The sequence below is a fragment of the Pseudomonas sp. GW821-FHT07F05 genome (genome assembly GCF_059418765.1).
The window spans coordinates 1-107972 of record NZ_JBWKQL010000016.1; the positions used below are offsets into that span (position 1 = coordinate 1).

The window sequence follows — 107972 nt, forward strand, 5'->3', positions numbered from 1 at the left end:
AGTTACGAACGCGATGATCTGCATCGCGAAGTTGCCCGCCATCAGGGCAACCAACTGCTGCAAACCCAAAGCTGGGATCCGGCAGGACGCCTTCAAGAACAGCTACTGGGCCGAGCAGACGACAAATCCACGCTCATCAAACGCACCTACACCTACGACGCTGCCGGGCAGCTCACCGACATAAACGACAGCCGCCGTAGGGTCCTTGCTTATAAATACGACCCGGTCAGCCGCCTGCTCGCCGCAACCAGTCGCCTCGGCACCGAAACCTTCGCCTTCGACCCGGCCAGCAACCTGCTCGATGACAGCGCCGCACCCGCGCGCCGCCCACTAGACCCCGAGCCGGCTCAAAAAAAACTCGTCGACAACCTGCTGCGCGACTACGTCGGCAACCACTACGAATACGACGAACGCGGTAACCAGACCGAGCGCTGGACCAACGGCCTGCGCAGCGAGCTTCACTGGGACCTCTTCGATCATCTGGTGCACTTCCGCGATCCGCGTCTGACTGTCGACTTCGGCTACGATCCCCTCGGCCGTCGCCTCTACAAACTCTCCAAAGCCCACTACCGCCCGCGGCCCGAAGCCGGCACCGGCTGGAATGAAAACGAACACGCCCGCAAAGAGCGCGAGCTCGGTTGCGGCTTCACCCTCTACGGCTGGGACGGCGATAACCTCGCCTGGGAAAGCAGTCCGCCGCCATACGCCGGCGCCCTCGGCCGAACCGTCCACTACATCCACGAACCCGGCACCTTCGTCCCGGTGGCGCAGGCCATCCGTCACGAAACGATTCGTCTCGTCAGCCAACCGACCTACGAAGGCCGCTACAACTTCAAGGAAGACCCGCTCTGGACCTACAAACCGGTCGCGCTACCGATTGATGCGTTGGCGTGGTACCAGTGCGACCACCTCGGCACGCCGCAGGAAGTTACTGACCAAAACGGCAACACCGCCTGGAGCGCCCAATACAAAGCGTGGGGTGAAGCAACCAAACAGCGCTCCGAGTTCGCCCAACAAGTCGGCCTGACCAACCCGATCCGGTTCCAGGGCCAATACCACGACCACGAAACCGGCCTGCACTACAACCGCCATCGGTACTATGATCCGAGGGTCGGGCGGTTTATCAGCAAAGATCCGATTGGATATTCGGGCGGGCTAAACCTTTACGCATATGCTGCAAACCCGGTGGAGTGGATCGACCCACTTGGTTTAGAGACAGTCATCGCTACAAAAAATCGTAGAACTGCGATGCAAAAAGCACAACAACATGCTCAGGTGCCTCGAGTGCGTAAAACTGGCAATGAAATACCAATGGAACGGCTAAACTCTAGTAGCCGCGGAGTGAATTGCGCTTGCTTAAAACAACGTGGCGTCACCTCACTTGGACGAGAAAGTGCGGATGAATCTTTCTATATATTTGATCACCCGGACGGACACCCTGAGTTAACCGGCCCAGGCCAGCCGGACCATCATGCAAGCCCACACGTACATGCCGTAAATAACAAAGGTGTGCTTATCATATTCACTTACCCAGCGGGAAAGTTAGGAAAATAATATGAAAAAGTATAGCATACTATGCTATCAGTCACAGTTCGCCGAGTTCAAAAACTATGCTTGTGAGTATATCAGTGAGATGCCTGCAGACGAACAGGATCAATTTGCAACAGTTATGGCTTTAAACGCGGGTGGCGCAATTGGTTTTGATAAGACGTGCGAGGGTCGTGACACTATAAGCTCACTTATCTCAAAATGTTATCGGGTTGACCTGAGAAATATGTCTATCCAACCTCCACAAGAAAACTACTCAGGCCGCATGCCGAGACTTTTATTTAGATCAAAAAATGGAGGCTTTGAGAAACTTCTGGAAGAACACTTAACGTACGAGAAAAATCTGAAAAAGTTTCTGGTGCTCAGTAGGCATCGACATGCCGATAAACCTAAAATATCCAGACTCGCAGGAATTTTACAAGACAGCAACCTACCAATAACTGACAAGGAATTATTTAAGATCTTACAAGAGACTTGTCACTATCTGTTAGTGCCAATTATCTCTCGAGAACACGGACAGGATGCATTTTTCGTATTTTCGAGAAATTTGGATTATTTCTTCAAAGAATTTAACTCTATCGTCGATGGTCGCGGCGAATTAAATTTCGTGGATAGCGCGTTGAAACTGCCATTTAACTGAGAAAGCTCAGCGCCACTTCCCAAAGTGAGCTTGATGTCTAAAAAGTAGTTAACGGGCACGGACCTTTTTTGTTCGTGACAAAGAAAAGGGAGATGTGAAGTTCTCTCGAAAAACTATCGACTGGCTGAACAGTCATGGATGGAGTATCCCGACCAAATGAAGTTGATAAAGCTGTATCTAAAAAATCATCAGCAAAGAACCTTACAATGATATGAACGTGTTTTTTCCGGTTTTGAAAGCTCCGATGAAATACCGTTAATCTCCAGGCGTCATCGGCTGAAGCTATTACAAAAAGTATTGAGAGTGACAAAATTTCGGACTTTTTGATCGGCTTTTCATTTTTTCTAATGAATTCAATTAAAACACTATCAACAACCCAGGAGGATAACGATATCTTATTCGCAGTAAGCTTTCCGGACTTTGATCTGTTTGCAGAAGAGTGCGTATTAATGCCGCACATCTTCGTCTACCCAGGGGCAGATTCAACTGATTTCGCAGCAAAAATAAAAGCCAAACAGAAAGATGAAAGCTCAAGAGAGTTGAATGTTGTAAAAAAGCATTTTGCAAGGTGGAATCTCGGGACGATTTTTGATTTCTACGAAAGTCGATTCCATGATTCAGCTAGCGGCGAGGACATAATAAGGATTTACGCACTCCCAAAAAACTAGAGCGTAAAGAGGGCGCCCCTTGAAAGGTACGGCCTTTCTAAACTCAAAACTCTTGGAGAATGGGGATTCAGGCTAAGGGGACAGATCCCTTTATTACTAAAAACCTCATAGACACGTACTCTACTGGTGTGATTTGCACAGCGAACGACAATCGGCATTGAGAAAAACCGGTATGGTGATAGGCAAAGGAAAGATAAAAAAAATGAGCACCAACACTCCTCAGTACAACAAACAGAAACTTGAGGCCATGTTGCGATCGGAAGATATGACGGTAGCGACGGATGCGCTTCTATATCTTTGCTTTAATATCGATGATCCGGAATGGATTCAGGTTAAGTGCATAGAGGTAATCGAGAGACATCGCAACGAGGACGTCAGAGGGCTGGCCCTGACATGCATGCATTGATAAAGGGGACGGACCCCTTTAACTCACAAATTAACCATTTGCTGGCAGCTCGATTTTTCATAAACAAAAAGGAACAGCTTCTTTAAATTTCGCTAATTATTTATCCAACGGGGAGATTCACTCGGCTCAAATCTCACCACAACACAATTAACACCCTCAACTTTCACTCTATGAGATATCGCATGTTTATCTATAAACTCGCCTTCAATTTCTGCAGGGCCTCTGCCCTGACCTTTACCCTGCTCTCGGGCTCAGCCATGGCGCAAACTGAATCTGGAAAAGATCTAGTCCGTCAGCTAGACAATGCGGTGATGGAATACGCTTACTCCAAGGATGCCGCAGACTTGGCTATCGTTAATTCGTTACTAGCGAGCGGCGCACGACCGGACACTAAAATTTTGTGGCATGCAACCTATTACCAACGGCCTGATCTGGTTGATCGCCTACTTGAATTTCCGATTGATGTGAACCGTACCCTTGATACCAGCGGAGAAACCGTCCTGCTAACTGCACTTAGGCACGGCAAAGACCCGCAAGTATCACAGGATGAATCAAAAATCGTGGAGAGTCTGCTCAAGGCCGGCGCCAATCCTAATGTTATTGCGAATGCGGGAACGACTACACCACTCAAAGCGGCACTCGATGGACAGCGATTTCCCCAGCCGGAGCTCGTCAAAATGTTGCTGCATTACGGTGCTGACCCCAAGCTTTTGAATCCTCAGGGGTTCTCCCCGCTGATGGGTAAAGGGGCTACCAATATTGAAGTCATCAAACTGTTGATCGCAGCCGGCACCGATCCTTATGGTGTCAGCAAGGTTGCTTCAACCCCCCTCCATTATGTCTGCACGCGATCTTTTGAGCTGAACGATCAGCCGGATCCGCAAGCTGCAGAGCGCATAGCCCTATTACACAAAAAAGGAACCTCGATTGATGCACTTCCACCACAAGAGAAGCCGTGGCCCATTGGTACGCCATTGGCGGAAAACTCGATGAGCCGTAACCCCGATTGCATTAAAGCGCTAATGGACGCCAGGGCCAGCAAAGATGCACCGGCCTTCACGCCAGAATATGTGGCTAAATTTCCAGAACTGAAGGGTCAAACGGTCCGCGAGCACGTAATCAAATCAGCCAAGAGCTCACCAATCCTGTATTCCGAGGCTGTTTTAAAACTATTTGAATGACAGTCTCCCAGCCGAGTGGGGCATTTCAGTCTGAACGGGACGCCCTTTTTTAGATTTTATACAAGCGACCATCGACCTTAACTGACCATCGCCCACCCCCACTCCAAACCGCAAAAAGCCCCGAAACATCGGGGCTTTTTGACTACGCCATGCAGCTAATAAACACCCTCAAGGATCAACCTGCGCCATCAACTCCGCCACTGGCTCTGCCCGCTTCGCATACCGCTGCGCCACCACCGCACACACCATCAGTTGAATCTGGTGAAACAGCATCAGCGGCAAGATCAACAGCCCAATCGTGCTCCCCGCAAACAGCACTTGCGCCATCGGCACGCCGGTCGCCAGACTTTTCTTCGAGCCGCAGAACAGGATGGTGATGCGGTCTTCCTGATTGAAGCCGAACAGCTTGGACAGCAAGGTCGCGGCCACGAGCACCAGCGTCAGCAGCAGGCAGCACACCAACACCAGCCCCGCCAGATCCCAGATCGGCGTCTTCTGCCAGATGCCTTCGTTCACGGCTTCGCTAAACGCCCCGTAGACCACCAGAAGGATCGAGCCCTGATCGACGAATTTCAGCCAGTTCTTGTTGCGTCCGACCCAGGCGCCGATCCAGCGCCGCATGATCTGGCCGGCAATGAACGGCAGCAGCAACTGCACGCTGATCTTGACGATCGCATCGAGGGTCGAGCCCCCTTCGCCGTGGACGTTCAGCAACAGCGTGACCAGCAGCGGCGTCAGGAAGATCCCGAACAGGCTGGAGGCCGCCGCGCTGCAGATCGCCGCCGGGATATTGCCGCGCGCCAGTGAGGTGAAGGCGATCGCCGACTGCACCGTCGCCGGCAGCGCGCACAGGTACAGAATGCCCATGTACAGGTCTTTGCCGATCAGGGGCGACAGCACGGGTTTGAGTGCAAGGCCGAGCAAGGGGAACAGGACGAATGTCAGCCCGAACACCAGCAAGTGCAGGCGCCAGTGCCCCGCGCCGGCGATGATTGATTCGCGGGACAGTTTGGCGCCGTGAAGAAAGAACAACAGCGCGATGGCGATGTTGGTCAGCCAGCCTAAGCCGACGGCCACCTGCCCGGTGGCCGGCAGGAAGCTGGCGATGATCACCACGGTGATCAGCATGAGGGTGAAGTTGTCAGGGAGAAAACGGGGGCGGGTCATCTGCGTCATCCGAAGGTGCCAAGAACATGCCCGTCACTTTAGCGCGCAATGTACCTGCCGACTAACGCCAATATGTCGATCAATAACGCCTAACGGACACTCCGGACGATCTGGACCTACCGATGCCCCATTCCCGGCTAAAGCCGGTCCTACTAAACAACGGGAGCCGCTTGCCGGACGTTGCGTCTACAAGCGGCTCAGCGATTACTCAGGGTATTTCACGCCAAACCGCCCTGAATCACGCGCATCACGGTCACTCGACGCTGACCGGGATTGTCTGCAATGAGCCGGGACAACGCGGCCTGCCACTTCACGATGTCTTTCTCTTTCGAGAGCATCATCAGTTGTTCCCAACCCATCGGTCCACGGGGGCCAGCCTGCGCAGCGGCTTTCTCGGGACTGTCTTCGCGTTTCAAAAGGTTTGCTGCAATTTCCGAGAGAGTACTCATGGCCGGCTCCGGGCATGCGCGTCGTAGGGCATGCCGATTCAAAACTAAAGGTAATTTCAGGAGTGCCTTCGCGCCAATTTTCTGTGATCGAGGCCGCCTGTAACAGGGCTGTAGCAAAGTTCAGACCAACAGAAGCATGGCCATCCATTACTCGTTTGCCCCATCAAAGCGGTCTGGGAAAGACCGGTTAATCACCCTCAATTTCCCCGTCGCTGACAACCCTGTCTCGCAGGGCTGCTGACCACCCCAATTCTTAAAAGGTGTAACGCCAGCGTGTCACCTGAGTACAAATTTTTGTCGAATTTGTTACAGATTTGAGAAATCTTGATACATTTTCGATGAAATCGCTGGACCATCGTCCCAACCCTGTGCCAGTTTTTCCTCGCTTCATGCACCAAGCGAGTGATTGGATGACCTCGCACCTGAGGTCATTCGGTCGTTTTTTTTCACGCAGACAAGGATATGTCTGAATGTCGAAACTTAAACTCAATGCCCTCAGCGTCACGCCACAGGGCCCAAGCGCTGCATACAACCAGATCAACACGTTCAGCCACCAGTACGACCGAGGCGGTAGCCCGATCAATGGAAAACCGTCGTACACGGTGGACCAGGCAGCCGACTACATCTTGCGCGACCATGCCGCATGGGCAGACTCAAACAGGAGCGGCACCATCGAGTTGACCTACACCTTCCTGACCAGCCGACCCGCCGATTTCGATCGCACCCTGGGCACGTTCAGCGCCTTTTCGGCACTGCAACAATCCCAGGCCAAGCTTTCGATGCAGTCGTGGGCCGATGTAGCGAAAGTCACCTTCACCCAAGCCAACTCCGGCGGTGACGGGCACATGACGTTCGGCAACTACAGCGGTGACAACGGCGGCGCGGCGTTTGCCTATCTCCCGGATAGCGGATCGTATGCAGGTCAGTCCTGGTACATGATCAACAGCAGCTACCAGGTCAACGCCAACCCTGGCACCAACAATTACGGGCGCCAGACCCTCACCCACGAAATCGGCCATACCCTGGGCCTGTCGCACCCCGGCGATTACAACGCCGGCAACGGCAACCCGACCTATGCCGATGCCACCTACGCCCAGGACACTCGCGGCTACAGCGTGATGAGCTACTGGAGCGAAACCAACACCGGCCAGAACGCCAAAGGGGCCTACGCATCGGCACCCCTGCTCGACGATATTACCGCCGTACAAAAGCTGTACGGTGCCAATCTCGCGACACGCGCCGCAGACACCACCTACGGGTTCAACTCCACGGCAGATCGTGACTACTACTCGGCGACGTCTTCGTCGTCCAAGTTGGTGTTCGCGGTGTGGGATGGCGGTGGCAAGGACACCCTGGACTTCTCCGGCTACACCAACAACCAGAAAATCAACCTCAACGAGGCTTCGTTTTCGGATGTCGGCGGCCTGGTGGGCAACGTGTCCATTGCCAAAGGTGTGGTCATCGAGAACGCCATTGGCGGCTCGGGCAATGACCTGATCATTGGCAATGGCGCAGCCAACGAACTCCGTGGCGGTGCCGGCAACGACATCATCTTCGGTGGCGGCGGTGCCGATAAACTGTGGGGCGGTACGGGGGCGGATACGTTTGTATTCGCGGCCAGCAGCGACTCACGGCCGTCGGCCCCGGACCAGATCATGGACTTTGTCAGCGGTCAGGACAAAATCGATCTGTCGGCCATGCCGGAGTTTGCGACAAGCCACATTCCGCTGACGTTCGTCAGTGCGTTCAGCGGCACGGCAGGTCAGGCCGTGTTGTCCCAGATCAGCACCGGCAGCACCTTGTCGATTGACTTCACGGGTGACCGTGCGGCCGATTTCCTGGTTAACACCGTAGGCCAGGCCGCCACGACAGACATCGTGGTTTAAGCCTGAGGGGGCGGCGTGCAAACGCCGTCCCTGCCTGATCCGGAGCAGATCAATGAACTGGAAGACCGCGGCGTGTCTGTTCACGACGCTTTTCACCTTAAGCGGAGCCCCCCTCATGGCCAGCAGCCTACGTCTCGCGAGCCCCGCCGAACTGGCCGGTCCCTGGCAGTTTTACCCCAAGGACGATGCGCAGAAACCCTGCACATTGATTCTGCAAGAACAGGACGGACAGCTTGCCGGGGATCTGGCCTGCGCCGGACACTGGCTGGGCGGCACACCGGCCACCTGGTACCCGACGCCTGATGGCATCGCGCTGGTCGACAACCACGATGAACTCCTGGTGCACATGGGTCGCCAGCGAGAAGGGTTCTACATGGCCCGACTGCCCGACGGCCGCACCCTTTTTCTGCAACGCGACGCCGCAAGCACCACCCCACGCTCCTGACTCTTTTTCAAGGATGAACCCCCATGACCCAAGGCCGGCCAAGCCCCCTGCCGCGCGCGCCCATGTGGGCCACGCTCAAGGCCTACAAAGGCATCCTGCTCAGCATCGGCGCCTTCACCGCGCTGATCAACGTGTTAATGCTGGTGCCCTCGGTCTACATGTTGCAGGTTTACGACCGGGTGCTGTCATCGCAAAACGAAACCACGCTGGCGATGCTGACCGTGATGGTCGTCGCCTTTTTCATGTTCATCGGGCTGATGGAAGCCATACGCAGCTTTGTGGTGATCCGTATCGGCAGCGATATGGAGCGACGCCTGAACCTGCAGGTGTACCAGGCGGCTTTCGAACGCAACCTCAGCCTGGGCGAAGGCAATGCCGCACAGGCCCTGGGCGATTTGACCCTGGTCCGGCAGTTCGCCACCGGCCCGGCGTTGTTCGCCTTCTTCGATGCGCCGTGGTTCCCCATCTACCTGGCGGTAATCTTTCTCTTCAACCCCTGGCTGGGCGTGTTTGCCACTGTGGGTGCGGTGATCTTGATCGCCCTCGCCTGGCTGAATGAAACCCTGACCCGCAAGCCACTGGCCCAGGCCGGGCACTTTTCTGTTGCATCGAGCCAGTTGTCCGGCAGCCACCTGAATAATGCCGAAGCGATCCAGGCCATGGGCATGCTGGTACCGTTGCGCCAGCGCTGGTTCGCCGTGCACAGCCGTTTTCTGGAGCGGCAAAACCGGGCGAGCGACATCGGCGCGCTGATCGGTTCGTTCAGCAAATGCCTGCGTTTGTGCCTTCAATCACTGGTGCTGGGGCTGGGTGCACTGCTGGTCATCGAAGGCCAGATGAGCGGCGGCATGATGATCGCCGGCTCCATCCTGATGGGTCGTGCGCTGGCCCCGATCGATCAACTCATCGCGGTCTGGAAACAGTGGAGTTCCGCGCGGCTGGCATGGCAGCGCCTCGACGCCCTGCTGATCGCCCACCCCGAACGTCCGACGCCCATGCCCCTGCCCGCTCCCACCGGGCATATCAGTGTCGAGCAACTCAGTGCCGCACCACCGGGGCGGACCACCGTGACGCTGCAGCAACTGAGTTTCACCGTGAATGCCGGAGAAACCCTCGGTGTGCTGGGGGCGTCCGGCTCTGGCAAGTCAACCTTGGCCCGGGTGTTGATCGGGGTCTGGCAACCCCTGGCCGGGGTGGTTCGTCTGGACGGTGCTGAGTTGCACCGCTGGGACCGGACCGCGCTGGGAGCCCATGTCGGTTATCTGCCCCAGGATATCGAACTGTTCAGTGGCAGCATTGCCGACAACATCGCACGCTTTACCAGCGCCGATCCGCACCAGGTGGTGACCGCAGCCCGACTGGCAGGCGTGCACGAAATGATCCTGCGTCTGCCCCAAGGCTATGACACGCAGTTAGGCGATGGCGGCTCCGGGCTGTCCGGTGGTCAGAAGCAGCGCGTGGCGCTGGCCCGTGCGCTGTACGGTGAGCCGAAGCTGGTGGTGCTCGACGAACCCAACTCCAACCTCGACAGCAACGGCGAAGCCGCATTGGCCGCTGCCATCGCGCAGCTCAAGGCTCGCGGTTGCACGGTGATTCTGATTACCCATGGCTCTGCCGTACTGAATCAGGCTGACCGTCTGCTGGTGCTCAACGACGGACGGCTGCAATTGTTCGGCCCGGCGCGTGATGTTTTGAAAGCGCTCTCCGGTAGCCAGCCTGCGCCTGAACGGTCGCAAGGGGTGCAAGGGGTAAGTACCAGTCGCCAGCTTGGCGCGCAGCAAGGAGGCCAGCGCCATGAATGAACACATCATCAAACCCGAACGCAGTGCACAGTTTTTCGTCAGCGCAGGCTGGTGGCTGGCCCTGCTCGGTGCCGGCAGCTTTTTCCTCTGGGCTGCACTTGCCCCGCTCGACCAAGGCATCGCCGTGCCTGGCACAGTGGTGGTCTCCGGCAAGCGCAAAGCGGTGCAGTCGGTGGACAGCGGCGTGGTCAGTCGCATCATGGTGCGCGAGGGCCAATTAGTGCATCAGGGCCAACCGCTGTTCCAGCTTGACCACACCCAGGTGCAGGCCGACGTGCAATCGTTGCGTGCCCAGTACGAACTGGCCCAGGCCAGCATCGCCAGGCTCCAGGCCGAACGAGACGGCAGTGTGCAGGTACGCTTTCCCGAGGCCCTGTTACAGCAAGCGTCTCCACAGCTGCTCGGCGTGCTGGAAGGCCAGCGGCAGTTGTTCAGCAGCCGTCATCAGGCGTTTCAGCGATCCCAGGCAGGCATCCATGCAAGCATCGAAGGTGGCATTGCCCAACTCGCCGGCATGCGCCAGGCGCGCAATGACCTTCAAGCCCAGGCCGAGTCCTTGCGCCAGCAACTGGAAAACCTCCGGCCGCTGGCCGAACGAGGCTACATCGCCCGCAACCGCTTGATGGACTACGACCGGCAACTGTCTCAGGTGCAACGTGATCTGGCACAGAACACCGGTGACACAGGCCGGGTCGCTCAGCAAATCGAGCAATCACGGCTGAGCCTGCAGCAAGGTGTCGAGGAGTATCAAAAGGAAGTGCGCGGGCAACTGGCCGATGCCGAGCTGAAAAGCATCACGCTGAGCCAGCAACTGGCCTCGGCACAATTCAGTCTGACCCACAGTGAAATCAACGCTCCGGCCGATGGCATTGCCGTGAACCTCTCGGTGCACACCGAAGGCGCGGTGGTGCATGGCGGTGAATCGCTGCTGGAAATCGTGCCCCAGGGCGAGGGCCTCGAGATCGAAGGCCACCTGCCGGTGAACATGGTCGACAAGGTGGCCGAACAGCTGCCAGTGGATGTGCTCTTCACCGCGTTCAATCAGAGCCGTACGCCGCGCGTGAATGCCACGGTCAGCCTGATTTCCGCCGATCAGTTGCTCGACGAGCGCAGTGGTCAGCCGTACTACATCGTGCGCAGCACTGTCACCGACCAGGCGCTGGCCACACTCAAGGGCCTTGTGATCAAACCCGGCATGCCGGCGCAGATGTTCGTGCGCACAGGCGAGCGCTCTCTTCTCAATTACCTGTTCAAGCCTTTGATGGATCGCGCAGGAATGGCACTGACCGAGGAATAGGATGTTTCGGTACATGAAAATCTGGCTGGCAGCACTGCTGTGGATCAGCGCCAACATGCAGGCCCAGGCAATGGGCTTGTTTGACGTTTATGAGCAGGCCTTGCGTAACGACCCGGTGTTCCTCGGCGCCATGAAGGAGCGTGACGCGGGGCTGGAGAATCGTAATATCGGCCGTGCCGGGCTCTTGCCCCACGTGGCCTGGAACTACAACAAGGGACGCAACGACTCGAGGGCCACCTACAAAAGCGACGATCGCCCCAACTCCCGCGAGGACCGTCACTACAACAGTTTCGGTTCGACGCTGAGCGTGCAGCAGCCGATCATCGACTACGAGGCCTACGCCAACTACCGCAAGGGTGTGGCACAGGCCTTGTTTGCCGACCAGGCCTTTCGAGGCAAAAGTCAGGAGTTGCTGGTGCGGGTGTTGTCCGCTTACAGCCAGGCGCTGTTCAGTCGCGATCAGATCGAGATTGCCGAGGCAAAGAAGAAGGCGTTCGAGCGGCAGTTCGAGCAAAACCGACAGATGTTCGATCAGGGCGAAGGCACCCGCACCGACATCCTGGAAGCCGAATCCCGTTACGAATTGGCCGGTGCCGAGGAAATCGAAGCGCAGAATGAGCAAGACGCAGCGTTGCGCGAGCTCGGGGCCTTGATCGGCGTGCCTGAGGTGCGCATCGACGAACTGGCGCCTCTGCGTACGCCGTTCAACTTCCTTGCGCTGACGCCCACCACGTACGAAGCGTGGAATGCCATCGCCTTGAGTGAGAACGCCGACCTCGCCTCCCAGCGCCAGCTGCTGGAAGTCGCGCATCAGGAGGTGAAACGCAACGTCGCCGGGCATCTGCCCAAGCTCAACGCTTACGCCACGGTGCGCAGCATGGAATCCGACAGCGGCAATACCTACAACCAGCGTTACGACACCAATACCATTGGCCTGGAAATCAGCCTGCCGCTGTACGCAGGTGGTGGGGTCAGCGCCTCCAGCCGCCAGGCCAGTCGTAGCCTGGAGCAAGCGGAGTATGACCTTGAGGGCAAAACCCGTGAGACGTTGATCCAGTTGCGCCGACAGTTCAACGCTTGCGCCACGGGCGTACGGAAAATCCGCGCTTACGACAAGGCGTTGGCTTCAGCGGAGGCATTGGTGGTGTCCACGCAATACAGCATCAAGGGTGGCGAGCGGGTCAACCTGGACGAACTGAATGCGCAACAACAGCTTTACAGCACCCGTCAGGACCTGGCCAAGACTCGATATGAGTACTTGATGGCCTGGATCAAGCTGCATTACTACGCCGGCACCCTGACCGGTGAGCAGTTGGCGCGGGTCGATGAGGCATTTGGCGCGGGTCGGCCGTCACGCTAAACATCAGTAGCCATATGGGTAACGTCCGGTTCACCTCCGTGGCCACCGAATGCGCAGTTGTAACTGCATATTCGGAACGCCCAAATAACGTGAACTATGTGCCTGACCAATTGATCCCAAACGATGCGCACCCTGCGCGGCCCTGATGGGTCAGTTCATCTGCGCAGCATAAGCCTCAGTAAAATAGGGAGCCGTCGTGAACACTACCGCCCATCTTGTCTACCGAAACCCGCCAGGCCCGCTACACGCGATATTGCTGGCCGGCACCGTCCCGCTGTTCCTCGGCGCATTGCTGAGCGACATCACCTACTACCAGACCTATCAGATCCAATGGAGCAACTTCGCCTCCTGGCTTATCGCCGGGGGGCTGGTGTTCTGCGGACTCGCCGTACTGTTCGCGCTGGTCAATCTGATCCGGGCCGATCGCAAAGCCGGGCGCCCCGTGGTCTACCTCGTCTTGTTGGTGGTGACGTGGGCACTGGGGCTCGTCAACGCCTTTGAACACGCCAAGGATGCCTTCGCCAGCATGCCGTCGGGCCTCATTCTCTCCGCACTGACCACGCTGCTGATTGCCGTGACGGCGTGGCTGGGACTCACCAGCATCCGTTCGGGAGAAGGACAATGAGCCACTCAATCAAACTGACCGCGATCAGCATGGCGTTGGTGTTAAGCGGCTGCGGTGACGCCGGGGATGCCACCCAGGCATTGGGGCCCGATCCAAAATTGCCGGCCGCTCAGCGCGGTCTTCTACCCAGCATGAATATTGCCGAACCGGCGTTGTGGGGCGACCAGAAGCCCACTGTACCTGAGGGCTATAGCGTGACGGCCATCGCCGCCGACTTGCAGATTCCTCGTCAGACGCTCGTATTGCCCAACGGCGATATCCTCGTGGCTGAAGGCCGTGGCGGAAGCGCCGCGAAGCTCAAACCCAAGGACGTGATCGCGGGGTACATCAAGGCTCAGGGCAACACCAAGGTCAAAGGCGGCAATCGCCTGACTTTGCTGCGGGATGCAGACGGTGACGGCGTCTACGAGACGAAAACGGTGTTCGCGGAAAACCTCAACGCGCCCTACGGGCTGGCGTTTGCCAACGGCAAATTGTACGTGGCCAACCAGGACGAATTGGTCCGTTTCGATTATCAGGAGGGCCAGACCAAGGCCAGCGGCCCACCGATCAAAGTCACTGACTTGCCCGCTGAAATCAACCACCACTGGACCAAGTCACTGGCTGTCAGCGACGACGGGCGCACCTTGTATGTCGGCATCGGATCGAACAGCAACGTGACCGAGCGCGGTATGGAGGTCGAACTCGACCGGGCCAGGGTCTGGCAGGTAGATGCTGAGACCGGTGCCCACAAAGCGTACGCGACCGGCATCCGCAACCCGACGGCCTTAACCATCCAGCCGCAAACCGGGAAGTTATGGGCGGTGGTCAATGAGCGCGATGAACTGGGCCCGGATCTGGTCCCGGACTACCTGACCTCGGTTCGCGAGGGTGGATTTTACGGGTGGCCTTACAGCTACTGGGGTCAAAACGTCGACACCCGAGCCCAATCGCAGAACCCTAAAATGGTCGCTGCCGCCATCAAACCCGACTACAGCCTCGGGTCCCACGCCGCCGCGCTTGGCGTGGATTTTTCCATCCCGGCGATGGGCGAAAAGTACGCCGACGGGGTGTTCATTGGAGAACACGGCAGTTGGAACCGGGAAAATCCGGTCGGGTACAAAGTCGTTTTCGTACCGTTCAGCAATGGCCGTCCGAACGGTGCGCCGATTGACTTTGCAACCGGTTTTCGGGGCGCCGACGGAAAAACCCGCGGGCGGCCAGTCGGCGTGACGGTGGACCCGCGCGGTGCACTCATCATCGCCGACGACCTGGCGAACACGGTATGGCGGGTCACTCGTAATCGATGAAGCATGAATTCCAGGCAGGGCAATCCTGCCTGGAATGCACAAAGGCGTTTACTGCTCCACTGGCGTGGATTGATTCATGGGACATGATCGGGCGAATATCCGTTGCATCCCCATTGATCTGACATCTGGCCAACGGAGCGCAGGCGTTTGAACTCATCCACTGTTTCCCTTGAATCTCCCAACCAGCCGGAAGTCATCGCCCTCATTGAAGCGCTTGATGCCTATCAGGTGCCTCTCTACCCGGCTGAGAGTCATCATGGCATCGATATAAAAGCGCTTTCTTCGAAAAATACAGGCTTCGCCGTTGCCCGCTCCAGCGATGGAGAGGCCGTGGCGTGCGGGGCGCTGGTGGTGCACGCGACTCACGGCGAGCTGAAGCGGATGTTCACCCAACCTGCCTTCCGCGGGCAGGGCCTTGCCGGCAGGATTCTGGGTGTTCTGGAAGATGAGGCTCGGAGACGAGGCTGCGGGCGAGTCATGCTTGAGACCGGGTATCTGCAACACGAAGCCATCTCGTTTTACGAGCGCAACGGGTATCAGCGTCGAGGGCCATTCGGTGATTACCAGGATGATCCCAACAGCGTGTTCATGGAAAAGGCTCTGATCTCTTAACGCCCATCTGGGTCGGTGGCACTTCACGCTGTGGAAGGAGCGCGACATGTGCGCGCCCCGCCCCCTGTGGATTCACACCGAACATCAGGCCGGCAATTGCCCCTGACCGCTTTCGATGATTTTTGCGAAGTTCATGACGTTCTCGACGTACTTCGGATCGCCCACGCCGCCGGCATCCGCGAGGTTGCCCTTGTTGACCTTGTCCGGGCCCGAGTTGTAGGCGCGCAGCGCCGAATCCCAGTCACCGAAGGTCGCTTTCTGATCACGCATGTACAACGCGCCGGCCATGATGTTGTCGTGGGCGTTGTTGACGTCGGCGTTGCCGAGCTCGTTGGGGTTGTCTCGCTTGAGGGCCGCAAACGTGTCGGCGTTGACCTGCATCACGCCCGCATCGGTCTTGCCGTTGACGTTGGTGGTGTCTTGGCCCAACTGGCCACGGGACTCTGCCCAGATCTGTCCGGCCAGAATGCTCGGCGGCACGCCGGTGGCCTTGGACGCATCCATGATGTCGTTGCGATAGGGTTCGAGCTGTTGTGGCAGATGCAAATCGCCCGAGCCGCTGAGAGACGTATCGTTCGACACCGCACCAGCATTGGCCGCAGGCGCTGCAGCCGCCTGAGTAGCGCCAGCACCTTCGGCACCACCGCCGGCACCTTCCGCCGCGCCAGCACCATCGCCACCGCCTGCACCCTCGGTCGCGCCGCCACCACCTCCCCCGCCGCCGGTCACTGCATTATTCTGCGCAGCGGGATTGCCGGTCTGATTGGGGTTGTTCTGCATCAACATTTGCATCAACTGGATGATCAACGCCATGAGTTGCTGGGCGATGCCGTTCTGGTCTGCGCCACTTGTGAGGGGATTAGCGGCGTTGGTCGTCGGGTCCTGATTTTGAGGGGAACCGAAGTTGACCTGGGACTGCCCGGCATGGGCAAACAGGATCGAACTGGCGTCGAGGGCCTGACCGGCGCCGCCGCCACCGCCCAGGGAATTGCTCTGGCCGGGCTTGCCGCTCAGGGAGGAGAAATCCGGGTGGGCGGCGGGATCGTTCAACGGCCGAACCTGGGAAATACCGATACTCATGATCACTTACCTCTTTCGGGTCAGGAAACATCAATGGGCTTTGGGGATGCCGAACTGATCGAGGACCGGGTCGACGTTGTGATCGAAGGCCTTCTGGGCCTTGTGCTTCTTGACGGCTTCGATGATGGCGGAGATGCCGAAACCCAGGCTCATCGCGGCGTCGGCGATCCAGCCGATCACCGGAATGGACGCACCAATGGCAGCGCCGGCGGCCAAACCTGCTGCCTCTCCCACGACCATGCCGGCAACGCGACCGCCAACTTTCGCTGCCACCTCGCCCAGCCCCGCCCGCCCGGCGGATTTCGCCACGGCGTCATAACCGTGCTTAGCCGCAGAGAGGCCGGATTTGGTGCTGTCGTAAATGGTCTTGGCGGCATCGGTCTTGTCGCCGCGGGCGAGCATGTCTGACACCGAGGCAAAGCCTGCCACCGAGCGCAGCGCCGAAGGACCCATATTCGAGGCGACCTGTGCGGCCATCGACGGCGCGTGGTCTTTATCGCCCTTGGCGTTTTCCAGCACCTTGCGACCGCTCTTGGTGTGCTCCAGATGGTGGAACGTCGAATCCACATAGCGCGATTGCTGGCTCTGCACGAAGGTGTCGGGCAGCACGCTGTCGTAGGCGGCCTTCTGCGCGTCGGCTGTTTGCAATGCCTCTTCACCGTCGGCTTTCTTCTGATCGAGCAACTGCCGGACGGCGCCGCCTTCGCTGAAGTTGCGTACGTACGAATCCTGAATCTTGCCCTGCAGATCAGGCCGCTGAACGAGTACCTGTTGCGCGGTCGGCACCTTCGCGGTGTCACCGAGCAGGTCTTTCTGCATCTGCAACTGCGCCGACAATCCGCCCAAAGCGCTGCTGTAATCGGCGTTCGGCTTGTCCTTTTTGGTGCCCTTGTCAGCCGTGTTCAAGTCCGCTTGCAGGGCCTCGCCGCTGTTGACCTTCTGCATCTGCTCGTTGACGGCCTTCTGCAACGACGGCGTGCTGGCAACCAGCGCCCGCGACTGCTGCGGTATCTGTTTGTCGAGGAAGGCTTGCACCTCAGGATCGGCTTGCAGCTGGCCGATCTTCTCGTTCAACGCCTCTTCGGTCTTGCCGGTCTTGCGCAGGTCCTGGCCGGCGACGACGCTCTGCTGGGTCTGTTGCAGCTTGATCATGACCGCGGCTTTCTGCTCGCCGGTGTAGGCGGACGGGTTGTCGAACACGTCCTTGCCCAACTTGGAAATATCGACATTGGCCACTGAGTTGAGGGTGGCGGCATCGCTGAGCACGCTGGCAAATTCGCCGCCATTGGTGGGCGCCTGCTTGCTGATCCAGTCGCTGATGTTCTTGGCGTTGAACAGCTTGTCCGGGCTGTGGGCCGCCAGCGAACGACCGCTCAGGCCGCCCTGATCGATCTGCGTGAGAAAGCCGGGTTGCGACCAGGTTTTCGCCGCCTGCTTCAGCGGTCCGGCCAGGCCCGGGTTGTCGTTCTGAATCGCCTTGAGGCCGTCGGCGCTGGTCAGGCCATCGACCTTGGTTTTGCCGTCGGCGCCCAGGGCATGCTTGGGATCGGCGGCTTTGGTCAGGGGTTCGTTGGCGCGCATCAACGCGGCGCTGCGGACCATTTCCAGGGATTGAGGGTCGGCGTCCGGATGGTCTTTCTGGTAGTTGGCAATGTCCTTGTCCGCGCTGTCGGCAGCTTTTTGCATGTTCTTGGCGAAGGCCTTGAGGTCGCCGTCGGTGATCTTGCCGTCCGCTTTGCCGCCGTGCTTGCCGGTATCGACTGCCGTTTTCAGCGACGGGTTCGCGTTGATGAAGTCCATGGCCTTGGCCGCATCCGGGCCTTTTTCAGCGGCCATGCGCGCGGCGGCGATGGGTCTATTCAGCTCTTTGGCCGCCTGCTCGCGCTGGTCCGGCGGCAGGTTGGCAACCATCGGCGCCCAACGCTCAAGCTCCTTGGGCGACGAGTATTTCGAGTCATCGAGAAACGCTGCTTCGCTGGCTTTGGGTGCTTCGGATTGAGTAGCTTCAGCGGGTTTTGCAGCCTCGACCGGCGCTGCGGGGGCAGCGGCCGTGACTGGAGCGGCAGGTTGCGGACTGGCTGCGGGAACGGCACCGGAAGCGGGTGCGTTTTGCGCGGCGGCGTCAGGGGATGACGTGGCGGATTCGGGCGACGATGGCGCCTGCCCCTTGAACAGCTGCGTGAGCTGGGTCAGCAATGACAGCAGTTGCTGTTCGATGCTCTGAGCCTTGCCCGCAGCGCCTGTGCTGCCAAGGCTATTGCCGGCAAATGCACCGTTCGCCGGCGATGGCTGGGTCGACGCGCCGAAGCGAATAGTGGGATCGACGCCCCCCTTCAGTAACAGCGCCGGCTTGGCGTCAGTCAGCGGCAATCTCTGGGCGGTATCGGCGCCAGCAGATTGGGAAGCAGCGGCGTTGGGAGGAGTGCTTAAGATACGCATGAGTCGTCATCCGGGCGTGAAGGATGGCAACTGTGTGGCTGCTGCGCCGCGTCGGTTCCGATAAATGTTTCAGCTTGTTACTCGGACACCGAGCGGGCTGCTGCTTTTTAGTGGGACCGGCTTCAGCCGGGAAGAGGCCTGTGTGAACACCCTCAATTTTGCAGCGTGACGCCTGACGTCTTCCCGGCTAAAGCCGGCCCTACACAGTTCGCGTCCAGCCAGCCCCACTGGATGCTCAGGCAAACGGGTCCATCTGCCGCTTGAGTTGCTCCCGGGCACGGGACAGGCGTGAGCGCACGGTGCCGATCGGCACGCCGAGGGACGACGCGGTTTCCTGATAATTGCCGTCCATCTCCAGCGACACTTCGATCACCCGCTGCATGTTCGACGGCAGCGTGCCGATGGCCCTGACCACCTGCATCAACTGACGATGGCCGTCGACTTGATGGCCGATGTCGCCATGGCTGTCGGGTTCGGAGTGGGTGTGGTCTTCCCAGCTTTCCTGATACGGCTGGCGGTACATCTTGCGAAAGTGATTGCGGATCAGGTTCAGCGCAATGCCGCACAGCCAGGTCTGGGGTTTGCTTGCGTGTTGAAACTTGTGCTCGCTGCGCAGCGCTTCCAGAAAGGTGCTTTGCAGAATGTCGTCGACATCTTCCGGGTTCATGACCCGCTTCTGAATGAAGCCGCGAATCATCTTGATCTGATCACTGGTCAGGTGACGTATCCCCTGGGCGGGACGGCGCACTGGGGAGTCAATATCGAGAATCGCAAGGTTGGAAAACATCAGGGCTCTTCCTTGTTTTGAGTGTAATAGCCCTATAGCGATATGCGTGCCATCCATGGGAATCATTTAAGTCATTGATTTTTATATATAAATAAAAATAACAAGAACAACGCTGTGCAAATCTTTGCGCGAACACACTGTTTCTCCGACGAGATTTGGCACAGATCGGTCTGCCCCACGTCCGCGCACAAATAGATGGAACCGCATTGCGGCCGCGCTCCACTCAGGACCCATGACCAGGCCCCGAACCGAGCTATCCAGAGCCGACTTATGAAGATCGCCGCCCCCATTGCCCCACAGGCATTGCAAACACCCGCGATCGCGCCGGCAAAAATGCAGGCGCCTGCGCCCGCGCCGCTGCATGTCAATCCGCCGAACGTCAACGGCACCTCGCCGCAACAGGTCGCGCGGTTCGCCTCGGCGTTGGTTCAGCAGAGCCGCAGCCTCAGTCAGCGGGAGCTGCTGGCCAGCGGCAACGCGCTGCAATCCCGGGCGGTGAAACTGGGCGAGCTGTATCAGCTGTTGATGGGCAGCCAGGATAAAGGCCTCGACGACGCCGCGCGCAACTTGCGCAAGCAGTTGCAAAACCAGAATGCGTCGAGCCTGGCGCAGATTCTGAGCTACACCGACGGCGACCCGGCCAAGGCCCATGTGATGCTGCAGGCGGCGAGAAAGCAGGCCCAGGCCGACGGTGAAATGGGCGAGCACGTGGTGCTGAGCCAGCAGCTCAAGCAACTGCGTCGCCAATACGGCAAGCGCACCCGGGCCGGCATCAACAGCGCCAAGGCGTTTTCCCGACCGACCTCGGAAAAACGCCGCGGCGCCCTGCGAAATCTGTACAGCGTGGCGGTGGCCGGGCAGCAGAACATCACCGGGCTGATCGACGCGCTGATCAACGAACAGGAAGAGCCCGGCGAATTCGAGCTGAACCTGCGGGACATGCGCAGCGCCCTCGCCGACGATCTTTCATCCCTCACCCCGTCCACCTCGCCGGCGCAACTGCGCACCTTGATGCATGGCCTGAACACCGCGCGGCACGTCACCACCCTGCTGCGCAGTTGCGAGCATCTGCTGGGCGGCATGCGCAACAAAAATCCCGGGCTGCAAGTGGATGCGGCGGCCTTTCTCAAACACCTGCTGGCGCTTTCGGGCAAGGGCATGAGCCTGGGCGAAACCCTGCAGCTGACGCAACACATCGGCGGCAAGCAGCTCAAGCATCAACTGGCGTTTCTCAACGGGCTGCGGCCCATGCTGCAACAACTGCCGATTCTGCTCTGGCGCGACCTGAAAAGCCGCCAGAACGCCTTGGGCAACCTGCTCATTCTCATGGCCGAACTGACGCGGCAGGAACAGAACCAGCTCCAGGGGGGCCTCGCCTGATGGATCGTGTCATTAACCTGCTCAATGCGATCGCGCTTGCCGCCATGCGCCGCTCGGAAATCGTCGGTGCGTTCGTGGTCATCGCCATCGTGTTCATGATGATCACCCCGCTGCCCACCGGCCTGGTGGACGTGCTGATCGCCATCAACATCTGCATTTCCTGCCTGTTGATCATGCTGGCGATGCACCTGCCGCGCCCCTTGGCGTTCTCGACCTTTCCGGCGGTGCTATTGCTGACGACGATGTTTCGTCTGGCGCTGTCGATTTCCACCACCCGCCTGATCCTGCTCAATCAGGACGCCGGGCACATCGTCGAAGCGTTCGGGCAGTTCGTGGTCGGCGGCAACCTGGCGGTAGGCCTGGTGATCTTCCTGATCCTCACCGTGGTCAACTTTCTGGTGATCACCAAGGGTTCGGAACGGGTGGCGGAAGTCGGCGCTCGGTTCACCCTCGACGCGATGCCGGGCAAGCAGATGTCCATCGACAGTGACCTGCGCGCCAACCTGATCAGCGTCCACGAAGCGCGCAAGCGGCGCGCCGAACTGGGCAAGGAAAGTCAGCTGTTCGGCGCCATGGACGGGGCCATGAAGTTCGTCAACGGCGACGCCATCGCCAGCCTCATCATCGTCGCCATCAACATGATCGGCGGCATCGCCATCGGCGTGGTACAGCACAACATGACCGCCGGCGACGCCTTGCAGGTCTATACCGTGCTGACCATCGGCGACGGCCTGATCGCGCAGATTCCGGCCCTGCTGATTTCGGTCACCTGCGGCATGATCATCACCCGCGTGCCGAGTGGCGAGAACGGCGTTGAAGCCAACATCGGCCGGGAGATCGCCGAGCAGATCACCAGCCAGCCCAAGGCGTGGATCATCGCGGCGGTGGCGATGCTCGGCTTCGCGGCGTTGCCGGGCATGCCGACGGCAGTGTTCGTGGTCATCTCGATCATCTGCGGCGTCGGCGGCCTGCTCCAGCTGCACCGCGCCAAGCCCAAGGCCGAGCAGGCCCAGGCGGTGGCCGTCGCGCCGGAAATGAACGGCCGTGAGGACCTGCGTACCTTCTCCCCGAGCCGTCAGTTCGTGATGCAGTTTCACCCCAGCCAGAACCCTGCTCAGATCGAAGCGCTGGTCAGCGAAATTCGTCAGCGGCGCAATCGGCTGGTCGTGCAATACGGCCTGACCCTGCCCTCGTTCATCATCGAAACCAGCGAGCTGTTGCCGCCGGATGAGTTTCGCTTTTCGGTCTACGAAGTCCCCCTGCTCCGGGCCACGCTCAGCCAGACCCACGTGGCAGTCGATGCGCGTTCAGTGGAAAGCCTGCCGGAGTCGGCCTCGCTGGAGTCAGCGGTGTACGGCAGCCTCGAGCGTGAGGAAGGTCAGTGGCTGTGGCTGCCGACCGACGCGCCGCAACTGCAGGAAGCCCACATCGAACGCATCGACGCGACCACGCTGATCATCGAGCGCATGGAACGCGCGCTGCAGTCGTGCGGCCCGCAGTTCATCGGCCTGCAGGAGACCAAAGCGATTCTCGGCTGGCTGGAATCGGAGCAGCCGGAGCTTGCCCAGGAAATGCAGCGCGTGCTGCCGCTGGCGCGCTTCTCGGCGGTACTGCAACGCCTGGCCTCGGAGTGCGTGCCGCTGCGGGCGATCCGGGTCATCGCCGAAACCCTCATCGAGCATGGCCAGCACGAGCGCGAAGTCACGGTGCTCGCCGACTACGTGCGCATCGCCCTGAAATCGCAGATCTACCACCAGTATTGCGGCCCCGAAGGCTTGCTGGTCTGGGTACTGACGCCGGAAAGCGAAGGCATTTTGCGGGACGGCCTGCGCCAGACCCAGACCGAAACCTTCTTCGCGCTGGACAACGAAACCAGCCAGTTGCTGGTGCAGCAGCTGCACATCGCCTTCCCCCTGCGCACCGCCCAGCGCGCGGTGTTGCTGGTCGCGCAGGATTTGCGCAGCCCGCTGCGGACCTTGCTGCAGGAGGAGTTCTATCACGTGCCGGTGCTGTCGTTTGCCGAAATCAGCAATGCGGCGCAGGTGAAAGTGCTGGGGCGCTTCGACCTGGAAGACGACTTCGAGAGCGATCACGAAGACGACCCGCACGCGCTGGATAACGAGTACGCCGCTTGAGTGCCTGGAGAGCGTCACATGTTTGAATTACGCGTATTGACCGGCTTGCACCAGGGCGCCGCGCTGCCACTGGTGGGTGAGCAATGGGGCATTGGCGCTGACGCCGATCAGGATCTGGCGCTGCATGATCCCGGCGTCGAACAGCTGCACTGTCGCCTGCAACGCCAGGGCGAAGGCTGGCGGCTCAACGCTGCCGACGGTTCTATCGCCGATGAAGAGGGACACCTTCATGCCAGCACCCTGCTCACCCCCAACACCGCCTTTGTGCTGGGTTCGGTCTGGCTGTGCGTGTCCCCGGCGCAAGCCCCCTGGCCTTCCCTGCCTGCGGTGATTCCTCAGGCGAAGTCCGAGCAGACGTCCCAGGCCGAAGCGCCGGCCAGCGCGCCGCTGGAAAAGGTCGAGTCGCGCTCGCGCTTTTTCAACCGCACCACCGGCGTGGTCATCGGCGTGTTGCTGGGCATCGCCGGCAGTGCCTGGAGCCTGAGCCGCAGCGCTGCGCCTTCGTCAGACGCGATGGCAATCAGTACGCCGGCGCAGCAGCTCGCTAAACAAGAGCCCGTCAGGCCCTCGACCACGAAGGGCAAAACAACCGATCAGCCGGCGAGCAAGCGCATACGGCTGACCAGCGTCGACGACGTCAAACGCCAGCTCAACACCATGCTCAGCGAGCGTCTGCTCAGCGATGTCAGCGTGGAGCAGACCCCGGAAGGCCTGGCGTTGAGCGGCAACCTCAAGCCGGAATCGCAGTTGGTCTATCAGCGCATGCTCCAGCGTTTCAAGGACCGCTATGACACGCCGGTCGCGTTGATCGACAACGTCGCCGCCGGCACCAGTGGCCTGCCGTTCACCATCGTGCAGATCATGTCCGGGCCCCACGCCCATCTGGTCACGGCGGACGGTCGGCGGCTGTACGTCGGCGACGAGCTGGCCGGGCTGCGCCTGACCCGCATCGATGACAACCGCATCCAGTTCGACGGCGACCGCCATTACGAGGTGAGCTGGTGAACGCGGCGCTGGATCAGTGGAAATCCGCCCACCGTCAGCGCCTGAAAGGCTTTTCGGCGGTGAAAGTCAGTGGCCGGGTCAGCGCTGTCAGCGGCATCCTGCTGGAGTGCCAGATTCCCGCGGCCAAGGTCGGCGACCTGTGTGAGGTGAGCAAATCCGACGGCAGCACCATGCTCGCGGAAATCGTCGGTTTTACCCGGGATTGCACGCTGCTCAGTGCCCTCGGCACCCCGGACGGCATTCAGGTCGGCGCGCACATTCGGCCGCTGGGCATGGCCCACCGCATCGGCGTCGATGACAGCTTATTGGGCAGTGTGCTTGACGGGTTCGGACGGCCGCTGCTGGGGGATTCCGAAGGCGCGTTTGCCGGGCCCGGTGATCGACGCGTGACCCTGCCGGTGATCGCCGACGCCTTGCCGCCGACCCAGCGACCACGGATCAGCAGAGCGTTGCCCACCGGCGTGCGCGCCATCGACAGCGCTATTCTGCTCGGCGAAGGCCAGCGCGTCGGCTTGTTCGCCGGGGCCGGTTGCGGCAAGACCACCTTGATGGCCGAGCTGGCGCGCAACATGGACTGCGACGTGATCGTCTTCGGCCTGATCGGCGAGCGGGGGCGTGAGCTGCGCGAGTTTCTCGACCACGAACTGGACGCCACCTTGCGCGCACGTTCGGTGCTGGTCTGCGCCACATCGGACCGATCGAGCATGGAACGGGCCCGCGCGGCGTTCACCGCCACGGCCATCGCCGAAGCCTTTCGTGAGCGCGGCCTGAAAGTGTTGTTGCTGCTCGATTCCCTGACCCGTTTCGCCCGGGCCCAGCGCGAGATCGGCATTGCCGCCGGCGAACCCCTCGGGCGCGGCGGCCTGCCGCCTTCGGTCTACACCCTGCTGCCGCGCCTGGTTGAACGGGCCGGCATGAGCGAGAAAGGCTCGATTACCGCGCTCTACACCGTGCTGATCGAACAGGATTCGATGAACGACCCGGTCGCCGACGAGGTGCGTTCGCTGCTCGACGGCCACATCGTGTTGTCGCGCAAACTGGCCGAGCGCGGGCATTACCCGGCCATCGACGTGCAGGCCAGCATCAGCCGGATCATCAGCAACGTCACCGGCCGCGAGCATCAACAGGCGAACAACCGGTTGCGCCGTTTGATGGCGGCGTACAAGCAGGTGGAAATGCTCTTGCGCCTGGGCGAATACCAGCCCGGCAGCGACCCGGTCACCGACTGCGCGGTACGGCTGAACGAGCCAATCAATGCGTTTCTGCGCCAGGACCTGCGCGAGCCGGTGCCGCTTGAGGAAACCCTCGCCGCACTGATGCAACTCACCTCGCAACTGCCGGAGTGATGGCGTGGAAGAAGAGCTTGAAGTCGATCCGCAAACCCTCGCCATGGAACAGGTCATCAGCGTGCTCACGCCGCTGCGTCAGCATCGCCAGGCCAGCGCCGAACGGGCGCAACGGCAGGCGCAAAAAACCCTGGAGCACTTGCACGAACATCTGCAGCAGACTCGCGATTCGTACGCGCAGGAACGCCATAACCAGCGCGAACGCCGGCAGGTGTTGAGCAGCGCCCACGTCAACAAGTCGATGTCGCTGGACGACCTCGAACGCTGGCATGAGAAGGAAAACCGCATGCTCGACCGGCTGGCCTATATCCGCCAGGACATGGCGCGGCAGCAGTTGGGTATCGAGGAACAACAGCAGCGTCTGGCCGAGGCCAAAGACGCAGCGAAAGCGTCCCAACGGGCCGTGGAAAAACTTGCCTGCCTGGCCGAGGCCCTCAACGAAGAAGGTGAATCGTCATGAACAGCCCGGTGCAACACCCGCCTCGCCCGCAACCGCAGCCCCGTGCCGAAACGTCGCGCGCGCCCTCGCCATCCCCTGCCGCGCCGGGCGACACGCGCCAGCCGTCGTCCCCTGTGCGTCGCGCCGATGCCGAACGCCTGCGCCGGCTGTGCGATGAATCCGCCTCGCCTGCCTCGTTGAGTGCTGACGGGATGTTTTTTTCCCAACTGTTGGTACCGCCGGTGACGGAGCAGCAGAGCGAATCGGGTTTCGCCGGCAGCAGCTTCAGCACGTTGTTTCCCACCGAAGGCGTGCCAACGCAGCTCATCGACGAGCTCGCCCAACGCCTGCCCCAGCAACCGGACGGCCCGTTGAGCCTGACCTTGCTGATGCCCAATCTGGGCAAGGTGCAGGTCAACGCCAACAAGCGCGACAACCAGTGGAGCATCGAACTGGGCTTCGCCCGGCGTGGTGTGCTGAAACGCTTGCAGCCCCATCAACGCAACTGCGAAAGCGCGCTGGAGCAGGCGCTGGGTTGTGACGTTGATCTGTCGTTTGAGGAGGCGCAGGGATGACGCCGGACATGAACTCGACCATGAATTCGGAGAGGAACTCGGGCATGAACGTGGGCACGAGCGACCTGAACACCGTAGGACCGGCTTTAGCCGGGAACCCGCCATTCAGTCCGCTGAAGATGCGGGAAGTCAGCGGCGATTTTGCCGAGGCCTCGCGTCTGCTGGGCGCCGGCGTGAGCTGCGGCTACACGGCCCAGGGTCAGCGCGGCGAGCTGAGCCTGCGATCGATGCCCGACGATGCAAACCGGGATGGCTCGCCCCTCGTGGCGCCGGCTTCAGCCGGGACGCCGTCATCGCTGACCTGGTTCGACAGCGCCCTCGGTCCCTTCGCCCTGAGCGATGCCGAAGCGGTGCTGAGCCTGCTCGGCGAACTGCCGGTCACCCTCGGCGGCGAACATCAGCCGTGGTACTGGCAACTGGTGAATCAACGCATGAGTACCGAACTGGCGGAACTGCTTTGCCCTCTGCGGCCACTCAGCGATATCACTGCGCTGTCCGCCGAAGGCGAAAGCCCGAATACCGCGCCGATGACCTGCCGATTGCAACTGCGATTGGGTTCGCAGGTGTTGCACGCACAGCTCTGCGCCGACGCGCGGGTCTTGCTGCAACTGCTCGGCAGCCACCACTGGCAGCCGCACCGGCAGAACGTCGCGTCAGACTGGCCCATCCGTCAGCCGCTGGTGCTGGGCGAGCTGTCGTTGAGCCTCGATCAGTTGGCGTCGCTGCAACCGGGGGACGTGCTGCTGCCGTCGTTGTGTCATTTCGACGAAGAAGGCGGCGGCCGCCTGCAACTGGCGGGTCGGCAATGGGCAGTGCAGACGGACAGCCGCGCGCAGCAGCTGTATGTACGGTTCAGCCACGAGGAAGACTTGGGACATGGTCAATGAAGAATTGTACGAAGACGAGATCGAGGATCTTGCCGACGATGAGTCGACCGAGGACGCACTGAACAATGGCGCCGGCTACAGCCCTGAAACTGTCGACCGTGGGACCGGCTTTAGCCGGGAAGCTTTTCACGACGCCGAGCATCAAACCGCCGAAAACGAGTGGCAGGATGAAACCGGTTCCGATGGCTACGCGGACGAACCTTACGAGCCTCAATCAACAGAAACCCAGGCCTCCCTCGATTCCCTTGACCAGCTGCCGCTGGCCCTGACCCTGCGCTGCGGCAGCCTCGAACTGACCCTCGGCGACCTGCGCCGCATCGCGGCCGGCACCGTATTACCCGTCAACGGCGTCACGCCCGGCTTCGCCACCCTGTGCCACGGCGAGCGCGTCGTCGCGGAGGGCGAGCTGGTCAGCGTCGAGGGCCGCCTCGGTCTGCAGATCACCCGCATGGCGTCTCAAGCATGATCATGGACGGGATGAACCCGGTGATGCTGGCGCTGTTCCTCGGCGCCCTGTCGTTGATTCCGTTTCTGCTGATCGTCTGCACGGCCTTTCTCAAGATCTCCATGACCCTGCTGATTACCCGCAACGCCATCGGCGTGCAGCAAGTGCCGCCGAACATGGCGCTTTACGGCATCGCCCTGGCCGCGACCATGTTCGTCATGGCGCCGGTCGCCCACGAAATCCAGCAGCGGGTTCACGATCATCCGCTGGAGATGGGCAGCACCGAAAAACTGCAGGCCAGCGCCAACACGGTCATCGAGCCGCTTCAGCGATTCATGAGCCGCAACACTGACCCGGAAGTCGTTGCCCACCTGCTCGACAACACCCAGCGCATGTGGCCCAAGGACATGGCCGATCAGGCCAGCAAAAGCGACCTGCTGCTGGCCGTGCCCGCCTTCGTTTTGTCCGAGTTGCAGGCCGGTTTTCAGATTGGCTTTCTGATCTACATCCCGTTCATCGTCATCGACCTGATCGTCTCCAACCTGCTGCTGGCGCTGGGCATGCAGATGGTCTCGCCGATGACCATTTCGCTGCCCCTCAAACTGCTGCTGTTCGTGCTGGTGCAAGGCTGGACGCGCCTGCTCGACAGCCTTTTCTACTCGTACATGTGAGGCGGTGATGGAAGCGCTGGCGTTGTTCAAACAGGGCATGTTTCTGGTGGTGATTCTCACGGCGCCGCCATTGGGGGTGGCCGTGCTGGTGGGCGTCATCACCTCGCTGCTGCAGGCGCTGATGCAGATCCAGGACCAGACCCTGCCCTTCGGCATCAAGCTCGCCGCCGTCGGCCTGACCCTGGCCATGACCGGGCGATGGATCGGTGTCGAACTGATCCAGTTCATCAACATGGCCTTCGACCTGATCGCCCGCTCCGGCGGCGCGCACTAGATGCCCTTCGACGCTCAGGGCCTGTTCGAACTGATGCTGGGCATGGGCCTGGCGGCCGCGCGCATCCTGCCGTGCATGATTCTGGTGCCGGCGTTCTGCTTTAAATACCTCAAGGGCCCGCTGCGTTACGCGGTGGTGCTGGTGGTGTCGATGATCCCGGCGCCGAGCATCAGCCGGGCGCTGTCGGGCATGAACGACGACTGGTTTTCCATCGGCGCGCTGCTGCTCAAAGAGGCGGTGCTCGGCACTCTCCTCGGCCTGTTGCTGTACGCGCCGTTCTGGATGTTCGCTTCGGTGGGCGCATTGCTCGACAGCCAGCGCGGCGCCTTGAGCGGCGGTCAACTGAACCCGGCGCTGGGGCCTGACGCGACGCCGCTGGGCGAGCTGTTTCAGGAGACGTTGATCATGCTGGTGATTCTGTCCGGCGGGTTGTCGCTGATTACCCAGGTGATCTGGGACAGCTATCAGGTCTGGCCGCCCACCGCCTGGCTGCCCGGCATGACCGTCGACGGGCTGGACCTGTTTCTCGAACAACTCAACCAGACCCTCCAGCACATGATGCTCTACGCCGCGCCGTTCATTGGCTTGCTGCTGTTGATCGAGGCCGCGCTGGCGATCATCGGCCTGTACGCGCAGCAACTGAACGTATCGATCCTGGCCATGCCGGCCAAGAGCATGGCGGGCATCGCCTTCCTGCTCATCTACCTGCCGACGCTGCTGGAGCTGGGCAACGGCCAGATCACGCAACTCGCCGATCTGAAGCACCTGCTCGGCCAACTGGTGCATGTGCCGTGAGCGAAAAAACCGAAAAGGCCACGCCCAAACAACTGCGCGACGCCCGCGAAAAAGGCCAGGTCGGGCAGAGCCAGGACCTGAGCAAACTGCTGGTGTTGCTGGTCGTCAGCGAAGTGACCTTCGGCCTGGCGGACGAAAGCGTCGCGCGCTTGCTGCACTTGATGACGCTGTCGTTCCAGGGCGTTGGCCAGCCCTTCATGCACACACTGGAACAGGTCGCCAGCGAAGGCGCGAGCGTGTTGGTCGGCTTCATTCTGAGCAGCGTCGGCATCGCGATGTTGATGCGGCTGGTGGGCAGCTGGATACAGATCGGGTTTCTGTTCGCGCCCAAGGCGCTGAAGCTGGACTTCAACAAACTCAACCCGTTCGCCCACGCCAAGCAGATGTTCTCGGCGCAAAGCCTGACGACCTTGCTGCTCAGCATCCTGAAAGCCACGGCCATCGCGGCGACCCTGTACGTGGTGGTGAAGCCGTCGCTGGGCACGCTGATTTTGCTGTCGAGCACCGACCTGACGACCTACTGGCATGCGCTGCTGCAGGTGTTCCGCCACATTTTGCGGGCAACGCTGGGGCTGCTGTTGGTGATCGGCGCGGTGGATTTTGCGCTGCAGAAGTACTTCCACGCCAAGAAGCTGCGGATGAGCCATGAGGACATCAAGAAGGAGTACAAGCAGTCAGAGGGCGACCCCCATGTGAAGGGGCATCGTCGGCAGCTGGCCCATGAGTTGTTGAACCAGGCGCCGACCGCGCCGGCCAAGCCGGTGGAGGATGCGGACATGCTGGTGGTGAATCCGACCCACTACGCGGTGGCGCTCTATTACCGGCCCGGCACGACGCCGCTGCCGCAGATTCACTGCAAGGGTGAGGATGATGAGGCGCTGGCGTTGATCGCGCGGGCAAAAAAGGCGGGGATTCCGGTGGTGCAGAGTATCTGGCTGGCGCGGACGCTGTATAAGGTCAAGGCCGGCAAGTACATCCCGAGGACGACGCTGTTGGCGGTGGCGAATATTTATCAGATCGTGCGGCAGCTTGAGGAAGTGACGGACGAGGTCATTCGGATTGAAGATGTTTGACCTGCGTCTGGCAAGATCACGATCTAAAGCAAAATCAAGGGCGTCTGCCTAAGGGCAGACTGTTTCGCCTTCGGCGAGTTACTTGATAAAGCCCCAAGTAACCAAGGGCTTGTGCTCCTGGTTGGGCCCCTCCTGCGTCGGGGTTCCTTCACTCCGGTCTCGCTCCGTGGGCCCGCGCCGAACGGACATCCATGTCCTGACGGCGCTCTCGCCGCATCCATGCGGCTCGTCCCACTGCGCGAGACCTGCGTTCAGCCTGCACCCAAGTCGCGATTTGTGTCGCCTGGACTTCCTGCGTAGAAGATCAAAAGCAAGGCGAGAGCGAAAGCAAAAGCGAGAGCAAAGCAAAAGCTTCCCGGCTGAAGCCGGTCCCACAGGGTGTCCGCGTTGCTTTTTAGTGGGACCGGCTTTAGCCGGGATGAGGCCGGTATGGGCGCTGGCAGTTTTGCAGACACGACTACCGCCCTGGGGGAGCGAGCTTGCTCGCGAAGGCATTGGTACATCCGCCGAATAATGGGTGTTTGAAATGCAGCATTCGCGAGCAAGCTCGACTCCCACAGGATGGGTGTCCGACCGCAGATTACTGATCGTTCCCACGCTCCGCGTGGTAACGCCACCCCGGACGCTCCGCGTCCCGCAGACGACGCGCATTCAGGCCTTGGGAGGTGACGCGGAGCGTCACGGGATGCATTCCCACGCGGAGCGTGGGGACGATCGAACGTCAGCGTTTGGACGGGCCTCTTCCCGGCTAAAGCCGGTCTTACTAAGCGTAAGCGCACTTTTGATCTTACTGCGCAAAAGGCTCACCACCGCCAATCGCGACTTGGGTGCAGGCCGAACGCAGACGACGCGGAGTGGGCCGAGCGGCATGGATGCCGCGAGAGCGCCGCTAGGACATGGATGTCCGTTCGGCGCGGGCCCACGGAGCGTCGTCGGAGTGAGGGAACCCTGAGGAACGAAGGGCCAAACCAGGAGCAGGCACCCTTGGTTACTTGGGGATGGTGCGACTTTCGACTTTTCCAAGTAACTCGCCGAAGGCGAAATGTCTGCCGTTAGGCAGATGCTCTTGATCCAGATCTTGAAAGCGAGCCCCGCGAGCGCGCTATTGCAAAGCATCACTAAGATGCCCCAACCCCGCCAGCTCAAGCTCCTGCCGACGAATACTGTCCAGACTCACCGCCGCCCCCTGCGCATCGGGCACCGCGTGCCAGACCACAAAATCCCGCTGCACATCCAGAAACAGAAAGAAATCGTTAAACAACTCCGCCTGCGAAAACCGCCGCTCTAAGGCATCGCGCAACTGCTCCGGGCGCAGGGCTCGGCCCTCGATATGCAGCGCGATGCCCCAATCCCGATGCTCACGTCGACTGACAAACGCCACACCCGTCGCCACCGGCCAGATCGCTGCACGCTCGGCGGCGACGTGGGCGTAAAACGCTGATTTTTCCGATACCCGAATCATGCTCAGTCCTTCAATGGCACCACAGTAAAATCCTGCTCATGGTCACGCTCATCAATCCCCTGACGCATGTCCGGCGGCCACCAGATCACCAGCTCCCGGTCATTGGAATCCGGGCGCTTGCACGAATAACCCGAACACCCATGGGTTGCACACCCCGCCAACGTGGCAGTGACCAGAAACAGCAAAAGCAAACCGCGCAGGTTCATCGTGTAGCCCCCTTGAGCAGCGAAGGTCGGTTCTGTTTGGCCTTGCTCGACACCTGCGGCTGACGCAGGGCGATGTAGATTTCACTCTCCGCCCCCGGCTGCAGCCACGCATGGGGCCAGGCGCTGACACCCATCACCCAGCGACCGCCGCAGCGGCTTTCGTCGATGCGCACCGGTTTGCTGGTGGTGTTGCGCGCCACGACCACCGCGATGCCCCAGTCCTTGCGGGTAAACCACTGGGAACGCTGGCGATCCATGCTCAGCCCGGCACCTGGATCACACAGGCTGTCGGCTTCAAACGGCAGGGTCTCGCCGCTGTTGAAGCCCACCGGGGTCACGCCGTCGAGCAACTGGGTGAAGGCGTTCTGCACGTCGCTGCGGGTCGGTTGTTCGCCACCGTCGCGGCGTTCCTTGATGCGTTTCATCTGGTCATCAACATCGTGGGGGTTGCCGTTCTGCACGTAACGCGCCGGGTTGATCTGATCGCCTATCAGCCTCGGCGTGAGAATGAACAGGCGCTCACGCTGGTTCAGCTCGCGACTGCGGGACTGGAACAGCAGTTTGCCGATGACCGGGATGTCGCCCAGCAGCGGGATTTTGTTGACCTTGTCGGTGGTTTCCAGCCCGTGGAATCCGCCGATGACCAGCGAGCCGTGCTCGGCGATCACCGCCTGGGTGCTGACGTTGCCCTTGCGCACGGCCGGCTGGTCTTCGTTGATTTGCGAGGTGTCGATCTGGCCGTCTTCGATGTCGACGATCAATTGCACCTGGGATTTGCCGTTCTGGTCCAGGGAGCGCGGAATCACCTGCAAGCTGGTGCCCGCCGTAATGGGCACAATGTCCGCGACGCGCTCGGACGTGGCGGTGAGGTATTCGGTGCGGCTGAAGTCGATCACCGCCGGCTGGTTTTCCAGGGTCAGGATCGACGGATTGCCGATCACCGACGCCGCACCGTTGCCCTCGAGAGCATGCAGGTCTGCGGAAAACTTGCCGGCATCCTGAATGAACAGCGTGGTGCTGGTGCCCTGCTCGAACAGGTTGGCGCCGCCGCTCACGCTGCCGCCCTTGAAGTTCCAGCGGCTGGACAGCTGCGCCAGCTCGTTGCGGTCGATGTCGAGAATCACCGCGTCGATCTCGATCAAGTTGCGCGGCGTATCCAGTTCCTTGACCAGCTTCTCGTACATCCCCCGGCGCTTGGGCAGGTCGTAGATCAGCACCGAGTTGTTGCGCACGTCGGCGCTGACGCGGATTTTCGAGCGGCCCGCCGCTTCGCTGGACGACCCGCCGCGTTTGCCCTTGGAGCCCAGCACCCGATCCAGCCCCTGTTCGATGGCCCCCGTGTCAAAGCCCTGGCTTTGCATGCCGCCGTAGTTCAGGCCTGAGGACGTGGCGCCGCCGCCTGCAGATCCCCCCGCGCCGCCCTGCCCTTGCAACAGGTTGACGCCGTTGATGGACTCGCCACGGGAGCGGCTTTCCAGCAATTCCTGAAGAATGCTGGCGACGCCGGCCACAGTGAGTTGCTGATCGCGATAACGAATGGTGCGGTCGGCGGCGTTGGCGTACTTCAGCGGCAGGACCACGATGTCCTGCTTCTCGGCTTTTTCCGGCGCCTCGACCTTCTTGCTGTAACTGCGCACAAACTCGACGTACTTGGCTGGGCCCCGCACCAGCACCACGCCTTCGTCGGGCAATGCGCCCCAGCCGAAGCGCTTGTCCAGCAGACCAACGTCGGACAGCGCCTGCTGCAGGTCATCGACCGCTTCCGGCGACACTTCGATGCGCGCCGAGGTCTGCTCGCTGGTCGGGCTGATGTACAGGGTTTCGTTGTAGACGAACCACTGGAAATGATGCTCCTGACCCAGCCGGTCGAGGAATTCCTGGGGGTTCTGCGCACGAATGCGCCCGTCCAGCGTGCCTTGGATCGCCGGCATGTCCAGGCCGATGCCGAACTCCTTGGCGAAGTCTGCCAGCGCAGTCGCCAGTTCGGTCTGCCGCGCGTCGTAGGCGTAGGCGGTGTGTTTCCAGGCGTCAGGCACCGCGGCCAGCGCCGGCGCGCCGATACCGATCATCAGCAAAGGCAACCACATTAAGGCCTTGCGCATTTCACACTCCCGGTTGCCAGGTTCTGAGGGTCGAGCGTGACGACGAGGCGGTCGCGCTGCGAATCGAGTTTTGCATGAGGCTGAGCATCGCGGCGCGCTGATTGGCCAGGCGCTCCAGACGTTCGAGCAGTTGCGTAGGGTTGCAGGGGTCGGGAATCCAGCTGACCAACACCACGCAGCGTGTTTCGGGGTCGATGGCCAGCCCGCCCTCACAGGCACAGGCCACGCCGGCACCGCCCTGGGCGAGTACCGCGTCGAGGCGTTGCGGGTCGCTGCCGTCGTAGGGATCGAGCACATCGAGGCTCAGGCGAATGCCGTTGCCCGACACCGCCAGCCGCGCGTTGGCGTCATCGATCCAGCAGTCCAGCGGCGCGAGCGGACGGCGCTCGCACCACTGGGCGAGGATCGCGCTGAATTCACTGAATTCCATCGATGATCGCTTTGGTGATGCCGTGTTTGGCGCGCAGCCCTTCGTTGAGAATCATGTTGGCGACGTTGGTCTGCTGCGAGGCATCACTGAACGCTTGGAAATCTTCCATGGTGCCGCTTTCAGAGGCGGTTTCGGCGGCGTCCTGCATGTCGTCCTGGGCGCGGGAATAGGAGTGATCGAGGTGGTTTTGCAGGGATTTGAAACTGATCATGCCGGTGGCTCCAACTGAGGGATTCAACCCCTGAGTGGAACCTGCGGCCGCTCCGGTTCCATGAACCGTCACAACCGGGTCAAGAAAAACTCATGAATGCGCCGTCGGCCCCGCGAGCCCACGGCGCAGGCTGTCCCAGTCGATGTCGAACGCACCATTGGCGTCGCTCAGGCGCAAGGTCTGCGGCGCCAGCGTCGGGTCACCTTTTAGCTGCCAGTGATCGGCAAAGCGACTGGCCGACAGCCACTCACCAAGGCTGTCGAGCATGTCGGGATGGGCGCTGAGCACGGCCCTGGTTTCGACGGTCTGGCCGGCGGCAAGATTCCTCATCAGCGCGCGACTGCGTTCAGCGAGTGTCGTCTGGTCGAGCAACTCGGCGAGGGCCTCATTAAGCAAGGCTTCAACAGCCTCCATCGATTCCTGCGCCAGCGCCGATCGCTGCTGCTCCAGCTGCTGCAGAAAACCGTTGGCGCTGTCCCAGAACTGCGCCAGCGCCTGATCCTTTTCCTGCTGCGCCTGGGCGTGTGCATCGGCAAGAATCTGCTCGGCTTCAGCGCGGGCGTTGTCCAGCACTTCAGCGGCGAGCACGGTACCGGCCAGGTCTTCGCGACGCAGAATGTCGGTGACCAGCACGGCGGAGGAAGACAACACAAGACGACGCTTGGCGAGCATGTTCAGCTCCTGAAGGACAATGGGGTAACCGCACTCATCAAGGTGTCGTCACCCGCCATAACACCGAGTGCCACAGGGTGTGCAGCTTGTTCTCGGGCAGCTCGGCGCAGGGCGGCGGCAGGGCATCCGGCGCCCAGGACAGGCGCAGCCGCGACCAGCAAGGCTCACCCGCCCACGCCGCCAGCAACACCCGCGCATCCGTCACCGAGGCGTCCAGCCATAAACCGGGCCGCAACGCTTTGGCCACCGCGCGGCACCAAGGCTCATGCACCTGCCCGGCGTCATCGGCGCAAGCGCGGTCGGCCTGCCCGAAACAGATTCGGCCCGCCAGGGACAGCGCCCGGTGCTGCTGCGCTTCATCCAGTCGCAGCCACTGCATCAGCGAATCAACAGGCGGCGGCGGTTGGCTCGGGACCACGCCAACGCTGTGCAGAAACACGTCGTGGCGAGTGCCGAGCAGTTCCGTACAGTCCTCGCGGGTGATGCCGCAATGGTCGGCGAACACGTCGATCCAGTCTGCGTGGGCCCACTCCCAGGGCGCGCACCACCAGCGAATCCAGTGCTCCTCAACGCTGAGCATTACGCCCGCACCGGCATGCTCGTCCGGGCACTGCGGCGCAGGCCGATGCGTTGCAACAGCGCATTGCGCCAGTCGCCGCGCAGGATCAACACGATCAAGGCAATCAGCAGCAGCGCGGCAAACGGCGCGAGCCACAGCATGCGATTCCAGAAGTCGAGGTTGGCGCTGTCGATCAGAAAGGGCCCGAAGTTCACCAGACGTTCAGTGTCCTGAAATTCCGCCGCCGGCACGAACACGATGGCGAATTTCTTCGAATCCAGCGGCTCGCCGGACATGCCGGGGATGCTGCTGGCGACCATCTGCTGGATGCGCCCGCGCACGCTGTCGGGGTCGAGGGCCGAGGTGTGTTTGATGAACACTGCCGCCGAAGCAGGCTGCACCGGCTCGCCCGGCGCGATGCGTTCAGGCAGCACGACATGGACGCGGGCGACGATCACCCCGTCGATCTGCGACAGCGTCGCTTCCAGCTCCTGGGACAAGGCGTAGATGTAACGCGCGCGCTCTTCCAGCGGCGTGGAAATCACCCCTTCCTTCTTGAAGATTTCGCCCAGGCTGGTGCGCGATCGCCGTGGCAGGCCGGCGGCATCGAGGATCCGCACCGCGCGATTGATCTCGGCCGTCGGCACGCTGATGACCACGCCGGTCTTCTCGCTGCGCTTGCGCGCGTCGATGTGCTGGTCGGCGAGGCTGGCGATCACGTCGTTGGAATCCTGCTCGGACAGCCCGGTGAACAGGTCCGTGTCGTCGCTGCACCCGCTGAGCAGCAGCATCAGGCAGATCAGTCCCGCAGTCAGGTATTTCACGGTATGCCTCTACTGCAGGTTGGTCAGTTTATCGAGGGCCTGGGCGCTCTTGCTGACGACTTTGGTGGTCAGCGCCATCTGCAGCGAATACTGCGACAGCGACCGGCTCATCTGGGAAATTTCCAGCGGGTCGTCAGTGGTGGACGCCCGTTTCATCTTGCGCGCGGCTTGCTGCGACAGCTTGTCGGTGGCGCCAAGACGGTCCGACAGGGCGCTGGCGATCTGCTCGGACAAATGACTCTGCTGCATCGACAGCTCGGGGCGCATGGCGGCGTTGAACAGATCGACGTCCGCCTGCGAAGGCCCGCTGACCAATCCCTGATCCAGGCGTGGCTCAAGATCGGTGGACGGCGATTTGAGTTGGTTGACATTGGAAAGGGTCACGGGCGTTCTCCGGCAGACGGTGTCGATGCGTACGGTTGGCTTCAGGAAAGGCTGTTGCTGTTGTTGCCGCCACCCACCAGGGCCGAGACAAGGGCAGTGGCGGCCTGGGCCAGCATGTTTTGCTGATCCTGCTGGGCGAACGGATTGGTTTGCCCGCCTGCGCCGTTGACGCCGGCTCCGTTCTGTTCGGCTTCGAGGCCTTTCTTGATCAGGCCGCTGAGCAGTTGCCCCAGGTCCTGGGTCACGCTATTGGTGGCACCGCCGGACTGAGACGCATCGTTCATCGGCGTACCGAGGCCGCCGCCGACGCTGGCGTTGACGCCCTTCTGCAGCAGGTCACCCAGCAGTTGGCCGAGGTCTTGATTGAGACTGTTCGGGGTTTGCACGCCGCCGCCCGACGGGGCGGTCGGTGACAGGTTGCTCAGTGGCGATCCGCCGCCGGCATCACTGAGGCCGTTCTGTTCCTGACCGAGCTGGCTGCCCAGCGAGTCCAGTGCAGAACGAAAGGCAGCCGTTTCTTTGCCGTCGAGGAAGTTATCGCCCTCAGCCGTGAGTTCGTTCTTCCAGGAGCCCGAATCCGGCGCCGGAAATTTCTGTGGATCCTGGGCGGTGCGCTGGTCCATGAATTCGGCGATTTTTTCCAGCAGCGGCATGTCGCCCTTGGAGAAGGTTGTGCCTTGATCCGTTTTGGTCAGCAGGTCATTCAGCGAGGCCTTGGCCAGACCGTTGAGGGTCTGCGACATCAGGTCCGGCGCGCCGGCACCTGCCTGGCCTGCATCGGCGGCAGCACCAAAGTTTTCCCCCAGCTTGTCCTTGATCAGGTCACCCAGAGCAGCCTTGATCATGTCCGGATTGCCGCCGATCAGCGACGCCAACGGATTGTTCTTTTCCATCTGCTTGCCGACCATCTGGCCCAGCGGCGATTCCTTGTCCAGGTGCCCGCCTTTGGTCAGCGCCTGAGCGAGCTGATCGATCACGTCCTTGAGCGACTGCGGGGTCTTGTCGCCGCCCAGCGTCGGCTGGGACACCACGGTGCCGATGTGCAGGTTTTGCAGCGGATTGGTATTGGCATTGAGACTTAGCATGAAACCTCCATCCTCAGGTGGATGCCCCCTTTTTCAGGGGGCGCTCGGACCGATCAGTAGCTGATGCCTTTGGCGTTCTGCGCCTCGGCACTGATCGCCTTGTTGGCGCTGTCTTCCTTGCCGGAACGGATAGCGCTGAGGACATCGTTGGTCTGCTTGCGGATGTCGGCTTCGGTCTGCATGGCAATCAGGCGCGCCTGGCTGGCATCGGCCTTTTCGGTGGCGGCGTTTTGTGCGGCTTCGGCCTTGGAAGGAGCGGCAGATTCGGTGATCTGGTTTTCCTGCTTGACGTTGGTCACAGCGCTGGCTGCCTGCTGAGTCATTTGCCCGCCCGCGTTGATCGCGCTGTTGGCGAGGCCACCGACCATTGAGATTGGATTCATGTCGAACACTCCTGAGTCATCACCAGCGAAAGTGCTTGGTGCCAATGGGTGGCACCGACCTCGGGATCGGTTCCCCATGGGGCTCAATAAAATTCGGGATGTTCACGGAAGCTGCGGATATGGACGTGTGGACGAGCAGGTGTCGCCAGAAGCAGCGAGGTGACCGGAGGTCAGACGTCGAGTTCTTTCATGCGGTGGTAGAGCGTGCGACGGGGGATGTCGAGCTCCTGACTCACCGCTTCGACGCTGTTGTTGTGGCGCTTGAGCGCCGCCTGAATCAGTGCTTTTTCGATCACCCGCAACTGCGATTTGAGGCCCGATGACTCGCCCTCCTCGCCGGACTCGCCGCCCAGCAGCGGAAAGCCCATGACGTGACGCTTGGCCGCTGATTTCAGTTCGCGGATGTTGCCCGGCCAGTCATGGTTGAGCAGGACGTGACGCAGCACGCCGGTGGTCTCGGGCACCGGAATACCCGACTCCTGCGCCGCCGCCTCAGCGAAGCGGGTGAACAGCGGAAGGATACGGGCGCGCTGCTCGCGCAGGGGCGCCAGCGTGACGGTCAGGACGTTCAAGCGAAAATACAGATCCCGGCGAAAACGACCCTGCTCGACCATTTCGTCGAGGGAGCGCTGAGCCGAGGCAATGACGCAGACGTCCAGAGCGATGGGTGTCGTGGAGCCGAGCCGCTCGACCGAGCGCGTTTCCAGCACCCGCAGGAGTTTGGCTTGCAGGCTCAGGGGCATGCTGTCGATCTCGTCCAGGTACAAGGTGCCGCCCTGGGCCGCTTCGATGTAGCCGACCCGCGCCTTGTCCGCGCCGGTGTAGGCGCCACTGACCACGCCGAACAATTCGCTCTCGGCCAGGGATTCCGGAATGGCGGCGCAGTTCATCGCGACCAGCCGGCCCTTGCGTCCGGACAGCGTGTGGATCCGGCTGGCGACGGTGTCCTTGCCGGTGCCGGTTTCCCCTGACAGCAGCAGGTCGATCCCCAACTGACCGAGACTTCGGGCCACCACGCGCAGGTTCGGCACCTGATGGTCGTCCTCCAGTTGCTCATCGAATAACTCGTACACACTCATCCACGACCTCTGGTATTTCAGGGTTACGCGACATTGGCTGCGCGAGATTGGCTGCGAGGCGTCCATTGCGAAACAGCGCGCCTGGTGCGGCAGGTATGTGTGGGACTCTGGGCAGGACTCGCTTTCGTGGGACCGGCGTTAGCCGGGAAGGCGTCAGGCTCTACACCACACGATTGATACGGAACACACTGGCCTCTTCCCGCCTGAAACCGGTCCTACGAAATCGCCGCTTCTTCCGCATCGTTCATGCCCAGCTCTTTCATCCGGTGATACAACGTGCGCCGGGGAATTTCGAGCTCCTGCACCACGGCTTCCAGGCTGTGCTTGTGGCGCTTGAGCGCGTCTTCGATGAGCATTCTTTCGATGACACGCAGCTGGGTCTTCAGGCCGGTTTCCAGATCGCGATCCGGAGGCGCATCGCCGCCCAGCAGCGGGAAGCCCAGCACGAAACGCTTGGCGGCAGACTTCAGTTCGCGAATGTTGCCGGGCCATGAATGGCTGAGCAGCAGTTGTACCAGGCGGTTGTCCAGCTCGGGGACCGGGCAGCCGAAATCGGCGGCGACTTCCTGGGTGAACTGGTCGAACAACGGCAGGATCTGTTCGCGACGCTTGCGCAAGGCTGGCATTTGAATGGTCAGCACATTGAGCCGAAAAAACAGGTCGCGACGAAAAAGCCCTTGTTCCACGAGTTCATCCAGAGGGCGCTGCGCCGACGCGATGACCCGAAGGTCCACCGGAATGAAGTCGGTCGAGCCCAATCGCTCGATGCCCCGGGTTTCCAGAATCCGCAGCAGCTTGGCCTGCAGGCTCAGCGGCATGCTGTCGATCTCGTCCAGGTACAGCGTGCCGCCGCAGGCCGCTTCGATGTACCCCTCCCGGGACCGGCTGACACCGGTATAGGCGCCATTCACAACACCGAACAACTGACTTTCCGCCAGCGATTCCGGAATGGCGGCGCAGTTCATACCGATGAAAGAACCTGTCCGACCGGACAAGTCATGAATACGTTTGGCCAGCGTGTCCTTGCCTGTTCCAGTCTCCCCGCAGAGCAGCAAATCCATACTCAGGTTGGCGGTATTCAATGCTATCTGCTGGATATCCAGCGCCACATTTTCAGGCTGACACGAACAGTCGCTTACATCGATTTCTTCTTTCATCGATACCTCTCGTAGTGGGAGCAAGCGATTTATTAATACCACGCATTTCAAAGGCAGCAATAATTAAATTTAGTTCCCCAGCGTCGTGAGACATACTTCACACCACCACCGTGATAGCACTTTGACTTTATTGACGGAGTTAACTAATTATCTGCAAAACATTCAAACGGCTATTTAAAATCTTTCGGTGCCCCCGACTGGACAATGAGTCATTGGGGGCGTCCAAGGGCACGGCCGGCCTGGCGCCTGCATCACAATAGCTTAACAATCATCGGGTTATGCTCTGCCATGGTGCATTTCATCCCGCCCTGCACGATCGATCCTCCCTCTGCGTAACCGTTAACCATCGAACGCTCTTATTAATGCCGCGTACGACTCGCTAACATTCATCAAGCCTGCCTCACCGACGACTATTAACTGCCCGCCCGTGCCTGACATTAATCAGAACTAAATGCCTTATTGAACTTATGAACTGTCGGCCCCGAGAACTTATATAACCCTCTGCGAACTTTATAAGTTGTTTAACAACTTGCGTATTGCTTGCTAGTTCTCAGGACCATTAGTTTAACTACGTTCGGAAATCCGACTGCTCCAACTCGGTTTTCCGAACACGCTTTACTGTACTCTCGCGTATAGGTCTAAACCCCTTGAATTTAGAGGGTCGGGCATGGCGGTCATTTTATTTTCGACTATTAAATGCAAAGCAAAGGTTTGCGCATCAGTGCTGATTCGATAATGGGATCCAACTATTCATTGCCGTTGAGTACGACTTGTCCGACACCGCTCACCGGACCTGAGCACTCATCAACCTATGGCAGTGGATGTTTCTAATTGTGTCTTCGGAGGCGACTGGCCATGATGTATCGGCGTTTTTACAACGCGTCTGAAAAGTTCGGTGAAATTTTTGTTAATTGGTTCTATGAATAAGTCTGACCCGGCTCATCCGGGCCGATCGGGATGTGAAAAGCACACGGCCGGATTGTGTCCGTGCCGACACACGACGAGCCCATTGCTGCCAAAAGTGGGCCCGAAGCGGACAAATTGGTGACTGGAGTGTCGCTTCAGGGGCGCACAATCCCCGCTGACGCCGTGGCAGTGGTCACCGCCAGTGCCTCGTTACCGGGCATGACGTCGTCGGTCATTTTGCCGAGGGTGGCAGAAAGCTGCTCGAACTGGTCGCGAGGCACGAGCACGCGGGAGGGCCCGTCGGCGGTTTTTTTGCGCAGGAACGCCGGATTGAGGTTCAGCAGCACCGAGCGATCGATGCCGGCACTGGCGGCGAGGCGCTCCAGGTCCACCGGCCGCGCCAGCTCCAGCACCGTGAAATACGGCGCATTGGCCACCGGGCTGAGCTTCACGCCATAGGTCTCGGGTTCGCGCACCAGCATCGACAACGCCAGCAGTCGCGGCACGTAATCCTGGGTTTCCTTTGGCAGGCTCAGGTGCCAGTAATCGGTAGGCAGGCCTCGGCGCTGATTCGCGTCGATGGCCCGGCTCACCGTGCCCTCCCCTGCGTTATAGGCCGCCATCGCCAACAGCCAGTCGCCGCCGAACTGGGTGTGCAGGCGCGTCAGGTAATCCATCGCCGCTTTGCTGGACGCCACGACGTCCCGCCGTCCGTCATACCAGGCGGTCTGGCGCAGGTTGAAATCGCGCCCGGTGGCCGCCATGAACTGCCACAGGCCGGCCGCGTCACGGATCGAATTGGCTTTGGGGTTGTAGGCACTCTCGATGATCGGCAACAAAGCCAGCTCGGCCGGCATCGCCCGCTGGTCGAGGGTTTCGACGATGAAATGCAAATACGGGCTGGCCCGCTGACTGGCATTGCGGATGAAGCCTGCGTTGCCCAGCAGCCAGTCGCGCTGCCGCACGATGCGTTCGTTGACGCCGTTGTCGTCGGCCAGGCGGAAATCCTGTCCCATCCGTTGCCAGATATCACTGCCGTCGTAGGGTTGCGTTGACCGCGAATAAGCCACCGGCTCTTCGCTGCGATGGAGCCCTGCCACCAGGCGCGGCGTGCGTTCGGTGCTCGCCTCGGGCGGGCCGTAAGACTGGCAACCGGCACACAACATCGCAACAGTCAGTGAAGCGAGGCGCATCGGTCGAACGACACGCAAAGCGCCCGAATACAGGCGGAAGGCAGGCGGCATCGGAGGTCATCCTGAGAGGTTTATGCTGTGTGGCACGGGCGCTTGAATGGTTCCAATACGCCCGTGCTGTCACCCCCCTCCTCCGGCCTCCTTATATAGAAAGCCTCTGAATCACGAATGCATCACCTTGTCGTGATCGCGAACGCTGTATTTCACCACGCCCCAGATCAGCAACTCGTCGCCTTCCATGACATAGCGCGGCGGGTATTTGGTGTTTTCGGATTTGAGGATGACTTCGTTGCCACGCATGTGCAGGCGCTTGCAGACCGGCTCGGTATTCAAGGCGGCGATGACGATGTCGCCATGCTCGGCGTAAAGGCTGCGGTCGACGATCACCAGATCGCCGCAATAGATGCCCGCGCCCTGCATGCTGTCGCCCTCTATTTTCACGAGATAGACATGGGGCGCGCGGATGTCGAACAGCTCGTCCAGCGAGATGTGCCGCTCGATGTGATCGGCCGCCGGCGAAGGAAAACCTGCGGGCACTTGAAAGGCGTAAAGGGGAAACCGCTCGCCCGCCGCCGATAACCGGCCAAGGATGGTGACACTCATGGGACTGACCTTGTGTTTGTTAACTGTACGTATATACAGTTAACGTTCTCAGCCGCGTGCGGTCAATCTGATAAGCAGGAAAATTCGACGGGTGACACATGTGCGGACGCTACTCGATCTACGAGCCAATGGACCATTACCTCAAGACGCTCGCGCCAGAGCAGTTGGTGATCAACGGCTACGATCTCTGGCCCATCGCGCGCTATAACGTGGCGCCGACCACCCGCGTCGAGATCATCCGGCCAGTGGATGACGGCCTGAGCGTCGACAAGGTGCGCTGGGGCTGGTCGCCCTACTGGGCCAAAGGCAAACGGCCCGACCCGATCAATGCGCGGGTCGAAACCGTGATGACCGGGAAGTTTTTCAAGGACCTGTGGCCGAACGGTCGCGCCCTGGCCCCGGCGAACGGCTGGTTTGAATGGGTCAAAGACCCCAACGATGCGAAGCGCAAGCAGCCGTACTTCATCCATCTGAAAGACCAGGGACCGATGTACTTCGCTGCGCTGGGCCAAGTCAGGCCCGGCCTTGAGCCGGACGAACGCGACGGCTTCGTCATCATCACCGCCGCCAGCGATGCCGGCATGCTCGACATCCACGACCGCCGCCCGCTGGTGCTGACGCCCGAGCTCGCCCGGGAATGGGTCGACCCGCAGACGCCGGCGTCACGCCTTGAGCAAATCGCGCAGGAAGGCTGCCGGCCGGTCAGCGATTTCCACTGGCATGCCGTGGGCAAGGAGGTCGGTAACGTGCGCAATGAAGGCGCGAAGCTGATCGAGCCCTTGGCCGGGCTCGATTTGCTGACGGAGGATCAGGACAAGGACGTCTGATCGCAGTGCGTTGCGATCAAACGATGTGCCGGGTGCGGCGAGTGATCAGAGCGTCCACTTCACCGAGAACATCAGGTTGCGCGGATCGCCGTAGACGCCGGTGCCCGAGTTCGTCGGGATGCCCTGCCAGTAGCGGGTATCGAACAGGTTATTGACGTTGACCCGGCCGTCCCAGTGCTCGTTCAGCTTGTAACCGGCCATCAGGCCGACGATGCCGTAAGCGTCCTGATCCGCCTGGCCGTCGCCGACGCGATTGAAGGTCTTGCTCTGGGCCAGCACGTCCGCGCCCACCCGCCATTTGTGCAGCTCACCCGGCAAGGTGTAGCTGGTCGCGGCTTTGAACAGGTGCTTCGGCTGCTCGGGGGCGAACAATTTGCCTTCGTTGCTTTTGGTACCGTCTTCGACAAACTGGCTCAGCACGTAGGTGTAGGACGCCGAGAACTGCCAGTCCGGCGTCAGCGCGCCGCTCAGCTCGGTGTCTATCCCGCGGCTGCGCACCTTGCCCGCTGCGCCGTAGCAGCTGGAAGCCGGGAAGCTTGGGCAATTGGTGGAATTCTGGTCCTGCAGCAGATAGGCGCGGTTTTCCTGCTCCATCTCAAACAGCGCCACCGATGCATTCAGCGCGCCGTCGAAGTATTCGCCCTTCAGGCCGATCTCGTAGTTCTTGCCAGTCATCGGCTTCAACACCGAGCGCGAGGAATCCATTTCGGTCTGCGGCTTGAAGATTTCGGTGTAGCTGGCGTAGGCCGAGTACGTGTCGTTCAGGTCATAAATGACGCCAGCATACGGCGTGACTTCGCGCACCACCTTGTAATCACCACTGCCGACGCGGTTGTCGAAGTCATACCAACTGACGCGGCTGCCAAGGATGACGTGCAGCGGGTCGATGGGGTTCAGGCGCGCCACGGCGTACACGCCTTCTTCGGTGGCGGCGTTGCGGGTTTCGTACAGGCTGGTGTCGACGTCAGGTTTGATCACTGAGTGGGTCGGGTTATAGAGGTCGATCGGCGTGCCGTCGGTCCAGCCGCCCCACTGGTGAAACTTCTCCTGCCGATGGCTCACACCCACGACCAGTTCATGCTCGCGACCGAACATCTGAAACGGCCCGCTGAGGGACGCGTCCAGGTTGGTCTGGTCGTCGTCGTCGCGGTACTTGCCGTGGTACTGCTGAAAGCCCAGACCGTCGTAGTTGCCGACGTAGCTGGAAAACGTGTCCGCCTCGGCCCAGATCTTCTGCCCCGCCAGCTTGGCCGACCAGCCGTTGTCGAAGCGGTGCGTGACGTCGGTGAAGAACATGATGTTGTCTTTGTTCCAGTACGACCAGTCGTTGCTGAGGAACGTCGAGCGCTTGAGGTGCAGGTCTTCGCCGTTCGGACCGCTGGGCAGACCGCCCCAGTCCGAGGTGTTGTCATCACGCTGTTTGGACGCGCCGACGGTCCAGGTCGTCGAATCATTCAGGTCGGCTTCGAGGATGCCGTAAAAGGTCTGGCGCTGATTCTTGCGGATGTCGGAGAAGCTTTTGTCGTCTTCGTACGCTGCGACCACACGGCCGCGAACGGTGCCGGAATCGTTGAGCTTGTTCGACGCATCGACTTCGGTGCGATACCGGTCCCAACTGCCGGCGCTGGTGGTCACGCTCACCTGCGGCACGGCGGTCGGGCGCTTGCGCACCAGGTTCAACGTCGCTGCCGGGCTGCCCGCGCCGGTCATCAGCCCCGATGCCCCGCGGACCACTTCGACGCGGTCATACATGGCCAGATCCGCGCCGGAAATCACATCCTGAGTGTAGGCGCTGATGCTGCTCGGCAGCCCGTCGTACATGATGTTGTCGATCTTGAAGCCGCGCGACAGAAACTCCTGACGGTCCGACGCCGTTCGGTGCAACGTCACGCCGGGCGCGTATTTCACTACGTCGTTCAGGTCGTTCATGCCCTGATCGTCCATGCGCTGGCGGGTGATCACACTCACCGACTGCGGCGTCTCGCGAATAGACAGCGGCAGCTTGGTCGCCGTGTTCATGGAACCCGTTGTGTACGAGCCCGAATTCTCCGTGGTCGCTTGCCCCGCGATGCCGTAATCGGCGTTGATGCTCAGGCCTTCCAAAGCCACTGCACCCGGCGCCGAGTTGCCGCTGGCACTGCCCGGTTGAGCGGGCGATGTGACCGATGGCTGATCGGCTACATCCTGCTGCGCCGGCGCTGCGAGGGAATGGCTGGAGAAACCAAGGGCGACGAGTGCCGACAAGGCTGGCAGGGCGGGACGTAGCATCGGGTGCTTCCTGGAGAGGACGAAGGCGTGCTGATCTGCGGCACGGCACCCTGACGAGGGACGCTCCGCATGGCGAAAAGCTATGAGGACGCGGATCGTAACAACTTTTTTATAAATTGGTAATGCAAAGCGTTATCAGCTGTTAAGGTTTCTGATTCGTCTTGCCACGCATGGTATTTTAAAAGGACTAAAAGGCAGCCAGATGCTCTGTGATTACGGTCGCGCGAGGTTCGAGACAGGCCGGGAGGGATGCCTACAAAATCTTTTCTAAAGATTTCAGCCGTGCTGCCGACACGCACCTACAAGCCTTTCTACTATAGGGAAATGAGATGGCGATGGTATTTTGTCGTGGCTGTGCAAAGGAGCTGCATGAAACGGCAGTCACTTGCCCACAATGTGGCGCGAGTCAAATCACCTCAGCAACGCTCCCAATCCCCCCTGCAAACGCTGGCTCCCCCTGGATGGCAATCCTTTCGCTCGTGCTCAGTATCGTGTGCACGCTTGCACTCTTTGACGACAGTGAATGGGACACAGAGACGATTCAGGGCCTGGGCCTGTTCTCTGTCATCGCCCTGATTCTGGGGATCATCACTATCAACACCAAAAGACCGGGCTATGGCATGGCCATCGCCGGGACTGTGTTATCCGGTGTCTCGCTGCTTATTTTCGTTGGACTGTGTGTTAATTAATCAAAGGAAGATTCAAATGGCATTTTGTCGTGGTTGTGCAAAGGAAATCAGTGATGGTGCTGTCACGTGCCCGCAGTGCGGCGCGCCGCAGCTGGCGTACGCAGGCAGCGGCAATAGCGCTGCCGTTGTCGCCCAGCCAGGTTTTTTTCACTGGTATGTGGACGTTCTGAAGAAATACGCGGTGTTCAGCGGGAGGGCGCGGCGCAAGGAGTACTGGATGTTTTTCCTGATCAACGTCCTGATCTCTATCGCGATTGCCGTTGTTGACGCCATCATCGGCACCAACTCCATGCTCTCGAATATTTACAGCCTTGCGTTATTGATACCCGGCCTCGCCGTTGGCGTGCGCCGACTGCACGACACTGATCGCAGCGGCTGGTGGCTGATTGTGCCTTTCGCCAACATCGTGTTCCTGGCTACAGAAGGTCAGAAAGGCGATAACCGCTTCGGGCCGGCTCCCCTGTAAGCTGATCGGAAGTGCGCCGTCCTCGACGGCGCACTTGCCTGAATCGGGTTTGAATCGCGAAACCCTGATCCCCGCGCATCAAGCGGTCGCTTGTCGCCCACGGCTGAACAGCTTGGGCCCAAGCAGATTTACCGTCAGACCCAACATCACAAGCACACCCCCCGCGCATTGCAGCACGCTGAGTCGCTCGCCCAGCACCAACGCTGAGGAACTGAGGCCGACCACCGGCACCAGCAGAGAAAATGGCGCGACCTTGCCCGCTGGATAGCGCGACAGCAGCTTGCTCCAGCTGATGTAGCCGAACAGCGTGGCGACGAAGGCCAGGTAAGCGAGCGACAGCACTGAGCTCCATCCCAGATTAAGCAACGAATGCTCGATGAGCGCTGGCCCCTCCAGCCACAGCGACATGGCGAGAAACGGCAGCGGCGGAACGATCGCACCCCAGACCACCAGGGCGACGAGATCGACGTTCCCAAACCGGCGCGTGATGATGTTGCCCAGCGCCCACATCGAGGCCGCGCACAACACCAGCAACACCGCCAGAAGCGGGGTCGCAGCCCCCGTGCCCATGCCGATAAGGGTCAGTCCGCCAGCAGCAATGAGTAAGCCCGCTACGCTGTACACGCGTAATTTCTCACCGATGAATATCGCCGCAAACAGCAGCGTGAAGAATGCCTGCGCCTGCAGCAGCAAGGAGGCCAGCCCCGGTGGCATGCCACGGGCCATGCTCTCGAACAGAAAGGCGAACTGACCGAAGGAAATGGTCGCTCCATACGCGAGCAGCCAGAACCAGGGCAACTGCGGACGGCGAATGAAAAATACCGCGGGAATCGCGACCAGCGTGAACCGCAGCGCGCCCAGCAACATCGGCGGCAGGCCATCCAGGCCGTATTTGATCACGATGAAATTCAAACCCCACGCAATGATGACCAGCAATGCCAGGCAAAGGTCTTTAAACGGCATAGTGTTCCTTAATAGTTGGCAGGTATTTCGGGGCGATCCCGAGAAGCAATAATCGCCTCACGCTCGCCGCGTTTGCAAACCCATTGGCAGTGTTAAATGAAGAATTAGTTAATTGATTATTTAGCACTTAGCAAACACGCGACCATGATAGCTATAGGCCTGCCTTTCCGCTGAACGTACCTTAAGTAATCGAAAATCCGGCAGACACGCTGATAGCTGGAACGGACCTCAGCATTCCTTTGGAGCTCCGGAGAGACCCACATGCAACTACAAAACTTTAAGATTTCGACCAGAGCGCTGCTCTGCTTTGGTCTGATTACGCTCATTCTGCTAGGCCTTGGCCTGTTCGCCTACGTTCAAATTGATGAAATGCGTACCACTGAACAAAAGCTGGAAACCGACGTGGTGCCCAGCATTCAGGTGATTGACGATATCCAGATCGCCCTGCTGCATACCCGTCTGGAAAGCATACGATCGCTGGCGGTGGCGGGCTCAGACGCACAACGCAAGGTCACCGATAGTATTTTTCAGGACATTGCCATGCTCGAAGACAAGACGGGTTACTACCGAGCACACCTGGTTACTGACGAAGAGGATAACAAGCAGTTTCAGACCGCGAACGGCCTGATGGAGAAATACATAGCTGGCGTCAAAAACATTATTTCGCTGAATAAAACCGACCATCAAAGCGCGCTGGACTATGCCAACAACGAACAGGCGCAGACCGCGACGCAGTATCAGGCAGAGCTCACAAAGCTGCGAGACCTTAATTCACAGAACGCAGTTAACGCCGGGCATCGCGCTGCAGAGGTTTACAGCCACAGCATCATGGTTCTTATCTCGGTTGTTCTGGTTGCATCGGTGCTCACCATAGGCCTGGCGTATGCCCTGACCCGAAGCATCGTAAGGCCGGTTGCCAGCTCATTGACCTTCGCGGAGCAAATCGCGACGGGCGACCTCTCCGGTGTCCTCGCCGTGACGGGGCGAGATGAGGTATCCAGTTTGATGATTGCGCTCAATGTCATGGCCGGCAATTTAAAGACCACGATCACTGAGATATCGGGAGCAGCCGACCAACTGAGCACCGCCTCCGTCGAAATGACATCGATCACCGAAAGCGCAGACCGGACACTTCAAAGACAGAACAGCGAGATCGAACAGGCGGCCACTGCGGTCACCGAAATGAGTGCGGCAGTGGAAGAAGTGGCGAGAAATGCGAACTCAACGTCCGAGGCCGCGAAGTCATCCAGCACATCCGCCGAAGAGGGGAACCGCAGGGTCGTCAACACGGTGACGGCCATGACGAGCCTCGCCGACCTCGTGGACAATTCAGTGGTTCAGGTCAAGGCCCTGGCCAGTCAGGCGGACGATATTACAAAAGTGCTGAGCGTCATCAGGGCCATTGCCGAGCAGACAAACCTGCTCGCGTTGAACGCAGCGATTGAGGCGGCGCGCGCCGGGGAACAGGGACGAGGATTCGCTGTGGTGGCAGACGAGGTTCGGGCACTGGCGCACCGGACCCAACTGTCCACGCAGGAAATCGAGCAGATGATCACCAAGGTCCAGTCAGGGTCTGCCGCTGCCGTGGAGTCCATGGACAAAAGCAGGCAGGAGGTTTACAGCACGCTGACCTCTGCGAAAGACGCCGGCTCGTCCCTGCGCCTGATCACCGATGCGGTCCTGGAAATCAATGAACGAAATATGCAGATTGCGACGGCGTCGGAGGAGCAAGCCCATGTTGCCCGCGATGTGGACAGAAACCTGGTGAGCATTCGGGATCTGGCAATGCAGAGCACCGAAGGCGCGAGACAGACACTGGAAGCAAGCAACGAGCTGTCGAAGCTGGCGGTCCGGCTCAATGACATGGTCGGCAAGTTCCGGCTTTAGCCCACCGCGGCCCTGACGCCCGGACTTCAGAGCCCATTTCCAACCAGACCCCGAAAACTAAAAAGCCCCGCAGATGCGGGGCTTTTTACTGTGTTTGGCGGACCTGGAGATTTGAACCCCGGAAACGGTCTCAACCCTCGCCGGCTTTCAACACCACTGGTTTCTACCGCTCACAGATGCCGCTCCGGTAGATGTCTTGCGCCCATGTCAGACGCTCAGGATGGCCTATGCTTCGTTGGCCTGGAATAGCCAGGCTATCTCATAAGGGCGTAGAAAATGGCTGACAATTTAGGTAATCGCGGACCACAGGACAGAGCCAGAGTGAATACCTCTGAAGCCTGGGAGCTGCAGTACTGGACTAACGAGTTTGGGGTGACCGAAGAACAACTCAAAGCCGCAGTAAAGGCAGTCGGTCCAATGGTGGTAGACGTACGTAAAAAGCTGGGCAAATAAATCAGACATTCCCTGCGGAGTGCCGAGAAGCGCAGCCCAATGTGACAAAGGTCTGCGCTTTTCTCTGTCTAAACAGAAAGACCTCTGATTTACAGAAGCCCTCTGATTTGCTCGCTCAGGGTCAAGAGATCCAAGTTAGCCTTGGCAGTGTTAAACGGTTACGGCTGGAGATCGCCTTCGCTACATCTGAAACTTGCTGACTTCCACTTGCAGGCTGGTGGCAAGATTTTTCAACCCGCCGCTCGTCTTCAGCAAGTCCTGAATGGACATATTATTTTGTTCAGCCATCTGCGCAGTGCGCTCCACATTCCGAGCTACATCCTGACTAGCTGCCGTCTGCTCCCGCAAGGCCAGGGAAATCTGGTCTACAACTTCGAGTACCTTGTTCGAGCTGTCGCGTATCTCGCCTATTGCCGTGCCGGCACTACCCGCCATTTCCACGCCGTCATTCACTTCCTGGACCCCGCTGCGCATGCTTTCTACGGTTTCGCGGACGCCAGATTGAATCTTTCCGATCATGGTTGCGATTTCCTTGGTCGATTTGCCTGTGTTCTGCGCTAACAAGCGCACCTCGTCGGCCACTACTGCAAATCCACGCCCCTGTTCACCCGCCCGCGCCGCCTCAATGGCGGCGTTAAGGGCGAGTAAATTGGTCTGATCAGCGATACCTTGGATCACACTGATAATTGAGGAAATCTGCTCGGAATGCTGGCCCAAGCCTGCGACCTGTGTAGAGGAAAGCTGCACTGTTTTTGCGATGCCCATCATGCTGGACAGGGTGCTTTCTATAACTTGTGCACCATCCTTCGATTGCTGGCCTGAGCGGGTAGCCAACGTGTGAGCTTCATCCGCATTTTCGGAGACATGGTGAATGCTGACGGTCAATTCTTCGACAGTTGCAGCCATCATTGACGCGGACGTTGATTGCTCTTGAATAGCGCCGGAAAGTTGCTCGGATGCCCCCGAAATTTGTTGCACAGCGATAACTAGCTGACTGGCAGCGAGGCTGATTTGCTGGATCATCTCTCTTAGCCGAGTCTGCATACGCAAGAAGGCTTTGGGCAGCTCATCATGGCTACTGGTGTCAATAACGGTATCCAGCTTACCGTTGGCGATTGCAGTGGCTGCGTCGATAGCGAGTTGCAGGCGTGCGGAGGTACTACGGCCCAACGTGGTAGCCAAGATGACGGATAGAACCGTTGCTGCGATGCCTCCCCAGATCAGAATCAACAATGCATCATGCTTGGCGTCCGCCATTGCCTGGTTTCGGATATCCAGCAATTTGTTCTCATCAGCGGTGATGTCTCCCAATACAGCCCGCATGCTGTCCATTTTGGCCTTGTCAGCCCCTGAGGTAATACGCTGGTCTAAAGGGTCATCGGGGGCACTGCGCTGAGTCAAATCTCTGCGCATAGCGATGATCGGGTGCACGTCTTCGTCAATCCACCGTTTCTGAATTTCGCCAAGCTGGGCAAGTCTTTGTTGCTGTTGCGGGTTATCGGCGGTCAAACTTTTGAGCAGGTTGAGCACCTCGGCGAACTGCTTTTCGCCCATCATCGTGGGTTCTAGAAATGAGTCTTTTGACGAAATGACGAATCCGCGCATGCCAGTTTCAATATTAATCAACTGTTCCAGTGCGACCTGTGTTCCGCTAAGCACTTGATAGCTATGCACATTGCTCCTGGTTGCGGTTTCAACCTCTTCAAACCCCTTGTACGCGCTTCCTACCAACATCCCGATTAGCAATACGATAACGAAGAAACTGAAATACAGCTTTTGAGATATGCTTAGCTTACTTAGCATTATCTAAATCCCGGCAAAGCCCTTCCCTGGCTGATAATTGAGCTTAAGGTGGCGCGTGAGTGCGCGTTTGAAAGTCAGGCTCGCCCAGGGTTGAACTGTGCTCAGACCTTAATCAAAGTGTCGACAATTAGGCTTTTTACTTGAGGAACTTTTTTCGAGCGTGGTTGTATCGCAGGTGCTGCGAAAGCCCGGCGGGCTCGTGCCGTAGATCACGGAACGTCTTTGAAAAATACGTGGTCCCCGAGTTTCAGAGTCCGCTTAGCCCTGGCAGCCCACTCCGGAGCCTTCGACAGAGTGGTCGCGTAGTAATGAGTTGCCCCACCGGTGGGGTCTGGCACCTTCCCGTCGATCACTTGGTCAGCAGCGATTTGGCACTGCGCCAACTCGCGGAACGGGATCTGTCGCGCGCCGCTCAGGAACGGATAGTTCGGGTCGCCCCTGTTCCAGCAACTGAACTGATAGGGTTTCTGGCATACCCCGGCATAGCCCTCGCCCCACCATGATTTTTCTTGTCCATCATTCACGCGGTTGCGGATCGTCCAGGCCACGGCAACCATTCCGGCAAGCCCTTCCCCACGAGCTTCGCCGTACAGCGTGCGAGCGAGCACATCGCGATCTTTATCAGTCACGGTCATGACTATTCTCCAGGCAAAGAATCCGCTCATGGGTGCCTCCAGACTCGACGCACCTCCAATAAAACGGGCCTACTTATTCTTGCTTCGAACGATCTGCGCATCGACCTGGTCGGCGCATGTGTCGAGCAGCTTGATGGCCTGATCCTTCAGCTCCCATACGTCGCCGTTGTCACGCAGATCGGTATCCTCCGCATTGACGCGCTCGCACGGAATCAGCTCAGGGGCTTGCAGCCTTATGACTGTGGTCTTTGTTACCACTGGCGGCTTTGCCGCGCAGGCCGTCAGGCAAAGGCTGAGCAGCCCAATCACGAACAGGTTTACTGGTGCGCTTGAGGTCATCGAACTCCTTCCTCGCCTTCTTGGCTTTGTCTTCACTGCCCCTGATGCGCTTGTTCAGGTCGGCGGTGTAGTCGGCGTTGCGCTGTGCTTCAGCGCGCAGCGTCGTGATCGTGCCCTGGCTTTCCTTATTGGCGTCGACGGCTTCCTGTTTGGCTTTGGCCTCGACACTGATGGCCCCTTGCAACGTGATCACTCGGATCTGCTGGATGGCAATCAGCAGGCCCATCACGATGACAATGACGACCGCAATGGCCCGAGATGTAGAGCCGACCCTGGCTACTACGGCGACTGGTTCGAGGCTCATAGCGAGTCCGCCTTGCGTCCGAGGAACCTGATAATCAGCTCGCGGATCGCGGTCACGCCGATGAACCCGATGGTGCCGCCGGCGGCAACGGACAGGCTCGACGGCCAGGCCATCCATTCGATGACGCTGCTGGCTGACAGGCTCAATGCACCACAGATCAGCGCCTCAAGCACAACGCGCCATTTGTTGGCTTCTTTGCCTTCATAGACCACGCGCAATAGAGAAATGGTTGCGGCCATGATCGCTCCTTGCCAGAGCGGCGTCGTGATGATCAGCCAGACGTGGGCCCAGAAGTCAGGTGTTTTTTCCGACATCTTCGTCGACCTCCGACAGTCCGCCCTCTCGGGCTCGGGGAATGGGGCAGCCCCGCAGCACGCCTGGCTTAGAGCGATAGGCGTGGCAGGGCTAAATACGAGAAAGCCTCGGTGAATGCCGAGGCTCTGAATAAGTGCATGTCGTTCAGGCTGCCCGTCGGAGCAGCGCGTGTGCTGTTATATAGCGTTCCGGATCGGGTGTTCACACACGCGGTCACTGGAAGAATGGGAAGGAAAGCCTCCCGGAATGGGAGGCTCAGGCTCTGCTAGCCAGACCTACGCTTGTGCATAACCCCACTGAGTGATGCGCTCAGCGAAGTATGGCTTCACCATCGTAACCGTTGCCGCTTGGTTACTCGCTTCAAGGCTCATCTTCTCGCCGTCAGTGCCCGGACCCGCGACCCATAGGGTGACGGGGATTTTCTCAGCCTTGGCTTTGTCGAGCAGATTCTTCAGCGCGGTACGGCCAGCGTCCGTTGGTGGAATGCCAGTCTCGCCGATGAATGCTGCCATCTTGTTGGCTTTGGCGTAAGTCAGAAACGGACCCACGATTTGGTCGCGCAGCGCCGTTGGCGAAATTTGGGTGTTGTCGCCGTTGTAGGCACCGCTCGATCCGCCATCGACGTCAGCATAGGCGTGCGCTTCCCACACGATAGAATTCGCCGGATCCACAATCTTCGACTGTAGATTCGCCGAGACACCCGCCCAGTCCTTGGCACTCGCGAATTGCAGGCCGCAGACGAAGACTGGCTTTTTGGAGCTATTGCGCAGGGCCTTCAGCACGGTATTCATCGTGTTGATGTAAAGGGTTTCCAAGTCGCCCGACGTAATGTAGTCCTTTGCGCCGGCGTTGGGGTTTGGATAGGGCTCGTTGCCCAAACCCCAACCAAGAACCATAGGGTCGTCGCACGCAACAACCAACTTCTGGTGGAAGTTCGCCAAGTGGACCGCACTCCAAGAGCCACCACCGACGGAGTTACCATCCTGGATCAGAACCTGCTCCGTAACCTTCCAACCGTCTTGGTTACCCGCCTCTTTACTTGGGTAAAGCTGACCGGTCAGTTGGCCATTCGCATCGGTCTGGTAGCGATGCAGGCGCATGTAGTGATGCGGATCGGGAATGATCCTGGCTTCACCGTTAGAGTCATCGCTGATCGCCTTCAGCATTTCCTTCCACTTGTCCACGAACTCCTGCTTCAAGTTCGCGCCTTGACCTGGCAGACCGTCAATTGTCGACAGCTCAATGGCGCGCTGCAGTTCGAACGGAAAACGGATAAGGCGCACACCGAGGTTCTTCACCCAGTGAGTGATGGTGTCCCGAGTGGGCCATTGATAATGAGTGCCGGCCGAACCTGGAAGGATCTGGCCAGCATTGGCGACCGAGCCCAGGTTGATTCCTACCAGAGGAATGTTTTTGAGCTGGGCGATTACTGAGCTGCTATTGGACATTTTGATTACCTTGAGTCGAATGATTTTTAGCGGAGAATTCCGCATTCATGTCGCTCATAGGCGATAGCTCGGGGCACGTGGCCCTCACATGATTCAACGTCCCGCACCGGGCACACTTGATCTGGAGCTCCGTCATCTCACCGATACGGGCGAGAAGTCTTTTGCACTTTCCACATCTGCAATCTTTCAACATTCTGCGAAGCCTTTTGGATTCTGCCAGGCTCCGCCCCGCTCGCGCGGAGAGTAAGGGCCTCGGCTGGTTTGCAGGTACAACCTGCGATCTGGCGATCCCTGTGGGTGTTAGTGCACCCGCCTGACTGCCCTCTCTTTCTTCGTTGATTTCCCGTCTGGCCCTGTTGCCAAGGCCAGCCAGCGAAATCGGTGATTCCGTCCTGCTAAAGAGCTTTGATCCAGTCGATCCCTGTCGGGGCTGGGAGACCACTTCGCTGGTCCCTGGCTATCTGGCGGCTTCACCAGTCATGTACCGCAGCGGTAAGCCGCTGCGATGGACGTAAGTTAGCAAACGCTAAATCTACCGTCAATAGCTAACGCTAAATTATTTCCGCGCTTGGAATGGGTGCTGGTCGCTCGAAGCAGATCGATATTTCTGACAGGGGTTTTGCAAACAGCTGACTGCCGTTATGCTTGCGAAAGCTGTACGCATATACAGTAATCAAGGAGAAACTGATGTCCCTGCCAGAGAAGAACAAGCCTCAAGAGCGCGAGCCCATGTCCGGCCTTGAGCGCCTGAACCTAAGGGTCGCGAGCATGATCAACCACCCCATCGCTCAGGATCAGATGTGGGTGACGATCCATAAGCTGGAGACTGACGGCGAAAAGGAGTGGGACGAGGTGATGGGGGCGATCGCGGAGGTGGATGGGATAGAGATGGTTTTCAACGATGAAGACCGTTCGGTCACGCTGAAGTGGGAGGCGCCGTCAGATGACGATCCCCGCGTTCAGATGCGGGACGAATTCGAAGTATTGGAGGAAGCCGCGCCTTTCTAAGGGCACAAAAAAGCCCGCTTGATTGGCGGGCGTATGTACCTTCAAAAAACTCCATGTGCCGGCCATTAGTCGGCCACATCGGCCAGCGCAACTAGGCTTTCCTTGCGTTCCAGATCAATAAAACCTTCGCATGGATCGTCACATCGTCGACCCTTGCCGTCTGGTTCTCATAATGCTGATTGTCTGAAATAAGCCTGTAATTCTCTTCGTCCAGTCGCATCACGCGCTTGATGTACAGCTCTTGATGCCAGGTCAGTACGTAGATGCCCTCACCGATGAAGTCCTGCACGCCTTTGTCGACGATCACCAAGTCTTTATCGTTGATGGTTCCTTCCATGCTCTGACCCCAGCCACTGATCATGGCCAGAGCTGTCTTCGAGGTGTAGGTCACACCTTTCTCGCGAAGAATCTCCTCTCTGACAACCAAGTTGCGCACTACCTCATTGTAATCAGGCGGCACCTGTCCGTGACCCATCGCTGCACGTATGTCGTACTGGCGAATGACAATCTCTTCCTGGGTAGGACGAAGCGCGGCGTAATTGGCCGGAAGCACGTCTGTGCTCTGGTCATCCGGGTCGGCAGCCGCCGCCACAATCCGGTCCCGCGCCTCATTTGAAAAGCCTTTCACCTTGGCGAGGGACTGCTTGAGCTGTTCCAGTGCCGAAAGCCCGGCCTTCACTGCTGTCGCGGAAGTCTCGGACGCAGCAGGGCTGACCAGGCTTCCCGAAGGAAGGCCAATCTTCTCTTCCAAATTCGCAGCAGCTTTCTCGCCGAGATTTCTGTGCCCGTTAAGAATCTGGGACAGATACGACGCATCAAGGCCGTGCCGATTGGCGAAATCTTTCTGGGAGGCCCCGGCCATCAGGGCTTTCAGGGCGTCAGCTCTAAGCTTGTTAATGTCCATGTCCAATCATCGCTTCGGGTTAGCATACAGTAAATGACGGGCTGCTATCAGCCACATGATTAGCATCTGCTAACTTTGGGCAGCGCGGGCTGGATGATCCGATAGATTACGATCAAAAGCAGCCGAGCAAAAACCAGACCCCGAAAACGAAAAAGCCCTGCATGAGCAGGGCTTTTTACTGTGTTTGGCGGGGAACTAGGGATTCGAACCCTAGAAACGCTATTAACGTTCGCCGGTTTTCAAGACCGGTGCATTCAACCACTCTGCCAATTCCCCGAAGCATCTGGCGTCGGAAGTTTTTCACCCCTCCGTCGCTTTGCGGGCGCCATAATACCGTAATGAAACAAGCTGTCAAACTCTCCGGCTAGCGCGCTGCCTCGCCTCTGTTATGATCTTTGCAACTTGAGGTTTCAAACCCTTCGTTTTCACCATCAGGAGTAGCGCCATGCGCGAACAGGATTACGCAGTCAACAACCGCGTGCAGGTCGAGCAGCTAGAGGTTAGCCGCGTCCTGCGCAACACTTACGGCCTTCTGGCCCTCACCCTCGCCTTCAGCGGCGTCATGGCGTTCGTTGCACAACAGATGAACGTGCGTTACCCGAACGTCTTCGTCGTGCTGATCGGCTTCTACGGTCTGTTCTTCCTCACCAACAAATTGCGCGATTCCGCATGGGGTCTGGTCTCGGCGTTCGCGCTGACGGGCTTCATGGGTTTCATCCTCGGCCCGATCCTCAACCGTTACATCGGCATGCAGGGCGGCGCTGAAGTCGTTGCTTCCGCGTTCGCGATGACAGCACTGGTCTTCGGTGGTCTGTCGGCTTATGTGCTGATCACCCGCAAGGACATGAGTTTCCTCGGCGGCTTCATCACCGCAGGCTTCTTCGTGTTGCTCGGGGCCGTGGTGGCTAGCATGTTCTTCCAGATCAGCGGCCTGCAACTGGCGATCAGCGCCGGCTTCGTGCTGTTCTCGTCGGTCTGCATTCTGTTTCAGACCAGCGCGATCATCCACGGCGGTGAGCGCAACTACATCATGGCGACCATCAGCCTGTATGTATCGATCTACAACCTGTTCATCAGCCTGTTGCAGATCTTCGGCATCATGGGCAGCAAAGACTGATCAGTTTGCCCGCTTCAACAAAAAGCCCGCTTCGGCGGGCTTTTTGCTGTCCGGCGTTCATGAATTCTTTATCATTGCGCCCATGTTCCCTGCCAGCGCCCCACCGAGCCGCCCATGAAGTTCGCCATCGCCCTGCATTCGCCCGCCCACGCGCCCTCCTCGCGGCGTGCGCTGATGTTCGCCAAAGCCGCATTGGCCCAGGGCCATGAAATCGTCCGCCTGTTCTTTTATCAGGACGGCGTACACAGCGCGTCCGGCAATGTCGTGTCGCCTCAGGACGAGTCGGACACTGCCGCGCAATGGCGTGATTTCGTCACCACCCACCAGCTTGATGGCGTGGTCTGCATCGCAGCGGCCCTGCGCCGGGGCGTATTGAATGCCGAAGAAGCGGAACGCTATTCGCGACCTGCGGCGAACCTTGCTGCACCGTGGGAATTGTCGGGGCTGGGTCAGTTGCACGACGCGGTCCAGGCGGCCGACCGTTTGATTTGTTTCGGAGGGCCGTGACGTGGCGAAGTCATTACTGATCATCAGCCGTCAGGGGCCATGGTCTGGTCCGGATGCCCGCGAGGCACTGGACATTGCCCTGGCCGGCGGCGCATTCGATCTGCCGGTCGCCCTGCTGTTCATGGACGACGGCGTGTTTCAACTGGCGACGGCGCAGAACCCCAGTCAGGTGCAGCAGAAAGACCTGACCGCAAACCTGAAAGCGTTGTCGATGTTCGGTGTGGAAGACCTGTTCGCCTGCGGCACCAGCCTGAATCAGCGTGGGATACAGCCAACCGGCTTGAGCGTCGAACCCCTTCAGGTACTGGATGACCCGCAAATCGCTGGGCTCATTGACCGTTACGACCAGGTGATCACAATCTGATGGCTACCCTGCACGTACTCTCTCACTCCCCTTTTACCGATTCGCGCCTGAGCAGTTGCCTGCGCGTGCTCGGCAGTCAAGACGCGATCCTTTTGTGCGGCGACGCAACCTATGCATTGCGCGTAGACGCCGCTACCGCCCAGACACTGAGCGCGAAAACGGGCAGCCTGAAACTGTTCGTGCTCGATGAAGACGCCACCGCTCGAAACATCGCGCTACCTGACTGGGCCCATGGCGTCGACTATGCCGGCTTCGTCGCGCTCTCGGTGCAATACGACAAGGTCAATACGTGGCTATGAAACAGCTCATCGTCGACGGGCACAGCATCGCGCTGGACAAAGACGGCTATCTTGAGGACCTCCACGACTGGTCCAGTGAAGTCGCCGAAGCCCTGGCCCTTGAAGAAGACATCGCCCTTACTCCCGATCACTGGGAAATTCTCGAACTGCTGCGTGCGTTCTACGCGGAGTTTCAGCTGTCCCCGGCCACGCGGCCGCTGGTCAAGTACACCGCGCTGAAACTGGGCGCCGACAAGGGCAACAGCTTGCACTTGAATCGTCTGTTCAACGGCACTCCCGCCAAACTTGCCGCCAAGCTGGCGGGCCTGCCCAAGCCGACCAATTGCCTATGACCGACTTCACTCCCCTCGTCATCGAAACCCCTGCCGAGCATCCGTTCGCGCCCTTCGTGCGCATTCTCGGCAAGGGCAAGCGTGGTGCGCGCAACATGACCCGCGCCGAAGCGCGGGAAGCCATGGGCATGGTGCTCGATGAAAAAGTCGAAGACACCCAACTCGGCGCGTTCCTGATGTTGCTTCGACACAAGGAAGAAAGCCCGGATGAGCTCGCGGGTTTCACCGAAGCGGTGCGCGAGCGGCTGCATGCGCCGGAACTGAAGGTCGATATCGACTGGCCCACGTATGCCGGCAAAAAGCGTCATCTGCCGTGGTACCTGCTGGCCGCCAAGTGCCTGGCACAGAACGGCGTGCGCGTATTGATGCACGGCGGCGGCGCCCACACCGCCGGCCGCCTGTACAGCGAGCAGTTGCTGGAGCTGTTGGGCATTCCGCTGTGCCGCAACTGGCAGGCGGTGGGTGAAGCGCTGGAGCAGCAGAACATTGCGTTCTTCCCCCTCGGCGACTGGGCGCCGCAGCTGCAGCGCATGATCGATCTGCGCAACACGCTAGGGCTGCGCTCGCCGATCCATTCCCTGGCGCGCATCCTCAATCCGCTGGGTGCCCGCTGCGGGCTGCAGAGTATTTTCCATCCGGGTTATCAGGGCGTACACCGCGACGCCAGCAGCCTGCTCGGCGACCACGCCATCGTGATCAAGGGCGACGGCGGTGAAGTCGAGATCAATCCCGACACCATCAGCCACTTGTATGGCACGACTGACGGTCAGCCGTGGGACGAGGAATGGCCGGCGTTGTCGGACCGTCGCCACGTGAAGCCGGCCACCCTCGATCCGCAGCATCTGCTCGCGATCTGGAAAGGCGACATCGAGGACAGTTACCCGCAACTGGCGCTGATCGCCACCATGGCGCTGGCACTGCGGGGCCTCGGGATGCCGCGAACTGAAGCCTTCGCGCAGGCCGAGCAGTATTGGGCGAACCGAACCAGATCGATTTAGCCGATAGCTACCCCCCAGTCTTTGCGTTATTCGTTCGAACGATTGCCTTTAGACTGATCTCCAACGTACTTCGGTACAGCTCACTTTGGAGTCAGACATGGGCCTTCTCGTTGAAGGACGCTGGCAAGACCAGTGGTACGAAAGCAGCAAAGACGGCGCTTTTCAGCGCGAGCAAGCCAAGCGCCGGAACTGGGTTACCAGCGATGGTCGGCCCGGCCCGTCCGGTGAAGGCGGCTTTAAGGCGGAAGCCGGTCGCTACCATTTGTACGTTTCCCTGGCTTGCCCGTGGGCCCATCGGACGCTGATCGTCCGTAAGCTCAAGGGCCTGGAAAGTCTGATCGACGTCTCCGTGGTCAGTTGGCTGATGCGCGAAAACGGCTGGACGTTCGACAAGCAGAAAGGGTCTACCGGCGACGCGCTGGATGGCCATACGTTCATGTACCAGCGCTACCTCGCCGACACCGCCGATTACACCGGTCGGGTGACCGTGCCGGTGCTGTGGGACAAACAACTGAATCGCATCGTCAGCAATGAATCATCGGAAATCATCCGGATGTTCAATTCGGCGTTCGACGACCTGACCGGCAATCACCTGGATCTGTATCCGGAGCCGCTGCGCGACGAGATCGACCGGCTGAACGACCGTATCTACCCGGCCGTGAACAACGGTGTCTACCGCGCCGGTTTCGCCACGTCACAAGGTGCGTACGAAGAGGCCTTCGACGAAGTGTTCGCCGAGCTTGATGCGCTGGAAAGCCTGCTCAGCGAGAAACGCTACCTGGCGGGTGAATACCTGACCGAAGCGGACGTGCGCCTGTTCACCACGCTGATTCGCTTTGACGCGGTGTATCACGGGCACTTCAAGTGCAACCTGCGGCGCATTGCCGACTACCCGAACCTGAGCAACTGGGTGCGCGAGATGTACCAGCTGCCGGGCGTGGCCGAGACAGTGGATTTCGTGCACATCAAGCATCACTACTACGCAAGCCACGCCACCATCAACCCGACCGGCATCGTGCCAAAAGGCCCGCAGCAGGACTTTAGCGGCGAGCATGATCGCGGGCGTTTGAGCGGAAAAGGGATCTTGCACAACGACTGATGGGTTTCAGTTAAAGACCTGAAACCCGTCACCCGGTGCATGATCATTGTGGGAGCGAGCTTGCTCGCGAATAGGCCAGTGCATCCGCAAGATTTTCAGCGGCTGGAAGGCAGTCTTCGTGAGCAAGCTCACTCCCACAAGAATTGTGTAGCTCTCGCGAAGCCAGGCAGGCGCATGTCGTGATCAGACGCTAGCCTGCGCCCCTTCGAACCACGCCAGTTTTTCCCGCAACTTCACCACTTCGCCCACAATCACCAGGGTCGGCGCATGAACCTCATGCTCCGCCACCAGTTGCGGCAGATTGGCCAGCGTGCCGGTGAAGACGCGCTGGTTGACTGTGGTGCCCTGCTGAATCAGCGCCGCAGGGGTTTCGGCCGATCGGCCGTGCTTGATCAGCTGTTCGCAAATGACCGGCAGCCCGATCAGGCCCATGTAGAGCACCAAGGTCTGGGATGGTGAGACCAGGTCTTTCCATGGCAGATCGGTAGAGCCGTTCTTCAGATGACCGGTCACGAAACGCACGGACTGCGCGTGATCGCGGTGGGTCAGCGGAATGCCGGCATAGGCCGCGCAACCACTGGCCGCCGTGATGCCAGGTACGACCTGGAAGGGAATGCCGTGGGCCGCCAGTTCTTCGATCTCTTCACCGCCACGGCCGAAGATGAACGGATCACCGCCCTTCAGTCGCACCACGCGTTTGCCCTGCTTGGCCAGATCCACCAGTTGCTGGTTGATCTGATCCTGGGGCAAGGCGTGATCGGCGCGCTGCTTGCCTACGTAGACGCGGTCAGCGTCGCGGCGGCACAGATCCAGAATCGCCGGTGCTACCAGGCGGTCGTACAGCACCACATCCGCCTGCTGCATCAAACGCAGCGCGCGGAAGGTCAGCAGATCAGGATCGCCCGGCCCGGCGCCCACGAGGTACACCTCGCCGGTCGTGGCCGGCGCATCGCCGTCAATCTTTGCCTGCAACAGCCGCTCTGCCTCGGCGCCCTGCCCGGCCAGTTGCCGGTCAGCAATGGGTCCCTGAAATACATCCTCCCAGAACGCCCGACGCTGCTGAACGTTGGGAAACAGCCCTTTCACCTGATGGCGAAAGCGCGCGGCCAGACCGGCCAGATGCCCGTAAGTCGGTGGAATCCAGGTTTCGAGCTTGGCGCGGATCAGCCGTGCCAGCACCGGCGCATCGCCACCGCTGGACACCGCAATCACCAGCGGCGACCGATCGACGATGGCCGGGAAGATCACGCTGCACAGCGCAGGCGCATCCACCACGTTAACCGGCACACCGCGCTGGCGGGCATCGGCTGACACTTGCGCATTGAGTGGCTCATCGTCGGTGGCGGCAATGATCAGCACGCAACCGTTGAGGTCCGACTCGGTGTAGCCGCGCAGAATCTCTTCGCCGCCGCTGCGCTCGATCAGCTCGCGCACCTCCGCTCCGATCTCGGGGGCAACCACGCGCAGCACCGCCCCGGAATCAGCTAGCAGGCGAGACTTGCGCAAGGCAATCTCGCCGCCGCCCACCACCAGCACCCGAGCGCCACGAAGGTTATGGAACAGCGGCAGAAATTCCATTTAGCCGATCACCTCGATGCCGCCCATCCAGGGCTTGAGGACATCCGGCACGCGGATCGAGCCGTCGGCCTGCTGGTAGTTTTCCAGCACCGCCACCAGCGTACGACCCACTGCGAGACCCGAACCGTTCAGCGTGTGAACCAGTTCCGGCTTGCCGGTTTCCGGGTTGCGCCAGCGCGCCTGCATGCGACGCGCCTGGAAATCGCCGCAGTTGGAGCACGACGAGATTTCACGGTATTTGTCCTGACTCGGAATCCACACTTCCAGGTCGTAGGTTTTCACTGCGCTGAAACCCATGTCGCCGGTGCACAGCGCCAGCACGCGGTACGGCAATTCGAGCAGTTGCAGAACGCGTTCGGCGTGACCGGTAAGGCTCTCCAGCGCTTCCATGGATTTTTCCGGCTCGACGATCTGCACCATCTCAACCTTGTCGAACTGGTGCTGACGGATCATGCCGCGGGTATCGCGGCCCGACGCGCCGGCTTCGCTGCGGAAGCACGGGGTGTGGGCGACGAACTTCAACGGCAGCTGCTTGGCGTCGATGATTTCCCCGGAGACGATGTTGGTCAGCGACACTTCGGCGGTCGGGATCAGGTACAGATCGGCCTCGCCTTCGCGGGATATCTTGAACAGGTCTTCTTCGAATTTCGGCAGCTGGCCGGTGCCCTGCAACGCAGGGGCCTGGACCAGATACGGGGTGTAAGTCTCTTCGTAACCATGCTCGTTGATGTGCAGCGTGATCATGAATTGCGCCAGCGCACGGTGCAGGCGCGCAATCGGGCCACGCAACAACGCGAAACGGGCGCCGGACAGCTTGGCAGCGGTTTCGAAATCCAGCCAGCCGAACTTCTCGCCCAGGGCAACGTGGTCCTGAACCGCGAAATCGAACGACGCCGGCGTGCCCCATGTGCGCACTTCGACGTTCTCTTCTTCATCAGCGCCCACCGGCACCGATTCGTGGGGCAGGTTCGGCATACTCAGGGCCATGCCGTCGAGCTCGGACTGGATGGCGTCCAGCTCTTTCTTGCCGGTGCTCAGCTCTTCAGCCATGCGATCGATGTCGGCCATCAGCGGCGCGATGTCTTCGCCGCGCTGCTTGGCCTGGCCGATGGATTTGGAACGGGCGTTACGCTCGGCCTGAAGCTGTTCGGTGCGGGTCTGCACCGTCTTGCGCTGGGCTTCCAGCGCTTCGATGCGGCCCACGTCCAGTGTGTAGCCACGGGAAGCCAGGCGATCCGCTACGTCCTGAAGTTGAGTACGCAGCAGTTTGGAGTCGAGCATATCGGTCTCTCGTATATTAAATTCGGGTCAAAGACAGGCCGGCCCATGTCGCGAGCAGCCCGCCCAGTACGCTGATGAGGGCGTAACCAATGGCCAGAGGAGCCTGGCCGCTTTCAAGCAGGCGAATCGTGTCCAGTGAGAAAGACGAAAAGGTCGTCAAGCCTCCAAGGACTCCCACCATCAATCCGGCGCGCACTTCGATCGGGACTTCCGGGCGGATCAGAAACAGCCCGTAGAGCAAACCGATCAGCAGGCAGCCCACCAGATTCACGGCGAGCGTTGCTGTGTAGAAATAGCGCGGCCAGTTCGCAGCGACCACGTTAGCCGTCGCGAAACGAAGTAATGTACCAGCCACGCCACCGGCGGACACGGCAAGAATCAACTGAATCACTATTTTCTCCGTTGGCGAGGACTGGCGCGGTCGAGCGCCGACAGGTGTTTGAGTTTTTCGCCGATCTTCAGCTCAAGGCCTCGGGGAACCGGCTGATAATACTGACGCGGTTCGAGTTCGTCGGGGAAGTAGTCTTCACCGGCCGCGTAGGCATCCGGCTCATCATGGGCGTAGCGGTACTCTTCGCCGTAGCCGAGCTGTTTCATCAGCTTGGTCGGCGCGTTGCGCAGGTGCAGCGGCACTTCCAGCGAACCGTGATCGGTGGCCTCGCGCATGGCCATTTTGAAACCCATGTACACGGCGTTGCTCTTCGGCGCACAGGCCAGATACACAATGGCCTGGGCCACGGCCAGTTCGCCTTCCGGACTGCCGAGGCGTTCCTGCACATCCCACGCCGACATGCACAGCGGCAAGGCGCGCGGATCGGCGTTACCGATGTCTTCGCTGGCCATGCGCACCACGCGCCGCGCCAGATACAGCGGATCGCAGCCGCCGTCGATCATCCGCGCGAACCAGTACAACGCGGCATCGGGGTTGGAGCCGCGAATGGATTTGTGCAGCGCGGAAATCTGGTCGTAGAACGCTTCGCCGCCCTTGTCGAAACGGCGACGGCTGTCACCGAGCAGGCTTTGCAGCAATTCGGGATCGATTTCGCTGCCGTCTTCCGCCAGGTCAGACGCATTTTCCAGCAGATTGAGCATCCGCCGACCGTCGCCATCCGCTGCGGCCAGAAGCGTCGTGAACGCCTCGTCGCCCAGCGTCAGATGCCGATTGCCCAGCCCGCGCTCTTCGGTCAGCGCGCGGTTGACCAACTGACGTAGCGCCCCTTCGTCCAGGCTCTTGAGCACATAGACCCGGGCGCGGGAGAGCAGCGCGTTGTTCAGTTCGAATGACGGGTTTTCAGTGGTGGCGCCGATGAAGATCAGCGTGCCGTCTTCCACGTAGGGCAGAAACGCATCCTGCTGCGATTTGTTGAAGCGGTGCACTTCGTCGACGAACAGAATGGTCCGGCGGCCGTACTGACCCGCCTGTTGCTTGGCGATCTCTACGGCCTGACGGATCTCTTTGACCCCCGCCAGCACCGCCGACACCGTTTCAAAATGCGCGTCGGAGACTTTCGCCAGCAACCGCGCCAGCGTGGTTTTGCCCACGCCGGGCGGTCCCCAGAAAATCATCGAATGCAGCGCGCCCTGCTCCAGCGCTTCACGCAGTGGCTTGCCGTGGGCGAGCAGGTGCTGCTGGCCGACGTACTCGTCCAGATTGGTCGCTCGCAGGCGGGCGGCCAACGGTTGCGCGATCGGTTCAGTGCTGAACAGGTCCATGAAACAGGCGAACCCCTTTTATTCCTGAATGACGTCAGCGCCTTTCGGGATCTGGAACTGGAATTTGCTCGCCGCGACAGGCTCGTTGGCCTTGACGCCGGTGAACAGGATATTGGTGCGCTGGCCGACGCTGTCGATCAGTTGCATGTCGTTGATCATGCCGTTGCGGAACGACAGGCGCAGGCTGTCGAACAGCGTGTCCTTGGACTTGGGCTTGAGCACGAAGTCGATCACGCCACCCGCTTCCTTGGCAGTGATGTCGAAGCTTTCGCTGATTTTCGACACGTCGCCGGACAGCAGCAGGGCCGGGGTCTGGGTCAGACGCTGGTCGAGGGTCTTGATGGTGACCTGCTCCAGGTCAGGGTCCCACAGGGAAACCTTCTTGCCGTCGGAGACCATCGTTTGCTCCTGCGGCGGGTCGGTGTGCCAGTAGAACAGGCCCGGGCGCTGCAACGTCATCTCGCCGGCGGTTTCCTGCAACTGGGTGCCGCCACCGTCGAGGGTGAGCTGGGAGAAACGCCCGCTCAAGGTTTTCGAGTTTTCCAGCAGTTGGGTCAGGCGCGCCACGTCCTTGCTGTCGGCGTGGGCCGAGACAGCGGAAAAAGCCAGTGCAGATACCAACAGCATGCGGATAAGACGCATGGGATTCCTCTTTGAGTGTGGTTGAAGCCGGGCGCCGCCGCGGTGGCGACGCCCGGTAACGCGTGACCGGGAAGTGTCAGTCACGCACAGGGGCTGGCGCAATCACTTCGCGCGAGCCGTTGGTGTTCATCGGCGTCACGACGCCCGCGTTTTCCATGGTTTCGATCATCCGCGCGGCGCGGTTGTAGCCAATCTTCAGCTTGCGCTGCACCGCAGAGATCGACGCACGACGGCTTTCCAGCACGAACTTCACGGCTTCGTCGTACAGCGCATCGCTTTCGCTGTCTTCGCCATCACCGCCGCCACCGCCACCGTCGAAGCCGCTGCCCGGCTCTTCGACGCCGGCCAGGATGTCATCGTTGTAGTTCGGCGTGCCGCGCAGCTTCCACGCCTCGACCACGCGGTGAACCTCCTCGTCCGACACAAACGCGCCGTGCACACGAATCGGCAGGCTGGTGCCTGGCGGCATGTAGAGCATGTCGCCGTGCCCGAGCAGTTGTTCAGCGCCGCCCTGATCGATGATGGTCCGGGAATCGATCTTGCTCGATACCTGAAACGCCATGCGCGTCGGGATGTTCGCCTTGATCAGGCCGGTGATCACGTCCACCGACGGACGCTGGGTCGCGAGGATCAAGTGGATGCCTGCCGCACGGGCCTTCTGCGCGATACGGGCGATGAGTTCTTCGACCTTCTTGCCGACGATCATCATCATGTCGGCGAACTCGTCGACCACCACAACGATGGTCGGCAGCTTGGTCAGCAGCGGCGCTTCGTCGTGAATGCTTTCGCGGTGGTACAGCGGGTCGGACAGCGGCGTGCCAGCCTCCTCCGCTTCGCGCACCTTCTGGTTGAAGCCCGACAGGTTACGCACGCCCATCTTGGCCATCAGTTTGTAGCGGCGTTCCATTTCAGCCACCGACCAGCGCAAGGCGTTGGCGGCGTCTTTCATGTCGGTCACCACCGGGCACAGCAAATGCGGGATGCCTTCGTAGATCGACAGCTCGAGCATCTTCGGGTCGATCATGATCAGCTTGGCGTCTTCCGGCCCGGACTTGAACAGGATCGACAGGATCATCGCGTTCACGCCCACCGACTTACCGGAACCGGTGGTACCGGCGACCAGCAGGTGCGGCATCTTGGCGAGGTCGGTAATGACCGGCTTGCCGCCGATGTCGTGACCCAGCGCCAGGGTGACCGGTGATTTCGCGTCGTCGTATTCCGGCGTCGACAGGACCTCGGAGAAACGCACGATCTGACGATCTTCGTTGGGGATTTCGATACCGACGGTGGTCTTGCCGGGAATGACCTCGACCACACGGACGCTGGTCACTGCCAGGGAGCGCGCCAGGTCTTTCGCCAGGTTCGAGATACGGCTGACTTTCACGCCGGCAGCCGGCTGGATTTCGTAACGGGTAATCACCGGGCCGGGGTGAATCGAGTCCACGGTGACTTCGACGCCGAATTCCTTGAGCTTGATCTCCAGCAGATGACCCACCGCTGCCAGGGATTCAGGCGAATAGTTGAGCTGCTTTTTCTCTGCCGGGTCGAGGATCGAGATCGGCGGCAAGGTGCCTTCTACGGCGCTGTCGACGAACAACGGCGCCTGTTTCTCTTTCTGTACGCGCTTGCTCGGCTCCGGTGCCCGTGGAGGTGCCGGCGCAATGACGGCGGGCACGTGCTTCTCGCGGGCGGCCATGTGCTCGGTCAACGCCTGTTCGCGCTCGATCAGGCGCTCCTTGGCTTTGGCTTGCTCCCGTCGATCCGGGGCAACCGGAGCAACTACTTCGTCGACACGCATGTCGACTTCACGCAGCTGAGCCACCATCTGCTTGCGCTCGTTGCGCGCGGTCCACCAGCGGTTGAGCGAGCCCGTGAACAATTCGATCAGGTCCAGGGTGATCTTGCCGGTGTTGTCCATGACCTTGAACCAGGACAGATCGGTGAACACGGTCAGACCGAACAAAAACAAGGCGATGAACAGCAATGTGCTGCCCTGAACATTCAGCGCGCGCTTGGCCAGATCGCCCAGCACTTCGCCCAGCACGCCACCGGCAGAACCCGGCAGGCCCGATGCCGAATGAAAGTGCAAGTGCGCCAGCGAAGCGCCGGCGAGTACCAGAAACACCAGACCGATCATGCGCCAGGAAAACAGCCAGCCGCTCCACTGCCACGGCTCATGGCGATGGCGGAAAACCTGATAGGCCTTGATCCCCAACAACAGCGGGAAGATGTAGGCGAAGTAGCCGAGGATCATGAACAGGATGTCGGCAGAGTACGCACCGGCGAAGCCTGCGGCGTTCTGAACCTGGGCAGAATTGCTTGAGCTGCTCGTGTGGCTCCAGCCTGGATCGCCCTGATCGTAGGTCAGTAGCGCCATGATCAGATACAGACACAGCGCGCCGAACGCGATCAGTGCACCTTCCTTGAGCCGGTAGTGCAGGTGCTGCCGCCAGAGCGGAACGGGGGTGGGTGCTATGGTGGATTTCTTCAAAACGCTTCAATTCCTGCGCGCAAGCGCGAACATCTGATGATTGACTGTGTACGACTGCCTTGGCGAAATGGCAGTGCCTTTCCCGAACATCGGGCCTGAATATCGGTCCGACGGTCAGCATGACCCCCGGGGAAAACACGACTGCGATAACGCACGCTCGACAGGTGACTTGAAATGAGGTTAAACAACATCGGCATTGTACGGATTTGCGCGCCGCGCGCTACGTTAGTCTGGCGCGGAGCTTGCCGATCTTCAAGCTTCGACGCCCGCAGACAATTGCGGCACGCATTTTCTTTGCCGACAAAGGCTTATGACGCGTAGCTACTGGTTCCTTGAACTGTCAAAAGGCCATGCCGGAATGAAGAAATCAAGCGGTCCGACATCCCGGTTCGATCAGGCGGCTTGTGACCCCGTTTGCAGCACGGAGTTGCAATTCGCAATGACGACCCGCGCTGACTCCCCTCCCCTCTCGTAAAGTCTGGATGCCATGCTGACCTGGTTACAACGCGACACCCTTGATTTTCCTGCGCTGGAAAAAGCCATGCGCGAGCCCAACGGACTGTTGGCCGGCGGCGGCGATTTGTCTGCCGATCGCCTGATCGCTGCGTACCGCCATGGCTGTTTCCCCTGGTATCAGCAGGGCCAGCCGATTCTGTGGTGGTCGCCGGACCCGCGTACCGTGCTGTTTCCGGATGAACTGCATGTGTCGCGCAGTCTGGGCAAGTTGCTGCGCCAAGGGCGTTATCGGGTCACGTTCGATCAGGACTTCCCGGCGGTCATTCAAGCGTGCGCCGAACCTCGGGCCTACGCAGACGGCACATGGATAACCGACTCCATGCAGGCGGCCTACATCGAACTGCACGCGCGTGGGTTCGCCCATAGCGTTGAGGTCTGGGAGGGCGACGCCTTGGTGGGCGGCTTGTATGGATTGGCCATGGGCCAGTTGTTCTTTGGCGAATCCATGTTCAGCCGCGCCGACAACGCTTCAAAGGTCGGCTTTGCGACGCTGGTCGAACATTTGCAAACGTGGGGATTTGTCCTGATCGATTGCCAGATGCCGACCGAGCACCTGCTAAGCCTTGGCGCTCGGTCGATTCCACGGCAGACCTTCGCCGACTGTCTGCGCGAACATCTGGATAAGAGCACTTGCGCCGACTGGCTGCCTAGGCGAGTTTGAGTCGGCTGGCATACACTCTTAACTCAAGGTTTTTCTCGAGGGTTGATCATGACCGAGCTGGCGCGGCTGAAGTTCTATGCCACTCAACCCCACTCCTGTAGCTACCTGCCCGAGGAACAAGCCACCACGCTGTTTCTCGACCCCAGCCAGCCGATGGACGTCCAGGTCTATGCCGATCTCTCGGACATGGGGTTTCGCCGCAGTGGCGATCATTTGTACCGTCCGCACTGCCAGAACTGCAGCGCCTGCGTGCCTGCGCGCATTCCGGTCGGGCTGTTCGTGCCTGATCGTCAGCAGAAACGTATTTTCAAAAGGAACGCCGACCTCGAAGTGACGAGCACCAAGCCGCATTTCAGTGAAGAGTACTTCGATCTGTATCAGCGCTACATCGAGCAGCGCCATGCGGACGGCGATATGTTCCCGCCAAGTCGCGACCAGTTTTCCACGTTCCTGGTACGGGACCTGCCGTTCTCGCGGTTTTACGAATTTCGCCTGGAAGGCCGGCTACTTGCCGTTGCCGTCACTGACCTGCTGCCCAACGGTCTTTCGGCCGTTTACACGTTCTACGAACCCTCGGAAGAGCGCCGCAGCCTGGGGCGTTACGCGATTCTCTGGCAGATCGCCGAAGCCGCACGCATGCAATTGCATGCCGTGTACCTCGGTTACTGGATAAAGAACTGCAAAAAGATGAATTACAAGACCCAATATCGCCCCATCGAGCTGCTCACCAATCAAAGATGGGTCACTCTTTACTGAAGCCCTTGGCTTAAACCTCAATTTTCGGGCACAATGCAGCCCGCTTTTGCCTGGCTGCCGTTTGCACCGGGCCATTCATTGGATACCGAGGGCTTTACTGCATGTCGAAAGAAGACAGCTTCGAAATGGAAGGCACTGTCGTCGACACCCTGCCCAACACCATGTTCCGTGTGGAGTTGGAAAATGGGCACGTCGTAACCGCGCACATCTCCGGCAAGATGCGCAAGAACTACATCCGCATTCTTACCGGCGACAAGGTCCGCGTTGAGCTGACGCCCTACGACTTGAGCAAAGGGCGCATCACTTACCGCGCCCGCTAACAGGTCTTAACAAAAACGCCCGGCCCATGCCGGGCGTTTTTTTGTGCGCGGAATATAGAGGCGGCATCACTCGATCCCACAGACCGCGGCACGTTGCAAAAAAGGCAGAGCACTCGGTCCGTCAGAACGCGGCACGTTGCAAAAGATGTGGGAGCGACCGGGGTGGCGCTCCACCTTGCTCGCAAAAAGGCCCGAAGGGCTTCAAAGTAACATTCTCAAGCCAACCCAAACCAAACCCCACAAACCAGCCAGACACAAAAAAGGCGCCAATCGGCGCCTTTCAGGTTTGTTGCATCAACCGAAGCGTCAGGCCAGTTCAGCCGTGGTTTCGTAATCGAACGAGATCTCGCCGTCCCTGATGTCGATGTGTACCACACCGCCATGCTCGGACAACTCGCCGAACAGAATCTCCTCGGCCAGCGGACGCTTGATCTTGTCCTGGATCAGACGTGCCATCGGGCGTGCACCCATCGCTGCGTCGTAACCCTCCTCGGCCAGATAACCCCTCACCGCGTCGGTCACCTCCAGCAATACGCGCTTGTCTTCCAGCTGCGCCTGAAGCTCGGTGAGGAACTTGTCCACCACGTTCTTGATAACCTCATGGCTGAGGCGACCGAATTGAATGATGGTGTCCAGACGGTTGCGGAATTCCGGCGTAAAGCTCTTCTTGATCACTTCCATCGCATCAGAAGAGTGATCCTGATGGGTGAAACCGATCGAAGCGCGCGCGGCCGTTTCAGCACCGGCGTTGGTGGTCATGATCACGATCACATTGCGGAAGTCCGCCTTGCGCCCGTTGTTGTCGGTGAGCGTCCCGTGGTCCATCACCTGCAGCAGCAGGTTGAAGACTTCAGGGTGCGCCTTCTCGATTTCATCGAGCAGCAGCACGCAATGCGGCTGTTTGGTGACGGCTTCGGTCAGCAGACCGCCCTGATCAAAACCGACATAGCCCGGCGGCGCACCGATCAGACGCGATACGGTGTGACGCTCCATGTACTCGGACATGTCGAAACGCACCAGCTCGATACCCAGCGCCTTGGCCAGCTGACGCGCTGCCTCGGTCTTGCCGACACCGGTCGGACCTGCGAACAGGAACGAACCGACAGGCTTGTCCGGGGACTTGAGGCCTGCACGGGACAACTTGATCGCGGTGGACAGCGAGTCGATGGCTGCGTCTTGACCAAACACGGTCAGCTTCAGGTCGCGCTCCAGGTTACGCAGCAACTCCTTGTCGGAGCTGTTGACGTGCTTCGGCGGAATCCGCGCGATCTTCGCGACGATGTCTTCAACCTGCGGCACTTCAATGCGCTTGACGCGCATTTCCACCGGTTGCAGCCGCTGATAGGCGCCCGCCTCGTCAATCACGTCAATGGCCTTGTCGGGCATGTGACGGTCATTGATGTAGCGCGATGCCAGTTCGGCAGCGGCACGCAGGGCTTCGTCGCTGTATTCGATATTGTGATGCTGTTCGAAACGGCCCTTCAGACCGCGCAGAATGCCGATGGTGTCCTCGACAGACGGCTCCGAGACGTCGACCTTCTGGAAACGACGGGCCAGCGCACGGTCTTTTTCGAAGATGCCGCGGAATTCCTGGAACGTGGTCGAACCGATGCAACGGATATCACCCGACGACAGCAACGGCTTGAGCAGGTTGGACGCATCCATCACGCCACCGGACGCAGCGCCTGCACCGATGATGGTGTGGATTTCGTCGATGAACAGGATCGCATGCGGACGCTTCTTCAACTCGCCGAGCAGCGCCTTGAAGCGCTTCTCGAAATCGCCACGGTATTTGGTACCGGCCAGCAGTGCGCCCAGGTCGAGGGAGTACACGACGCTGTTGGCCAGCAGGTCCGGCACCTGATTGTCGACGATGCGTTTGGCCAGGCCTTCGGCAATGGCGGTTTTACCCACCCCGGCCTCGCCCACCAGCAGCGGATTGTTCTTGCGGCGCCGCGCGAGAATCTGAGCGACGCGCTCGACTTCCATCTCGCGCCCTACCAGCGGATCGATGCGGCCTTGACGGGCCAGCTCATTCAGGTTGCTCGCATAGGCATCCAGAGGATTGCCTGAGGAAGAAGACTCACCGCCCTCGTCATCCTGCATATCTTGCTCACCTTCAGATTGATCGCCATGCCCCGGCACTTTGGAAATACCGTGGGCGATATAGTTGACGACATCGATACGGGCAACGCTCTGCTGCTTGAGCAGGAACACTGCCTGGCTTTCCTGCTCGCTGAAGATCGCCACCAGCACGTTTGCGCCAGTGACTTCTCGCTTGCCGGAGCTCTGCACATGGAAAACCGCACGCTGAAGAACGCGTTGGAAGCCGAGTGTAGGTTGGGTCTCGCGATCCTCGTCATGCACGGGGATCAGCGGCGTGGTGGAGTCGATAAACTCCTGGAGGTCGTGTTTGAGTTTGTCGAGGTTTGCGCCGCAGGCACGCAGTACGGTGGCGGCAGCCTCATTGTCCAATAGGGCCAGCAGGAGGTGCTCGACGGTCATGAACTCATGACGTTTAGAGCGGGCCTCCTTGAAAGCCAGATTGAGGGTGACTTCGAGCTCACGGTTTAACATAGCTTCACCTCATACCCAAGTGTCCGGCGTTAACCGTCCTTCTCGATTTCACAGAGTAGCGGATGCTGGCTTTCCCTGGCGTACTGGTTGACCTGCATAGCCTTGGTCTCGGCGATGTCGCGGGTAAACAATCCGCAAACGGCCCGTCCCTCTGTATGGACGGCCAGCATGACCTTGGTCGCCAGCTCACGATTCAGGTTGAAAAACACCTCAAGCACTTCGACAACGAAATCCATCGGGGTGTAGTCATCGTTGAACAAAACCACCTTGTACATAGGCGGCACCTGCAATATCGGCTTGGCTTCCTGTACAGCGGTGCCCGACGCATCGTCCTCATGGGGATGCGGGTCATCCTGATTGAATGTTAGTCGAATCTTGCTGATTGCATGCATGGTAAAGAAGGTTCACAGAGGACGTGATTGAAATAAGTGGTGGCGGTGATACCGGTTTTCAACTGGACCGCCGCTTGACCTTGACTATCGGCCAATCGGTGTTACAAACAATAGAACCCACATTGGGTAAAAAGGGTCCGCGCAGTCAACCAAAATTTTTTAGGTCCGGCGGATGAGAGGTGATGATACTCCCATCGGAGTCCTTTGCAGAGGGATGTGACTATGCTAAGCGGTAAGGTCAAGTGGTTTAACAACGCCAAGGGGTATGGCTTCATCGTCGAAGATGGCAAGTCCGAGGACCTGTTTGCACACTACTCGGCGATCAGTATGGATGGCTATAAAACCCTGAAGGCCGGACAGCCGGTAAATTTCGAAATCATCCAGGGACCGAAAGGTCTTCACGCCATTAAAATCAGCGCGAAGATCTCCGCTGATAACCATCAGGCCGTCCCTCATCACGAGAGGCAACCCGAGGAACAGCGGGCATAGCGCAACAATCACGCCTGAGCCGGACCGTTCAAGCGCGAGATTCGATAAGCCGGTCAATCCATCAGGGTTGGCCGGCTTTTTTTGTGCCTTCGCTGCCCCGTTGCGTGCATCTATCGTGCATCTATATAGGGAAGCGAGCCAACGCAACTGTGGCCCAGGTGCTCCTTTAGTCGAAATCCGCCTCGTTACGCGTCGGGACGGATTCACACCCGCTAACTGCGACAGGTTGCCGCAGGCCCCGTGGCGCAAGGGCTGCACGGTTTTCCCGGGGAATCCTCATGCATCCCGAGACCTGCGCAATCGTCCCGGGCACCGCAAAGCCGTCACACGAGTACCGTAGTAATGGCCGGGTGCAGTGATATACTCAGCGCCGGTGACCGTTGGGTCATTGGGGGCCGAACCACCTGAACCCAGGCTTTCAGCCCTCGACAGGCCGGACCGCTACCCGGGTCCGACCGTTTGACGCTCGACTGATGCACCCCCTATCACGCGACGAAATTCTCGACTTTCGGCTCATCGATACTTTGGGCGAAAGTGCCTACCCTGCGCATCTCGAAATTTTGTGTACGCTCAGCAAAGAAGAGAGTTATCCCGAATATGTCCAACCGCTCGAAGATCATCTACACCTTCACTGACGAAGCGCCAGCCCTCGCCACCTACTCACTGCTGCCTATCATCGAAGCGTTCACCGCCTCCGCTGACATCGCCGTTGAAACCCGCGACATCTCGCTTGCAGCCCGCATCCTCGCCAGCTTTCCCGAGCGCCTGGGTGACAAGAAGGTGTCCGACGATCTGGCAGAGCTGGGCCAACTGGCGACCACGCCGGAAGCCAACATCATCAAGCTGCCGAACATCAGCGCCTCGGTTCCACAACTGAAGGCCGCGATCAAGGAACTGCAAGCCAAGGGCTACGACATCCCGAACTACCCGGACGAGGTCGTCACCGAAGCCGACAAGGTTGCCCAGGCTGGCTACGACAAAGTGAAAGGCAGTGCCGTGAACCCGGTGCTGCGTGAAGGTAACTCTGATCGCCGGGCGCCGCTCTCCGTCAAGAACTACGCGCGCAAGCACCCGCACAAAATGGGCGCCTGGTCTGCGGACTCCAAGTCCCACGTGGCGCACATGGACGACGGCGACTTCTACGGCAGCGAAAAATCCTCGCTGATCGAAGCCGCTGGCGCCGTGAAGATCGAGCTGATCGGCAAAGATGGCAGCACCACCGTGCTGAAGGACAAGACGTCGGTACTTGCGGGCGAGATCATCGACTGCGCGGTCATGAGCAAGAAAGCCCTGCGCGCTTTCGTGGCCCGTGAAATCGAAGACGCCAAGAAGCTCGGCGTGCTGTTCTCCGTGCATTTGAAAGCCACCATGATGAAGGTCTCGGACCCGATCATGTTTGGCGAGTTCGTCGCCGAGTACTATCAGGAAGCGCTGAGCAAGCACGCTGAGGTCCTGAAAGAAATCGGCTTCAACCTGCACAACGGCATCGGCGACCTGTACGCCCGCATCAAAGACCTGCCCGCCGACCAGCAAGCGCAGATCGAAGCGGACGTCAAAGCCGTCTATGCGACCCGCCCTGCCCTGGCGATGGTCAACTCCGACAAAGGCATCACCAACCTGCACGTGCCGAGCGACGTCATCGTCGACGCCTCGATGCCGGCGATGATTCGTGATTCCGGCAAGATGTGGAACAACGACGGTGTCCTGCAGGACACCAAGGCCGTGATCCCGGATCGCTGCTACGCAACCATCTATCAAGCCGTGATCGAAGACTGCAAGCAACACGGCGCCTTCGACCCGACCACCATGGGCAGCGTGCCAAACGTTGGCCTGATGGCGCAGAAAGCCGAAGAGTACGGCTCTCACAACAAAACCTTCCAGATCGAAACCGATGGCGTGGTCCGCGTGACCGACGACAAAGGTCAGGTCCTGATGGAGCAGAACGTTGAAGCCGGCGACATCTGGCGCATGTGCCAGACCAAGGACGCGCCGATTCAGGACTGGGTCAAACTGGCCGTCAACCGTTCGCGCCTGAGCAACACCCCGGCGATTTTCTGGCTGGACCCTGAGCGCGCTCACGATGCGGCGATGATCAAGAAGGTCGAGCACTACCTGAAGGATCACGACACGGCAGGCCTGGACATCAGCATCCAGTCGCCGGTCGACGCGATGAAGGTTTCCCTGGAGCGTATTCGCGCTGGCAAGGACACCATTTCGGTGACCGGCAACGTGCTGCGCGACTACCTGACCGACCTGTTCCCGATCATGGAGCTGGGCACCAGCGCCAAGATGCTGTCCATCGTGCCGCTGATGAGTGGCGGTGGTCTGTTCGAAACCGGCGCAGGTGGTTCGGCGCCGAAGCACGTTCAACAGCTGAACGAAGAGAACTTCCTGCGCTGGGATTCCCTGGGCGAATTCCTGGCACTGGCCGCTTCCCTCGAGCACTTGGGCAACGTCTACGACAACCCGAAAGCGCTGGTACTTGCCACTGCTCTGGACAAGGCCACCGGTCAGTTCCTGGACAACAACAAGTCGCCATCGCGCAAGGTCGGCGGTATCGACAACCGTGGCAGCCACTTCTACCTGGCCACCTACTGGGCTCAGGCTCTGGCGGCACAGACCGACGATACGGCGCTGCAAGCCAAGTTCACGGAGCTGGCAAAAACCCTGGCTGACAACGAAGCGACCATCGTCGCCGAGCTGAACAGCGTGCAGGGCAAGCCACTGGACATCGGCGGCTACTACTTCCCTACCCCGGAACTGGCCAGCAACGCCATGCGCCCAAGCAAGACCCTGAATGACGCGATCAATGCGTTGAAGTAAGACGGTAAGCGCTACGCAGTACTGCAAGGATGCAAAACGAAACCCGGCCTCGTGCCGGGTTTCTTTTTTTTTGCAGGTCACTGAGGCCGGCAAAACGGCCTGGCATTGCTATGGCCGGGAAGGCTTCACGTTGAGCGTATGCCTGGTGTTCGTGTAATCGCTGGGCTCACAGCGGTCAAAGGTAGGCGTGGCTGGATCCGTTTTCTTGCAGAAAATACTTAACGATTTGACGCCTTCGCTGTTGATGGCCTCTAGCTTCACGGCGACCGAAGGGGGGTCAAGCGCCTCATTGACCAATGTGGGGAATCGAACGTCAGGTTGCTCGGTCTCAACCCCTGCGTCTGTCTGGATTGAATACAGGGTGGTTGACGGATCACCCCTGTCCCAATCGAAGATGACCCCACCACCTGGCATTAACGTGCCTTTTAAGTCTATCGGCATCGAGGGGCGGCCGTGATACATCACGAGCTCCTTAGGGGCTGAATAGTTACCCGCCGCATCATAGGCCCTAAGACCAAAGGTATGGTTTTCGCCAGTGCTGAGGCCCAGATCGGCGGTCTTGACGGGTCTTTCGCTGGCGGTTTGTACTACGTTTCCATCCACCGATAGTTCGTAGCCGGCCACGTCGGTGTCGTCGGTTGCGTCCTCCCACTTCAACAGTGGCGTGTCTGTTTCAGCACCATTCGCGCCGTAGGCATAGAAGAACGGCGCAAGCACTGGCGCAACCCGATCAACAAGCAGCAGGGCGCGGGCAGATTGATTACCGGCGGCATCGAACGCTTCCAGGTGAAAGGTGTAGGTCGTTGCGGGGGTCAGGCCCGATGCAGTGAACGTCGTCAGATCAGTTTCACCGATGGCCTCAGGCAGATCATCTCGGTAGATGTGGTAACCCGTTACGCCGACATCATCGGTGGAGGCGGTCCACTGGATAAGCAACGTGGTGCCTGTGTCCTCGCTGTATCGGGCCCCGGACGGCGCTGACGGTGGTTCGCGATCCACTAAAAGCATCGTGGGCTGCGATTGATTAAGGTTGGCGTCGTAGGCGCTCACACTGTAACGATAAGTCGTCAGGGGTTTAAGCGTGGTGTCGTGGTAGTCGGGGGTTTTGGTATCGAAGGTCGCGCCATCGTCCCGCACAATGCGATACCCGACGACACCCACATTATCGTCGGAGGGAAGCCATGAAAGTTTCAGCGACGTCGGTGTCACATCGCTGTATTCAATGTCACGGGGCGTAGACGGCGCTTCACGATCAACGAACACAGAAACAACCGCTGACTGGTTATCAGCGGCGTCCCTGGCCTGGACAGTGAAGGTGTAGTTCACACCGATCTCCAACCCCTCGACAGTGAATGTCGTGCCTGCGGTCTCGGCCAACAGGCTGCCATCCCTGTAAACCGCGTACCCCTTCATTTTCGTCTCGTCAGACGACGCGGCCCAACTCAATTTCAACGAGTGGCTTTGCAGGTCACTGAAACTCAAGCCTGAAGGTGACTGAGGTGGGGTCCTGTCGATAAACAGGGATACGGGCGCCGAATAAGTGTCATTAAACTTGTGAGCACGAACGGCCAGCATGAAGTTGAGCGGTATGACAGCTTCGTCGATCGCTATCGACGTTTCAGGCGTTACCCCTTGCACCTGTCCATCGTAGGAAATCTCATATGCCAGGCTGCTTGCGGAGCCCGCGATCTCATCCCAGCTTATTTCAAACAACCCGTCCTGGTGATTGACGACCTTCAGCCCTGTCGGCGTGGCGGGCGGTGTGGCATCGAACCCCGGAACCGCCACGGATGAGGGCGCAGAACGATTGCCATCGAAATCGACCGCTACGACGGACACCTCACTGATGCCTTGCGTGTTGAATTCATAGAAGTTGGTGTGGGTACTCCCCAATACTCGACCATCACCCGATATCTCGAACTCGGCGATGCCATCCTGGTTCACGGAATCGTCCCAGTAGATCACAGACGTTCCAGGGGTCACTTGCTGTATGACCGGCTTTGTGGGCAACACCTCGTCAAAGCTGCGGGCACAATACATCCTCATGCCGTTCAGGGCAGTGTCGTCACCCTCCCCCTGATAACCCTCGAGCCGCGTTATGAACCCTGCGGCGTACAGATCCGCAGGACAGATAAAATCGCTGCTCCAGACTCCCCAATCTTCAGGCATGGCTCCGCCAATTCGGGTACCGTCCTGGCAGACGCCGATGAGGTCGGTTGCGACCACCTCGTCGCTGTGATCTCTGGGCCACAGCGTCCTCATGGCAAAACCCTTGAGCGGCCCGTTCGAAGGGGTGCACTTATACGTCGCACTCCAGTCCCCCCAGCTTCCTCCCGCACTCTCGATCGGATTCGACTGAGCGTCTTCTGAACAAAACATTCTGACTGAGTTGAGCCCGGTGTTATCTCCGCTACCCTGGTTCTTTTCGATTTTCAAACTGAACCCCCAGGCAAACCGGCCGACCGGGCACTGAGCTTTAGCCCCCCAACTACCAAAAGAGCCATCGGCCTCCGCACTTGTTGGCACGACGTCCTGGCCCGTAAAGCTGTCCAGTGACACCTTCATATAAGAGACCTTGCCCGCCAGTTGCTGATCGCCCCCATATCGAACAGCCAATACCGATCCGTCAGCACTTTCCGTGCTCGCACCGAATCTGTCCAGATTGGCAATGCTGAAGGGAGCGGTCATGTCTTTGCGTACAAATAATCTGACGCAACCCTGCGAACAGGTTTCGGACGCATCTTTAGTACCAAAGAGCGTGATAGTGCTGCCAGCTAAAGCCCCCGTCAGCACAAAGGACTGGGCATCATCGTTTGAACATCCATAAGCATCACCATTTCCGCCCAACTCAAATGAAATGGCCGCATCCACCGGAACAGAGCAAACGTCATTGTCGCTGTCGTCAGCCAATTTTATTTTAGGCATGATGCTGCCTGTCTCGGGCTCGATAATGATGTGTGAGACCTTGCCATCAAGACCGTTGTGAGGGTGATAGGTCACCTCTACATCTGCGTTGGTGTAAGAGCGCTCATAGCTGCCCACCACGACTCGCTCGCTGAGCCCGATGTCACGCAACACGTTGATGACGGTGTAGTCGTCCGACTTGCTCGCATTAGGTTGATCGAAGACTTTTATACTGGTGCCTTTCTTGACACCTCTAAGTGCAAGGGATCGAATTTCGTCGTTCTCGCACCCTGCAGCTTTTAAGCGAATATCCCACTCGACACTGGTGGGCAAGACGCAGACGACGTCTGAGTTCAAAGCACTGGTGGGCCCTGCGTGAAGCGTTGAATCTGGATGAGCCTCGGAGACACCGTTGTTATCCTCATAGAAGTAGACGCCGCCCTCGGTCAATGCACCGGCATAGGCGACCGCATCACCCACTTGGGAGTAATCCAGAGCGAGGAAGTTGGGAATCAACCGTTTCTCATTTGCGACCGCGCACGCACGGTCAATCCGGTGTTCCAGCCACGTTAAATTATTGTCGATCTGGGCGGCATGGGCGGGGGAGGAAAACAACGTGTGGAACTGATTCAGGGTAAAAAGCCTGGGCCACGATGTAAACCCGACTTCCGAGGCGTAAGGAGTTGTCAGCGGGATGTCTGACCAGCGAGTAACACACTCCCAGTTATCAGAGGTTGTAGATCCCAGATCATAGGTATTCTCCACCTTGAAATTTGAACCCTTCGCCAGGTAGACAGGCTTGGCCGGCGTTGAATACTCACCATTGAGGTTCTCAACGAAAAAGATGATCCTTTTGTGACTGTCGATTATTTGCTGCAACGTTGGCCAATGATCATCGCGAATGTAGTCTCTAACATCAAATACGTAGTCCGACAAACCAGGCACGCTGGCAAAGGCCTCTTCGATAAATCGGCGTTCGACTCGATCTTGCAGCAATATAGTAACGACAGCGGATTTATTCTCTTCCTTATCAAGAAACCGCATGACTTTTTGCAGTTCGTCCTTGAATGGTTTTCTTGTTTTGGATGCAGGAGCGCACGGACTCTCCTCGTAACCGCCCAAGGTTTCATGACACAAATAGGCCTCAGTCCAGTAGTCGGGATAGGCCCCCAGCCTGAAGGGGTGAACGTCCCACATCAATCCGCGAACACCTCGCTCCAACTGTTCGTCCAAGTCATTCAGATAACCGTTATGAGCCGTTACCCAGACATATTCATTATAGGGCTTGGAAAAATCTCGAATGTATGGCGCGCTGTTGCCCACTCCGGCGTGGTCGGGTTCAGGTTTCTGAAGACTGCGGTCTTTGGCTTGTAATATTACCTCCGGCGACACTGTTGCACTGCCCCGCTGCTCGCCTGCCACTTCAAGCGGCCCCGCCCACCCTCTTTGCATTAATCCAATTAGAAGTATCACCCCAAAAACGATAGGTCGCCATTCAATAACGTCTACATACCGGCAAGCGCACGACCGGCCTTTATCAACATCCATAGTGTTCATGTACTTCTCCATTTATAACGGGCGACCCTATCCGGCACTCAATGAATGCGGACTTGCGCACTGATACAACAACCTTATCTTTCAGTTAAGCACTATTTTTCCCTGGCAAGAAAAGCAAATGCTGGATAAGACCAACGGTAGCCAAGAGGACGGGTTTGAGGCAGGTCACTGTAGCGGCTATGCTCCGAAACCTTATTTATATTCTCCGAGCTATCCATGACCTGGCACCCCCACATCACCGTCGCAACCGTCATCGAAGACGATGGCCGTTTCCTGTTCGTCGAAGAATTGAAAAACGGCAAGCTCGTGCTCAATCAGCCTGCCGGGCACCTCGAGCCTGATGAAACGTTGCGCGAAGCGGCCATCCGCGAAACGCTGGAAGAAACCGGCTGGGACGTCGAACTGACGGGCGTCGTCGGCATTTACCTGTACACAGCCCCATCGAATGGCGTGACCTACCAGCGCGTGTGCTTTTCGGCCAAAGCAACGCGGCACCACCCCGAACGTGCGCTGGACACCGGCATCGTCGGCGCGCCCTGGTTCAGCCGCGATGAACTCGCCCGTCAACCGGAGCGCTGGCGCAGCAAGCTGGTATTGCGCTGCATCGACGACTACCTGGCAGGCCCGATTCACAGTCTGGACGTTGTACGCGACTGACTGGCCCTTTCCCGGCTGAAGCCGGTCCTGCTCATCCCATGCGTCTGTGCAACTGAATAGCTTTTAGCCTTGGCGCCGACTCCCTGCTAGAATCGCGCCCTTTCCTGCTGCTACCCAATCGAATTCCTATGTCTGATTCAGCCTTTTCCGATACAGAAAAGAAGCGCGTCATTGTCGGCATGTCCGGCGGCGTGGATTCTTCGGTCTCCGCCCTTCTGCTCATGGAGCAGGGATACCAGGTGGAAGGCCTGTTCATGAAGAACTGGGAAGAAGACGACGGAACGGAATACTGCACCGCCATGGACGACCTCGCGGACGCCCAGGCCGTGTGCGACAAGATCGGTATCAAACTGCACACCGTGAATTTCGCGGCCGAGTACTGGGATCACGTCTTCGAGCATTTCCTCGAAGAATACAAAGCCGGGCGCACGCCGAACCCGGACATCCTGTGCAACCGCGAGATCAAGTTCAAAGCCTTTCTCGACTACGCCTTCATGCTCGGCGCTGACCTGATTGCCACCGGGCACTACGTGCGCCGCCGCGACATCGACGGCCGCACCGAACTGCTCAAGGGCCTGGACCCGAACAAGGACCAGAGCTACTTCCTGCATGCCGTCGGCGGTGAGCAGATCGCCAAGACCCTGTTCCCGGTCGGTGAACTGGAGAAGCCCGAGGTGCGTGCCATCGCCGAGAAATACCAGCTGGCGACCGCGAAGAAGAAGGACTCGACCGGTATTTGCTTCATCGGCGAGCGTCGTTTCACCGACTTCCTCAAGCAATACCTGCCTGCGCAGCCCGGCGAAATCAAGACCACCGAGGGCGAGGTCATCGGTCGGCATGCCGGCCTGATGTACCACACCATCGGCCAGCGCCAGGGCCTGGGCATCGGCGGACTGAAGGACGCCGGCGATGAGCCGTGGTACGTGCTGGTCAAGGATCTGGAGCACAACGAGCTGATCGTCGGCCAGGGCAACGAACACCCGTGGCTGTTCTCCCGCGCCCTGCTCGCGTCGGAGATCTACTGGGTCAATCCGATCGACCTCAGCAGCCCGCGCCAGCTGACCGCCAAAGTGCGTTACCGCCAGAGCGACCAAACCTGCACCCTGGAACGTACCGAGACCGGCTATCGCGCCACCTTCGACGAACCGCAACGCGCCGTGACGCCGGGCCAGTCCGTGGTGTTTTACGACGGCGAGGTCTGCCTCGGCGGCGGCGTTATCGAAATCGCCGAGCCGTGGCACACCAGGGATGCACGTTGATGACCCCGATTCAGGAACAACTTGTCGCCCTGGCCGGAGTCTTTCAGGCCGCTGTGCTGGTCGATCGCATCGCCAAGACCGGCCAGGCCGGTGAGGCGGCTGTTGGCTGCCTGATGGGCACGCTGCTGGTCATGGACCCGAAAGACACGCTGGACGTGTTCGGTGGCGACGACCTGAATCTGCACGAGGGCTATCGCGCCCTCGCCAGCGCTCTGGAACGCGATCCGGCCACGCTGCAACGGGAACCCCTGCGTTATGCCCTGGCGATGCTGGGCCTGGAACGTCAACTGTCCAAGCGTGAGGACATGCTCGACACCATCGGCAAGCGCCTGCCGCAGATCAAATCCCAGGTCGAGCATTTCGGTATCGCGCACGAAAACGTCATTGCCGCCAGCGGCGCGCTGTATCAGGACACCCTGAGCACCTTGCGTCAGCGGATTCAGGTCCACGGCGACATGCGCAATCTGCAGCAACCCAACAATGCCTCGAAAATCCGCGCGCTGTTACTCGCCGGTATTCGGTGCGCGCGACTTTGGCGACAAGTGGGCGGCCACCGCTGGCAACTGGTCGTCAGCCGCCGCAAGTTATTGAAAGAACTGTATCCATTGCTTCACCGCTGAGTGGCCAACCCCATTCAGCCCGCTCCGAACCTGACATCGCGCGAGTCATAACGGTCAGCCAGCCTCGGCTGACCGGAATTTTCATGTATGATACGCGCCCCTTTTCGTCGCCTGACAGTCCGAGAACACCCCATGCAGCTTTCTTCGCTCACTGCGGTTTCCCCTGTAGATGGCCGCTACGCCGGCAAAACCCAGGCCCTGCGCCCGATTTTTAGCGAGTACGGCCTGATCCGTTTCCGCGCCCTGGTGGAAGTACGCTGGCTGCAACGCCTGGCGGCTCACCCGCAAATCCCTGAAGTGCCGGCATTCTCCGCCGAAGCCAACGCCCTCCTCGATGCCCTGGCTAACGATTTCGCTCTCGAGCATGCCGAGCGCGTGAAAGAGATCGAGCGCACCACCAACCACGACGTCAAGGCCATCGAGTACCTGCTCAAGGAGCAGGCGGCCAAGTTGCCGGAGCTGGCCAAGGTCAGCGAGTTCATCCACTTCGCCTGCACCAGCGAAGACATCAACAACCTGTCCCACGCGCTGATGCTGCGTGAAGGCCGCGACACCGTGCTGCTGCCGCTGATGCGGGAAATCGCCGAGTCGATCCGCGAGCTGGCGATCCGCTTCGCCGCCGTGCCGATGCTGTCGCGCACCCACGGTCAGCCAGCCTCGCCGACCACCCTGGGCAAGGAACTGGCCAACGTCGTTTACCGCCTTGAACGCCAGATCGCTCAAGTCGCTGCCGTGCCGCTGCTGGGCAAGATCAACGGCGCCGTCGGCAACTACAACGCGCACCTGTCGGCCTACCCGGACATCGACTGGGAAGCCAACGCCCGCGCCTTCATCGAAGACGAGCTGGGTCTGGGCTTCAACCCCTACACCACGCAGATCGAGCCGCACGACTACATCGCCGAGCTGTTCGACGCGATCGCCCGCTATAACACGATCCTGATCGACTTCGACCGCGACATCTGGGGCTACATCTCCCTGGGCTATTTCAAGCAGCGCACCATCGCCGGCGAAATCGGCTCGTCGACCATGCCGCACAAGGTCAACCCGATCGACTTCGAAAACTCCGAAGGCAACCTCGGCATCGCCAACGCGCTGTTCCAGCATCTGGCCAGCAAATTGCCAATCTCCCGTTGGCAGCGTGACCTGACCGACTCCACTGTGCTGCGCAACCTCGGCGTGGGCTTCGCTCACAGCGTGATTGCCTACGAAGCGAGCCTGAAAGGCATCGGCAAGCTGGAGCTCAACGAGCAGAAGATCGCCGCCGATCTGGACGCTTGCTGGGAAGTCCTGGCCGAGCCGATCCAGACGGTCATGCGTCGCTACGACATCGAGAACCCGTACGAGAAGCTCAAGGAACTAACGCGCGGCAAGGGCATCGGCCCTGAAGCACTGTTGACCTTCATCGACGGTCTGGACATGCCTGCCGAAGCCAAGGCCGAGCTGAAAAAGCTCACGCCGGCGAACTACATCGGCAACGCCGTGGCGCAAGCCAAGCGCATCTGACCGCACTGCACACGCTCTGAACGCCCGGCTGAGCCGGGCGTTTTTATTCCCGTCGTAAAAACTCGTTTTTTCAATAGGTTACACATGAATCCTGACATCCCTCTTCAGCTCCTAGGTGGCATCACAGCGCGCGAGTTCCTGCGTGACTACTGGCAGAAGAAACCTTTGCTGATCCGTCAGGCCATTCCGGATTTCCAGAGCCCGATCGACGCCGACGAACTGGCGGGCCTGGCGCTGGAAGAAGAAGTTGAATCGCGCCTGGTCATCGAGAAAGGCGAGCGCCCGTGGGAGCTGCGCCGCGGCCCGTTCGCCGAAGACGAATTCAGCAAACTGCCGGAGCGTGAGTGGACCTTGCTGGTCCAGGCCGTGGATCAGTTCGTGCCTGAAGTCAGCGAACTGCTGGAAAACTTCCGCTTCCTGCCGAGCTGGCGCATCGATGACGTGATGATCAGCTACGCCGCGCCAGGCGGCAGCGTGGGTCCGCATTTCGACAACTACGACGTGTTCCTGCTGCAGGGTCACGGCAAGCGTCACTGGCAGATCGGTCAGATGTGCGACGCCGAGAGCCAACTGCTCGAGCACGCCGACCTGCGCATCCTCGCCGACTTCCAGGGTACCGACGAGTGGACGCTGGAACCGGGCGACATGCTCTATCTGCCCCCGCGTCTGGCCCACTGCGGCGTCGCCGTGGATGAGTGCCTGACGTATTCGGTGGGCTTCCGCGCGCCAAGCGCCGCTGAAGTGCTGACCCACTTCACGGACTTCCTCAGCCAGTTCATGTCTGAAGAAGAACGCTACACCGATGCCGACGCGCAACCGGTGAGCGATCCGCACCAGATTCAGCGTGATGCCCTCGACCGCCTGAAAGGCTTGCTGGCCGAGCACATGGGTGACGAGCGCCTGCTGCTGACCTGGTTCGGCCAGTTCATGACCGAGCCTCGTTATCCCGAGCTGGTGGTCGGCCCGGAACTGGCCGAGAGCGAGCTGCTCGACAGTCTGGAACAGGGCGCCGTGCTGATCCGCAACCCGAGCGCGCGACTGGCGTGGTCGGAAGTCGACGACGACCTGCTGCTGTTCGCCAGCGGTCAGAGCCGTCTGTTGCCGGGCCATCTGCGCGAACTGTTGAAAATGATCTGTGCAGCCGATGCGCTGCATATCGACAATCTGGGCCAATGGCTGGCAGATGACGATGGACGTAACCTGCTCTGTGAGCTGGTCAAACAAGGAAGTCTGGGGTTTGCTGATGAATAAGATCCACGTACGGGTAGCCGACTGGCAGAAAGACAACGCCGACATCCGGCGCATTCGCGACGCTGTATTCGTGTCCGAGCAGTCGGTGCCGCCCGAACTGGAATGGGACTCGGAAGATGCAGACGCTCTGCATTTTCTGGCGCTGGAAGGCGATTACGCCGTGGGCACCGCGCGCCTGTTGCCGGATGGTGAGTTCGGCCGGTTGTCCGTGCTCAAGGACTGGCGTGGCCTGAACGTGGGTGAAGCGTTGATCACCGCGATCCTCGCCGAAGCAGAGCGCCGCGGCCTGAAACAGCAGCGGCTCAGCGCTCAGGTTCATGCCACGGCACTCTACGAGCGCTTCGGCTTTAGCGTGGTCAGCGACGAGTTCCTCGAAGCCGGCCTGCCCCACGTGGATATGGTGCGCGACTCGCACTGATTGCCCATAGCTGCACCCGGCGCCCCGGCGTTCGCGCCTCAGCTGTCTATGCTGAAACGCGAGCACCGGGGCGTTTTGCTGCCCGCGATTCAACTTGGTGCTGCGCGGGCCGACAAACTGGCAAACTCGTCGTTCAGACGCGCCCCTCGCGGAGACCACATCGATGTCATTACGCACCCTCCTCGCTTCACTGTTGTTGGCTTGCAGCTTCACGGCTGCGGCCGCCACTGAAGTCATCCCCCTGAATTACCGCACCACCGACGATCTGCTGCCCACCGCAAAGTCTTTCCTTGGTAACGAAGGCAGCGTCAATGCCTATGGCAACAAGCTGATCGTCAACGCCGAACCGGACAAGATCAGCGAACTGCGTGACCTGCTCGGTCAACTCGATACCGCGCCCAAGCGACTGATGATCAGCGTCGACACCAGTGACAGCACGGTCCAGAGCGACCAGGGTTACTCGGTCAATGGCACCGTGCGTTCCCAGGACGGACGCATCAGCGCCGACGGCCGCACGCGCATCCAGAATTACGGCACCGCCAGTCGCGACGGTGGCGTGCAACAGGTTCAGGCCAACGAAGGGACGCCGGCGCTGATTCAGATGGGCCAGAGCATACCGATCACCACGGTGCAGTCCGATGGCTATGGCTACCCGCAGACCAACACGCAGTATCGAAACGTGACCCAGGGCTTCTACGTCACCGCGACGGTCACCGGTGACATCGTCCACCTGAGCATCAGCACCAACAACGACCGCATGAGCCAGCAACAGGCCGACGCGATCAAGGTGCAGAGCACCGACACGCAAGTCAGCGGTCGGCTGGGTGAGTGGATCACGCTGGCCGGCGCCAGCGATCAGTCCCGCGCCGACGAGCATGGCGTCGTCCGACGCTATTCGACACAGGGCAGCAATGACATGCAGCTGCGGGTGAAGGTTGATAGCCTGGATTGAGATGATGTGATCGCCAGTTATTGCGCACACCTTGTGGGAGTGAGCTTGCTCACGAAGTGGCCGGTACAACCAATGGCTCTCTGGTGGCTGACAAAAGGCTTTCGCGAGCAAGCTCGCTCCCACATGGACCGTGGCCATCCGTGCTATTCCTGTTAGATACCGCCAATTATGTAGTGCCCGATCCGGCACTACATCCTGCCTCCATACCGTGACCGCCCAGTATCCACGCTGACTTCCCCTTCTCAGCACTCACACGCCTGAAACTGACCGACAAGTCGCATTAGACGAAGGATGTAGTGCTCTCAAAAAAGCACTACAAAATATTTGACGAGGCAAAATCGGCGAGGCATGATGGCCTCGCTCCCGCTGATCGGAGGTCGTGCAGAACGCCTCCTGATCGCGCTCGAACTCAGCATGTTCGTGCCGATTAGCGTCATTTCCGCCCAAAAGGCAGCTTCATCGCCTCATCATCCTGATGGCGAAAAAATCTGACTGAGAATCCATGCTTTCCGATTCAGTGAGCAGCCATCAGTGCGCCTTGAAGAAACCCGGCGCCGGCGAAGCAAGGAGCTTCACCTCAAGACCCACAACACCAAGCAACGAGGTTTACCCCATGGCACTGACACGCGAACAACAAATTGCAGCCATCGAGAAAGACTGGGCCGAGAATCCACGCTGGAAAGGCGTAACCCGCACCTACTCCGCTGCTGACGTCGTCCGCCTGCGTGGCTCGGTTCAGCCTGAACACACGTTTGCAAAGCTGGGCGCTGACAAGCTGTGGAACCTGGTGACCCAGGGCGCCAAGCCGTCCTTCCGACCCGACAAGGATTTCGTCAACTGCATGGGCGCCCTCACCGGCGGTCAGGCCGTGCAACAAGTCAAAGCCGGCATCCAGGCGATTTACCTGTCTGGCTGGCAAGTCGCGGCGGACAACAACTCCGCCGAATCGATGTACCCCGATCAGTCGCTGTACCCGGTGGACTCTGTGCCAACCGTGGTCAAGCGCATCAATAACTCGTTCCGCCGTGCTGACCAGATCCAATGGAAAGCCGGCAAGAACCCGGGCGACGAAGGCTATATCGATTACTTCGCGCCGATCGTGGCCGACGCCGAAGCCGGTTTCGGCGGCGTGCTTAACGCCTACGAACTGATGAAGAGCATGATCGAGGCAGGCGCTGCCGGCGTGCACTTCGAAGACCAACTGGCGTCCGTGAAAAAATGCGGTCACATGGGCGGCAAGGTGCTGGTTCCCACCCAGGAAGCCGTACAGAAACTGGTGGCTGCCCGCCTGGCGGCTGACGTTGCCGGCGTGCCGACCATCATTCTGGCGCGTACCGATGCCAACGCCGCAGACCTGCTGACCTCGGACTGCGACCCGTATGACCAGCCGTTCGTGACCGGCACCCGCACGCCGGAAGGCTTCTACAAAGTACGAGCCGGCCTCGACCAGGCGATTGCCCGCGGCCTGGCGTACGCGCCATATGCCGATCTGATCTGGTGTGAAACCGCCAAGCCGGATCTGGACGAGGCCCGTCGCTTCGCCGAAGCGATCAAAAAGGAATACCCGGATCAGCTGCTGTCCTATAACTGCTCGCCCTCCTTCAACTGGAAGAAGAATCTGGACGACGCGACCATCGCCAAATTCCAGCGCGAGCTGTCGGCAATGGGCTACAAGCATCAGTTCATCACGCTGGCCGGCATCCACAACATGTGGCACAGCATGTTCAACCTGGCGCACGACTACGCCCGCAACGACATGACCGCCTACGTGAAACTGCAAGAACAGGAGTTTGCCGACGCCGCCAAGGGCTACACCTTCGTAGCGCACCAGCAGGAAGTGGGCACCGGCTACTTCGATGACATGACCACGGTCATTCAGGGCGGCAAGTCTTCAGTGACCGCACTGACGGGCTCGACGGAAGAAGAACAGTTCCATTAAGCCACTACGCAATAGGAATTCAGAGGCCGCCTACGGGCGGCTTTCTGATGACAGTGAGGGATTTAACCTACGTTGCCAGTCAACTATTAACGATAGACAACTCAAATCAGCGCCTAAAAGTTAATTAACCACACACTCAATAACCGTCTTCCTCTCCCGGCTAATTAAACGGGAACTTCGTCACCTTCCAGTGACACACATCAAATAGAGCCGCCAAATGATATTTATTATCATTTAAGTCAGGCCGAACTGTCGCCGCGCCGTAAGAAACAGATTTCTCCAAACCCTCTTCGATGCCCGCCCCCGCTGGGGCTAAGCATGAAAACCGTGACCTATCTCATTAATCCTGCGAATAAATTTGATGCAGAAAATTTACTTGCCCTCCTTTTGCACATAAAATCCCGGAATTGATCGCACTGCGACATATCGTCACTGCTTCTACTTCTTTTCCAAGCCCAGAGACCTTTGCTCTCTGTTAAGGACTGCCAGCATGCCCGACTCGACAGGATTGATTGCCCACAATTGGGGCTTCGCCGTGTTTCTCCTTGGTGTCGTCGGCCTCTGCGCCTTCATGCTCGGCCTTTCCAGCCTGCTGGGTTCCAAAGCCTGGGGCCGCAGTAAAAACGAACCGTTCGAATCCGGCATGCTGCCCACCGGCGGCGCCCGTCTGCGGCTCTCGGCAAAATTCTATCTGGTCGCGATGCTCTTCGTGATTTTCGACATTGAAGCCCTCTTTCTGTACGCCTGGTCTGTGTCCGTCCGCGAAAGCGGCTGGACCGGCTTCGCCGAAGCGCTCGTTTTCATAGCAATTCTGTTGGCAGGTCTTGTCTACCTATGGCGGGTAGGGGCGCTCGATTGGGCTCCCGTTGGTCGTCGTAACCGGCAGGCGAAGCTAAAACAATGAGGCTTTGGCAATGCAATATAATCTCACCAGGATCGACCCGGATGCTCCTAACGAGCAGTACCCCATCGGCGAACGCGAAGTCGTTTCCGATCCGTTAGAAGACCAAGTCCACAAAAACATCTACATGGGCAAGCTCGAAGACGTGCTGAATGGCGCGGTCAACTGGGGTCGCAAGAACTCCCTTTGGCCGTACAACTTCGGCCTGTCGTGCTGCTATGTGGAAATGACCACCGCCTTCACGGCGCCCCACGACATCGCGCGATTCGGCGCTGAAGTGATCCGGGCATCGCCGCGCCAAGCGGATTTCATGGTCATCGCCGGCACCCCGTTTCTGAAGATGGCCCCGATCATCCAGCGCCTCTATGAGCAAATGCTGGAGCCCAAGTGGGTCATCTCCATGGGCGCCTGTGCCAACTCCGGTGGCATGTATGACATCTATTCCGTGGTTCAGGGCGTGGATAAATTCCTCCCTGTGGATGTTTACGTGCCCGGCTGCCCGCCCCGTCCAGAGGCATTTCTGCAAGGCTTGATGCTGTTGCAGGAATCCATTGGCCAGGAGCGTCGTCCCCTTTCCTGGGTCGTCGGTGATCAGGGCGTTTATCGCGCCGAGATGCCGTCGCAGAAGGAACAGCGCCGCGAACAGCGTATTGCGGTGACCAACCTGCGCAGCCCCGACGAAGTCTGATCCAGTTTTTCTTTTACAAAAAGAAGCCTGAACCTGGGTTCATTCTGTACGTTGACCGATAGCGATCGAGACCTATGACTGCAGACACCGCTCTGTACATCCCGCCTCACAAGGCTGACGACCAAGAGGTCGTCGTTGAACTCCATAACCGTTTTGGCGCTGAAGCCTTCAGCGCCCAGTCCACCGTCACTGGCATGCCCGTGCTGTGGGTGCAACGTGCCCGGCTGATCGAAATCCTGACCTTCCTGCGTCAGATGCCCAAGCCGTACGTGATGCTGTACGACCTGCACGGCGTCGACGAGCGCCTGCGCACCAAGCGCCGTGGCCTGCCCGACGCTGACTTCACCGTGTTCTATCACTTGATGTCGATAGAACGTAACAGCGACGTCATGATCAAGGTCGCGCTGTCCGAAAGCGACCTGAGCATGCCGACCGTGACCGGCATCTGGCCGAACGCCAACTGGTACGAGCGTGAAGTCTGGGACATGTTCGGGATCGACTTCCCGGGCCACCCGCACCTGACCCGCATCATGATGCCGCCGACCTGGGAAGGTCACCCGCTGCGCAAGGACTTTCCGGCCCGTGCCACCGAGTTCGATCCCTACAGCCTGACGCTGGCCAAGCAGCAACTGGAAGAGGAAGCCGCGCGTTTCCGTCCGGAAGACTGGGGCATGAAGCGTTCCGGCACCAATGAGGATTACATGTTCCTCAACCTGGGCCCGAACCACCCTTCGGCCCACGGTGCGTTCCGCATCATCCTGCAGCTGGACGGCGAAGAGATCGTCGACTGCGTGCCGGACATCGGTTACCACCACCGTGGCGCCGAGAAAATGGCCGAGCGCCAGTCCTGGCACAGCTATATTCCGTACACCGACCGCATCGATTACCTCGGCGGCGTGATGAATAACCTGCCGTACGTGCTCTCGGTCGAGAAACTGGCCGGCATCACCGTGCCGGATCGGGTCAACGTCATCCGCATCATGATGTCCGAGTTCTTCCGTATCACCAGCCACCTGCTGTTCCTGGGGACCTACATCCAGGACGTGGGCGCCATGACCCCGGTGTTCTTCACGTTCACCGACCGTCAGCGCGCCTACACCGTGATCGAAGCCGTCACCGGTTTCCGTCTGCACCCGGCCTGGTTCCGCATCGGCGGTGTCGCCCACGACCTGCCGCGCGGCTGGGAAAAACTGGTCAAGGATTTCATCGACTGGATGCCCAAGCGTCTCGACGAGTACACCAAGGCAGCGCTGCAGAACAGCATCCTCAAGGGTCGTACCGTCGGCGTCGCTGCGTACAACACCAAGGAAGCGCTGGAATGGGGCGTCACCGGGCCCAGCCTGCGCGCGACCGGTCTGGACTTCGACCTGCGCAAGGCACGTCCGTATTCGGGTTACGAGAACTTCGAATTCGAAGTGCCCCTGGCCCACGACGGCGACGCCTACGATCGCTGCATGGTCCGCGTCGAAGAGATGCGCCAGAGCCTGAAAATCATCGAGCAGTGCATGCGCAACATGCCAGCCGGCCCGTACAAGGCGGATCACCCGCTGACCACGCCGCCGCCGAAAGAACGCACCCTGCAGCACATCGAAACCCTGATCACCCACTTCCTGCAGGTTTCGTGGGGCCCGGTCATGCCGGCCAACGAATCCTTCCAGATGATCGAAGCGACCAAGGGCATCAACAGTTATTACCTGACGAGCGACGGCGGCACCATGAGCTACCGTACCCGGATTCGCACCCCAAGCTACCCGCACCTGCAGCAGATCCCTTCGGTGATCAAAGGCAGCATGGTCGCGGACTTGATTGCGTACCTGGGTAGTATCGATTTCGTTATGGCCGACGTGGACCGCTAAGCATGAACAGCACGCTTATCCAGACAGACCGTTTCGCCCTGAGCGAATCCGAGCGCTCGGCCATCGAGCACGAAATGCATCACTACGAGGACCCGCGCGCGGCGTCCATCGAAGCCCTGAAGATTGTTCAGAAGGAACGCGGCTGGGTGCCGGACGGCGCCATCTACGCAATCGGCGAAGTGCTGGGCATCCCTGCCAGCGACGTTGAAGGCGTGGCGACGTTCTATAGCCAGATCTTCCGTCAGCCGGTAGGCCGCCACATCATTCGCGTCTGCAACAGCATGGTCTGTTTCATCGCGGGTCACGAAGACATCGTCAGCGAGATTCAGAGCACGCTGGGCATCGGCCTGGGTCAGACCACCGCCGACGGCCGCTTCACGCTGCTGCCGGCCTGCTGCCTGGGCAACTGCGACAAGGCGCCGGCGGTCATGATCGACGACGACACTTTCGGCAATCTACAGCCTGCGGGCGTCGCCCCGCTGCTGGAGGGTTACGTATGACCATCACTTCCTTCGGCCCCGCCAACCTCATCACCCGCGCTCCGGAAACCCATCCGCTGACCTGGCGTCTGCGCGATGACGGCGAGCCGGTGTGGCTCGACGAATACCAGAAGAAAGACGGTTACGCAGCGGCGCGCAAAGCGTTCGCCACGCTGTCGCCTGACGAAATCGTCCAGGCCGTCAAAGACTCCGGCCTTAAGGGTCGCGGCGGCGCAGGCTTCCCCACGGGCGTGAAGTGGGGGCTGATGCCCAAAGACGAATCCATGAACATCCGTTACCTGCTGTGTAACGCCGATGAAATGGAGCCGAACACCTGGAAGGACCGCATGCTGATGGAGCAACAGCCCCATCTGCTGATCGAAGGCATGCTGATCAGTGCACGCGCGCTGAAGGCCTACCGCGGTTACATCTTCCTGCGCGGCGAGTACACCACTGCGGCCGTGCACCTGCGCCGTGCGGTAAAAGAAGCCGAAGCGGCCGGCCTGCTGGGCAAGAACATCCTCGGCAGCGGTTTTGATTTCGAGCTGATCGTGCACACCGGCGCAGGGCGTTACATCTGCGGCGAAGAAACCGCACTGATCAACTCCCTCGAAGGCCGTCGCGCCAACCCGCGTTCCAAGCCACCCTTCCCTGCCGCCGTTGGCGTATGGGGCAAGCCGACCTGCGTAAACAACGTCGAGACGCTGTGCAACGTCCCGGCCATCGTCAACAACGGCAACGACTGGTACAAGTCCCTCGCCCGCGAAGGCAGCGAAGACCACGGCACCAAGCTGATGGGTTTCTCCGGCAAGGTGAAGAACCCCGGCCTGTGGGAATTGCCATTCGGCCTGCCGGCCCGCGAGCTGTTCGAAGACTACGCCGGCGGCATGCGCGACGGCTTCAAGCTCAAGTGCTGGCAGCCCGGCGGCGCCGGTACCGGCTTCCTGTTGCCGGAACACCTCGACTGCCAGTTCTACGCCGGCGGCGTGGCCAAGGTCGGCACCCGGATGGGTACCGGTCTGGCGATGGCGGTGGACGACAAGGTCAACATGGTGTCGCTGCTGCGCAACATGGAAGAGTTCTTCGCCCAGGAGTCGTGCGGGTTCTGCACGCCATGCCGCGATGGCTTGCCGTGGAGCGTGAAGATGCTGCGCGCCCTCGAGAACGGCCAGGGTCAACCGGGCGATATCGAGACGCTGCTGGGGTTGGTTAACTTCCTCGGCCCAGGCAAAACCTTCTGCGCCCACGCACCGGGCGCCGTGGAACCTCTGGGCAGCGCGATCAAGTACTTCCGGCCGGAATTCGAGGCAGGCATCGCACCGACACGTGCGGGCGACCTCAATCAGGTCATCAGTCCGACCATGGTCGGCGCATAACACAATAAACGGTCGGCGGCTCACAAGGCCGCCTTCCCTGCATCCGACGACGCCGCGAGGCTGTTTGAGTCGGATGGCACCGAGATTCCATTAGCCACGCCCGCTGACACCGGGCCAACGAAGAACTTTGAACCATGGCCACTATCCACGTAGACGGCAAAGCGCTCGAAGTCGATGGCGCAGACAACCTGTTACAGGCATGTCTGTCGCTGGGCCTCGACATCCCTTATTTCTGCTGGCATCCGGCACTTGGCAGTGTTGGCGCCTGTCGCCAGTGCGCGGTCAAGCAGTACACCGACGAGAACGACACCCGTGGTCGTATCGTCATGTCCTGCATGACGCCCGCCACTGACAACACCTGGATCTCCATCGAAGACGACGAATCCAAGGCGTTTCGCGCCAGCGTCGTCGAATGGCTGATGACCAACCACCCGCACGACTGCCCGGTCTGCGAGGAAGGCGGTCACTGTCATTTGCAGGACATGACGGTGATGACCGGCCACAACGAGCGCCGCTATCGCTTCACCAAGCGTACTCACCAGAACCAGGAACTGGGGCCGTTCATCGCACACGAGATGAACCGCTGCATCGCCTGCTATCGCTGCGTGCGCTTCTATAAGGACTACGCCGGCGGTACTGACCTCGGCGTGTTTGGCGCCCACGACAACGTGTACTTCGGTCGCGTTGAAGACGGCACCCTGGAAAGCGAATTCTCCGGCAACCTCACCGAGGTCTGCCCGACCGGTGTATTCACCGACAAGACCCACTCCGAGCGCTACAACCGGAAATGGGACATGCAGTTCTCGCCGAGCATCTGCCACGGCTGCTCAAGCGGCTGCAACATCAGCCCGGGCGAACGTTATGGCGAAATCCGCCGTATCGAAAACCGCTACAACGGTTCGGTGAACCAGTATTTCCTCTGCGACCGTGGCCGTTTCGGTTATGGCTACGTCAACCGCACGGACCGTCCGCGCCAGCCGCTGGCCGAAGGCATCAAGCTGGGCCTGGACGCTGCGCTGGACAAGGCCGCTGACCTGCTGCGCGGGCGCAACATCGTCGGCATCGGTTCGCCCCGCGCCAGCCTGGAAAGCAACTTCGCCCTGCGCGAACTGGTCGGCGCCGAGCATTTCTACTCGGGCATCGAAGCCGGGGAGCTGGAGCGTCTGCGCCTGATCGCCGAAGTGCTGAAAGACAGCCCGCTGCCGATCCCGACCCTGCGTGAAGTCGAAGAGCACGACGCCGTGTTCATCCTTGGCGAAGACGTCACCCAGACCGCTGCGCGCATGGCCCTCGGCTTGCGTCAGTCGGTGAAGAACAAAGCCGAAGACATGGCCGCTGCGATGAAAGTCCAGCCATGGCTTGACGCTGCGGTGAAGAACATCGGTCAGCACGAGTTGAACCCTCTGTTCATCGCCAGCCTCACCGACACCCGCCTCGACGACATCGCCGAAGAGTGCGTGCACGCGGCGCCTGACGACCTGGCGCGCATCGGTTTCGCGGTGGCCCACGCCATCGACCCGAGCGCTCCGGCCGTTGTTGGCCTGGACAGCGAAGCGCTGGAACTGGCCGAGCGCATTGCCACCGCGTTGCTTGACGCCAAGCGCCCACTGATCGTCTCCGGCGCCTCGCTGGGTTCGAACGCGCTGATCGAAGCCGCGGCGAACATCGCCAAAGCCTTGAAGCTGCGCGACAAGCAGGGTTCGCTGAGCCTGATCGTGCCGGAAGCCAACAGCATGGGCCTGACCCTGTTCGGTGGCGACTCGGTCGACGCTGCGCTGCAAGCCGTGATTTCCGGTCAGGCCGACGCCATCGTCGTGCTGGAAAACGACCTGTTTACCCGCGTGGACGCGGCAACGGTCGACGCTGCATTGAAGGCCGCCAAAGTGGTCATCGTTGCCGATCACCAGAAGACCGCGACCACCGACCGCGCGCACCTGGTGCTGCCGGCTGCAAGCTTTGCCGAAGGCGACGGTACGCTGGTCAGCCAGGAAGGCCGCGCCCAGCGCTTCTTCCAGGTCTTTGATCCAACTTACCTGGACGCAAGCATTCTGGTTCACGAAGGCTGGCGCTGGCTGCATGCCCTGCGCGCTACCCTGTTGAATCAGCCGGTTGACTGGACTCAGCTCGACCACGTCACTGCCGCCTGCGCCGCCAGCAATCCGCAACTGGCCGGCATCGTCGGTGCTGCGCCGTCTGCTGCGTTCCGCATCAAGGGCCTGAAACTGGCTCGCGAGCCGCTTCGTTACAGCGGCCGGACCGCCATGCGCGCCAATATCAGCGTCCACGAACCGCGTACGCCGCAGGACAAAGACACTGCGTTCGCGTTCTCGATGGAAGGTTACTCGGGCTCTGCCGAACCCCGCTCCCAGGTGCCGTTCGCCTGGTCGCCGGGCTGGAACTCGCCACAGGCGTGGAACAAGTTCCAGGACGAAGTCGGTGGTCACCTGCGTGCCGGCGATCCGGGCGTGCGTCTGATCGAAAGCAGCGGCGACAAGCTGGGCTGGTTCGCCAATGTCCCGCGTGCCTTCTCCCCTGCACAAGGAACCTGGCAGGTCGTGCCGTTCTATCACCTGTTCGGCAGCGAGGAGACTTCCTCCAAAGCCGCGCCGGTTCAAGAGCGCATTCCTCAGGCGTATGTGGCGCTGGCCAAGTCCGAAGCGGACCGTCTGGGCGTCAACGACGGCGCACTGCTGAGCCTGAGCGTTGCCGGACAGACGCTACGTCTGCCGCTGCGCATCAGTGAAGAACTGGGCGCAGGCCTGGTGGCATTGCCGTCCGGTCTGGCGGGCATTCCTCCGGCGTTGTTCGGCAAAACCGTCGACGCACTGCAGGAGGCCGCTCAATGACCTGGTTCACCCCTGAAGTGATCGACTCGATCATCGCCGTCGTCAAGGCCATCGTGGTGCTGCTCGCCGTGGTGGTCTGCGGCGCGCTGCTCAGCTTCGTCGAACGTCGTCTGCTGGGCTGGTGGCAGGACCGTTACGGTCCGAACCGCGTCGGTCCGTTCGGCATGTTCCAGATCGCCGCCGACATGCTGAAGATGTTCTTTAAAGAGGACTGGAACCCGCCCTTCGTCGACCGGGTTATCTTCACCCTGGCGCCGGTGGTGGCCATGAGCGCGCTGTTGATCGCGTTTTCGGTCATCCCGGTGACCCAGACTTGGGTAGTCGCCGACCTGAACATCGGTCTGCTGTTCTTCTTCGCCATGGCCGGTCTGTCGGTCTATGCGGTGCTGTTCGCCGGTTGGTCATCGAACAACAAGTATGCCCTGCTGGGCAGCTTGCGTGCCTCGGCGCAGACCGTGTCGTACGAAGTGTTCCTCGGGCTGTCGCTGATGGGCATCGTGGTGCAGGTTGGTTCGTTCAACATGGGCGACATCGTCAAGTACCAAGCCGATCACCTGTGGTTCATCATTCCGCAGTTCTTCGGCTTCTGTACCTTCTTCATCGCTGGCGTCGCCGTGACTCACCGTCACCCGTTCGACCAGCCGGAAGCGGAACAGGAACTGGCCGACGGTTACCACATTGAATACGCCGGCATGAAATGGGGCATGTTCTTCGTCGGTGAGTACATCGGCATCATCCTGATCTCGGCGCTGCTGGTGACCCTGTTCTTCGGTGGCTGGCATGGCCCGTTCGATATCCTGCCGCAACTGTCGTTCATGTGGTTTGCCCTGAAAACCGCGTTCTTCATCATGCTGTTCATCCTGTTGCGTGCTTCGATCCCTCGTCCGCGTTATGACCAGGTGATGGATTTCAGCTGGAAGTTCTGCTTGCCACTGACCCTGATCAATTTGCTGGTGACCGCTGCGGTCGTCCTGGCGGCTCAGTGAGGATTTGACCCATGTTCAAATATATTGGCGACATCGTTAAGGGTACGGGTACCCAGCTGCGCAGCCTGATCATGGTCTTCGGCCATGGCTTCCGTAAGCGTGACACCCTGCAATATCCGGAAGAGCAGGTCTATCTGCCGCCGCGCTACCGTGGCCGCATCGTCCTGACCCGCGACCCCGACGGAGAAGAGCGCTGCGTGGCGTGCAACCTGTGCGCCGTGGCGTGCCCGGTGGGTTGCATCTCGCTGCAGAAGGCCGAGACCGACGACGGTCGTTGGTACCCGGAGTTCTTCCGCATCAATTTCTCGCGTTGCATCTTCTGCGGCATGTGTGAGGAAGCTTGCCCGACCACCGCGATCCAGCTGACACCGGATTTCGAGATGGCCGAGTTCAAACGTCAGGATCTGGTGTACGAGAAGGAAGATCTGCTGATCTCCGGCCCCGGCAAGAACCCTGATTACAACTTCTACCGCGTTGCGGGGATGGCCATCGCCGGCAAGCCGAAAGGCGATGCACAGAACGAAGCCCAGCCCATCAACGTCAAGAGCTTGCTGCCTTAAGGAAGAAAGATGGAATTCGCTTTCTATTTCGCATCCGGCATCGCTGTGGTGGCCACCCTTCGGGTGATCACCAACACGAACCCGGTGCACGCCCTGCTCTACCTGATCATTTCGCTGATCGCCGTGGCCATGACGTTCTTCAGTCTCGGTGCACCGTTTGCCGGTGCCCTGGAAGTCATCGCTTACGCGGGCGCCATCATGGTGCTGTTCGTCTTCGTGGTGATGATGCTGAACCTGGGCCCGGCCTCGGTTCAACAAGAACGCGCCTGGCTCAAACCCGGCATCTGGCTCGGCCCGATTCTGCTGGGCGGCCTGCTCCTGGCGGAATTGATTTACGTGCTGTTCGCCAACTCCACCGGCGCTTCCATCGGTCACACCACGGTGGACGCCAAAGCCGTCGGCATCAGCCTGTTCGGCCCTTACCTGCTGGTTGTCGAACTCGCCTCGATGCTGCTGCTTGCGGCAGCCGTGACGGCGTTCCATGTCGGCCGCAACGAGGCGAAGGAGTAAAGCCATGAACTCAGCAATTCCTCTGGAACATGGTCTGGCGGTCGCCGGCATCCTGTTCTGCCTCGGCCTGGCGGGCCTGTTGGTACGCCGCAACATTCTGTTCGTGTTGATGAGCCTGGAAATCATGATGAACGCAGCCGCGCTGGCCTTTGTGGTCGCGGGCAGCCGTTGGGCACAGCCTGACGGCCAGATCATGTTCATTCTGGTGATCAGCCTTGCCGCAGCCGAGGCCAGCATTGGCCTGGCGATCCTGCTGCAACTGTATCGCCGCTTCCACACGCTCGATATCGACGCTGCCAGCGAGATGCGCGGATGAACCTACTCTTTCTGACTTTCGTATTCCCCCTGATCGGTTTCCTGCTGCTGTCGTTTTCGCGCGGCAAATGGTCGGAAAACCTCTCAGCCCTGATCGGCGTGGGCTCCATTGGCCTGTCGGCCATCGTTGCCGCGTACGTAATCTTCCAGTTCAACGTCTCGCCACCCGAAGGCGGTCACCTGACCATGGTACTGTGGCGCTGGATGTCAGTGGACGGCTTCGAACCCAACTTCGCCCTGTATGTCGATGGCCTGTCCATCACCATGCTCGGTGTGGTGGTCGGCGTTGGCTTCCTGATTCACCTGTTCGCCTCGTGGTACATGCGCGGTGAAGACGGCTATTCGCGCTTCTTCGCCTACACCAACCTGTTCATTGCCAGCATGTTGTTCCTGATCCTGGGCGACAACCTGCTGTTCATCTACTTCGGTTGGGAAGGCGTGGGCCTGTGCTCGTACCTGTTGATCGGTTTCTATTACAGCAACCGCAACAACGGCAACGCAGCACTGAAAGCTTTCATCGTGACCCGCATCGGCGACGTGTTCATGGCCATCGGCCTGTTCATTCTGTTCCAGCAGCTGGGCACGCTGAACATTCAGGAACTGCTGGTCCGTGCACCACAGCACTTCAAGGTCGGTGATTTCTGGATCGTTCTGGCCACACTGATGCTGCTGGGCGGTGCTGTCGGTAAATCCGCGCAACTGCCGCTGCAAACCTGGCTGGCGGATGCGATGGCCGGTCCTACTCCGGTGTCGGCACTGATCCACGCCGCCACCATGGTGACCGCGGGCGTTTACCTGATCGCGCGGACCCACGGCCTGTTCATCCTCGCTCCGGACATCCTGCATCTGGTCGGCATTGTCGGCGGCGTGACCCTGGTGCTGGCGGGTTTCGCCGCACTGGTGCAGACCGACATCAAACGTATCCTCGCCTACTCGACCATGAGCCAGATCGGCTACATGTTCCTGGCGCTGGGCGTGGGTGCATGGGACGGCGCGATTTTCCACCTGATGACCCACGCCTTCTTCAAGGCGCTGCTGTTCCTCGCGTCCGGTGCGGTGATCGTTGCCTGCCACCACGAGCAGAACATCTTCAAGATGGGCGGTCTGTGGAAGAAACTGCCATTGGCCTACGCCAGCTTCATCGTCGGCGGCGCAGCGCTGTCGGCCTTGCCACTGGTCACTGCGGGTTTCTACTCCAAGGACGAAATCCTCTGGGAAGCGTTCGCCAGCGGTCATCAGTACCTGCTTTATGCCGGTCTGGTCGGTGCGTTCATGACCTCGCTGTACACCTTCCGCCTGATCTTCATCGCCTTCCACGGCGAAGCGAAGACCGAAGCCCACGCCGGCCATGGGATTTCCCACTGGTTGCCGCTGGGTGTGCTGATCGTGCTGTCGACGTTCATTGGCGCCTGGATTCATCCGCCACTGGCCGGCGTCCTGCCGGAAAGTGCGGGCCATGCGGGCGGCGAAGCCAAGCACAGTCTGGAAATCGCCTCGGGCGCCATCGCTCTGGCCGGTATCCTGCTGGCGGCGGTGCTGTTCCTCGGCAAGCGTCGTCTGGCCACGGCCATCGCCAACAGCGGTCCGGGTCGTTTCCTGTCTGCATGGTGGTTTGCGGCCTGGGGCTTCGACTGGGTGTATGACGTGCTGTTCGTCAAACCTTACCTGGCAATCAGCCGCCTGCTGCGTGGCGACCCGCTTGACCACACAATCGGCCTGATTCCGCGTCTGGTCAAAGCTGGCAACGGCTTGATGACCCGCACCGAAACCGGTCAGCTCCGTTGGTACGCCGCTTCGATCGCCGCAGGTGCCGTACTGGTACTCGGCGCGATTGTGCTGGTCTGATGAGTCGAACTGACATGAACCTTGCGACTTTGCGAAAGGAATTGAGCCCGTCATGATTCTGCCCTGGCTAATCCTGATCCCCTTCATCGGCGGCCTGCTGTGCTGGCAAGGTGAGCGCTTCGGCCCTACCCTGCCGCGCTGGATTGCGCTGTTGACCATGTCTCTCGAGACGATTCTGGGCCTGTGGGTCTGGAGCACCGGTACGTTTACCTACGCTCCAGTTCCGGGCGCCGATCCGACCTGGGCCCTTGAATTCAAGCTCCAGTGGATTCAGCGCTTCGGCATCAGCGTTCATCTGGCCCTCGATGGCCTGTCTCTGCTGATGATTCTGCTGACCGGCCTGCTGGGTATCCTCTCGGTACTCTGCTCGTGGAAAGAGATTCAACGTAACGTCGGCTTTTTCCACCTGAACCTGATGTGGATCCTGGGCGGTGTCGTCGGCGTGTTCCTCGCCATCGACCTGTTCATGTTCTTCTTCTTCTGGGAAATGATGCTGGTGCCGATGTACTTCCTCATCGCGCTCTGGGGTCACAGCTCGGCGGACGGCAAGAAGACGCGGATCTACGCAGCGACCAAGTTCTTCATCTTCACTCAGGCCAGCGGCCTGATTATGTTGGTGGCGATCCTGGGTCTGGTACTGGTGCACTTCAACCAGACCGGCGTGATCACCTTCGGCTACGCGGACCTGCTGAAAACCAAGCTGTCCCACGGCACCGAATACATCCTGATGCTGGGTTTCTTCATCGCGTTCGCGGTGAAGCTGCCGATCGTGCCGCTGCACTCCTGGTTGCCTGACGCTCACGCTCAGGCGCCGACCGCAGGTTCCGTGGACCTGGCGGGCATCCTGCTGAAGACCGCTGCGTATGGTCTGCTGCGTTTTGCGCTGCCGCTGTTCCCAAATGCGTCGGCCGAGTTCGCGCCGATCGCCATGGTGCTGGGCCTGATCGGTATCTTCTACGGTGCTTTCCTCGCCTTCGCCCAGACCGACATCAAGCGCCTGATCGCGTTTTCCAGCGTTTCGCACATGGGCTTCGTGCTGATCGGCATCTACTCCGGTAGCCAGCAGGCGCTGCAAGGCGTCGTCGTTCAGATGCTCGCTCACGGTCTGTCGGCTGCCGCGCTGTTTATCCTCAGCGGTCAGTTGTACGAGCGTCTGCACACCCGCGACATGCGCGAAATGGGTGGCCTGTGGAGCAAGATTGCGTACCTGCCGGCCATCAGCCTGTTCTTCGCCGCTGCGTCGCTGGGCCTGCCAGGCACCGGTAACTTCGTCGGTGAATTCCTGATCCTGATCGGCAGCTTTGTCAGCGCGCCGTGGATTACCGCCATCGCTACATCCGGTCTGGTGTTCGGTTCTGTCTACTCGCTGATCATGATCCACCGCGCCTACTTCGGCCCGGCCAAGTCCGACGCGGTCTACAAAGGCATGGACGGTCGGGAATTGATCATGGTGCTGGGTCTGGCGGTGTTGTTGATTCTGCTGGGCGTGTACCCGCAACCGATCCTCGACACATCCTCGGCGACCATGCATGGCGTGCAGCAATGGCTCGGCACCGCCTTCACTCAACTCGCTTCGGCCCGGTAAGAGCGCTATGGACCTGACGATTCAACACTTTATTGCGCTGGCGCCGCTGCTGATTACCAGCATCACCGTTGTGGTGGTGATGCTGGGCATCGCATGGCGTCGCAGTCACTCGCAATCATTCCTGCTGACGGTAGCGGGACTCAACCTGGCTTTGCTGTCCATCTACCCGGCGCTGAAAGTCGCGCCGCTGGTGGTCACGCCTTTGCTGCAGATCGACAGCTTCGCCTGCCTTTACATGGGCATCATTCTGGTGTCGACCCTGGCCTGCGTCACCCTGGCTCACGCCTACCTGGGTGAAGGCAAGGCGGGTTATCCGGGCAACCGCGAAGAACTTTACCTGCTGATCCTCATGGCTGCGGCCGGCGGGCTGGTGCTGGTCGCCGCGCAACACCTGGCAAGCCTGTTCATTGGTCTGGAGTTGCTGTCGGTGCCGGTCTACGGTCTGGTGGCTTACGCGTTCTTCAACAAGCGTTCGCTGGAAGGTGGCATCAAGTACATGGTGTTGTCGGCAGCCGGCTCGGCGTTCCTGCTGTTCGGTATGGCGCTGCTGTATGCCGAATCCGGCAGCCTGGGTTTCAGCGAAATCGGCAAGGCCATCGCCGCCACCGGCATGCCAAGCCCGATCGCCAGCCTGGGTCTGGGCATGATGCTGGTGGGTCTGGGCTTCAAGCTGTCGCTGGTGCCGTTCCACTTGTGGACACCGGACGTGTACGAAGGCGCCCCTGCCCCGGTAGCGGCTTTCCTCGCTACGGCCAGTAAGGTCGCGGTGTTCGGCGTGCTGGTTCGTCTGTTCCAGATCTCCCCGGCCGCCACCAGTGGCGTGCTGACGGACGTGATGTCGGTCATCGCCGTGGCGTCGATCCTCGTCGGTAACCTGCTGGCGCTGACGCAGAACAACCTCAAGCGTCTGCTGGGTTACTCGTCCATCGCGCACTTCGGTTACCTGATGATCGCGATGGTGGCGAGCAAGGGCATGGCGGTCGAGGCGATCAACGTCTATCTGGTCACCTACGTGCTGACCAGCCTGGGCGCGTTCGGCGTGGTCACGCTGATGTCGTCGCCTTACAGCGGCCGCGATGCCGACGCGATGTTCGAATACCGCGGCCTGTTCTGGCGTCGTCCGTACCTGACGGCGGTGCTGACCGTGATGATGCTGTCCCTGGCGGGTATCCCGCTGACGACGGGCTTCATCGGCAAGTTCTACATCATCGCAACCGGCGTCGAAGCGCACCTGTGGTGGCTGACCGGTTCGCTGGTCGTGGGCAGCGCCATTGGCGTGTTCTATTACCTGCGTGTGATGGTGACGTTGTACCTGCAAGACTCGAAGATCCAGCGACACGACGCTCCGTTCAACTGGGCGCAACGTGCAGGTGGTGTGATGCTGTTGGGGATTACGCTGCTGGCGTTCTTCCTGGGCGTTTATCCGCAACCGCTGCTGACCCTGGTGGGCCATGCGGGTTTGTGATGGTTGAGTGATGCACAAAAAACCCTGCCTTCGAGCAGGGTTTTTTTATGACTTTTGATTTTAGAGGATCAAGAGCGTCTGCCTAACGGCAGACATTTCGCCTTCGGCGAGTTACTTGGAAAAGTCGAAAGTCGCACCATCCCCAAGTAACCAAAGGTGCTTGCTCTCGGTTTGGTTCCTCCTTCGTCGGAATACCCTCACTCCGGTCTTGCTCCGTGGGCCCGCGCCGAACGGACATCCATGTCCTGACGGCGCTCTCGCCGCATCCATGCGG

At 59.8% G+C, this 107972-nt stretch carries 101 protein-coding genes, 1 tRNA gene and 2 pseudogenes; 64 read left to right on the forward strand and 40 right to left on the reverse strand.

Going from position 1 to position 107972, the window contains the following annotated elements:
* The 4 genes from AC07RO_RS23820 to AC07RO_RS23835 form a co-directional block, all read left to right on the forward strand.
* Positions 1 to 1554, forward strand: a 1554-nt coding sequence (locus tag AC07RO_RS23820) for an RHS repeat-associated core domain-containing protein (RefSeq protein ID WP_495087224.1), incomplete at its 5' end; no start/stop codon positions are given.
* Between the two features lies 1 nt (position 1555).
* Positions 1556 to 2188, forward strand: coding sequence for a hypothetical protein (locus AC07RO_RS23825; RefSeq protein WP_495087225.1), 633 nt, complete (start codon positions 1556 to 1558; stop codon positions 2186 to 2188).
* An 870-nt stretch (positions 2189 to 3058) separates the two neighbouring features.
* Entirely contained in the window at positions 3059 to 3262 is a 204-nt protein-coding gene (locus AC07RO_RS23830) for a hypothetical protein (RefSeq protein ID WP_495087226.1), read from the forward strand.
* A gap of 182 nt (positions 3263 to 3444) precedes the next feature.
* Complete coding sequence (locus tag AC07RO_RS23835) at positions 3445 to 4443, forward strand: ankyrin repeat domain-containing protein (RefSeq protein WP_495087227.1); 999 nt, start codon at positions 3445 to 3447, stop codon at positions 4441 to 4443.
* Positions 4444 to 4611: 168 nt separating this feature from the next.
* On the opposite strand, the gene AC07RO_RS23840 is transcribed toward AC07RO_RS23835, so the two are convergent.
* Together AC07RO_RS23840 and AC07RO_RS23845 are read right to left on the reverse strand one after the other, a co-directional pair.
* Complete coding sequence (locus tag AC07RO_RS23840) at positions 4612 to 5610, reverse strand: bile acid:sodium symporter family protein (protein WP_495087228.1); 999 nt, start codon at positions 5608 to 5610, stop codon at positions 4612 to 4614.
* Positions 5611 to 5828: 218 nt separating this feature from the next.
* Entirely contained in the window at positions 5829 to 6059 is a 231-nt protein-coding gene (locus AC07RO_RS23845) for a hypothetical protein (protein ID WP_192174776.1), read from the reverse strand.
* A gap of 470 nt (positions 6060 to 6529) precedes the next feature.
* Between AC07RO_RS23845 and AC07RO_RS23850 the strand changes: the two genes are divergently transcribed.
* The 8 genes from AC07RO_RS23850 to AC07RO_RS23885 all read left to right on the forward strand — a co-directional run bounded on the left by AC07RO_RS23850 (position 6530) and on the right by AC07RO_RS23885 (position 15375).
* A complete protein-coding gene (locus tag AC07RO_RS23850; protein WP_495008931.1) occupies positions 6530 to 7945 on the forward strand; it encodes a serralysin family metalloprotease in 1416 nt (471 codons plus the stop codon).
* Between the two features lie 115 nt (positions 7946 to 8060).
* The gene (locus tag AC07RO_RS23855; protein ID WP_192174778.1) at positions 8061 to 8390 is read left to right on the forward strand and encodes an AprI/Inh family metalloprotease inhibitor; all 330 of its coding nucleotides are present in this window, start codon (positions 8061 to 8063) and stop codon (positions 8388 to 8390) included.
* Positions 8391 to 8413: 23 nt separating this feature from the next.
* Positions 8414 to 10192, forward strand: a complete 1779-nt coding sequence (locus AC07RO_RS23860; RefSeq protein WP_495008930.1) for a type I secretion system permease/ATPase — start codon at positions 8414 to 8416, stop codon at positions 10190 to 10192.
* Entirely contained in the window at positions 10185 to 11489 is a 1305-nt protein-coding gene (locus AC07RO_RS23865) for an HlyD family type I secretion periplasmic adaptor subunit (protein WP_192174780.1), read from the forward strand. The genes AC07RO_RS23860 and AC07RO_RS23865 overlap by 8 nt, the downstream gene beginning before the upstream one ends.
* A 13-nt stretch (positions 11490 to 11502) precedes the next feature.
* Positions 11503 to 12849: a TolC family outer membrane protein gene (locus AC07RO_RS23870; RefSeq protein WP_282371961.1), complete on the forward strand. Its 1347-nt coding sequence runs from the start codon at positions 11503 to 11505 to the stop codon at positions 12847 to 12849.
* Positions 12850 to 13045: 196 nt separating this feature from the next.
* Positions 13046 to 13474, forward strand: a complete 429-nt coding sequence (locus tag AC07RO_RS23875) for a DUF2231 domain-containing protein (RefSeq protein ID WP_346628155.1) — start codon at positions 13046 to 13048, stop codon at positions 13472 to 13474.
* Complete coding sequence (locus AC07RO_RS23880; protein WP_495087229.1) at positions 13471 to 14763, forward strand: PQQ-dependent sugar dehydrogenase; 1293 nt, start codon at positions 13471 to 13473, stop codon at positions 14761 to 14763. The genes AC07RO_RS23875 and AC07RO_RS23880 overlap by 4 nt, the downstream gene beginning before the upstream one ends.
* 147 nt (positions 14764 to 14910) lie before the next feature.
* Positions 14911 to 15375 carry a GNAT family N-acetyltransferase gene (locus AC07RO_RS23885; protein ID WP_495087230.1) on the forward strand — a complete coding sequence of 155 codons (465 nt, stop codon included), beginning with the start codon at positions 14911 to 14913 and terminating at the stop codon, positions 15373 to 15375.
* Positions 15376 to 15459: 84 nt separating this feature from the next.
* Here AC07RO_RS23885 and AC07RO_RS23890 read toward each other — a convergent pair whose 3' ends face one another.
* The 3 genes from AC07RO_RS23890 to AC07RO_RS23900 all read right to left on the reverse strand — a co-directional run bounded on the left by AC07RO_RS23890 (position 15460) and on the right by AC07RO_RS23900 (position 19681).
* A complete protein-coding gene (locus tag AC07RO_RS23890; RefSeq protein WP_495087231.1) occupies positions 15460 to 16455 on the reverse strand; it encodes a transglycosylase SLT domain-containing protein in 996 nt (331 codons plus the stop codon).
* 30 nt (positions 16456 to 16485) lie between these two features.
* Positions 16486 to 18894 carry a type III effector HrpK domain-containing protein gene (locus AC07RO_RS23895; protein WP_495087232.1) on the reverse strand — a complete coding sequence of 803 codons (2409 nt, stop codon included), beginning with the start codon at positions 18892 to 18894 and terminating at the stop codon, positions 16486 to 16488.
* Positions 18895 to 19129: 235 nt separating this feature from the next.
* Complete coding sequence (locus AC07RO_RS23900; RefSeq protein WP_122622931.1) at positions 19130 to 19681, reverse strand: RNA polymerase sigma factor; 552 nt, start codon at positions 19679 to 19681, stop codon at positions 19130 to 19132.
* 270 nt (positions 19682 to 19951) lie between these two features.
* On the opposite strand from AC07RO_RS23900, the gene sctW reads away from it, so the two are divergent.
* From sctW to sctU, 12 genes are all read left to right on the forward strand, one after another.
* Positions 19952 to 21061, forward strand: coding sequence for a type III secretion system gatekeeper subunit SctW (sctW, locus tag AC07RO_RS23905; protein ID WP_495087233.1), 1110 nt, complete (start codon positions 19952 to 19954; stop codon positions 21059 to 21061).
* Positions 21061 to 23196: a type III secretion system export apparatus subunit SctV gene (sctV, locus tag AC07RO_RS23910; RefSeq protein WP_282371968.1), complete on the forward strand. Its 2136-nt coding sequence runs from the start codon at positions 21061 to 21063 to the stop codon at positions 23194 to 23196. The genes sctW and sctV overlap by 1 nt, the downstream gene beginning before the upstream one ends.
* An 18-nt stretch (positions 23197 to 23214) precedes the next feature.
* A complete protein-coding gene (gene sctD, locus AC07RO_RS23915) occupies positions 23215 to 24201 on the forward strand; it encodes a type III secretion system inner membrane ring subunit SctD (protein WP_495087234.1) in 987 nt (328 codons plus the stop codon).
* Complete coding sequence (locus tag AC07RO_RS23920; protein WP_495087235.1) at positions 24198 to 25547, forward strand: FliI/YscN family ATPase; 1350 nt, start codon at positions 24198 to 24200, stop codon at positions 25545 to 25547. The genes sctD and AC07RO_RS23920 overlap by 4 nt, the downstream gene beginning before the upstream one ends.
* Before the next feature lie 4 nt (positions 25548 to 25551).
* A complete protein-coding gene (locus tag AC07RO_RS23925) occupies positions 25552 to 26007 on the forward strand; it encodes a type III secretion protein (protein WP_495087236.1) in 456 nt (151 codons plus the stop codon).
* Positions 26004 to 26561, forward strand: coding sequence for a type III secretion system HrpP C-terminal domain-containing protein (locus tag AC07RO_RS23930; RefSeq protein ID WP_346628147.1), 558 nt, complete (start codon positions 26004 to 26006; stop codon positions 26559 to 26561). The genes AC07RO_RS23925 and AC07RO_RS23930 overlap by 4 nt, the downstream gene beginning before the upstream one ends.
* Before the next feature lie 119 nt (positions 26562 to 26680).
* Positions 26681 to 27448, forward strand: a complete 768-nt coding sequence (locus AC07RO_RS23935) for a type III secretion system protein (RefSeq protein ID WP_495087261.1) — start codon at positions 26681 to 26683, stop codon at positions 27446 to 27448.
* On the forward strand, positions 27438 to 27914 hold the full coding sequence (locus AC07RO_RS23940) for a FliM/FliN family flagellar motor switch protein (protein WP_495087237.1): 477 nt from the start codon (positions 27438 to 27440) through the stop codon (positions 27912 to 27914). Before AC07RO_RS23935 ends, AC07RO_RS23940 begins: the two co-directional genes overlap by 11 nt.
* The gene (sctR, locus tag AC07RO_RS23945; RefSeq protein ID WP_346631358.1) at positions 27911 to 28564 is read left to right on the forward strand and encodes a type III secretion system export apparatus subunit SctR; all 654 of its coding nucleotides are present in this window, start codon (positions 27911 to 27913) and stop codon (positions 28562 to 28564) included. Before AC07RO_RS23940 ends, sctR begins: the two co-directional genes overlap by 4 nt.
* A 7-nt stretch (positions 28565 to 28571) precedes the next feature.
* Entirely contained in the window at positions 28572 to 28838 is a 267-nt protein-coding gene (gene sctS / locus AC07RO_RS23950) for a type III secretion system export apparatus subunit SctS (protein ID WP_093458684.1), read from the forward strand.
* Positions 28839 to 29633 (forward strand): type III secretion system export apparatus subunit SctT, encoded by a 795-nt coding sequence (gene sctT / locus AC07RO_RS23955; RefSeq protein WP_495008919.1) that lies wholly within the window; start codon positions 28839 to 28841, stop codon positions 29631 to 29633. It begins immediately after the preceding gene.
* Positions 29630 to 30706, forward strand: coding sequence for a type III secretion system export apparatus subunit SctU (sctU, locus tag AC07RO_RS23960; protein ID WP_427689149.1), 1077 nt, complete (start codon positions 29630 to 29632; stop codon positions 30704 to 30706). The genes sctT and sctU overlap by 4 nt, the downstream gene beginning before the upstream one ends.
* 1102 nt (positions 30707 to 31808) lie before the next feature.
* Here the strand turns inward: sctU and AC07RO_RS23965 are convergent.
* The 15 genes and pseudogenes from AC07RO_RS23965 to AC07RO_RS24035 form a co-directional block, all read right to left on the reverse strand.
* Positions 31809 to 32168 carry a type III secretion protein HrpV gene (locus AC07RO_RS23965; RefSeq protein WP_192174800.1) on the reverse strand — a complete coding sequence of 120 codons (360 nt, stop codon included), beginning with the start codon at positions 32166 to 32168 and terminating at the stop codon, positions 31809 to 31811.
* Positions 32169 to 32170: 2 nt separating this feature from the next.
* Entirely contained in the window at positions 32171 to 32374 is a 204-nt protein-coding gene (gene hrpT / locus AC07RO_RS23970) for an HrpT family type III secretion system protein (protein WP_074891941.1), read from the reverse strand.
* Positions 32371 to 34476 carry a type III secretion system outer membrane ring subunit SctC gene (gene sctC, locus AC07RO_RS23975; protein ID WP_495087238.1) on the reverse strand — a complete coding sequence of 702 codons (2106 nt, stop codon included), beginning with the start codon at positions 34474 to 34476 and terminating at the stop codon, positions 32371 to 32373. The genes hrpT and sctC overlap by 4 nt, the downstream gene beginning before the upstream one ends.
* 1 nt (position 34477) lies before the next feature.
* A complete protein-coding gene (locus AC07RO_RS23980; RefSeq protein ID WP_495087239.1) occupies positions 34478 to 34906 on the reverse strand; it encodes a type III secretion system chaperone family protein in 429 nt (142 codons plus the stop codon).
* On the reverse strand, positions 34893 to 35117 hold the full coding sequence (locus tag AC07RO_RS23985) for a type III secretion protein (protein WP_065989219.1): 225 nt from the start codon (positions 35115 to 35117) through the stop codon (positions 34893 to 34895). Before AC07RO_RS23985 ends, AC07RO_RS23980 begins: the two co-directional genes overlap by 14 nt.
* 90 nt (positions 35118 to 35207) lie before the next feature.
* Positions 35208 to 35789, reverse strand: coding sequence for a type III secretion system stator protein SctL (sctL, locus tag AC07RO_RS23990; protein ID WP_463583557.1), 582 nt, complete (start codon positions 35787 to 35789; stop codon positions 35208 to 35210).
* A 37-nt stretch (positions 35790 to 35826) separates the two neighbouring features.
* A complete protein-coding gene (locus tag AC07RO_RS23995) occupies positions 35827 to 36369 on the reverse strand; it encodes a type III secretion protein (RefSeq protein ID WP_495087240.1) in 543 nt (180 codons plus the stop codon).
* Complete coding sequence (gene sctJ, locus AC07RO_RS24000; protein WP_346631364.1) at positions 36369 to 37172, reverse strand: type III secretion system inner membrane ring lipoprotein SctJ; 804 nt, start codon at positions 37170 to 37172, stop codon at positions 36369 to 36371. Before sctJ ends, AC07RO_RS23995 begins: the two co-directional genes overlap by 1 nt.
* Positions 37173 to 37181: 9 nt before the next feature.
* The gene (sctI, locus tag AC07RO_RS24005; RefSeq protein WP_192134532.1) at positions 37182 to 37556 is read right to left on the reverse strand and encodes a type III secretion system inner rod subunit SctI; all 375 of its coding nucleotides are present in this window, start codon (positions 37554 to 37556) and stop codon (positions 37182 to 37184) included.
* A 41-nt stretch (positions 37557 to 37597) separates the two neighbouring features.
* Entirely contained in the window at positions 37598 to 38641 is a 1044-nt protein-coding gene (locus AC07RO_RS24010) for a type III secretion system effector HrpZ (RefSeq protein WP_495087241.1), read from the reverse strand.
* A gap of 53 nt (positions 38642 to 38694) precedes the next feature.
* A complete protein-coding gene (locus AC07RO_RS24015) occupies positions 38695 to 39024 on the reverse strand; it encodes a type III secretion system major pilin HrpA (RefSeq protein ID WP_108122843.1) in 330 nt (109 codons plus the stop codon).
* A gap of 170 nt (positions 39025 to 39194) precedes the next feature.
* Positions 39195 to 40103, reverse strand: a complete 909-nt coding sequence (locus AC07RO_RS24020) for a sigma 54-interacting transcriptional regulator (RefSeq protein ID WP_282372884.1) — start codon at positions 40101 to 40103, stop codon at positions 39195 to 39197.
* A 215-nt stretch (positions 40104 to 40318) separates the two neighbouring features.
* A complete protein-coding gene (locus tag AC07RO_RS24025) occupies positions 40319 to 41260 on the reverse strand; it encodes a sigma 54-interacting transcriptional regulator (protein WP_346628140.1) in 942 nt (313 codons plus the stop codon).
* A gap of 1064 nt (positions 41261 to 42324) precedes the next feature.
* Positions 42325 to 43410 (reverse strand): annotated as a pseudogene (locus tag AC07RO_RS24030) (transglycosylase SLT domain-containing protein); the annotation flags it as partial.
* 111 nt (positions 43411 to 43521) lie between these two features.
* Positions 43522 to 43962: a LexA family protein gene (locus AC07RO_RS24035; protein ID WP_065989204.1), complete on the reverse strand. Its 441-nt coding sequence runs from the start codon at positions 43960 to 43962 to the stop codon at positions 43522 to 43524.
* A gap of 98 nt (positions 43963 to 44060) precedes the next feature.
* Here AC07RO_RS24035 and AC07RO_RS24040 point away from each other — a divergent pair, with 98 nt between their 5' ends.
* On the forward strand, positions 44061 to 44789 hold the full coding sequence (locus AC07RO_RS24040; protein WP_495087242.1) for an SOS response-associated peptidase family protein: 729 nt from the start codon (positions 44061 to 44063) through the stop codon (positions 44787 to 44789).
* A 45-nt stretch (positions 44790 to 44834) separates the two neighbouring features.
* Here the strand turns inward: AC07RO_RS24040 and AC07RO_RS24045 are convergent, their stop codons facing one another.
* Complete coding sequence (locus AC07RO_RS24045; protein WP_495087243.1) at positions 44835 to 47057, reverse strand: TonB-dependent siderophore receptor; 2223 nt, start codon at positions 47055 to 47057, stop codon at positions 44835 to 44837.
* A 329-nt stretch (positions 47058 to 47386) separates the two neighbouring features.
* Between AC07RO_RS24045 and AC07RO_RS24050 the strand changes: the two genes are divergently transcribed.
* Both AC07RO_RS24050 and AC07RO_RS24055 read left to right on the forward strand, forming a co-directional pair.
* A complete protein-coding gene (locus tag AC07RO_RS24050) occupies positions 47387 to 47746 on the forward strand; it encodes a DUF4190 domain-containing protein (protein WP_192174812.1) in 360 nt (119 codons plus the stop codon).
* A 16-nt stretch (positions 47747 to 47762) separates the two neighbouring features.
* Positions 47763 to 48212: a DUF805 domain-containing protein gene (locus AC07RO_RS24055; protein ID WP_495087262.1), complete on the forward strand. Its 450-nt coding sequence runs from the start codon at positions 47763 to 47765 to the stop codon at positions 48210 to 48212.
* Between the two features lie 78 nt (positions 48213 to 48290).
* On the opposite strand, the gene AC07RO_RS24060 is transcribed toward AC07RO_RS24055, so the two are convergent.
* Entirely contained in the window at positions 48291 to 49175 is an 885-nt protein-coding gene (locus AC07RO_RS24060) for an EamA family transporter (protein ID WP_346631372.1), read from the reverse strand.
* Between the two features lie 261 nt (positions 49176 to 49436).
* On the opposite strand from AC07RO_RS24060, the pseudogene AC07RO_RS24065 reads away from it, so the two are divergent.
* The 3 genes and pseudogenes from AC07RO_RS24065 to AC07RO_RS24075 form a co-directional block, all read left to right on the forward strand.
* A pseudogene (locus tag AC07RO_RS24065) lies at positions 49437 to 50204 on the forward strand (MCP four helix bundle domain-containing protein); the annotation flags it as partial.
* Between the two features lie 69 nt (positions 50205 to 50273).
* On the forward strand, positions 50274 to 51062 hold the full coding sequence (locus tag AC07RO_RS24070; RefSeq protein WP_407073265.1) for a methyl-accepting chemotaxis protein: 789 nt from the start codon (positions 50274 to 50276) through the stop codon (positions 51060 to 51062).
* A gap of 276 nt (positions 51063 to 51338) precedes the next feature.
* Positions 51339 to 51515, forward strand: coding sequence for a DUF3606 domain-containing protein (locus AC07RO_RS24075; RefSeq protein ID WP_282369999.1), 177 nt, complete (start codon positions 51339 to 51341; stop codon positions 51513 to 51515).
* A 180-nt stretch (positions 51516 to 51695) separates the two neighbouring features.
* Here the strand turns inward: AC07RO_RS24075 and AC07RO_RS24080 are convergent, their stop codons facing one another.
* From AC07RO_RS24080 to AC07RO_RS24110, 7 genes are all read right to left on the reverse strand, one after another.
* On the reverse strand, positions 51696 to 53318 hold the full coding sequence (locus AC07RO_RS24080; RefSeq protein ID WP_495009813.1) for a methyl-accepting chemotaxis protein: 1623 nt from the start codon (positions 53316 to 53318) through the stop codon (positions 51696 to 51698).
* A 209-nt stretch (positions 53319 to 53527) separates the two neighbouring features.
* Positions 53528 to 53953, reverse strand: a complete 426-nt coding sequence (locus AC07RO_RS24085) for a cell wall hydrolase (RefSeq protein WP_346631373.1) — start codon at positions 53951 to 53953, stop codon at positions 53528 to 53530.
* Between the two features lie 69 nt (positions 53954 to 54022).
* Positions 54023 to 54262 (reverse strand): Rz1-like lysis system protein LysC, encoded by a 240-nt coding sequence (gene lysC / locus AC07RO_RS24090; RefSeq protein ID WP_346631374.1) that lies wholly within the window; start codon positions 54260 to 54262, stop codon positions 54023 to 54025.
* A complete protein-coding gene (locus tag AC07RO_RS24095) occupies positions 54171 to 54596 on the reverse strand; it encodes a hypothetical protein (protein ID WP_495087244.1) in 426 nt (141 codons plus the stop codon). Before AC07RO_RS24095 ends, lysC begins: the two co-directional genes overlap by 92 nt.
* Positions 54593 to 54910, reverse strand: a complete 318-nt coding sequence (locus AC07RO_RS24100; RefSeq protein WP_192174817.1) for a phage holin, lambda family — start codon at positions 54908 to 54910, stop codon at positions 54593 to 54595. The genes AC07RO_RS24095 and AC07RO_RS24100 overlap by 4 nt, the downstream gene beginning before the upstream one ends.
* A gap of 276 nt (positions 54911 to 55186) precedes the next feature.
* Positions 55187 to 56359, reverse strand: coding sequence for a cellulase family glycosylhydrolase (locus AC07RO_RS24105; RefSeq protein ID WP_495087245.1), 1173 nt, complete (start codon positions 56357 to 56359; stop codon positions 55187 to 55189).
* The gene (locus tag AC07RO_RS24110) at positions 56349 to 56552 is read right to left on the reverse strand and encodes a Com family DNA-binding transcriptional regulator (RefSeq protein WP_346628131.1); all 204 of its coding nucleotides are present in this window, start codon (positions 56550 to 56552) and stop codon (positions 56349 to 56351) included. The genes AC07RO_RS24105 and AC07RO_RS24110 overlap by 11 nt, the downstream gene beginning before the upstream one ends.
* 494 nt (positions 56553 to 57046) lie before the next feature.
* Here AC07RO_RS24110 and AC07RO_RS24115 point away from each other — a divergent pair, with 494 nt between their 5' ends.
* Positions 57047 to 57367: a DUF1654 domain-containing protein gene (locus AC07RO_RS24115; RefSeq protein WP_423574719.1), complete on the forward strand. Its 321-nt coding sequence runs from the start codon at positions 57047 to 57049 to the stop codon at positions 57365 to 57367.
* A gap of 91 nt (positions 57368 to 57458) precedes the next feature.
* On the opposite strand, the gene AC07RO_RS24120 is transcribed toward AC07RO_RS24115, so the two are convergent.
* Both AC07RO_RS24120 and AC07RO_RS24125 read right to left on the reverse strand, forming a co-directional pair.
* Positions 57459 to 58271, reverse strand: a complete 813-nt coding sequence (locus tag AC07RO_RS24120; protein WP_346631377.1) for an XRE family transcriptional regulator — start codon at positions 58269 to 58271, stop codon at positions 57459 to 57461.
* Positions 58272 to 58456: 185 nt separating this feature from the next.
* Positions 58457 to 58547, reverse strand: a tRNA-Ser gene (locus tag AC07RO_RS24125).
* A gap of 169 nt (positions 58548 to 58716) precedes the next feature.
* Here AC07RO_RS24125 and AC07RO_RS24130 point away from each other — a divergent pair.
* From AC07RO_RS24130 to AC07RO_RS24160, 7 genes are all read left to right on the forward strand, one after another.
* Positions 58717 to 59388 carry a Bax inhibitor-1/YccA family protein gene (locus AC07RO_RS24130; RefSeq protein WP_133777231.1) on the forward strand — a complete coding sequence of 224 codons (672 nt, stop codon included), beginning with the start codon at positions 58717 to 58719 and terminating at the stop codon, positions 59386 to 59388.
* 114 nt (positions 59389 to 59502) lie between these two features.
* A complete protein-coding gene (tusD, locus tag AC07RO_RS24135; protein ID WP_423574720.1) occupies positions 59503 to 59895 on the forward strand; it encodes a sulfurtransferase complex subunit TusD in 393 nt (130 codons plus the stop codon).
* Between the two features lies 1 nt (position 59896).
* Positions 59897 to 60259, forward strand: a complete 363-nt coding sequence (gene tusC, locus AC07RO_RS24140) for a sulfurtransferase complex subunit TusC (RefSeq protein WP_495087246.1) — start codon at positions 59897 to 59899, stop codon at positions 60257 to 60259.
* On the forward strand, positions 60259 to 60558 hold the full coding sequence (gene tusB, locus AC07RO_RS24145; protein WP_495087247.1) for a sulfurtransferase complex subunit TusB: 300 nt from the start codon (positions 60259 to 60261) through the stop codon (positions 60556 to 60558). The genes tusC and tusB overlap by 1 nt, the downstream gene beginning before the upstream one ends.
* Positions 60555 to 60890 carry a TusE/DsrC/DsvC family sulfur relay protein gene (locus AC07RO_RS24150; RefSeq protein WP_346628126.1) on the forward strand — a complete coding sequence of 112 codons (336 nt, stop codon included), beginning with the start codon at positions 60555 to 60557 and terminating at the stop codon, positions 60888 to 60890. The genes tusB and AC07RO_RS24150 overlap by 4 nt, the downstream gene beginning before the upstream one ends.
* Complete coding sequence (locus AC07RO_RS24155; protein ID WP_495087248.1) at positions 60887 to 61888, forward strand: glycosyl transferase family protein; 1002 nt, start codon at positions 60887 to 60889, stop codon at positions 61886 to 61888. The genes AC07RO_RS24150 and AC07RO_RS24155 overlap by 4 nt, the downstream gene beginning before the upstream one ends.
* A gap of 97 nt (positions 61889 to 61985) precedes the next feature.
* The gene (locus AC07RO_RS24160) at positions 61986 to 62987 is read left to right on the forward strand and encodes a glutathione S-transferase family protein (RefSeq protein WP_495087249.1); all 1002 of its coding nucleotides are present in this window, start codon (positions 61986 to 61988) and stop codon (positions 62985 to 62987) included.
* A gap of 183 nt (positions 62988 to 63170) precedes the next feature.
* On the opposite strand, the gene cysG is transcribed toward AC07RO_RS24160, so the two are convergent.
* The 6 genes from cysG to AC07RO_RS24190 form a co-directional block, all read right to left on the reverse strand.
* Positions 63171 to 64565, reverse strand: coding sequence for a siroheme synthase CysG (gene cysG / locus AC07RO_RS24165; RefSeq protein ID WP_346628123.1), 1395 nt, complete (start codon positions 64563 to 64565; stop codon positions 63171 to 63173).
* Positions 64566 to 65846, reverse strand: a complete 1281-nt coding sequence (serS, locus tag AC07RO_RS24170) for a serine--tRNA ligase (protein WP_495087250.1) — start codon at positions 65844 to 65846, stop codon at positions 64566 to 64568.
* 16 nt (positions 65847 to 65862) lie between these two features.
* Complete coding sequence (gene crcB / locus AC07RO_RS24175) at positions 65863 to 66237, reverse strand: fluoride efflux transporter CrcB (RefSeq protein ID WP_282370032.1); 375 nt, start codon at positions 66235 to 66237, stop codon at positions 65863 to 65865.
* Positions 66237 to 67559, reverse strand: a complete 1323-nt coding sequence (locus AC07RO_RS24180) for a replication-associated recombination protein A (RefSeq protein ID WP_495087251.1) — start codon at positions 67557 to 67559, stop codon at positions 66237 to 66239. Before AC07RO_RS24180 ends, crcB begins: the two co-directional genes overlap by 1 nt.
* Before the next feature lie 18 nt (positions 67560 to 67577).
* Complete coding sequence (gene lolA, locus AC07RO_RS24185; protein WP_282370037.1) at positions 67578 to 68201, reverse strand: outer membrane lipoprotein periplasmic chaperone LolA; 624 nt, start codon at positions 68199 to 68201, stop codon at positions 67578 to 67580.
* 76 nt (positions 68202 to 68277) lie between these two features.
* Positions 68278 to 70692, reverse strand: a complete 2415-nt coding sequence (locus AC07RO_RS24190; RefSeq protein ID WP_282370040.1) for a DNA translocase FtsK — start codon at positions 70690 to 70692, stop codon at positions 68278 to 68280.
* A 487-nt stretch (positions 70693 to 71179) separates the two neighbouring features.
* Between AC07RO_RS24190 and aat the strand changes: the two genes are divergently transcribed.
* The 3 genes from aat (at position 71180) to infA (ending at position 72945) form a co-directional block, all read left to right on the forward strand.
* Positions 71180 to 71869 (forward strand): leucyl/phenylalanyl-tRNA--protein transferase, encoded by a 690-nt coding sequence (aat, locus tag AC07RO_RS24195; protein WP_495087252.1) that lies wholly within the window; start codon positions 71180 to 71182, stop codon positions 71867 to 71869.
* A gap of 48 nt (positions 71870 to 71917) precedes the next feature.
* Positions 71918 to 72625 carry an arginyltransferase gene (locus AC07RO_RS24200; RefSeq protein WP_065989154.1) on the forward strand — a complete coding sequence of 236 codons (708 nt, stop codon included), beginning with the start codon at positions 71918 to 71920 and terminating at the stop codon, positions 72623 to 72625.
* A gap of 101 nt (positions 72626 to 72726) precedes the next feature.
* Positions 72727 to 72945, forward strand: coding sequence for a translation initiation factor IF-1 (infA, locus tag AC07RO_RS24205; protein ID WP_002553999.1), 219 nt, complete (start codon positions 72727 to 72729; stop codon positions 72943 to 72945).
* 306 nt (positions 72946 to 73251) lie between these two features.
* Here the strand turns inward: infA and clpA are convergent, their stop codons facing one another.
* Together clpA and clpS are read right to left on the reverse strand one after the other, a co-directional pair.
* Complete coding sequence (gene clpA, locus AC07RO_RS24210) at positions 73252 to 75522, reverse strand: ATP-dependent Clp protease ATP-binding subunit ClpA (protein ID WP_495087253.1); 2271 nt, start codon at positions 75520 to 75522, stop codon at positions 73252 to 73254.
* A 29-nt stretch (positions 75523 to 75551) separates the two neighbouring features.
* Positions 75552 to 75914 carry an ATP-dependent Clp protease adapter ClpS gene (gene clpS, locus AC07RO_RS24215; RefSeq protein ID WP_122536342.1) on the reverse strand — a complete coding sequence of 121 codons (363 nt, stop codon included), beginning with the start codon at positions 75912 to 75914 and terminating at the stop codon, positions 75552 to 75554.
* A gap of 222 nt (positions 75915 to 76136) precedes the next feature.
* Between clpS and cspD the strand changes: the two genes are divergently transcribed.
* Together cspD and AC07RO_RS24225 are read left to right on the forward strand one after the other, a co-directional pair.
* Positions 76137 to 76403, forward strand: coding sequence for a cold shock domain-containing protein CspD (gene cspD / locus AC07RO_RS24220; protein WP_192174835.1), 267 nt, complete (start codon positions 76137 to 76139; stop codon positions 76401 to 76403).
* A gap of 597 nt (positions 76404 to 77000) precedes the next feature.
* On the forward strand, positions 77001 to 79226 hold the full coding sequence (locus AC07RO_RS24225; protein ID WP_495087254.1) for an NADP-dependent isocitrate dehydrogenase: 2226 nt from the start codon (positions 77001 to 77003) through the stop codon (positions 79224 to 79226).
* 108 nt (positions 79227 to 79334) lie between these two features.
* Here AC07RO_RS24225 and AC07RO_RS24230 read toward each other — a convergent pair whose 3' ends face one another.
* On the reverse strand, positions 79335 to 83687 hold the full coding sequence (locus tag AC07RO_RS24230; RefSeq protein WP_495087255.1) for a fibronectin type III domain-containing protein: 4353 nt from the start codon (positions 83685 to 83687) through the stop codon (positions 79335 to 79337).
* Positions 83688 to 83903: 216 nt separating this feature from the next.
* On the opposite strand from AC07RO_RS24230, the gene AC07RO_RS24235 reads away from it, so the two are divergent.
* The 21 genes from AC07RO_RS24235 to nuoN all read left to right on the forward strand — a co-directional run bounded on the left by AC07RO_RS24235 (position 83904) and on the right by nuoN (position 107698).
* Complete coding sequence (locus AC07RO_RS24235) at positions 83904 to 84344, forward strand: NUDIX hydrolase (protein WP_495087256.1); 441 nt, start codon at positions 83904 to 83906, stop codon at positions 84342 to 84344.
* Between the two features lie 128 nt (positions 84345 to 84472).
* Entirely contained in the window at positions 84473 to 85603 is a 1131-nt protein-coding gene (mnmA, locus tag AC07RO_RS24240; RefSeq protein WP_423574728.1) for a tRNA 2-thiouridine(34) synthase MnmA, read from the forward strand.
* The gene (gene hflD, locus AC07RO_RS24245; protein ID WP_495087257.1) at positions 85603 to 86223 is read left to right on the forward strand and encodes a high frequency lysogenization protein HflD; all 621 of its coding nucleotides are present in this window, start codon (positions 85603 to 85605) and stop codon (positions 86221 to 86223) included. The genes mnmA and hflD overlap by 1 nt, the downstream gene beginning before the upstream one ends.
* Before the next feature lie 132 nt (positions 86224 to 86355).
* Positions 86356 to 87726: an adenylosuccinate lyase gene (gene purB / locus AC07RO_RS24250; RefSeq protein WP_192174841.1), complete on the forward strand. Its 1371-nt coding sequence runs from the start codon at positions 86356 to 86358 to the stop codon at positions 87724 to 87726.
* Positions 87727 to 87810: 84 nt separating this feature from the next.
* Positions 87811 to 88977 (forward strand): ribosomal protein uL16 3-hydroxylase, encoded by a 1167-nt coding sequence (locus AC07RO_RS24255; protein ID WP_192174842.1) that lies wholly within the window; start codon positions 87811 to 87813, stop codon positions 88975 to 88977.
* The gene (locus tag AC07RO_RS24260) at positions 88970 to 89395 is read left to right on the forward strand and encodes a GNAT family N-acetyltransferase (protein WP_282370064.1); all 426 of its coding nucleotides are present in this window, start codon (positions 88970 to 88972) and stop codon (positions 89393 to 89395) included. Before AC07RO_RS24255 ends, AC07RO_RS24260 begins: the two co-directional genes overlap by 8 nt.
* A 163-nt stretch (positions 89396 to 89558) precedes the next feature.
* On the forward strand, positions 89559 to 90347 hold the full coding sequence (locus AC07RO_RS24265; RefSeq protein ID WP_495087258.1) for a secretin N-terminal domain-containing protein: 789 nt from the start codon (positions 89559 to 89561) through the stop codon (positions 90345 to 90347).
* Between the two features lie 613 nt (positions 90348 to 90960).
* Entirely contained in the window at positions 90961 to 92286 is a 1326-nt protein-coding gene (gene aceA / locus AC07RO_RS24270; protein ID WP_122625266.1) for an isocitrate lyase, read from the forward strand.
* A 490-nt stretch (positions 92287 to 92776) separates the two neighbouring features.
* On the forward strand, positions 92777 to 93190 hold the full coding sequence (locus tag AC07RO_RS24275) for an NADH-quinone oxidoreductase subunit A (RefSeq protein ID WP_037008823.1): 414 nt from the start codon (positions 92777 to 92779) through the stop codon (positions 93188 to 93190).
* A gap of 10 nt (positions 93191 to 93200) precedes the next feature.
* Positions 93201 to 93875 carry a NuoB/complex I 20 kDa subunit family protein gene (locus tag AC07RO_RS24280; protein ID WP_065989126.1) on the forward strand — a complete coding sequence of 225 codons (675 nt, stop codon included), beginning with the start codon at positions 93201 to 93203 and terminating at the stop codon, positions 93873 to 93875.
* A gap of 74 nt (positions 93876 to 93949) precedes the next feature.
* Positions 93950 to 95731 (forward strand): NADH-quinone oxidoreductase subunit C/D, encoded by a 1782-nt coding sequence (gene nuoC, locus AC07RO_RS24285; protein ID WP_122536330.1) that lies wholly within the window; start codon positions 93950 to 93952, stop codon positions 95729 to 95731.
* A 2-nt stretch (positions 95732 to 95733) separates the two neighbouring features.
* Complete coding sequence (nuoE, locus tag AC07RO_RS24290) at positions 95734 to 96231, forward strand: NADH-quinone oxidoreductase subunit NuoE (RefSeq protein ID WP_495087259.1); 498 nt, start codon at positions 95734 to 95736, stop codon at positions 96229 to 96231.
* A complete protein-coding gene (gene nuoF / locus AC07RO_RS24295) occupies positions 96228 to 97586 on the forward strand; it encodes an NADH-quinone oxidoreductase subunit NuoF (RefSeq protein WP_192174847.1) in 1359 nt (452 codons plus the stop codon). Before nuoE ends, nuoF begins: the two co-directional genes overlap by 4 nt.
* A gap of 134 nt (positions 97587 to 97720) precedes the next feature.
* Positions 97721 to 100432 carry an NADH-quinone oxidoreductase subunit NuoG gene (nuoG, locus tag AC07RO_RS24300; RefSeq protein ID WP_495087260.1) on the forward strand — a complete coding sequence of 904 codons (2712 nt, stop codon included), beginning with the start codon at positions 97721 to 97723 and terminating at the stop codon, positions 100430 to 100432.
* Positions 100429 to 101418: an NADH-quinone oxidoreductase subunit NuoH gene (gene nuoH, locus AC07RO_RS24305; protein WP_037008811.1), complete on the forward strand. Its 990-nt coding sequence runs from the start codon at positions 100429 to 100431 to the stop codon at positions 101416 to 101418. Before nuoG ends, nuoH begins: the two co-directional genes overlap by 4 nt.
* A gap of 11 nt (positions 101419 to 101429) precedes the next feature.
* Entirely contained in the window at positions 101430 to 101978 is a 549-nt protein-coding gene (gene nuoI, locus AC07RO_RS24310; RefSeq protein WP_037008808.1) for an NADH-quinone oxidoreductase subunit NuoI, read from the forward strand.
* A gap of 9 nt (positions 101979 to 101987) precedes the next feature.
* Complete coding sequence (gene nuoJ / locus AC07RO_RS24315) at positions 101988 to 102488, forward strand: NADH-quinone oxidoreductase subunit J (RefSeq protein WP_037008804.1); 501 nt, start codon at positions 101988 to 101990, stop codon at positions 102486 to 102488.
* 4 nt (positions 102489 to 102492) lie between these two features.
* Positions 102493 to 102804: an NADH-quinone oxidoreductase subunit NuoK gene (gene nuoK, locus AC07RO_RS24320; RefSeq protein WP_065989117.1), complete on the forward strand. Its 312-nt coding sequence runs from the start codon at positions 102493 to 102495 to the stop codon at positions 102802 to 102804.
* Positions 102801 to 104648 (forward strand): NADH-quinone oxidoreductase subunit L, encoded by a 1848-nt coding sequence (nuoL, locus tag AC07RO_RS24325; RefSeq protein ID WP_172611451.1) that lies wholly within the window; start codon positions 102801 to 102803, stop codon positions 104646 to 104648. The genes nuoK and nuoL overlap by 4 nt, the downstream gene beginning before the upstream one ends.
* Positions 104649 to 104700: 52 nt before the next feature.
* Positions 104701 to 106233: an NADH-quinone oxidoreductase subunit M gene (gene nuoM, locus AC07RO_RS24330; RefSeq protein WP_282370096.1), complete on the forward strand. Its 1533-nt coding sequence runs from the start codon at positions 104701 to 104703 to the stop codon at positions 106231 to 106233.
* A gap of 7 nt (positions 106234 to 106240) precedes the next feature.
* Positions 106241 to 107698, forward strand: coding sequence for an NADH-quinone oxidoreductase subunit NuoN (nuoN, locus tag AC07RO_RS24335; RefSeq protein ID WP_192174849.1), 1458 nt, complete (start codon positions 106241 to 106243; stop codon positions 107696 to 107698).
* Positions 107699 to 107972: the final 274 nt, after the last annotated feature.

Bases quoted from the DNA above. Each gene is read 5' to 3' on its own strand.
- AC07RO_RS23825 (WP_495087225.1), top strand. From the start codon at position 1,556: ATGAAAAAGTATAGCATACTATGCTATCAGTCACAGTTCGCCGAGTTC.
- AC07RO_RS23830 (WP_495087226.1), top strand. From the start codon at position 3,059: ATGAGCACCAACACTCCTCAGTACAACAAACAGAAACTTGAGGCCATG.
- AC07RO_RS23835 (WP_495087227.1), top strand. From the start codon at position 3,445: ATGTTTATCTATAAACTCGCCTTCAATTTCTGCAGGGCCTCTGCCCTG.
- AC07RO_RS23840 (WP_495087228.1), bottom strand. From the start codon at position 5,610: ATGACCCGCCCCCGTTTTCTCCCTGACAACTTCACCCTCATGCTGATC.
- AC07RO_RS23845 (WP_192174776.1), bottom strand. From the start codon at position 6,059: ATGAGTACTCTCTCGGAAATTGCAGCAAACCTTTTGAAACGCGAAGAC.
- AC07RO_RS23850 (WP_495008931.1), top strand. From the start codon at position 6,530: ATGTCGAAACTTAAACTCAATGCCCTCAGCGTCACGCCACAGGGCCCA.
- AC07RO_RS23855 (WP_192174778.1), top strand. From the start codon at position 8,061: ATGGCCAGCAGCCTACGTCTCGCGAGCCCCGCCGAACTGGCCGGTCCC.
- AC07RO_RS23860 (WP_495008930.1), top strand. From the start codon at position 8,414: ATGACCCAAGGCCGGCCAAGCCCCCTGCCGCGCGCGCCCATGTGGGCC.
- AC07RO_RS23865 (WP_192174780.1), top strand. From the start codon at position 10,185: ATGAATGAACACATCATCAAACCCGAACGCAGTGCACAGTTTTTCGTC.
- AC07RO_RS23870 (WP_282371961.1), top strand. From the start codon at position 11,503: ATGAAAATCTGGCTGGCAGCACTGCTGTGGATCAGCGCCAACATGCAG.
- AC07RO_RS23880 (WP_495087229.1), top strand. From the start codon at position 13,471: ATGAGCCACTCAATCAAACTGACCGCGATCAGCATGGCGTTGGTGTTA.
- AC07RO_RS23890 (WP_495087231.1), bottom strand. From the start codon at position 16,455: ATGAGTATCGGTATTTCCCAGGTTCGGCCGTTGAACGATCCCGCCGCC.
- AC07RO_RS23895 (WP_495087232.1), bottom strand. From the start codon at position 18,894: ATGCGTATCTTAAGCACTCCTCCCAACGCCGCTGCTTCCCAATCTGCT.
- AC07RO_RS23900 (WP_122622931.1), bottom strand. From the start codon at position 19,681: ATGTTTTCCAACCTTGCGATTCTCGATATTGACTCCCCAGTGCGCCGT.
- sctW (WP_495087233.1), top strand. From the start codon at position 19,952: ATGAAGATCGCCGCCCCCATTGCCCCACAGGCATTGCAAACACCCGCG.
- sctV (WP_282371968.1), top strand. From the start codon at position 21,061: ATGGATCGTGTCATTAACCTGCTCAATGCGATCGCGCTTGCCGCCATG.
- sctD (WP_495087234.1), top strand. From the start codon at position 23,215: ATGTTTGAATTACGCGTATTGACCGGCTTGCACCAGGGCGCCGCGCTG.
- AC07RO_RS23930 (WP_346628147.1), top strand. From the start codon at position 26,004: ATGAACAGCCCGGTGCAACACCCGCCTCGCCCGCAACCGCAGCCCCGT.
- AC07RO_RS23935 (WP_495087261.1), top strand. From the start codon at position 26,681: ATGCGGGAAGTCAGCGGCGATTTTGCCGAGGCCTCGCGTCTGCTGGGC.
- AC07RO_RS23940 (WP_495087237.1), top strand. From the start codon at position 27,438: ATGGTCAATGAAGAATTGTACGAAGACGAGATCGAGGATCTTGCCGAC.
- sctR (WP_346631358.1), top strand. From the start codon at position 27,911: ATGATCATGGACGGGATGAACCCGGTGATGCTGGCGCTGTTCCTCGGC.
- sctS (WP_093458684.1), top strand. From the start codon at position 28,572: ATGGAAGCGCTGGCGTTGTTCAAACAGGGCATGTTTCTGGTGGTGATT.
- sctT (WP_495008919.1), top strand. From the start codon at position 28,839: ATGCCCTTCGACGCTCAGGGCCTGTTCGAACTGATGCTGGGCATGGGC.
- AC07RO_RS23965 (WP_192174800.1), bottom strand. From the start codon at position 32,168: ATGATTCGGGTATCGGAAAAATCAGCGTTTTACGCCCACGTCGCCGCC.
- hrpT (WP_074891941.1), bottom strand. From the start codon at position 32,374: ATGAACCTGCGCGGTTTGCTTTTGCTGTTTCTGGTCACTGCCACGTTG.
- sctC (WP_495087238.1), bottom strand. From the start codon at position 34,476: ATGCGCAAGGCCTTAATGTGGTTGCCTTTGCTGATGATCGGTATCGGC.
- AC07RO_RS23980 (WP_495087239.1), bottom strand. From the start codon at position 34,906: ATGGAATTCAGTGAATTCAGCGCGATCCTCGCCCAGTGGTGCGAGCGC.
- AC07RO_RS23985 (WP_065989219.1), bottom strand. From the start codon at position 35,117: ATGATCAGTTTCAAATCCCTGCAAAACCACCTCGATCACTCCTATTCC.
- sctL (WP_463583557.1), bottom strand. From the start codon at position 35,789: ATGCTCGCCAAGCGTCGTCTTGTGTTGTCTTCCTCCGCCGTGCTGGTC.
- AC07RO_RS23995 (WP_495087240.1), bottom strand. From the start codon at position 36,369: ATGCTCAGCGTTGAGGAGCACTGGATTCGCTGGTGGTGCGCGCCCTGG.
- AC07RO_RS24010 (WP_495087241.1), bottom strand. From the start codon at position 38,641: ATGCTAAGTCTCAATGCCAATACCAATCCGCTGCAAAACCTGCACATC.
- AC07RO_RS24015 (WP_108122843.1), bottom strand. From the start codon at position 39,024: ATGAATCCAATCTCAATGGTCGGTGGCCTCGCCAACAGCGCGATCAAC.
- AC07RO_RS24020 (WP_282372884.1), bottom strand. From the start codon at position 40,103: ATGAGTGTGTACGAGTTATTCGATGAGCAACTGGAGGACGACCATCAG.
- AC07RO_RS24025 (WP_346628140.1), bottom strand. From the start codon at position 41,260: ATGAAAGAAGAAATCGATGTAAGCGACTGTTCGTGTCAGCCTGAAAAT.
- AC07RO_RS24035 (WP_065989204.1), bottom strand. From the start codon at position 43,962: ATGAGTGTCACCATCCTTGGCCGGTTATCGGCGGCGGGCGAGCGGTTT.
- AC07RO_RS24040 (WP_495087242.1), top strand. From the start codon at position 44,061: ATGTGCGGACGCTACTCGATCTACGAGCCAATGGACCATTACCTCAAG.
- AC07RO_RS24045 (WP_495087243.1), bottom strand. From the start codon at position 47,057: ATGCTACGTCCCGCCCTGCCAGCCTTGTCGGCACTCGTCGCCCTTGGT.
- AC07RO_RS24050 (WP_192174812.1), top strand. From the start codon at position 47,387: ATGGCGATGGTATTTTGTCGTGGCTGTGCAAAGGAGCTGCATGAAACG.
- AC07RO_RS24055 (WP_495087262.1), top strand. From the start codon at position 47,763: ATGGCATTTTGTCGTGGTTGTGCAAAGGAAATCAGTGATGGTGCTGTC.
- AC07RO_RS24060 (WP_346631372.1), bottom strand. From the start codon at position 49,175: ATGCCGTTTAAAGACCTTTGCCTGGCATTGCTGGTCATCATTGCGTGG.
- AC07RO_RS24070 (WP_407073265.1), top strand. From the start codon at position 50,274: ATGACATCGATCACCGAAAGCGCAGACCGGACACTTCAAAGACAGAAC.
- AC07RO_RS24075 (WP_282369999.1), top strand. From the start codon at position 51,339: ATGGCTGACAATTTAGGTAATCGCGGACCACAGGACAGAGCCAGAGTG.
- AC07RO_RS24080 (WP_495009813.1), bottom strand. From the start codon at position 53,318: ATGCTAAGTAAGCTAAGCATATCTCAAAAGCTGTATTTCAGTTTCTTC.
- AC07RO_RS24085 (WP_346631373.1), bottom strand. From the start codon at position 53,953: ATGACCGTGACTGATAAAGATCGCGATGTGCTCGCTCGCACGCTGTAC.
- AC07RO_RS24095 (WP_495087244.1), bottom strand. From the start codon at position 54,596: ATGAGCCTCGAACCAGTCGCCGTAGTAGCCAGGGTCGGCTCTACATCT.
- AC07RO_RS24100 (WP_192174817.1), bottom strand. From the start codon at position 54,910: ATGTCGGAAAAAACACCTGACTTCTGGGCCCACGTCTGGCTGATCATC.
- AC07RO_RS24105 (WP_495087245.1), bottom strand. From the start codon at position 56,359: ATGTCCAATAGCAGCTCAGTAATCGCCCAGCTCAAAAACATTCCTCTG.
- AC07RO_RS24110 (WP_346628131.1), bottom strand. From the start codon at position 56,552: ATGTTGAAAGATTGCAGATGTGGAAAGTGCAAAAGACTTCTCGCCCGT.
- AC07RO_RS24115 (WP_423574719.1), top strand. From the start codon at position 57,047: ATGTCCCTGCCAGAGAAGAACAAGCCTCAAGAGCGCGAGCCCATGTCC.
- AC07RO_RS24120 (WP_346631377.1), bottom strand. From the start codon at position 58,271: ATGGACATTAACAAGCTTAGAGCTGACGCCCTGAAAGCCCTGATGGCC.
- AC07RO_RS24130 (WP_133777231.1), top strand. From the start codon at position 58,717: ATGCGCGAACAGGATTACGCAGTCAACAACCGCGTGCAGGTCGAGCAG.
- tusD (WP_423574720.1), top strand. From the start codon at position 59,503: ATGAAGTTCGCCATCGCCCTGCATTCGCCCGCCCACGCGCCCTCCTCG.
- tusB (WP_495087247.1), top strand. From the start codon at position 60,259: ATGGCTACCCTGCACGTACTCTCTCACTCCCCTTTTACCGATTCGCGC.
- AC07RO_RS24150 (WP_346628126.1), top strand. From the start codon at position 60,555: ATGAAACAGCTCATCGTCGACGGGCACAGCATCGCGCTGGACAAAGAC.
- AC07RO_RS24155 (WP_495087248.1), top strand. From the start codon at position 60,887: ATGACCGACTTCACTCCCCTCGTCATCGAAACCCCTGCCGAGCATCCG.
- AC07RO_RS24160 (WP_495087249.1), top strand. From the start codon at position 61,986: ATGGGCCTTCTCGTTGAAGGACGCTGGCAAGACCAGTGGTACGAAAGC.
- cysG (WP_346628123.1), bottom strand. From the start codon at position 64,565: ATGGAATTTCTGCCGCTGTTCCATAACCTTCGTGGCGCTCGGGTGCTG.
- serS (WP_495087250.1), bottom strand. From the start codon at position 65,846: ATGCTCGACTCCAAACTGCTGCGTACTCAACTTCAGGACGTAGCGGAT.
- AC07RO_RS24180 (WP_495087251.1), bottom strand. From the start codon at position 67,559: ATGGACCTGTTCAGCACTGAACCGATCGCGCAACCGTTGGCCGCCCGC.
- lolA (WP_282370037.1), bottom strand. From the start codon at position 68,201: ATGCGTCTTATCCGCATGCTGTTGGTATCTGCACTGGCTTTTTCCGCT.
- aat (WP_495087252.1), top strand. From the start codon at position 71,180: ATGCTGACCTGGTTACAACGCGACACCCTTGATTTTCCTGCGCTGGAA.
- AC07RO_RS24200 (WP_065989154.1), top strand. From the start codon at position 71,918: ATGACCGAGCTGGCGCGGCTGAAGTTCTATGCCACTCAACCCCACTCC.
- infA (WP_002553999.1), top strand. From the start codon at position 72,727: ATGTCGAAAGAAGACAGCTTCGAAATGGAAGGCACTGTCGTCGACACC.
- clpA (WP_495087253.1), bottom strand. From the start codon at position 75,522: ATGTTAAACCGTGAGCTCGAAGTCACCCTCAATCTGGCTTTCAAGGAG.
- clpS (WP_122536342.1), bottom strand. From the start codon at position 75,914: ATGCATGCAATCAGCAAGATTCGACTAACATTCAATCAGGATGACCCG.
- cspD (WP_192174835.1), top strand. From the start codon at position 76,137: ATGCTAAGCGGTAAGGTCAAGTGGTTTAACAACGCCAAGGGGTATGGC.
- AC07RO_RS24225 (WP_495087254.1), top strand. From the start codon at position 77,001: ATGTCCAACCGCTCGAAGATCATCTACACCTTCACTGACGAAGCGCCA.
- AC07RO_RS24230 (WP_495087255.1), bottom strand. From the start codon at position 83,687: ATGAACACTATGGATGTTGATAAAGGCCGGTCGTGCGCTTGCCGGTAT.
- AC07RO_RS24235 (WP_495087256.1), top strand. From the start codon at position 83,904: ATGACCTGGCACCCCCACATCACCGTCGCAACCGTCATCGAAGACGAT.
- mnmA (WP_423574728.1), top strand. From the start codon at position 84,473: ATGTCTGATTCAGCCTTTTCCGATACAGAAAAGAAGCGCGTCATTGTC.
- hflD (WP_495087257.1), top strand. From the start codon at position 85,603: ATGACCCCGATTCAGGAACAACTTGTCGCCCTGGCCGGAGTCTTTCAG.
- purB (WP_192174841.1), top strand. From the start codon at position 86,356: ATGCAGCTTTCTTCGCTCACTGCGGTTTCCCCTGTAGATGGCCGCTAC.
- AC07RO_RS24255 (WP_192174842.1), top strand. From the start codon at position 87,811: ATGAATCCTGACATCCCTCTTCAGCTCCTAGGTGGCATCACAGCGCGC.
- AC07RO_RS24260 (WP_282370064.1), top strand. From the start codon at position 88,970: ATGAATAAGATCCACGTACGGGTAGCCGACTGGCAGAAAGACAACGCC.
- AC07RO_RS24265 (WP_495087258.1), top strand. From the start codon at position 89,559: ATGTCATTACGCACCCTCCTCGCTTCACTGTTGTTGGCTTGCAGCTTC.
- aceA (WP_122625266.1), top strand. From the start codon at position 90,961: ATGGCACTGACACGCGAACAACAAATTGCAGCCATCGAGAAAGACTGG.
- AC07RO_RS24275 (WP_037008823.1), top strand. From the start codon at position 92,777: ATGCCCGACTCGACAGGATTGATTGCCCACAATTGGGGCTTCGCCGTG.
- AC07RO_RS24280 (WP_065989126.1), top strand. From the start codon at position 93,201: ATGCAATATAATCTCACCAGGATCGACCCGGATGCTCCTAACGAGCAG.
- nuoC (WP_122536330.1), top strand. From the start codon at position 93,950: ATGACTGCAGACACCGCTCTGTACATCCCGCCTCACAAGGCTGACGAC.
- nuoE (WP_495087259.1), top strand. From the start codon at position 95,734: ATGAACAGCACGCTTATCCAGACAGACCGTTTCGCCCTGAGCGAATCC.
- nuoF (WP_192174847.1), top strand. From the start codon at position 96,228: ATGACCATCACTTCCTTCGGCCCCGCCAACCTCATCACCCGCGCTCCG.
- nuoG (WP_495087260.1), top strand. From the start codon at position 97,721: ATGGCCACTATCCACGTAGACGGCAAAGCGCTCGAAGTCGATGGCGCA.
- nuoH (WP_037008811.1), top strand. From the start codon at position 100,429: ATGACCTGGTTCACCCCTGAAGTGATCGACTCGATCATCGCCGTCGTC.
- nuoI (WP_037008808.1), top strand. From the start codon at position 101,430: ATGTTCAAATATATTGGCGACATCGTTAAGGGTACGGGTACCCAGCTG.
- nuoJ (WP_037008804.1), top strand. From the start codon at position 101,988: ATGGAATTCGCTTTCTATTTCGCATCCGGCATCGCTGTGGTGGCCACC.
- nuoK (WP_065989117.1), top strand. From the start codon at position 102,493: ATGAACTCAGCAATTCCTCTGGAACATGGTCTGGCGGTCGCCGGCATC.
- nuoL (WP_172611451.1), top strand. From the start codon at position 102,801: ATGAACCTACTCTTTCTGACTTTCGTATTCCCCCTGATCGGTTTCCTG.
- nuoM (WP_282370096.1), top strand. From the start codon at position 104,701: ATGATTCTGCCCTGGCTAATCCTGATCCCCTTCATCGGCGGCCTGCTG.
- nuoN (WP_192174849.1), top strand. From the start codon at position 106,241: ATGGACCTGACGATTCAACACTTTATTGCGCTGGCGCCGCTGCTGATT.